At 62.2% G+C, this 115087-nt stretch carries 93 protein-coding genes (2 of these 93 only partly in view); 44 read left to right on the top strand and 49 right to left on the bottom strand.

Annotation, left to right across the window (positions count from 1 at the left end):
- The 4 genes in view from BLR69_RS07715 to BLR69_RS07700 are tightly spaced (at most 31 nt apart) and all read left to right on the top strand, a layout consistent with a single transcriptional unit that may run on beyond the window.
- A protein-coding gene (locus BLR69_RS07715; protein ID WP_071493128.1) for a 3-oxoacyl-ACP reductase crosses the window boundary here: on the top strand, positions 1–434 show its 3' end. The gene continues 910 nt to the left of window position 1, outside the view; the window shows 434 of its 1344 coding nt (coding positions 911–1344); its start codon lies off the left edge, out of view; the stop codon is at positions 432–434.
- 3 nt (positions 435–437) lie between these two features.
- Positions 438–1328: a MaoC/PaaZ C-terminal domain-containing protein gene (locus BLR69_RS07710; protein ID WP_071493129.1), complete on the top strand. Its 891-nt coding sequence runs from the start codon at positions 438–440 to the stop codon at positions 1326–1328.
- Positions 1325–2623: an acetyl-CoA C-acetyltransferase gene (locus BLR69_RS07705; protein ID WP_071493130.1), complete on the top strand. Its 1299-nt coding sequence runs from the start codon at positions 1325–1327 to the stop codon at positions 2621–2623. The genes BLR69_RS07710 and BLR69_RS07705 overlap by 4 nt, the downstream gene beginning before the upstream one ends.
- A 31-nt stretch (positions 2624–2654) precedes the next feature.
- Positions 2655–4358: an AMP-binding protein gene (locus tag BLR69_RS07700; protein WP_071493131.1), complete on the top strand. Its 1704-nt coding sequence runs from the start codon at positions 2655–2657 to the stop codon at positions 4356–4358.
- Between the two features lie 70 nt (positions 4359–4428).
- On the opposite strand, the gene BLR69_RS07695 is transcribed toward BLR69_RS07700, so the two are convergent.
- Positions 4429–5544, bottom strand: coding sequence for a Gfo/Idh/MocA family protein (locus tag BLR69_RS07695; RefSeq protein WP_071493132.1), 1116 nt, complete (start codon positions 5542–5544; stop codon positions 4429–4431).
- 307 nt (positions 5545–5851) lie between these two features.
- On the opposite strand from BLR69_RS07695, the gene BLR69_RS07690 reads away from it, so the two are divergent.
- The gene (locus tag BLR69_RS07690) at positions 5852–6892 is read left to right on the top strand and encodes a WD40/YVTN/BNR-like repeat-containing protein (protein WP_172832152.1); all 1041 of its coding nucleotides are present in this window, start codon (positions 5852–5854) and stop codon (positions 6890–6892) included.
- 16 nt (positions 6893–6908) lie between these two features.
- The gene (locus tag BLR69_RS07685; protein ID WP_071493134.1) at positions 6909–9284 is read left to right on the top strand and encodes an efflux RND transporter permease subunit; all 2376 of its coding nucleotides are present in this window, start codon (positions 6909–6911) and stop codon (positions 9282–9284) included.
- A gap of 46 nt (positions 9285–9330) precedes the next feature.
- Here BLR69_RS07685 and BLR69_RS07680 read toward each other — a convergent pair whose 3' ends face one another.
- Both BLR69_RS07680 and BLR69_RS07675 read right to left on the bottom strand, forming a co-directional pair.
- Complete coding sequence (locus tag BLR69_RS07680; protein ID WP_232000962.1) at positions 9331–14310, bottom strand: dermonecrotic toxin domain-containing protein; 4980 nt, start codon at positions 14308–14310, stop codon at positions 9331–9333.
- Between the two features lie 252 nt (positions 14311–14562).
- Positions 14563–19476, bottom strand: a complete 4914-nt coding sequence (locus BLR69_RS07675) for a dermonecrotic toxin domain-containing protein (RefSeq protein ID WP_071493135.1) — start codon at positions 19474–19476, stop codon at positions 14563–14565.
- 141 nt (positions 19477–19617) lie between these two features.
- Here BLR69_RS07675 and BLR69_RS07670 point away from each other — a divergent pair, with 141 nt between their 5' ends.
- The 3 genes from BLR69_RS07670 (at position 19618) to BLR69_RS07660 (ending at position 21403) form a co-directional block, all read left to right on the top strand.
- Positions 19618–19905, top strand: a complete 288-nt coding sequence (locus BLR69_RS07670; protein WP_071493136.1) for a DUF5629 family protein — start codon at positions 19618–19620, stop codon at positions 19903–19905.
- On the top strand, positions 19892–21067 hold the full coding sequence (locus tag BLR69_RS07665) for a lactonase family protein (RefSeq protein WP_071493137.1): 1176 nt from the start codon (positions 19892–19894) through the stop codon (positions 21065–21067). The genes BLR69_RS07670 and BLR69_RS07665 overlap by 14 nt, the downstream gene beginning before the upstream one ends.
- Before the next feature lie 156 nt (positions 21068–21223).
- Entirely contained in the window at positions 21224–21403 is a 180-nt protein-coding gene (locus tag BLR69_RS07660) for a hypothetical protein (protein WP_058424118.1), read from the top strand.
- Between the two features lie 127 nt (positions 21404–21530).
- On the opposite strand, the gene BLR69_RS07655 is transcribed toward BLR69_RS07660, so the two are convergent.
- Genes BLR69_RS07655 through BLR69_RS07645 form a run of 3 tightly spaced genes read right to left on the bottom strand, consistent with a single transcriptional unit; the run spans position 21531 to position 26997 of the window.
- The gene (locus tag BLR69_RS07655) at positions 21531–22124 is read right to left on the bottom strand and encodes a glutathione S-transferase (RefSeq protein WP_071493138.1); all 594 of its coding nucleotides are present in this window, start codon (positions 22122–22124) and stop codon (positions 21531–21533) included.
- Positions 22121–25759, bottom strand: coding sequence for an AAA family ATPase (locus tag BLR69_RS07650; protein ID WP_071493139.1), 3639 nt, complete (start codon positions 25757–25759; stop codon positions 22121–22123). The genes BLR69_RS07655 and BLR69_RS07650 overlap by 4 nt, the downstream gene beginning before the upstream one ends.
- On the bottom strand, positions 25756–26997 hold the full coding sequence (locus BLR69_RS07645; RefSeq protein ID WP_071487955.1) for an exonuclease SbcCD subunit D C-terminal domain-containing protein: 1242 nt from the start codon (positions 26995–26997) through the stop codon (positions 25756–25758). The genes BLR69_RS07650 and BLR69_RS07645 overlap by 4 nt, the downstream gene beginning before the upstream one ends.
- 427 nt (positions 26998–27424) lie before the next feature.
- Between BLR69_RS07645 and BLR69_RS30710 the strand changes: the two genes are divergently transcribed.
- A complete protein-coding gene (locus BLR69_RS30710) occupies positions 27425–27805 on the top strand; it encodes a hypothetical protein (RefSeq protein WP_134434904.1) in 381 nt (126 codons plus the stop codon).
- Between the two features lie 55 nt (positions 27806–27860).
- Here BLR69_RS30710 and BLR69_RS07640 read toward each other — a convergent pair whose 3' ends face one another.
- From BLR69_RS07640 to BLR69_RS07605, 8 genes are all read right to left on the bottom strand, one after another.
- The gene (locus BLR69_RS07640) at positions 27861–28388 is read right to left on the bottom strand and encodes a hypothetical protein (protein ID WP_071493140.1); all 528 of its coding nucleotides are present in this window, start codon (positions 28386–28388) and stop codon (positions 27861–27863) included.
- A 74-nt stretch (positions 28389–28462) separates the two neighbouring features.
- A complete protein-coding gene (locus BLR69_RS07635; protein ID WP_071493141.1) occupies positions 28463–30103 on the bottom strand; it encodes a BatD family protein in 1641 nt (546 codons plus the stop codon).
- A complete protein-coding gene (locus BLR69_RS07630; protein ID WP_071493142.1) occupies positions 30100–31839 on the bottom strand; it encodes a tetratricopeptide repeat protein in 1740 nt (579 codons plus the stop codon). The genes BLR69_RS07635 and BLR69_RS07630 overlap by 4 nt, the downstream gene beginning before the upstream one ends.
- Positions 31836–32924, bottom strand: coding sequence for a vWA domain-containing protein (locus tag BLR69_RS07625; RefSeq protein WP_071493143.1), 1089 nt, complete (start codon positions 32922–32924; stop codon positions 31836–31838). The genes BLR69_RS07630 and BLR69_RS07625 overlap by 4 nt, the downstream gene beginning before the upstream one ends.
- Positions 32917–33411: a DUF4381 domain-containing protein gene (locus tag BLR69_RS07620; RefSeq protein ID WP_058424110.1), complete on the bottom strand. Its 495-nt coding sequence runs from the start codon at positions 33409–33411 to the stop codon at positions 32917–32919. Before BLR69_RS07620 ends, BLR69_RS07625 begins: the two co-directional genes overlap by 8 nt.
- Positions 33408–34340, bottom strand: a complete 933-nt coding sequence (locus tag BLR69_RS07615; RefSeq protein WP_071493144.1) for a DUF58 domain-containing protein — start codon at positions 34338–34340, stop codon at positions 33408–33410. The genes BLR69_RS07620 and BLR69_RS07615 overlap by 4 nt, the downstream gene beginning before the upstream one ends.
- 5 nt (positions 34341–34345) lie before the next feature.
- Positions 34346–35305, bottom strand: coding sequence for an AAA family ATPase (locus BLR69_RS07610; RefSeq protein WP_003174327.1), 960 nt, complete (start codon positions 35303–35305; stop codon positions 34346–34348).
- A gap of 259 nt (positions 35306–35564) precedes the next feature.
- Positions 35565–35918 (bottom strand): hypothetical protein, encoded by a 354-nt coding sequence (locus BLR69_RS07605; protein WP_071493145.1) that lies wholly within the window; start codon positions 35916–35918, stop codon positions 35565–35567.
- A gap of 492 nt (positions 35919–36410) precedes the next feature.
- Between BLR69_RS07605 and BLR69_RS07600 the strand changes: the two genes are divergently transcribed.
- Positions 36411–41279 (top strand): NAD-glutamate dehydrogenase, encoded by a 4869-nt coding sequence (locus tag BLR69_RS07600; protein ID WP_071493146.1) that lies wholly within the window; start codon positions 36411–36413, stop codon positions 41277–41279.
- Positions 41280–41431: 152 nt separating this feature from the next.
- On the opposite strand, the gene BLR69_RS07595 is transcribed toward BLR69_RS07600, so the two are convergent.
- From BLR69_RS07595 to BLR69_RS07585, 3 genes are all read right to left on the bottom strand, one after another.
- A complete protein-coding gene (locus BLR69_RS07595; protein ID WP_071493147.1) occupies positions 41432–42118 on the bottom strand; it encodes a GntR family transcriptional regulator in 687 nt (228 codons plus the stop codon).
- Positions 42119–42135: 17 nt separating this feature from the next.
- Positions 42136–42837: a FadR/GntR family transcriptional regulator gene (locus BLR69_RS07590; protein ID WP_058424105.1), complete on the bottom strand. Its 702-nt coding sequence runs from the start codon at positions 42835–42837 to the stop codon at positions 42136–42138.
- Positions 42838–43009: 172 nt separating this feature from the next.
- Positions 43010–44335 carry a C4-dicarboxylate transporter DctA gene (locus BLR69_RS07585; RefSeq protein WP_172832151.1) on the bottom strand — a complete coding sequence of 442 codons (1326 nt, stop codon included), beginning with the start codon at positions 44333–44335 and terminating at the stop codon, positions 43010–43012.
- Between the two features lie 217 nt (positions 44336–44552).
- Here BLR69_RS07585 and BLR69_RS07580 point away from each other — a divergent pair, with 217 nt between their 5' ends.
- Positions 44553–45182 carry a DNA-3-methyladenine glycosylase I gene (locus BLR69_RS07580; RefSeq protein ID WP_071493148.1) on the top strand — a complete coding sequence of 210 codons (630 nt, stop codon included), beginning with the start codon at positions 44553–44555 and terminating at the stop codon, positions 45180–45182.
- A gap of 75 nt (positions 45183–45257) precedes the next feature.
- Here the strand turns inward: BLR69_RS07580 and BLR69_RS07575 are convergent, their stop codons facing one another.
- Together BLR69_RS07575 and pdxR are read right to left on the bottom strand one after the other, a co-directional pair.
- Entirely contained in the window at positions 45258–45659 is a 402-nt protein-coding gene (locus BLR69_RS07575; protein ID WP_071493149.1) for a cupin domain-containing protein, read from the bottom strand.
- A gap of 84 nt (positions 45660–45743) precedes the next feature.
- The gene (pdxR, locus tag BLR69_RS07570; RefSeq protein WP_071493150.1) at positions 45744–47177 is read right to left on the bottom strand and encodes a MocR-like pyridoxine biosynthesis transcription factor PdxR; all 1434 of its coding nucleotides are present in this window, start codon (positions 47175–47177) and stop codon (positions 45744–45746) included.
- 154 nt (positions 47178–47331) lie between these two features.
- Here pdxR and BLR69_RS07565 point away from each other — a divergent pair, with 154 nt between their 5' ends.
- The gene (locus tag BLR69_RS07565; protein ID WP_071493151.1) at positions 47332–47784 is read left to right on the top strand and encodes a carboxymuconolactone decarboxylase family protein; all 453 of its coding nucleotides are present in this window, start codon (positions 47332–47334) and stop codon (positions 47782–47784) included.
- 116 nt (positions 47785–47900) lie between these two features.
- Here BLR69_RS07565 and BLR69_RS07560 read toward each other — a convergent pair whose 3' ends face one another.
- From BLR69_RS07560 to BLR69_RS07540, 5 genes are all read right to left on the bottom strand, one after another.
- Entirely contained in the window at positions 47901–48668 is a 768-nt protein-coding gene (locus BLR69_RS07560; RefSeq protein ID WP_071493152.1) for an SDR family oxidoreductase, read from the bottom strand.
- A 9-nt stretch (positions 48669–48677) separates the two neighbouring features.
- On the bottom strand, positions 48678–49745 hold the full coding sequence (locus BLR69_RS07555) for a phosphotransferase family protein (protein ID WP_071493153.1): 1068 nt from the start codon (positions 49743–49745) through the stop codon (positions 48678–48680).
- A 129-nt stretch (positions 49746–49874) separates the two neighbouring features.
- Positions 49875–50828 (bottom strand): 2-hydroxyacid dehydrogenase, encoded by a 954-nt coding sequence (locus BLR69_RS07550; RefSeq protein WP_071493154.1) that lies wholly within the window; start codon positions 50826–50828, stop codon positions 49875–49877.
- A 53-nt stretch (positions 50829–50881) separates the two neighbouring features.
- Positions 50882–51406, bottom strand: coding sequence for a cysteine hydrolase family protein (locus tag BLR69_RS07545; RefSeq protein WP_071493155.1), 525 nt, complete (start codon positions 51404–51406; stop codon positions 50882–50884).
- A gap of 183 nt (positions 51407–51589) precedes the next feature.
- Entirely contained in the window at positions 51590–52183 is a 594-nt protein-coding gene (locus tag BLR69_RS07540) for a TetR/AcrR family transcriptional regulator (protein ID WP_071493156.1), read from the bottom strand.
- A gap of 284 nt (positions 52184–52467) precedes the next feature.
- Here BLR69_RS07540 and BLR69_RS07535 point away from each other — a divergent pair, with 284 nt between their 5' ends.
- Positions 52468–53745 (top strand): serine/threonine transporter, encoded by a 1278-nt coding sequence (locus tag BLR69_RS07535; RefSeq protein WP_071493157.1) that lies wholly within the window; start codon positions 52468–52470, stop codon positions 53743–53745.
- 741 nt (positions 53746–54486) lie between these two features.
- On the opposite strand, the gene acnB is transcribed toward BLR69_RS07535, so the two are convergent.
- On the bottom strand, positions 54487–57096 hold the full coding sequence (gene acnB / locus BLR69_RS07530; protein ID WP_071495363.1) for a bifunctional aconitate hydratase 2/2-methylisocitrate dehydratase: 2610 nt from the start codon (positions 57094–57096) through the stop codon (positions 54487–54489).
- A 396-nt stretch (positions 57097–57492) separates the two neighbouring features.
- On the opposite strand from acnB, the gene BLR69_RS07525 reads away from it, so the two are divergent.
- Positions 57493–57963, top strand: coding sequence for a DUF1289 domain-containing protein (locus tag BLR69_RS07525; protein WP_071495364.1), 471 nt, complete (start codon positions 57493–57495; stop codon positions 57961–57963).
- 73 nt (positions 57964–58036) lie between these two features.
- On the opposite strand, the gene BLR69_RS07520 is transcribed toward BLR69_RS07525, so the two are convergent.
- Positions 58037–58900: a universal stress protein gene (locus BLR69_RS07520; protein ID WP_071495365.1), complete on the bottom strand. Its 864-nt coding sequence runs from the start codon at positions 58898–58900 to the stop codon at positions 58037–58039.
- Positions 58901–59056: 156 nt separating this feature from the next.
- Between BLR69_RS07520 and miaE the strand changes: the two genes are divergently transcribed.
- Positions 59057–59659: a tRNA-(ms[2]io[6]A)-hydroxylase gene (gene miaE, locus BLR69_RS07515; protein ID WP_071487932.1), complete on the top strand. Its 603-nt coding sequence runs from the start codon at positions 59057–59059 to the stop codon at positions 59657–59659.
- Here miaE and BLR69_RS07510 read toward each other — a convergent pair.
- Complete coding sequence (locus BLR69_RS07510) at positions 59615–60814, bottom strand: MFS transporter (protein WP_071495366.1); 1200 nt, start codon at positions 60812–60814, stop codon at positions 59615–59617. The genes miaE and BLR69_RS07510 overlap by 45 nt on opposite strands.
- 157 nt (positions 60815–60971) lie before the next feature.
- Between BLR69_RS07510 and BLR69_RS07505 the strand changes: the two genes are divergently transcribed.
- Positions 60972–61679 (top strand): winged helix-turn-helix domain-containing protein, encoded by a 708-nt coding sequence (locus BLR69_RS07505; RefSeq protein ID WP_071495367.1) that lies wholly within the window; start codon positions 60972–60974, stop codon positions 61677–61679.
- Positions 61680–62957: an ATP-binding protein gene (locus BLR69_RS07500; protein ID WP_071495368.1), complete on the top strand. Its 1278-nt coding sequence runs from the start codon at positions 61680–61682 to the stop codon at positions 62955–62957.
- A 61-nt stretch (positions 62958–63018) separates the two neighbouring features.
- Here BLR69_RS07500 and BLR69_RS07495 read toward each other — a convergent pair whose 3' ends face one another.
- Positions 63019–63810 (bottom strand): MipA/OmpV family protein, encoded by a 792-nt coding sequence (locus BLR69_RS07495; protein ID WP_058424124.1) that lies wholly within the window; start codon positions 63808–63810, stop codon positions 63019–63021.
- Between the two features lie 17 nt (positions 63811–63827).
- Positions 63828–65642 carry a serine hydrolase domain-containing protein gene (locus BLR69_RS07490; RefSeq protein WP_071495369.1) on the bottom strand — a complete coding sequence of 605 codons (1815 nt, stop codon included), beginning with the start codon at positions 65640–65642 and terminating at the stop codon, positions 63828–63830.
- 243 nt (positions 65643–65885) lie between these two features.
- On the opposite strand from BLR69_RS07490, the gene BLR69_RS07485 reads away from it, so the two are divergent.
- From BLR69_RS07485 to BLR69_RS07470, 4 genes are read left to right on the top strand one after another with little or no spacing between them, the layout of a single operon-like run.
- A complete protein-coding gene (locus BLR69_RS07485) occupies positions 65886–67007 on the top strand; it encodes an AAA family ATPase (RefSeq protein WP_071495370.1) in 1122 nt (373 codons plus the stop codon).
- On the top strand, positions 67004–67450 hold the full coding sequence (locus BLR69_RS07480; protein ID WP_071495371.1) for a bpX5 domain-containing protein: 447 nt from the start codon (positions 67004–67006) through the stop codon (positions 67448–67450). Before BLR69_RS07485 ends, BLR69_RS07480 begins: the two co-directional genes overlap by 4 nt.
- A complete protein-coding gene (locus BLR69_RS07475) occupies positions 67437–69233 on the top strand; it encodes a hypothetical protein (protein WP_071495372.1) in 1797 nt (598 codons plus the stop codon). The genes BLR69_RS07480 and BLR69_RS07475 overlap by 14 nt, the downstream gene beginning before the upstream one ends.
- A complete protein-coding gene (locus BLR69_RS07470; RefSeq protein WP_071495373.1) occupies positions 69226–72102 on the top strand; it encodes a bpX6 domain-containing protein in 2877 nt (958 codons plus the stop codon). The genes BLR69_RS07475 and BLR69_RS07470 overlap by 8 nt, the downstream gene beginning before the upstream one ends.
- Here the strand turns inward: BLR69_RS07470 and BLR69_RS07465 are convergent.
- Positions 72089–72988, bottom strand: coding sequence for a LysR family transcriptional regulator (locus BLR69_RS07465; RefSeq protein WP_071495374.1), 900 nt, complete (start codon positions 72986–72988; stop codon positions 72089–72091). The genes BLR69_RS07470 and BLR69_RS07465 overlap by 14 nt on opposite strands.
- 131 nt (positions 72989–73119) lie before the next feature.
- On the opposite strand from BLR69_RS07465, the gene BLR69_RS07460 reads away from it, so the two are divergent.
- The 8 genes from BLR69_RS07460 to dctM all read left to right on the top strand — a co-directional run bounded on the left by BLR69_RS07460 (position 73120) and on the right by dctM (position 81833).
- On the top strand, positions 73120–73938 hold the full coding sequence (locus tag BLR69_RS07460; RefSeq protein WP_071495375.1) for an FAS1-like dehydratase domain-containing protein: 819 nt from the start codon (positions 73120–73122) through the stop codon (positions 73936–73938).
- Positions 73939–73966: 28 nt separating this feature from the next.
- A complete protein-coding gene (locus BLR69_RS07455) occupies positions 73967–75130 on the top strand; it encodes an acyl-CoA dehydrogenase family protein (RefSeq protein WP_058424085.1) in 1164 nt (387 codons plus the stop codon).
- Positions 75131–75140: 10 nt separating this feature from the next.
- Positions 75141–76490 carry an MmgE/PrpD family protein gene (locus BLR69_RS07450; protein WP_071495376.1) on the top strand — a complete coding sequence of 450 codons (1350 nt, stop codon included), beginning with the start codon at positions 75141–75143 and terminating at the stop codon, positions 76488–76490.
- A gap of 9 nt (positions 76491–76499) precedes the next feature.
- Entirely contained in the window at positions 76500–77693 is a 1194-nt protein-coding gene (locus tag BLR69_RS07445) for a CaiB/BaiF CoA transferase family protein (protein ID WP_071495377.1), read from the top strand.
- A 15-nt stretch (positions 77694–77708) separates the two neighbouring features.
- Entirely contained in the window at positions 77709–78524 is an 816-nt protein-coding gene (locus BLR69_RS07440; protein WP_071495378.1) for an HpcH/HpaI aldolase/citrate lyase family protein, read from the top strand.
- 239 nt (positions 78525–78763) lie between these two features.
- On the top strand, positions 78764–79747 hold the full coding sequence (gene dctP, locus BLR69_RS07435; RefSeq protein WP_071495379.1) for a C4-dicarboxylate TRAP substrate-binding protein DctP: 984 nt from the start codon (positions 78764–78766) through the stop codon (positions 79745–79747).
- Between the two features lie 173 nt (positions 79748–79920).
- The gene (locus BLR69_RS07430; protein WP_071495380.1) at positions 79921–80553 is read left to right on the top strand and encodes a TRAP transporter small permease; all 633 of its coding nucleotides are present in this window, start codon (positions 79921–79923) and stop codon (positions 80551–80553) included.
- Complete coding sequence (gene dctM / locus BLR69_RS07425; RefSeq protein WP_058424079.1) at positions 80553–81833, top strand: C4-dicarboxylate TRAP transporter large permease protein DctM; 1281 nt, start codon at positions 80553–80555, stop codon at positions 81831–81833. Before BLR69_RS07430 ends, dctM begins: the two co-directional genes overlap by 1 nt.
- A 46-nt stretch (positions 81834–81879) precedes the next feature.
- Here dctM and ampC read toward each other — a convergent pair whose 3' ends face one another.
- Positions 81880–83022 (bottom strand): class C beta-lactamase, encoded by a 1143-nt coding sequence (gene ampC, locus BLR69_RS07420; RefSeq protein WP_071495381.1) that lies wholly within the window; start codon positions 83020–83022, stop codon positions 81880–81882.
- Positions 83023–83153: 131 nt separating this feature from the next.
- On the opposite strand from ampC, the gene BLR69_RS07415 reads away from it, so the two are divergent.
- Both BLR69_RS07415 and BLR69_RS07410 read left to right on the top strand, forming a co-directional pair.
- The gene (locus BLR69_RS07415) at positions 83154–84032 is read left to right on the top strand and encodes a LysR family transcriptional regulator (protein WP_071495382.1); all 879 of its coding nucleotides are present in this window, start codon (positions 83154–83156) and stop codon (positions 84030–84032) included.
- A gap of 76 nt (positions 84033–84108) precedes the next feature.
- Positions 84109–85293, top strand: coding sequence for a DUF2252 family protein (locus BLR69_RS07410; protein WP_071495383.1), 1185 nt, complete (start codon positions 84109–84111; stop codon positions 85291–85293).
- Positions 85294–85414: 121 nt separating this feature from the next.
- Here BLR69_RS07410 and yghX read toward each other — a convergent pair whose 3' ends face one another.
- A complete protein-coding gene (yghX, locus tag BLR69_RS07405) occupies positions 85415–86302 on the bottom strand; it encodes a YghX family hydrolase (RefSeq protein ID WP_071495384.1) in 888 nt (295 codons plus the stop codon).
- 44 nt (positions 86303–86346) lie between these two features.
- Entirely contained in the window at positions 86347–86841 is a 495-nt protein-coding gene (locus tag BLR69_RS07400; RefSeq protein WP_071495385.1) for a PaaI family thioesterase, read from the bottom strand.
- Between the two features lie 121 nt (positions 86842–86962).
- Here BLR69_RS07400 and BLR69_RS07395 point away from each other — a divergent pair, with 121 nt between their 5' ends.
- Complete coding sequence (locus tag BLR69_RS07395) at positions 86963–87529, top strand: YceI family protein (protein ID WP_232000961.1); 567 nt, start codon at positions 86963–86965, stop codon at positions 87527–87529.
- Here the strand turns inward: BLR69_RS07395 and BLR69_RS07390 are convergent.
- Complete coding sequence (locus BLR69_RS07390; RefSeq protein WP_071495387.1) at positions 87526–88416, bottom strand: DMT family transporter; 891 nt, start codon at positions 88414–88416, stop codon at positions 87526–87528. The genes BLR69_RS07395 and BLR69_RS07390 overlap by 4 nt on opposite strands.
- A gap of 90 nt (positions 88417–88506) precedes the next feature.
- On the opposite strand from BLR69_RS07390, the gene BLR69_RS07385 reads away from it, so the two are divergent.
- Positions 88507–89832 (top strand): aminotransferase-like domain-containing protein, encoded by a 1326-nt coding sequence (locus BLR69_RS07385; protein WP_071495388.1) that lies wholly within the window; start codon positions 88507–88509, stop codon positions 89830–89832.
- 28 nt (positions 89833–89860) lie between these two features.
- Here BLR69_RS07385 and BLR69_RS07380 read toward each other — a convergent pair whose 3' ends face one another.
- Positions 89861–90292 carry a nuclear transport factor 2 family protein gene (locus tag BLR69_RS07380; protein ID WP_058424070.1) on the bottom strand — a complete coding sequence of 144 codons (432 nt, stop codon included), beginning with the start codon at positions 90290–90292 and terminating at the stop codon, positions 89861–89863.
- A 247-nt stretch (positions 90293–90539) separates the two neighbouring features.
- Here BLR69_RS07380 and BLR69_RS07375 point away from each other — a divergent pair, with 247 nt between their 5' ends.
- The 3 genes from BLR69_RS07375 to BLR69_RS07365 are packed head-to-tail and all read left to right on the top strand — an operon-like array spanning position 90540 to position 91970.
- Positions 90540–90758: a DUF6434 domain-containing protein gene (locus tag BLR69_RS07375; RefSeq protein ID WP_071495389.1), complete on the top strand. Its 219-nt coding sequence runs from the start codon at positions 90540–90542 to the stop codon at positions 90756–90758.
- Positions 90755–91225 (top strand): RidA family protein, encoded by a 471-nt coding sequence (locus tag BLR69_RS07370; protein ID WP_071495390.1) that lies wholly within the window; start codon positions 90755–90757, stop codon positions 91223–91225. The genes BLR69_RS07375 and BLR69_RS07370 overlap by 4 nt, the downstream gene beginning before the upstream one ends.
- Before the next feature lie 7 nt (positions 91226–91232).
- Positions 91233–91970, top strand: a complete 738-nt coding sequence (locus BLR69_RS07365; protein ID WP_071495391.1) for a CPBP family intramembrane glutamic endopeptidase — start codon at positions 91233–91235, stop codon at positions 91968–91970.
- Between the two features lie 121 nt (positions 91971–92091).
- On the opposite strand, the gene BLR69_RS07360 is transcribed toward BLR69_RS07365, so the two are convergent.
- Together BLR69_RS07360 and BLR69_RS07355 are read right to left on the bottom strand one after the other, a co-directional pair.
- Entirely contained in the window at positions 92092–93801 is a 1710-nt protein-coding gene (locus BLR69_RS07360; protein ID WP_071495392.1) for an amidase, read from the bottom strand.
- 54 nt (positions 93802–93855) lie between these two features.
- A complete protein-coding gene (locus BLR69_RS07355; RefSeq protein WP_071495393.1) occupies positions 93856–94644 on the bottom strand; it encodes a helix-turn-helix domain-containing protein in 789 nt (262 codons plus the stop codon).
- An 83-nt stretch (positions 94645–94727) separates the two neighbouring features.
- On the opposite strand from BLR69_RS07355, the gene BLR69_RS07350 reads away from it, so the two are divergent.
- Complete coding sequence (locus BLR69_RS07350; RefSeq protein ID WP_071495394.1) at positions 94728–95048, top strand: DUF2834 domain-containing protein; 321 nt, start codon at positions 94728–94730, stop codon at positions 95046–95048.
- An 84-nt stretch (positions 95049–95132) separates the two neighbouring features.
- Here the strand turns inward: BLR69_RS07350 and BLR69_RS07345 are convergent, their stop codons facing one another.
- From BLR69_RS07345 to BLR69_RS07335, 3 genes are read right to left on the bottom strand one after another with little or no spacing between them, the layout of a single operon-like run.
- Positions 95133–96056 carry a sugar ABC transporter substrate-binding protein gene (locus BLR69_RS07345; RefSeq protein WP_071495395.1) on the bottom strand — a complete coding sequence of 308 codons (924 nt, stop codon included), beginning with the start codon at positions 96054–96056 and terminating at the stop codon, positions 95133–95135.
- 41 nt (positions 96057–96097) lie between these two features.
- Positions 96098–97231 (bottom strand): phytanoyl-CoA dioxygenase family protein, encoded by a 1134-nt coding sequence (locus BLR69_RS07340; protein WP_071495396.1) that lies wholly within the window; start codon positions 97229–97231, stop codon positions 96098–96100.
- Positions 97231–98067 (bottom strand): SDR family oxidoreductase, encoded by an 837-nt coding sequence (locus tag BLR69_RS07335; protein ID WP_071495397.1) that lies wholly within the window; start codon positions 98065–98067, stop codon positions 97231–97233. Before BLR69_RS07335 ends, BLR69_RS07340 begins: the two co-directional genes overlap by 1 nt.
- 125 nt (positions 98068–98192) lie before the next feature.
- Here BLR69_RS07335 and BLR69_RS07330 point away from each other — a divergent pair, with 125 nt between their 5' ends.
- Positions 98193–99218: a LacI family DNA-binding transcriptional regulator gene (locus BLR69_RS07330; protein ID WP_071495398.1), complete on the top strand. Its 1026-nt coding sequence runs from the start codon at positions 98193–98195 to the stop codon at positions 99216–99218.
- 34 nt (positions 99219–99252) lie between these two features.
- Positions 99253–100257, top strand: coding sequence for an inositol 2-dehydrogenase (iolG, locus tag BLR69_RS07325; RefSeq protein ID WP_071495399.1), 1005 nt, complete (start codon positions 99253–99255; stop codon positions 100255–100257).
- Between the two features lie 83 nt (positions 100258–100340).
- On the opposite strand, the gene BLR69_RS07320 is transcribed toward iolG, so the two are convergent.
- The 3 genes from BLR69_RS07320 to BLR69_RS07310 form a co-directional block, all read right to left on the bottom strand.
- Positions 100341–101114 (bottom strand): M12 family metallopeptidase, encoded by a 774-nt coding sequence (locus BLR69_RS07320; RefSeq protein ID WP_071495400.1) that lies wholly within the window; start codon positions 101112–101114, stop codon positions 100341–100343.
- 163 nt (positions 101115–101277) lie between these two features.
- Complete coding sequence (locus BLR69_RS07315; RefSeq protein WP_071495401.1) at positions 101278–102444, bottom strand: GGDEF domain-containing protein; 1167 nt, start codon at positions 102442–102444, stop codon at positions 101278–101280.
- Between the two features lie 109 nt (positions 102445–102553).
- Positions 102554–103765 (bottom strand): MFS transporter, encoded by a 1212-nt coding sequence (locus BLR69_RS07310; protein WP_071495402.1) that lies wholly within the window; start codon positions 103763–103765, stop codon positions 102554–102556.
- Between the two features lie 98 nt (positions 103766–103863).
- Between BLR69_RS07310 and BLR69_RS07305 the strand changes: the two genes are divergently transcribed.
- Positions 103864–104685, top strand: a complete 822-nt coding sequence (locus tag BLR69_RS07305; protein WP_071495403.1) for an AraC family transcriptional regulator — start codon at positions 103864–103866, stop codon at positions 104683–104685.
- On the opposite strand, the gene BLR69_RS07300 is transcribed toward BLR69_RS07305, so the two are convergent.
- The 3 genes from BLR69_RS07300 to proP all read right to left on the bottom strand — a co-directional run bounded on the left by BLR69_RS07300 (position 104642) and on the right by proP (position 109371).
- Positions 104642–107236 carry a bifunctional diguanylate cyclase/phosphodiesterase gene (locus tag BLR69_RS07300; RefSeq protein WP_071495404.1) on the bottom strand — a complete coding sequence of 865 codons (2595 nt, stop codon included), beginning with the start codon at positions 107234–107236 and terminating at the stop codon, positions 104642–104644. The genes BLR69_RS07305 and BLR69_RS07300 overlap by 44 nt on opposite strands.
- Positions 107237–107309: 73 nt before the next feature.
- Positions 107310–107816: a GAF domain-containing protein gene (locus BLR69_RS07295; RefSeq protein ID WP_071495405.1), complete on the bottom strand. Its 507-nt coding sequence runs from the start codon at positions 107814–107816 to the stop codon at positions 107310–107312.
- A 52-nt stretch (positions 107817–107868) separates the two neighbouring features.
- Positions 107869–109371: a glycine betaine/L-proline transporter ProP gene (gene proP, locus BLR69_RS07290; protein ID WP_071495406.1), complete on the bottom strand. Its 1503-nt coding sequence runs from the start codon at positions 109369–109371 to the stop codon at positions 107869–107871.
- 153 nt (positions 109372–109524) lie between these two features.
- On the opposite strand from proP, the gene BLR69_RS07285 reads away from it, so the two are divergent.
- Together BLR69_RS07285 and BLR69_RS07280 are read left to right on the top strand one after the other, a co-directional pair.
- Positions 109525–110055, top strand: a complete 531-nt coding sequence (locus BLR69_RS07285; RefSeq protein ID WP_071495407.1) for a GNAT family N-acetyltransferase — start codon at positions 109525–109527, stop codon at positions 110053–110055.
- Positions 110056–110198: 143 nt separating this feature from the next.
- The gene (locus BLR69_RS07280) at positions 110199–111602 is read left to right on the top strand and encodes an MFS transporter (RefSeq protein ID WP_071495408.1); all 1404 of its coding nucleotides are present in this window, start codon (positions 110199–110201) and stop codon (positions 111600–111602) included.
- A 37-nt stretch (positions 111603–111639) separates the two neighbouring features.
- On the opposite strand, the gene BLR69_RS07275 is transcribed toward BLR69_RS07280, so the two are convergent.
- Both BLR69_RS07275 and BLR69_RS07270 read right to left on the bottom strand, forming a co-directional pair.
- The gene (locus BLR69_RS07275) at positions 111640–112560 is read right to left on the bottom strand and encodes a bifunctional helix-turn-helix transcriptional regulator/GNAT family N-acetyltransferase (protein ID WP_071495409.1); all 921 of its coding nucleotides are present in this window, start codon (positions 112558–112560) and stop codon (positions 111640–111642) included.
- A gap of 109 nt (positions 112561–112669) precedes the next feature.
- Positions 112670–113644, bottom strand: coding sequence for a DMT family transporter (locus BLR69_RS07270; protein ID WP_232000960.1), 975 nt, complete (start codon positions 113642–113644; stop codon positions 112670–112672).
- Positions 113645–113737: 93 nt separating this feature from the next.
- On the opposite strand from BLR69_RS07270, the gene BLR69_RS07265 reads away from it, so the two are divergent.
- Positions 113738–114649, top strand: coding sequence for a LysR substrate-binding domain-containing protein (locus BLR69_RS07265; RefSeq protein WP_071495411.1), 912 nt, complete (start codon positions 113738–113740; stop codon positions 114647–114649).
- An 88-nt stretch (positions 114650–114737) separates the two neighbouring features.
- Here BLR69_RS07265 and BLR69_RS07260 read toward each other — a convergent pair whose 3' ends face one another.
- A protein-coding gene (locus BLR69_RS07260) for a PQQ-dependent sugar dehydrogenase (RefSeq protein ID WP_071495412.1) crosses the window boundary here: on the bottom strand, positions 114738–115087 show its 3' end. It continues 943 nt past the right edge of the window; only the last 350 of its 1293 coding nucleotides appear in the window; its start codon lies beyond the right edge, outside the window — the gene reads right to left on this strand; its stop codon occupies positions 114738–114740.

The raw sequence follows: 115087 nt of genomic DNA, 5'->3' as shown, positions 1-115087 counted from the left end.
CGTGGCGCAGCGTGCTGGCGGTCAACCTCGAAGCACCGTTGCAACTCAGCCAGGCGTTGCTGGACAACCAGGGGCTCAATCCCGGTGGGCGCATCGTGTGCGTGTCGTCGATCTCCGGCATTGCCGGTAACCTCGGCCAGAGCAATTATGCCACCTCCAAGGCCGGTGTGATTGGCCTGGTGCAAGGCCTGGCATCCCATGCAGCGGCGCAGCAGGTCACGGTGAACGCAGTGGCGCCCGGGTTTATCGAGACCCAGATGACCGCAAAAATCCCGTTGATGATCCGCGAAGCGGGGCGGCGCATGAACTCGATGTCCCAGGGCGGGCAGCCAATTGACGTGGCCGAGACCATCGCCTGGTTGGCACACCCGGCTTCCGGCGGGGTCAACGGCCAGGTTGTACGCGTGTGCGGGCAAAGCCTGCTGGGGGCCTGAGCCATGGACTATGTGACGCAGATTATCGACCCGCCGCCATCGCGCACCCGCTTGCTGCTGGACGGCATGCGCGCCTTGCGCAAACCCAAGCTCGACGGCGCGCCGGTGTTGCCCAAAGAGCGGCTGGTGCGCGCGGCGGCGGAGCTGTCCGGCGCCGACATTGAGGCCTATGGCCGCGCCTGTGGTTTTCGCCGTGAGCAGGGCGTGCCGTTGTCCTATCCCCATGTGCTGGCCTTTGCGCTGCACCTGATGCTGCTGACGCGCCCAAGCTTCCCGTACCCGGCCAGCGGTATGGTGCACCTGGCCAATCGCATTCGTCAGCACCAGCGCCTGCACCCGGGCCAGGCCTTGCGCCTGGAGGTGTATGCCGAGCGCTGGGTCGCCCATCCCAAGGGCCAGGCGCTGAGCATCGCCACGCGTGCCTATGGCGCCGACGCCCTGGCGTGGGAGAGCGAAAGCCTGTACCTGCGCCGCGACGTCAAAGACCCGGTCGGCCAGCCATGGGACGACGTGTTGCCGTTGCAGGAAGAGGGTTTGTTGCGCACCCAACGCTGGGTGTTGCCCGCCGACCTGGGCCGGCGTTTTGCCAAGGTGTCGGGGGATTTCAACCCGATTCACACCTCGCTGATCGGCGCGAAACTCTTCGGTTTTCGCCGCGCCATCGCCCATGGCATGTGGACCCTGGGCCGAGCGCTCGCCGCGCAGCAACCACCCGGCGGGCTGGACCAGGCCGAGGCCCATTGCGACTTCAAGCTGCCGATCTTCCTGCCTGGCCAGGTGGCGCTGTGGAATCACCCTGTGACCGGCCCGCGCCGTGAATTCGAAGTGCGCAACTGCGCCGGCGACAAACCCCATATGCGCGGCCTATTCATTTGGAATGAGAGCGTTCGATGAGTGACTACAGCTTCAACCCGCCGCCGACCCGCCGCGTGGCGATTATCGGCGGCAACCGCATCCCGTTTGCCCGCTCCAACACGGTGTACGCCCACGACAGCAACCAGGACCTGCTGGTGGCCGCGCTGCAGGGCCTGGTCGACCGTTACAACCTGCACGGCCAGCGCCTGGGTGAGTTTGCCGCCGGGGCGGTGATCAAGCACTCGCGGGATTTCAACCTGGCGCGCGAGTCGCTGCTCTCCACCACCTTGTCCCCGGACACGCCGGCCTACGACGTGCAGCAAGCCTGCGGCACCGGCCTGGAAGCGGCCTTGCTGGTGGCGAACAAGATCGCCTTGGGCCAGATCGAGGTGGGCATTGCCGGCGGTGCCGACACCACCTCCGACGCACCCATCGGCATCAACGAATCGCTGCGCCACACCTTGCTCGCGGCCAACCGCGCCAAGGGCATGGGCGCCAAGTTGAAGACGTTGCTCAAGGTTCGGCCATCGATGTTCTTCAAACCGTTGCTGCCGCGCAATGGCGAGCCACGCACCGGCTTGTCCATGGGCGAGCACTGCGAAGCAATGGCCAAGCGCTGGCAGATCAAGCGCCTGGCCCAGGATGAGTTGACCCTCACCAGCCACCAACGCCTGGAAGCGGCCTACAAGCGCGGCTTTTTCGACGACCTGATCAGCCCCCATCGCGGGCTGGCGAAGGACAACAACCTGCGCGCCGACGCCAGCCTGGAGAAACTCGCCGGCCTGGCCCCGGCTTACGACCGCCAGGACGGCACGCTCACGGCGGGCAACTCCACGCCGCTGACCGATGGCGCCTCGGTGGTGTTGTTGGCCAGCGAGGCATGGGCCGCCGAACACGGCTGGCCGGTGCTGGCCTACCTGCGTACCGGCGAGACCGCCGCGGTGAACTTCGTCGACGGCACCGAAGGCCTGCTGATGGCCCCGGCCTACGCAGTGCCGCGCATGCTCCAGCGCGAAGGCCTGAGTTTCAATGACTTTGATTTCTTCGAGATCCACGAGGCCTTCGCCGCCCAGGTGTTGTGCACGCTCAAGGCCTGGGAAGACGCCGACTACTGCCGCGAGCGTCTAGGCTTGGAGGCTCCGCTGGGGACCATCGACCGCGCCAAGATGAACGTCAACGGTGGCTCGCTCGGTTGCGGACATCCCTTCGCCGCCACCGGTGGCCGGCAATTGGCGGCGCTGGCCAAGATCATCCATGAGAACGGTGGCGGGCGCGGGCTGATTTCGATTTGCGCGGCAGGCGGGCTGGGCATTACCGCCATCGTCGAAAAGTAGCTCTATCAAAAACAACAACAAGGAGACTGCCATGAATGCTGTAAGCCTGGAACACACCGAACGGATCTGGTTGAACGCTTACCTGCCTGGCGTCCCGGCGGATATCGATGCGGGTATCGAGGACTACCCGTCGTTGCGCGAGGTATTCCTGGAGCACCTGGAGAAGTTTCGCGAGCGGGTGGCCTACGTCAGTATCGGCACCGAAATGACCTATGCCGACTGGCAGGTGCAAGGGTACGCCTTTGCGGCCTGGCTGCAGGCACAGGGCGTCAAGCAGGGCGATCGCGTGGCGCTGATGATGCCCAACTGCTTGCAGTACCCGATCTGCCTGCTGGGCACGATCCTGGCCGGTGCGGTAGTGGTCAATGTCAACCCGTTGTACACCGCCCATGAGCTCAAGCATCTGCTCAAGGACAGCGGCGCGGAAACCGTGGTGATCTTCGAGAACTTCGCGCACACCCTGGAAAAAGTCATCACCGGCAGCAGCGTCAAGCGCGTGGTGATCGCCGCCATCGGTGACCTGCTCGGCACCTTCAAGGGCGCGGCGATGAACTTCATCCTGCGCCGTGTGCAAAAGCAGGTGCCGGCGTTCAACCTGCGCGGTTCGGTGCGCTTCAACCAGGTGCTGAAACAGGGGCGGGCACTCAACCATTTCCCAGTGGGGATGCATCTGGACGACCTGGCCTTTTTGCAATACACCGGCGGCACTACCGGCGACGCAAAAGGCGTGATGCTCAGCCACCGCAATATCATCGCCAACCTGCTGCAGGCCAAGGCGTGGGTGGGTGACCAACTGGACCAGGACAAGCAGGAAACCAACGTCACCTTGTTGCCGCTGTACCACATCTTTTCCCTGACGGTGAATTGCCTGATGTTCATGTGCCTGGGCGGGCGCAACATCCTGATCGCCAACCCGCGGGACGTGAAACGGGTGCAGATGATCCTGCGCAAGGAGCGTTTCAACGGCATTGCTGGGGTCAACACCTTGTTCAACGGCTTGCTGGAGAGCAAGGAGTTCTGTGCGCGGGACTTTTCCGACCTGCGCATGGTGATCGCCGGCGGCATGGCCACCCACACGGCGGTGGCCAAGCGTTGGAAGGAAGTCACCGGGCTGCCGATCATCGAGGGCTACGGCCTCACCGAGTGTTCACCGGTGGTGAGCATCAGCCCGATCAACATTGCGCGCATGCGTGAGATGGAGTTCACCGGCAGCATCGGCGTGCCCTTGCCGTCGACCTGGGTGCGCTTCATGCGCGAAGACGGCGAACTGGCCGATATCGGCGAGCAGGGCGAATTGCAAGTGCGCGGGCCGCAGGTGATGCAGGGCTACTGGAAACGCCCTGAGGCGACCGCCGAAGTGCTGGATGCCGAGGGATGGTTGTCGACCGGCGATATCGGTGTGATGGACGAGCGCGGCTATATCCGCCTGGTGGACCGCAAGAAAGACATGATCCTGGTGTCGGGTTTCAACGTATACCCCAATGAAATCGAGGATGTGGTGGCGTTGCATCCGGGTGTGGGCGAAGTGGCGGCGATTGGGGTGGAAGATGGCGTGACCGGGGAGAAGGTGAAAATCATCGTGGTGCGCAAGGACCCGAACCTTACGCAGGAGCAGATTCTGGCGCATTGCCGTGAATACCTGACGGGGTACAAGGTGCCCAAGTTCGTGGAGTTCCGTACTACTGAGCTGCCCAAGACAACCGTCGGTAAAGTCCTGCGCCGGGCACTGCGCTAGACTTTGCTTTTTGTGGTGAGCGGGCGTGCCCCGCGCGAGGCAAGCTCGCTCACCACAAGGTTCGGGGCTGTTAAACTTCTTCGATGTGTACCCAGCGTTCTTCTCTGGCCGCCACACGAATCGCCGTCGCCAACCGCTCCACTTCCCACGCTGCCTCAAAGTCGGTGCCATCTGTACCTTGACCGGCCAGCGCCAGCATCAACTCCTGCACCTCCAGCGTCTTCAGCTCGTTGTACCCCAACTGATGCCCCGCCGCCGGGCTGAACGCCGCATAACCCGGCAGGGCAGGGCCGGCGAGCAAACGCTGGAAGCCGTCCTGGCCTGCGCGGCACACACGCAATTCATTCAAGCGTTCCTGATCGAAGGCCAGGGTGCCTTTCGTGCCGCTGATCTCGAAACTCAGGTGGTTCTTGTAGCCGTGCTTGAGCCAACTGCTGCTGACCGTGCCACGTGCGCCGTTGGCGAAACGCAGCAGGGCGTGCACCTGGTCATCCACGGCGATGGATTTCAGCTCGGTGCTGCCGTTGATGGCAGGGCGCTGGCCGTGGACGGTCTGGGTGTCGGCACATACGCTCGTCACATCCCCCACCAGATAACGGGCCATCGACAACAAATGGCTGCCCAGGTCCGCCAGGGCGCCACCGGCATGTTCGACTTCGCAGCGCCATGACCACGGGGAGGCAGGGTTGGCCATGAAGTCCTCGCTGAACTCGCCCTGGAAGCTGATGATTTCGCCGAGGTCGCCGCTGGTAATCATCTGCCGCGCCAGCGTGATCATAGGGTTGTGCTGATAGTTGTAGCCCACCCGCGTCACCACCCCGGCGGCACTGGCGGCGCGGCGCATGGCGTCGGCCTGTTCCAGGCTCACGGCCAGGGGTTTTTCGCAGTACACCGCCTTGCCCGCGGCAATCGCGGCCATGGCCATGGGGTAGTGCAAATGGTTGGGCGTGGTGATAGCCACCACGTCGACGTTCGGATCATTGATCAGCGCCTGCCAATCGCCGTGGGCCTTGGCAAAACCCCAGGCGGTGGCGCAGCGCTGGGCGCGTTCGCTGTCGGCATCGGCCAGGGCGGCCAGCTTGAGGAGTACCGGCAGTTCGAATACCGCACGGGCGTTATTGAATGCCAATGCATGGGCGCGGCCCATGAAGCCTGTGCCGATCAAGCCGATTCCGAGTTCACGCATCGCCGTGGTCCTTTGGATTATTGTTTTCAGAGTGGCTATTAATGGAATAAAAATTCCTATAATTCAATAGATAGAATAAAAATTCATTTTGGTGCGGGCAATCACCCCGGCGAATGCAGCTACATTCACCATGGGGCCAAATGCCTTCAGTTAACAAAAGATAACGTAGCGCCGATTGTCAGACGATTCGAAAGCCCGATAGGATGGCCCCTGCTTCCTCCAGGCGCTCTAGATTGCAGGTTTCAAGGCCCCGGAAGGCGAGCGATAACAATAATAAATGGGAGAAAGGTCTATGAGTGAGCCTGTCATGGGTTGGGTTGTCTGCCGCCCACACGCCGCACGCAGGGTTGCGTTGCTGGCCACAGCGCTCTCGTTGCTGGTCGGTGGTGCGTTGTCCACGCCGGTGCTGGCCGCCAGCGATACCGCCGCCACGCCGGTGTTTGCGATTGAATCCCCCAAGGCCGCCAAAGGCCTGATGATCGACGTGGTCCACGCGGGCAAACGCCTGGTGGCGGTCGGTGATCGCGGGCACATCCTCTATTCCGACGACCAGGGCGGCACCTGGACCCAAGCCAAAGTCCCCACCCGGCAACTGCTCACGGCGGTGTTTTTTGTCGATGACAAACAAGGCTGGGCGGTCGGCCACGATGCGCAGATCCTGGCCAGCAGCGACGGCGGCGCCACCTGGACCCAGCAATACCAGGACCTCAAGCGCGAAGCACCTTTACTCGATGTGTGGTTCAACGACGCGAACCACGGCCTGGCCGTGGGTGCGTACGGTGCGCTGATCGAAACCACCGACGGCGGCAAAACCTGGAACGACGTCAGCGACCGCCTCGACAACGAAGACCAGTATCACCTCAACGCCATCGCCCACATCAAGGATGCCGGCCTGTTCATCGTCGGCGAGCAGGGCAGCATGTTCCGCTCCAGCGATGACGGCCAGACCTGGGAAAAACTCGAAGGCCCCTACGAGGGCTCGTTGTTCGGTGTAATCGGCACTGCCCAAGCGCAGACGCTGCTGGCCTATGGCTTGCGCGGCAACCTGTACCGCTCCACGGATTTCGGCAGTACCTGGGAGCCGGTCGAATTGAACGCGGCGCGGGGAGCGCTGGAGTTTGGTTTGTCGGGCGCGACCCTGCTGGATGACGGCTCCATCGTCGTGGTGGGCAACGGTGGCAGCGTGGTGGTCAGCCATGACGATGGCCTGACCTTCAGCGTGTTCAACCGTCCGGACCGCATTTCGCTGTCGTCCGTCACGGCGGCAGGCAACGGCAACTTGATTCTGGCGGGGCAGGGTGGCGTTCGCGTCGCCGCGCCCAACGGCGCCGAACTCGTAAAACAATAATAAGGGCGGGGAAAGAATGAGCAGTCATCACAACGATAAAGCAACCTTTCTTGAGCGCCTGATCTTCAACAACCGGCCAGCGGTGATCGTCATCTGCCTGCTGGTGAGTATTTTCCTGTTCTGGCAGGCGACGTTGATTCGCCCGTCCACCAGCTTCGAGAAGATGATCCCCCTCAAGCACCCCTTCATCGAAAAGATGATGGAACACCGCAACGACCTGGCCAACCTGGGCAATACGGTGCGCATATCGGTGGAGGCCAAGGACGGTGACATTTTTACCAAGGAGTACATGGAGACCCTGCGGCAGATCAACGACGAGGTGTTCTACATCTCTGGCGTCGACCGTTCGGGGCTCAAGTCGCTATGGAGCCCCAGCGTACGCTGGACCGAAGTGACCGAAGAGGGTTTTGCTGGCGGTGAAGTGATCCCGCAGAGCTACAACGGCTCGCCGGAAAGTCTCGATCAACTGCGCAACAACGTGCTCAAATCCGGCCAGGTCGGGCGCCTGGTGGCCAACGACTTCAAGTCGAGCATCGTCGACATTCCGCTGCTGGAGTCCTACCCGGACCCGCAGGACCAGGGCAAGTTGCTGGCCCTGGACTACCGCAAGTTCTCCCACGAACTGGAAGACAAGATCCGCGACAAGTTCGAAGCCCAGAACCCCAACGTCAAGATCCACATCGTCGGTTTCGCCAAGAAGGTCGGTGACCTGATCGACGGCCTGGTCATGGTGGTGATGTTCTTCGGCATCGCGTTCGTTATCACCCTGATCCTGCTGCTGTGGTTCACCAACTGCCTGCGCAGCACCGTTGCGGTGTTGAGCACCACGCTGGTGGCGGTGATCTGGCAATTGGGGTTGATGCACTTCTTCGGTTTCGGCCTTGATCCGTACTCGATGCTGGTGCCGTTCCTGATCTTCGCCATCGGGATCTCCCACGGCGTGCAGAAGATCAACGGCATCGCGCTGCAGTCCAGCGAGGCGGACAACGCCCTGACCGCCGCCCGGCGCACCTTCCGGCAACTGTTCCTGCCGGGGATGATCGCAATCCTGGCCGACGCGGTTGGCTTCATCACGCTGTTGATCATCGACATCGGTGTGATCCGCGAACTGGCGATTGGCGCGTCCATCGGCGTGGCGGTGATCGTGTTCACCAACCTGATCCTGCTGCCGGTGGCGATCTCCTATGTCGGCATCAGCAAGCGTGCCATCGCCAAGAGCAAGAAAGACGCGAATCGCGAACATTCGTTCTGGCGCCTGCTGTCGAATTTTGCCAACCCGAAAGTTGCGCCGATCTCCATCGCCCTGGCGCTTGTCGCCTTTGGTGGCGGCCTCTGGTACAGCCAGAGCCTGAAGATCGGCGACCTTGACCAGGGTGCGCCGGAGCTGCGCCCGGACTCGCGCTACAACAAGGACAACAACTTCATCATCAGCAACTACTCCACCAGTTCCGACGTGTTGGTGGTGATGGTCAAGACCAAGGCTGAAGGTTGCTCGCGTTATGAGGCCATGGCGCCTATCGACCAGTTGATGTGGAAGATGCAGAACACCGAGGGCGTGCAGTCGGCGATTTCGCTGGTGACCGTGTCCAAGCAGATGATCAAGGGCATGAACGAGGGCAACCTGAAATGGGAAACCCTGTCGCGCAACCCGGACGTGCTGAACAACTCCATCGCCCGTGCCGATGGCCTGTACAACAACAACTGCTCGCTGGCGCCGGTGCTGGTGTTCCTCAACGACCACAAGGCCGAGACACTCGACCGTGCGGTGCATGCGGTTCAGGACTTTGCCAAGGAGAACAACAAGGACGGCCTGGAATTCATCCTCGCCGCCGGTAATGCCGGGATCGAAGCGGCCACCAACGAAGTGATCAAGGAGTCGGAACTGACCATCCTGATCCTGGTGTACCTGTGCGTGGCGACCATGTGCATGATCACTTTCCGCTCCTGGGCCGCGACCCTGTGCATCGTGCTGCCGCTGGTGCTGACCTCGGTGCTGGGCAATGCGCTGATGGCGTTCATGGGCATCGGCGTCAAGGTCGCGACCTTGCCGGTGGTGGCCCTTGGCGTGGGGATTGGCGTGGACTACGGCATCTACATCTACAGCCGCCTGGAAAGCTTCCTGCGTGCCGGTTTGCCGTTGCAAGAAGCCTATTACCAGACCCTCAAATCCACCGGTAAAGCTGTACTGTTCACCGGCCTGTGCCTGGCAATCGGCGTGTGCACCTGGATCTTCTCGGCCATCAAGTTCCAGGCCGACATGGGCCTGATGCTGACCTTCATGCTGTTGTGGAACATGTTCGGTGCGTTGTGGCTGTTGCCGGCGCTGGCGCGGTTCCTGATCAAGCCGGAGAAGTTGGCGGGGCAGAAGGGCAACTCGTTGTTTGCGCACTGAGTCGTCGCGTTTGAAAAAGCCGCACAGGGTGCGGCTTTTTTGCGGGTTACAGTTTCAGGAACAGTTTCTTATCCAGTGGGTCGCCAATTTTCGCACGGATAAAATCCCCCGCCCCGGCAGGGCCTAGCTGGTCGACCAGGTCGCTTTGGGTCAGGTAGCGCTGGGACGGTATCTTCAGGTGGGCCGCCGTGTAAGCATCACGTGGCGATTCGGGTTGCGGGTAGTGGAAGTGCGCGTACCACAGCACCTCAAGAGTGCCTTTTTTCCTGACCGCGTACTCGGTAAAAACGTCACCGCTTGCGGTGGGTATGTCGCGACGCACCAGGTTGATATCGACGAAGCCGTTGCGCCAGAGGAAGTCAACATTCTCCGGCGTGGGCTTCACTACGAAATAGCCATCCGCCGCATACTGCCGCGCTTTACGTTGTAACTCATCCGCCTCGCTTCTCCAGCGGGCCACGACTGCAGCGGTTTCCGGGCGCATTCCCTGGTGGGTCTCAGCTTGTTGGGCCAGTTCTCGCAACGTGTCGGCCTGAGGTTGGAGCATGTCGTGCCAGTCCAATGGATCAACGGTGTCTCGAGTTTTGGCATCTTTGAGTTTGTTTTTCTGAAACTCGATCGAAGCTTCGTTCTTCGCAGCTTCCGCCATCACTGCGGCGGCTTCCTTTTTGTAGGTCGCCAGTGATTTTTGCGGACGAGGACGCGGGGGCTCGGACGGCTGGCCTTCCTTCATCTCAACCCATGCCCGTTCGCCGACATGTTCGCTGTAACTGGTGAGGGTTTCGCCTGTTTGTGGGTCTTTCACATCAACGATGTTGAACGGCGCGCTGCCGGGCTCACGTAGCGTGCCTATCAATGTCTGTTTGTCACGGGTTTTGAATACCCGCTGGTTCTTTGCTTTGGGCGTGCGATTCTTGTACGTGGGTTGGGTGGGCGTCAGTTGCAGTTCTTCCCGGATGACATCGGTCAGATCACTTTCGGCAGCGGCGATGAATTCGTTCAGTCGTTGGTGGAACACATTCTGGTACTCGGGGCGGCACCGATCAGGGCTCGTCTCGGATAGGGCCGTGCTGTCGCGCAAGGTCTGTGTGTAGGTGTCGATGATGGTTTGCAATAACGCTTTGCGTTCATCGAGCGTATAACCGCTATATTCACGCAGGTCCATAAACGCCCGATTCACTGCGTCCAGCGACGTTTTGTGGAAGCGATTTGCGTAAAACTGAGCGCCTTCCTCTTTTATTGGGGCAAACCGATTGACGCTGAGTAACTTGAGGCTCTTCAAGGCTGTTAGCTTTTCCTCGAACACCTCCAGGCTTGGGCGCTGGCGATGGGTACTATCAAGGTACTGTTCGACTTGTTTGGCTGCGAAGGACGAGTCGCTGCGCCACTCTTCCTCTAGCGTCGCGAGGGCTTGCTTGGCCTGCCACAGGTTTTCACGGTTCTGATAAACCGCTTTCGTCCCTTCGATGATTTTTTGGTACGCCGCTTCGGAACCCGACCGAAGCTCTCGAACCAGCTCACTCATGGGTTCGCCACTGGGTGTGAATGCCTTGCTCTCAGCGAGCAGTCGTTGGTAGACGATAATCGAGTTGTTCAAAGCTCTGAACATGCCCTTGTAAAGGTTCGAACGTCGCTCCTTGTAGTCCTTGAGGTCATCGATGCCAGCGATTTTTCGGGGCCGGAGAATGTTGATGGCATTTTTGCCATGCATCAGGAGTTCAGCAAGGGTGGGTTCGAGCTGGGTGAGATGTTGGTCGACCTTGCTTTTGAGTGCCTCAGTGGTACGCAGTTGTTCCGCATACTGAGCGTCAAAACGTCCGTTTGATCCTTCTGTTTGGGTGAGCTTCCATATCTGTTTGAGTCTCTTTCTGGCGTCTTCGTACCCAATCAGGTCCTCGCTGAGCTTGTTCACTACGGTGACATAGGTTGTCGTGGCTTCTCCCAACTTGGTAGCGTGTTGTTTGAATTCGGCAGCTTTCAGCTCCGTAGCCCTGCGGTTCTCATCCATCGCACGTGCGATCGCACCTTTGGGCATGCCGCCCCTGAGTTTGGGGCCGAGGTCGAAATCCCAGCGGCCAGCATTATCCTGCTTCAAGGGCGGCCCTGTACGCGCCTTGTCCTGCTGATCAATCACGAACACGCCGTCCAGGTCCCGCGCCACGCGAAACCATTGGTTGCCGATGTGCGCATGCAGTTTGTCATCAATGCGGTACAGGCCTTTGAGGCCCCCTTCAGCGATCGGTGTGCCTGGCTCGGCAGGGGCGGGCACGCTGAATGTCTGCAAGTGCGCCCATTGGGCAGGGCTCAGGTCTCGCGGGCTGGAAAAGGCAAAGTCAAATGCCCGCCGGCTGTCGATGAATCCGCGGGCGGACACCGGGTCATTCTCTTCGACCAATATTTGCGAGGGAGGGCTGACGGCGTCGGTGCGACGTAGCGCAATCTCGACGTCCTTGCGTTGCGCAAAGAGCACGTCGCCTACGGGGCGTGCAGGCTTGGTCCTGGCGGCGGTGTGGCTCAACACAGTGCCGACGTTGACCAGCAGGTCGACCATGATGGCTGCCGGGTCGCGGGGGGTCGGCTCACTGGCTTCCTTGATGTCGTTCTCGATGCTGGCCAGTTGCAGCAGCCAACCCACCATCGCGCCAGGACCGCGCAAAACCGGCAGTAGCGTATTGAACAGCAGCCAACCCAACTCTTTGTAGGACGCCCAACGACTCTGGGCGTCGGAGGTGGATTGGCTATCGGCCAGCGTGACCAGGCTGTGAGCGTTGGCATTGAACAGATGGTTCATCAGGTCGCCGTCCTGTAAATCGCGGTGCAGTTGCTGTGCCGCCGGATAACCGTCGATCGCCAAGGTGGTGGGCGCGGGTTGGCTCGGGGCGTCGAATTCATTGAACACGCCGTAACGCGCGATGTTGGGCGTCTTGAACCCGCCGTTACCGTAGACTGCGCGGGTCTTTTCGTCCGGTAACCAGGCCAGGATGCTCTGTTGCAGTGGGCCGGGCTTCTGGATCGCGGCCAGCAGCGCATCCCTGCTGGGAAACTCTTGCAAGCTCGGGGAAAGTTGCGGGCCGTACAGGATGTGCGGGCCCTTCGCGGGGTCCACGGGTTCGATCAGGAACAGGTTGGCGGCCACATCCGGCGTGGCTCCCGGCTTGCGCAGGAACGCCAGGGGACGCACGGTGATTTCCTGGCCGTCGACCCGGCGCGCACCGGCGCCGGGCTGAACGATGGCTTCGACAAACTGGTAGCCTTTCGCGCTGATCCCCGCTTGCCCCTTGAGCTTGAGTTCCAGTGCCTGCATGACCAGCTGGATCGGTACTTGTTCGCAGAACAGCGCGGCACGTTCCCGGGCCTGGTCAGTGTCACTGAGCAGTTGCTGGTTGAGCAGGGCAGGATAGTGCTGGCCGATGTCGACCTTGCTGATCAGGTCCTTGAGCGCTTGCGCCATCTGGGGATCGCTCACCGGCTGCCCGCGCAAGCGAATGTCCATGGCCCCCTTGGGCAGGCCTGATAGATTCTCCAGCGCCATGTCCACCAGGCTCATCCTGATCGGTTCGATATAGCCGCTGCCCAGGTTGCCCACGGGGACTTTGAAAGTGATTTCCAGGTCGTTGGCGGTGTAGCCCTTGGGTGCCAATTCTGCGTCGAGTTGTTGTTCGGCGTAGGTGCGCAGGTCCGGAATGTCGGTGAGGAAGTTGCGGCCCTGGTTGCGTCGCACGCTGCTGGCCAGATCCAGGATATGGCGTTGGTAGGCAAAGCGGTCGGATTCGCTGGCCTTTGTCAGCCACTGGGGCAGGTTGCGCTTGAACTGCTCCAACCGCTCGGGCGGCAGCGGCGAGGTTGTGCTGAACCACGCGGCAGTATCGGTGGCTTGGGAAAACAATTGTTCAAGATCGGTCGCACTGCCCTGGGCCGGCAGCTTGATTGCGTTGAGGTTCTGCAGCTGACGGTCCAGGAGAATGGCAGCCTGGGTATCGAAAATATTGCCGTCGGGCTCCATGCGCGTCCAGCTCAAGTGATCGAATTGGAACTGCGTGCTGAGCTGACGTTCCCAGGCCAGGGCAAACTGCTCCAGGGAATCATAGGGTGTGACAACGCCCGCGCTCGTCACCAGTAGCACGACGGTATGGCCGTCGACCTCGTGGGTGATCAACAGGTCCGGGCTCAGCACGCTGGCGCTGGTCTGGGCGTGTTTCATGGTGGAGTCGAGGGTGAACACCTTGGCGGCGTTCGCGCCGTGGACACGGGTTCGTTCACTGGCTTCGGGGTAGCGTGTGACCTGATCCAGGGTTGCACGCTGGCGCTCATCCAGGCCCGGCTGCTTGAGGCCCTCGATGCGCAGGGTGTCGCAGAGGGTGTCGCTGAGCCAACGCCAGCGGCTGGCGGACGTATCTGCTCCCTGGCCCCAATATTGGCTCAGTGCCTGCGCGTAGGCGTCCTTCAGGCTGGATTTCAGGCTGCCGATGGCCAATTCGACGGTCTGCGTATCCAGGGGCGTTGCACGATTACCCGTGCTGTCGACGAAACTCAGCGTGCTGCCGGTGGTGGCGTTCACCCACTTGCACGGCTCCCCGAAACGGTCGCTGAAGTCCAGTTCGGTGCCGGATGCCAGATGTTCAAGCGCCAGGTCCACCAGTGGCCTGAGTTGGTACTTCAGCGGGTTGGATTGTGTCGCAATGGCCACCGAGGTCGTGGCACTGTCGAAATCCAGCGTGGGGTGTCGATGCCTGATCGCTTCATTGAGCAGGGCGGCCACCACCGAACGTACCGTTGGCCGTGTAGCGAATTGGTCAGCCACCACCTGGGCGGGTGAGACAAGTGTTGCCGGCGTGCCTGAGGTGAGCTGGGCGATGGCCCTCGACCCCAGGCTTGGGATGGGCGGGCGGGCACGTCTGGGTTTCGCTGCTGCGGTCGACGGCACCAGGGGCGCCGGTGGCGCGACGGAGGCACGGCTGTCGATGGCCGGCAGCGTGGGCGTCAATAGGGAGAGGGAGGGTTGATAGGCAGGTTGTACGGATGGCATAGAGGCACTTCCTTGGCGTCGGGTTGATGAACGCCAGGGAAAGTACAAGCTGGATGCAGCGAGGGTTTTGGAAAAGCGTTTTGAACTGTGTCGAAGCATCGCCGACACGCTAGCCAAACCTTGCCGTACCGCGCTTGCACGTGTGTTTCTGTGTATGAACAGACAGCGCCAACGGGCAGGCGACCGTCCGTTCGGCAGCCGTACCCGCGAGCGACCACGCTATTGCCCCATCATCTGCTCAATCGGCCTCGCTCACGCCTGACTCCCTTTGGGGGTGGGCGCTATCTTCAGGAACAGGTTGTCCAGCGGCGGGGAGATCAGCACGTAGACGATTTTCGTCACCGGTGCACTGTCGGGGTCCTTCACGCGGCTCAGGTAATCCTGCACATGGGCCTTGAGCAAGTCCTTCTGGGTGAGTTTGCGTTGCTCCGGCAACTTCAGATGAGCCCGGGTGTAATTCGCGGGTGGAGCGTCAGCGGCAGCATAGTGGAAGTGCGCGTACCACAGCACCACCGGTGGTTTTTGCGCCTTGTCGTACACCGCGTATTCAGTGAAGAAGTCTCCACTGAGGGTCGGGCGTTGCGGATCGGCCTGGCTCGTGAGGTTGATATCGATCTGCTGGTGGCCCCAGAGGTAGGCGACGCTTTCCATTGTCGGCCACTGGCGTTTGTAGGCGTCGCTGCAGATACGTTGTGCCCAGCGACTGATGTCCTTGGCCTGTGGCAGGCATTCATCGATCAGATTCTGAGCGGTGGGTGCGTGGAGATGGTCGCGCTTTATTTCGTTGGCGAGTTCCGTCAGTTTGTTGGCTTGTGTATTGAGCAACTTATCCCATTCGCCGGGGTTGGCGTCCTGGCGGGTGAGGGGGGAGTCCAGCTTCGTCTGGTCCGCCGCGACCAGTTGTTCCAAGTCCTGGCGTTGTTCTATCAAGGCCAGGGCTTCACTTTTGAGGGCCGCGAGTGAGCGAGCCTGTGGAGCCGGCGCGGGGCTGGCTTCCTCGTCGACGGGGGCCCAACCGTCCGTGTGTTTGTTATACGAAGCCAGGGTCTTACCCAGCAACGTGTCGGTGATGGTGATGTGTTCCTGGGCGTTTTGCGCGTCGGCGGGCTTGAGTTCGCCGATCAGGTATTCCTTTTTACGGGTCTTGAACACGCGCTTTGCCGCAGGCTTGGCGCGCAGGGTTTTGGATAACGGCAGTTCGACCTTGAGGTCTTCCTGCTCTCTAACCACCGATTCCAGTTCGTTTTGCGCCAACACCTTGGCGTATTCAAGGCCTTTGAGCACACGCTCGGCTTCCGGGCCTAAAGCGTCGGGCTTGAGCGTCTTGAGGGCCTGGAGGGCGAACTCGGCATGCTGGTATTTGTCGAGGACGGTCTCGTAGACATTGCGTTGCTCGTCCAGTGGGTACTCGGTGCTGCTACGTACCTCGAGGTGGGATTTCAGGCTTATGTCCAGCCCGGACACTTGATAACGGGCCTTGTAATACCACTGCAACGCAGAGAGTTGTGAATGCATCTTGAAGCGTAACTGGCTCAGGCCGGTCAGCAGTTCCAAAGCACTTAGCTTCAGGTTGTCGGAGAAAAACAATTCAACCACTGGAATGCTTGCCAGCAGTTCTTGACGTACTGCACGCGCGGCCCCCGACTCTTGCCCAAGGTGCTGGAGGGTGGCTTCCATTGTGGCGGCATGCACGGCCATGTGTTCGAGGTAATCGATGTAACCCGTGACCATCCGGATGTTTTCGTCGACGAGGGTCAAGTCTCCCGCCACGATTCGCGGCTGCATCCGGTTGTTCCATGCCTCCAGTGGTTCGCCTGCTTCGGTAGCGGTATGGAATCCCAACGCTTCCAATTGCATCTTGTGGAGGAACATCTGTTGATTCCAGAGCTCTTTCAGGAGGGTCGATGCATTGATCAGGGGGAGGTTGGCAATTGCGGCTGCCTCCAGTTGACGGGTCAAGGCGGCTAGCTCCAAGCGCACGGGCAAGGCTTGGGACAGTTGAGTTTCGAGGTGCTCAAGCAGTATTTGAAACTGATTGCGCAGGCGCTTGTATTCCAGGACTTCAGTCTGTTGGCGTATTTCCAGGCCCGGGCGTTGCGTATCGGAAGCTTTCAGCAGCAGATCCTGAACGATTTGCAGGGTCTTGAGTTGTTTCTCCAGGCTCTTGAGGGCAGGTGGCAACTGGGCGCCTGCTTGATCGATCGGCGCCGTGAGGAACTGCGCTTCCTGAACGAGCTGGAGCGTGCGCGCCTGCAACCTTTCGTTCTCAAGCTGCTTTTCATTGCGCAGCTCTTGCACTCGCTTGCGTCCACCCCCCAGCAGCTTGAGCCCCCGGTCCAGCGTCCAATGGCCGAGGCCGTCAGTTTTCAGCTGGATGCCCGGGTGTTCCGGCTTCAGGGGATGAATGATGAATACCTCGCCAAACCCCGGCACGATGCTGACCCTGAATAACAGGCCGCCCACCGAGGCATGCCATTGGCCGTTGATCGAGTACAAACCGCGATACATCCCAATAGCGACCGGGTCGGGCATGGAAGTGGGCCAGGGCACGTTGACGGCCAGCAGCTTCTGCAAAAGCCTGGCCGATGCGCCGTCGCCCGCCAATGAGCGGTCAAAGTCCAGCAAGGTGCGACCACCACCGGGCGGCTCGGCAGGCAGCCCGACAGTGCCCCGTTCAACCACAGCCGATCGGCCAATTGATTGGCCAGGCAAGCGTTGTTTGAACGGCGCGGGAGTTGTGGCTCGTTCATCGCGCAGAGGCGTTTCACGGGGCGCGCTGAGCGACCCATGATGCAACAGCAGCATGCCGACATTGAGCAGCAGATCAACCCACGCCAGTTCCCTGGCGGTCGGGTCGTCACTCTCCAGTGCGGGCAGGTCTTTCACAAGGCTTTGTGTGGCCTGTATCAGCCAGCCTATCGCTGCCAACGGGCCCCGCACAACCAGTAACAGTGTGTTGAACCCCAGTTGCAGGCCTTCCAGAATCAGCGCCCATCGGCTTTCGCTGTTGGATGTCGATGCCTGTTCAGCCTGATCGAGCAGTTGTCGGGTTTCACTGCCGAACAGGTATTCCATGAGGCTGCCAGTGTTGAGTGCCTGAAGCACTTCGTCGTTGCATTCGTCGTCGGCGCGGGTGAGCTCTGCGGGCTTGGGCACGCTGGGCAGGCTGTCGAACTCCGAACCGATACCTACGCGTACATAGTGAGGCTGGGTGAAACCACCGTGGCTGTAGATGGCTCTGGCATTGTCCGTCATCCAGGTCAGCACGCTGTCCTGCAGGGCACCGGGTTGCACGATGGCCGCCAGCAACTGGGCGCGGTTGGCGTATTCCAACAATGCGTCGGGATAGGCCGGACGATACAGCAGGTGAGGTCCCGATTGGGTGTCGCGGGGTTCAATGATGAACATGTTGCGCACGACATCGGCTGTGGCGCCGGGCTTGCGCACAAAGCCCAATGGGCGGATGACAATTTCGTCGCCATCCACCCGACGTTCCAGCGGGTCAGGGTTGACCAGTGCATTGACGCAGCGAAAGCCACGCTGCGTCAGTCCTGCCTGGCCATTGATCAAGCTCTCCAGCGCCTGGGTCTTCAGGTGAATGGGCCGTAATTGCTCGAACAGTTGCTGGCGTTTACGCGCGGCTTGGGTATTACCCATCAACTCTCGGCGCAGGTAAGCGGGGTAGTTTTTGCCGATATCAACACGCTGGACCAGTTGAAGGAGGTAGTCGGGCGTTAACCACGCTTCGATCTTACGGCCAGTGCGGTCGCGCAAGGTCATACGGCCTTTGGGGCGGCCGGACAGGTTTTTCAGCGCCAGGTCGACCAGGCTCAGGACGACCGGTTCAATGTAGCCTCCTTCGATGATGCCCACCGGCACATGAAAGGTCAGTTCCAGATCGTCGGCCTGGTAGCCGGCGGACAACGCCTCAAGGGTGCAGGCACGCTGTCCGCCCTGGGCAACGGCGCGGTCCATGCACAGCTGTTGGTTCAAATGCGCGGTGGCATAGCTGTGCAGCGTTTCCAGGCTATCGAAGTCTGAGTCGCCGAGGACCTGGCGCTTGATGTTGGCGTGTTCCAGCAGGTTTTGGCGGTAGGCCATCCGGTTGGCCGCGCTGGCGTCTTGCAGAGGGGCTGGCAGGGCAGTCTGGATGGAGGCCAGAGTTGCCAACGGTGTGGCGCTGGATTGGGCCAGCCACTGCGCGGGATCGGTGGTTAGCGCAAACAGCTCTTCCAGCGCTTGCACGGTCGTGCGGGCCGGGAGTTGGAGGGCGGCGAGATCGTCCAGTTGCTGGTTCAGGATAAGCGCGGCCTGTACCTCAAAGATATTCCCGTCCGGCTCATACTGCTGCCAGGTGATGTGGTCGGCAGTGAAACGCTGTTGCACGTGCTTGCCCCACGCCTGGCCGAAGGTGTCCAGGTCGGGATAGGGCTCAACCTCGCCGGATAACCGATACAACAACACCTGCTCTGCGCAAACCACCAGGATTTCGGTGGCCTGGAAGGTGAACCGCTTGCCCGAGCGCTGCAAGTGGGTTTCCAGGGTGTAGGCGTGGACCGCGTTCGCGGGGGCGGGGCCGAGCGTACGGGTTGCCCGGTCGGGATAGCGGTTCAGGGCGCTGAGGATTTCCAGGTGTTGCGCAGTGACGTTCGTCTGGCGCGTGGCGACGTCGAGCAACACGCCCTGCAGCACATCGGCCAGCCACTTCCAGCGGCTGCCCCCTGCGTCGCTGTCCTGTCCCCAATACGCGGCCAGCGCTTCTTGAAAACCGATGAACAGCACGTGTGGCAGCTCTCGGATTAGGGCTTCGATAACCCGCAGGTCGAAGTCGCGACGATCTCCGTTGACCTGATAGCTGAGCCGAGTGCCGGTTGCATCGCTCAGGTAGCAATCCAGGTTCTGGCGTGCCGTCAATTCGGGAAAACTGCCGTCGGCGATATGGTTCAGCGCGATGTCCAGCAAAGGTAGCAGGGCTCGGCCACCCCCTTCGCGGGGTACGGCCAGCCGAAGGTCGGTGACGGGCAGCGTCAGGGGCGGGTACTTTTCCACCAAGTGGGTGCCCAGCATTTGCGCGGTGACGGAGCGCAACGTCGGGCGCCCGTGGAACTGCGCTTCAACCGCTTGTCGTGTGGGGTTTGCCGTTGGGGTATTGGGCTGTGCAGGCATGGGAATTCCTTTACGTCGGATAAGAATGCGTCCTTGCAAGGTAATGTCCGGCGTTGCCGGCATGCGGTAGCCCGCTATGGTTTTAGGCCCACGCGGCAAACTGGCCTATGATTAGCGCTTTGAACCTGATGAAAGACTGTGATGACTGAGAATTTGCCTGCCGTCCTTGAAACCAGCGACATGCTTGAAATCGATGGGCTGCATGCCTTCGATTTCCAACTCGATAAAGAAAAATTGCTGATCACCGCCATGGACGGCCGTGCAGAGAAACGCTGGCGTTTCAGCCTGGAACAGGTAAGCGCCGCGACGTTCGATGACACCTTGCAAAGCTGGACCCTTACCGGTGATTCGGGCGAGCACCGCCTGATCTGCATGAGCGCCTTCACCGGCAACAATAATGACGAGGATGAAGCGGATGATGATGCGTAAATTCTGGCCGCTGCTGATGGCCGGCAGCGTGGGTGCGATGTCGGTGCAAGCCGCGCCGGCCGAGACCTATGAACTGTTGGTGGGCAGCTACACCGCCGGCAGCAGCGAAGGCATCTATCGCCTGCAATTTGACAGCCGCACTGGCCAATTCAGCGGCAAGCCGGTGCTCGCGGCCAAAGCGGCCAACCCGTCCTGGCTGACGATCTCCAAGGACCAGCAGCACCTGTTCGTGGTCAACGAGAACGGTCCCGGGCAGAAAGACCCGGTCGGGCGCGTAAGCAGCTACAGCATCGATCCGCGGACTCACCAGCTAACCCTGGTCAACCAGGTGCAGAGCCTGGGCAACGAGCCGACCCATTCCAGCGTGGCCGCCGATGGGCGCTACCTGTTCGTCGCCAACTATTCGGTGGTGGAAGACCCGGGTGGCAGCCTGGCGGTGTTGCCAGTCGACGCCACGGGCAAGCTGTCGGCCCCGGTGCAACTGAGCGGGCACCCGGCCAGTCGCGTAAACCCTGAGCGCCAGGCGTCCAACCACGTGCATTCGGTGGTGTCGTCGCCGGATGGCAAGTATGTGTTTGTGCAGGACCTGGGGGCGGACAAGGTATTTGCCTATCGCTACGACCCCAAGGCCAACCATGAATTGCCATTGACCCCTGCCAACCCGGCCTCGGTGCAACTGCCGCCCGGCAGCGGCCCGCGCCACCTGTTGTTCAGCGCCGATGGCAAGCACGCCTGGTTGACCACCGAGATGAGCGCACAGATCGCGGTGTTCGACTACAAGGACGGCCAGTTGACCCAGACCCAACTGGTGGACTTCGCCGCTGGCCAACCGGTGTCCGACAAGGCCGGTGCCGCGTTGCACGCCTCCAGTGACGGCAAATTCCTCTACGTGAGCAACCGTGGCACGGCCAACCAGTTGCTGGTGTTCAGCATCGACCCGGCCACCGCGCACCTAAAGGAGTTGCAACGTCGCTCGGTGGACGGTGACCACCCGCGCGAATTCAGCCTGGACCCCAGCGGTCGGTTCCTGCTGATCGCCAATCAGAAAAGCAACGAAATCGTCGTGGTCGAACGCGACCCAAAAACCGGCCTGCTGGGTAAAACCGTGCAGAAATTGTCGATCGATGCCCCTAGCGACCTCAAGTTCCTGGTGCGTCAATAAGCCACAGGCCCCGCCGCGCGGGGCCTGACCCTTTCTATTAATTCTGTTAATAGCGGCTACTGTTTCAAAGCATTTCTAAGGTTCAGCCCTCGGGCGTAAGTTTGGTTCCAAGGCCTTCCCCGGCCACTCAACCAAACGAACACAAGGGTTACCGACATGAATCTGAACCTCTTCTCCATCATCGCCGCTTCCGCTGTTTCCGCCACTGTTGCCCTGCCTGCCGCGGCCAGCGTGGAAGTCACCGGCAAAAAATCCAGCACCAGCGCCTACACCCAGAAATACCTGCAACAGAGCGCCAATTTCTATGCTGCACTGGATCACAAGACCCAGCACTAAGCGGTAGATCACTGAGATCAAATGTGGGAGGGGGCTTGCCCCCGATAGCAGTGGGTCAGCTACAGATTAGCTGACTGATCCACCGTCATCGGGGGCAAGCCCCCTCCCACATTTGATTGTGCCGGCTTCAGGGTTTTGCCATCACGGCGATAAATAGCGGTGAAGTAAGGACGCGCTGAAGCCAGGCTTGTAACCGTTGATACGGCGTCCCGGCGAACCACTCCCGATCCACATGGGCAAACTGCCGCACAAACGGCGCCAGGGCCATGTCCGCCAGGCTCGGATGCTCTGCCAGCAAGTAGGCGCGTTCCGCCAGCAAGCCTTCCAGCTTCTGCAAGAACACCTCGCCCTCCGCCCGATAATGTTCCATCGGGTGTTCCGGATAGCGGTCGGCGTACTTGTATCGATCCAGGTGATACTTGAAGCCCTGGTCGTTCTCGGCAATCAGCGCCAAAACCGCTGGGTCACCCTGCAGCCGCCAATCATCCGGATCGTGCTGGGCCAGGGCCCATTGCATGATCTCCAGGCTCTCTTCAATCACCTGTCCGTCAACGCTCAGTACCGGCACCGTGCCCTTGGGCGACAGCGCCAGCATCTCGGCCGGCTTGGCCTTCAGGCTCACCTCGATGATCCGCACGGGCACGCCTGAATAACGCAAGGCCAGGCGTGCCCGCATCGCATACGGGCAACGCCGGAACGAATACAGCAGCGCCTCGCTCACTTGACCTCCAAGGTGCTCAAGCCATTGCCCTGGCGCTTGACCTGGATCTGTACGGGGATGCGCTCGTGCATTTCCTGCACGTGGGAAATCACCGCCACCTTGCGCCCCTGGGCCTGCAAACCGTCCAGCGCGTCCATCGCCAGTTGCAGCGATTCCGGGTCCAGGCTGCCGAAGCCTTCATCGATAAACAGCGACTCGATCTTCAATGTGCTGGAGGCCATCGACGCCAGGCCCAAGGCCAACGCCAACGACACCAGGAAGGTTTCGCCGCCGGACAACGAGTGCACCGAGCGCAGTTCGTCGCCCATTTCCGTGTCCATCACCAGCAGCCCCAACATGCTGCCGCCGCGCTTGAGGCGGTAACGGCGTACCAGTTGGCGCAGTTGCACGTTGGCGTGGTGCACCAGCAGGTCGAGATTGTAGGCCTGGGCGATCTTGCGGAAGGTGTCGCCGGTGGCCGAGCCGATCAGTGCGTTCAGGCGCGCCCAGCGTTGCCATTCGTCATACGCCTTGGCGATCTGTTCGGCAAAGGCCTGGTTGGCGTCCTGGCGACGCTGGTCTTCGGACTGGCGCGCGCGCAGTTCGGCGCAGTGTTTCTCGGCTTCGGCCAGCTGTTGGTTGAGCGTGGCCAGGGCGGTGTCCAACTCATCGGCTGCGAGGTTGCCATTGTGTTGGGCCTGGTGCTCGGCAAGGCGTTGCTCGCGTTCCCGCAGCAGGACCCGCGCTTGTTCGACGGCTTTTTCACTGTGCTGTAACTGCTGGCGCAAGTGGCTGACCTGGGCGTCGTCGTAGGCCAGCAAACGGTCGAGGCCGGCGTCGTCGAGTTCCGGGTGCAGGACGCGCCAGTCGTGCAGGCGCGTGTCGAGGCTGTGCTGTTCGGCCTGCAATGCCTGCTCGCGTTCCTGCTGGGCCTTGAGGTCGGCGGCCAGTTGGATCAGGGCGTTGTGGATCTCTTGCAGTTGTTGGTTGCCGTCGGTTTCGCTCTGGCGCGACTGGGTAACGGCGTGATCCAGCTGTTGCTGCCACTGCTCGGCGCTGGTGTGCTCACCGAGCAACGCGCTGAGTTTTTCCTGGGTCGCTCGCTGTTGGGCCTCCAGCTCGGTGACCTGCTGGAGCAGGGCGTCGAGTTGTTGCTGGCGATGCTGCTGGTGGGTCTGTTCCTTCTCGATCGCCTGTTGACGTTCCTGTTGCTCGGCCAATTCGTCGCGCTGGTGGCCCAGCTGTTCCAGGCGCTGGCTGACCTGCTGGTCCAGCTGCATGAAGGTGGCGGCCGGCTCGGCGCGCAGACCTGCCAGGGTGTCTGCGGGCAGCAGGTTGGCGAAGGCACTCAGTTCCTGCTCAAGGCGTTCGCGGTCACTGGCCAACTCGCGTTGCTGGTCGACCAGTAATTGGCGGGCCTGCTGGCTTGCCTCCTGGGCGGCTTGCAGTTGTTGCTGCAGGCGCCCGGCGTTTTGTTGCAGGTTGAGCAGGGCGCCTTGGCGCTGTTCGTCCTGGCTGATGCTTTGGGTCAGTTGGCTCAGTTGCTGCTCAAGCCAGGCGCTGCGTTTGGCGGCTTCTTGGTTGAGCAACGATGCGGTCAGCGGGTGTGCATCCAGGCTCGGTTTCAGCGCTTGTTGTTGCGTCGCCAGGTGTTCCTGCTGTTGCAGGTATTCCTTTTGCTGGGCGATCAAACCGCCCACTTCGCCACGCAACTCGGTGAGTTTCTCCTTGAGGGTGTCCACCGCTTTCTGCGCGCTGGCTTCCTCGTTTTCATCATGACGACCGAGGCTTTGCAGCAGGGCTTCGGGCTGGTGGTACGGGTGTTCGTGACTGCCGCACACCGGGCAGGGCTGGTCGTCCTGCAACTGCTCGCGCAATTCCTCGACGCTGGCACTGCGGGCCAGGCGCTGGCGTTCCAGCAGTTGTTTGGTCACGTTCAGCGTCTGTTCCGCGACGGTCAGCTCGGCTTTGGTTTGCAGGCCGGTCTGGTTCAACTGTTCGCGTTGCTGTTGGGCGGCGGTGAGCTTTTGCGTCAGCGTGGCGGCTTGCTGGTCCAGCTGTTGCTGGTTGTCCCACAGGCGCGTCAGGTCTTCGAAGGCACGTTGCTGTTTGCGATTGTCTTGCAGCAGGCTGGCCAGCAATTGGATCTGTTCGGCCACGGCGTGAGGCTCGGCACCAGCCTCCTGATACAGCAGGTCCAGGGCTTCGCGTTGCTGGGTGAACTGTTCGGCGGCACGGGTTGCACGTTGCTCCAATTGCGGCAGTTCGGCCTGGCCTTTATTCAGGCGGTTACCGATCAGCATCAGTTGTTGCAGACGGTCGCGGTAGGCGGTCCACGCATCACTCAAGGGCGCGAGGGCGGCACTGCGCTCAAGCTCGGTGGCCAGGCGTTGCAGGCGCTCTGCGACTTCGCTCTGTTTTTCCAGCAGGCCGGTGAGCCGGGCCTGGCCTTCGGTGCAGGCGCTTGCGTGCTGCTGTTTGTCCTCGGTGCGCTTGGCCAGCTCTTTGGTCAAGTGCGCGAGGGTGCTTTGTTCGTCGAACGCCTGGCGCAGCAAAGGCGCGGCATCCGCCTGGTTGTTCAGCGCTTCAGCCAAGGCGGTTTGCGCGTTGGTTTGTTGCTGCCGGGCCTGTTCCTGGCGGGTGTGTAGTTCGTCTTGTTGCCGGGTATGCGACTGAATCTGCGCCGCCAACGGGGCCAGCTGTGTGCCGAGTTCCGCCTGGCGCACGAACAGATGACGCTGCGGCGCCAACTGTTCCAGGCGGCTCAGGTCCTGGCGCTGCGCGTCCTGGTTATTCCATTCGGCCTGCGCCAGCTGAAGCTGCTCGGTGGCGGCGAGTTGGCGTTCCTGCCATTCGCGCAATTCCTTGAGCCAGGTGTGCTGAAGCTCCAGCTGCTTGAGTTGGGCTTGATGGACCTTGAGTTGCTGCTGCGCGGCATCGAATTGTTGATCCAGTTCGGCACGGGCTTCAGCGGCCAGGGGCACCACGCCGGTGGCCTGGTCCTGCAACTGCTTGTGCGCGTCCCGGGCCTCTTTGGCCTTGTCGAAGGCGCGCCGGCCCAGTTGGGTGTACAGCGCGGTGTCGGTGAGCTTTTCCAGCAGTTCGCTGCGCTCGTTGTCGTTGGCCTTGAGGAACGCGCTGAACTCGCTTTGCGCCAGCAACACGGCGCGGGTGAACTGTTCGAAGTTAAGGCCCAGCGCCAACTCCAACTGGGTCTTGTATTCGGTTTTCTGGCTGGCCAGCAGTTGGTCGCTGTCCAGGTCGATCAGGGTCTGGCGGCTGTTCTGCAACTTGCCGCTGGCCTTGTCGCGGGCGCGATTGGCTTCCCAGCGCGCGCGGTAACGGCGGCCACTGACGCCGACAAAATCCACCTCGGCATAACCGCCACCGGTGCCGCGTCGCAACAACGTGCGCGGGTCACCGATGGAGATATCGCTGTCGGCATCCGGCATCTTCGCCTGGCCGGTATCACCCAGGCGCGGCACGGCGCCAAACAGTGCCAGGCACAAGGCATCGAGCAAGGTGCTTTTACCGGCGCCGGTCGGCCCGGTGATCGCGAACAACCCGGCGCTGGCCAGGGGCTCGGCGGTGAAGTCGATCTCGAACGGGCCGGCCAGGGAAGCGAGGTTTTTCAGGCGGATGGCAAGGATCTTCATGGCTGTTCCTCCTCTTGCTGCACTTCCTGGAGCAACACGGCGAAGTCCTTCAAGGTCTGTTCATCTACCTCGCTGCCGTAGCTGTCCTGCCAGGCGCGGCTGAACAATTCCTGAGGCGTGAGCTGGTCGAGTTCGATCAGGCGGTCGTCGCCTTCGTCCTCACGGGGGCCCTTGCCAGCGTACTCGGCAGCGATGCGCACCAGGCGCACAGCCTTGCCTTGCAGCGCGGCTTCGATTTGCTGACGCAGGTCGGGCTGCGGTTCGTCGAGCAGGACGCGCACTTCGAGCCAGGGGTGGCGTTGGGTTTCAGCCAGCAGGTCGATGTCCGGCAACTCGGCCAGGGCCTTGAGGATATCCGCCAGGGGCGCGGCTTCCAGACGTTGCAGGTCGACCGAACGCGGGATCAGGATGGGTTCGACGCTCACCAGGCATTGGCCCTGGAACACCACATCGAGGATCTGGTGCTTGTAGCCGATTTCGGAAAACGACAGTGGGATCGGGGAGCCACTGTAGCGAATACGTTCTTCGCCATTGACCTTTTGCGGCTTGTGCAAATGGCCGAGGGCAACATAGCCGACACTTTTATCGAACAGGCTGGCCGGCAGCGCCTCGGCATTGCCGATGATCAGGCTGCGCTCGGAGTCTTCCGACACCGAACCACCGGCCATGTGCGCATGGCTGATGGCAATCAGCGCCTGGCCTTTTTTGCGCTTGGCATTGGCCGCGGCGATCAGCCATTCATGCACCTGGCCGATACCGCGCAGGTAGTCGTCACCCAGGTGCGCGCCGGTGACTTCCGCCGGGCGCAAAAAGGGCAGCGCCAGGCACCACGCGGCAACCTTGCCTTTGGCGTCGGGCAGCGGGATTAGCAGGCGTTCGGCGTCGAGCTGGCCATCGTCCAGCCACAGCACGCGGCCGAGGGCGTGGGTGTGCAGGCGGCGCATCAGTGGCGCGGGCAGTTCAATGCGCGAGCCGGAATCGTGGTTGCCGGCGATCATCACGATGGTCAGCTTGGGGTTTTGTTCGTGGGCGCTGATGATGAAGTCATACAGCCGCTCCTGGGCCTTGAGCGGCGGGTTGACGGTGTCGAAGATATCGCCGGCGATAAGCAGAGCATCCGGCTGATGGGTCTTGAGTTGGCCCAGCAGCCACTCGAGGAAACAGGCGTGTTCGAAGTCGCGTTCCTGGCCGTGGAGGTTTTGGCCCAGGTGCCAGTCGGAGGTGTGAAACAGACGCAAGGCGAACTCCGTGGAATAGATGAAAAGGAGGGGAGTTTACCTGTAATGCGACCCTGCTGCCCCCAGGCGATGCAGATTCAATGTGGGAGGGGGCTTGCTCCGGGTGGCGGTGGGTCAGGCAGTGCATTTCTATCTGACACACCGCATTCGCGAGTAAACCGCCCCGTGCCAAGGGTTAGAATATTTATCTGAAAAAAACGCAAAGTAAAATGCTATTAAATGCCGATCTTATAAGTGGGAGGCAGGATTAGGACGCGCCTTACTTGTTCCTACACTAAAAAATGACAGGCCTTTCCTTCCAGAATTTAGGAAGCGGCTGGCTTACTTTGATAAATAATTCATGCAGTCTGGCAAGCGTGGAGTGGTCAATTGACGCGCTCCTTGCGTGATGCGCTTTTGTGTTTTCTTAATACTGATGGAGACTATTATGAAAAGCCTTATTGCATTGCCGCTTGCTGGATTGATGCTTGTTTCATTCCAGGCATCTGCGTTGTGTTTGAATATTGCTGATAGTTATACCGGGATAATGCAGCCCAATGATGAGATTACGGTATATGGTCCATTTAAAATAACCGGAGCCAATGGCTGTTCTGCCGCGAATATCGATGCAACGGTTTCAGCGGGAGGAGCGGGAAGTGCTCCGGCGATTTTTATTGAGCGTGAAGTAGGCTCATCCTGGAGCAGAGTGTCATTCAGTATCGGCACTAACGCGTCTTACGTGGGGCCATTCGGTACCTATCGTGTAAGGCTGAAAAACGAAACCAGCGCGTCTAAATCCTATTCAGGTACGGTGAGATACGGACGCTAGATGAGCAGGCGGCGCGTCAGGTTGAACCTGGCGCGCCTTGACTCATAAATCAAATTCAAGCGTACTCATTTATCGATAAATCATTATTAGCGGACTTGACAAAATACGCCAATGCACCAACAGCTTGATTTGCGCTGACCATCCCTTGCAAGTGATCCATGGCACCGTCTTGCATTGCAACCATTGGTTCACTTTTGAAAAAAGCCCGCGTATCTTCCAGTTTCTCGTTGAATAGGGCAATGGCATTAAATTTTACGTGGGTGTTTGTTTGGCGACCATTGGCATCTGATGCACCATCACCCGAAATGAACATCCCAAAAGCGCGTTGGCTGATCATTCCGTCATCGTAGAGCCTTCTACCGACTTTCTTAAGCTCATCCGTACTGATTGACGTCATATCATAATCTTTCAAAAACTCCTTAAGCTGACTGATCTTCTCCTGATCGCCAAGCTTCAATGTATCCGCCGCCTCGGAGGCTTCAGTAATGGTGAAGGCATTCGTGACTTGCTGCGGGTTTTTGATGGTGTAAGCGTCTGTCTGCTTACTTAATGGCGGATAGGAAACATTCAACGTAATGGCCATTTTAAAAACTCCATTAATCGAAAGCTACATCGCTTTATCGGCCACGCCTGTCCTATCTTAAGTAGTCACCTTGGCTACTTGGGATACAGCGGCGGCAAGCTGGTGGTATCCGCCGTCGGATCCACCTCACGCTCAGCCATGGGAATCGCCTTCACTGCACGCCACAGGTCTTCACCCAACCAGAAATGCCCGCTCTCGCTGTACAGCGCACCATTCAAGCCGTCCAACGCGTCCGACAGTGGCACAAACCGCGCCGCCATATCGGCCAGGGTTTCCGGCTGTTGCCGCGCCCAGGCGTCGAGGGCCTGGCGGGTGGCTTGTGGGTCGTTGGCCTGGGTGGCGCGTTTAAGGTCGTCGAGCAGGGTGCGCGGGCTCGGGCCGGTTTGTGCGGCGCGCTGCACGGCCGGTTGCCGACGTGCGCGCCACCACAGGCCAAACCCCAGCAGGGTGGTGCAGGCCAGGATCAATGTGCTCAGTTGCCACAGCCACAGGCGTTCATCGTCCGGCGCGGTGATCACCGTCGGTGTGGCGGGAGTATCCACGGCCAGGCTCGGGTTGATCGCAACCTGTACGGTGCGGGCGGGCAGGCTGGTGCGCTCCAGGTGGTCTTCGTGGGTGTTCCACCACACCACGTCCACGGCGGGCAGTTCCAGGTTGCCTGCGCGGGTGGGCACTAGCGCCTCGCGGTCTTCGCGGCTGCCGATCAGGCCACGGTCGCTGGTCTGGTTGCCGAGCACCGGCTGGTCCGGGTAGCGGCGCAGGCCGTTGACCTCGGTGCTGGGCAGCGCCGGCAGTTGCGCGCTGGACAGACCCTCGGCCTTGACCGTGAGGCTGCGGGTCAGGGAGTCGCCGACTTGCACGTGCTCGGGTTCGGGGTTCCAGTTTTCGCTCAGGGTCAGGCTGCGTGCCGGCAACCACGGCGTATCGGCTGGGTACAGCGCCGGTTTGGGTTTGACCACCAGCGGCAGCTCTGCGGAACTCACGTGGATCAACTTGCCCGGCTTGGTGCCTTGCAGGGTGTTTTCCTGGGGTGGGCGCGATTCCACCAGCGTCGCGCTGAAGGTCTGCGCAGGGATTGCCAACGTGCCGCTGTGCTGCGGGTAGATTGCGTAGCGGGTCTCGATCACGCCGTGGCGGATGCTGTTGATGACCTTTTCGTAGGTACGTGACTCGCCCAGCTGTTCCACACGCGCATCGGCAATCTGCAACGGCGTGAGGCTGCTGTCGTCATACAGCGACACCGAGTGGTAGACCCGCACGGTCAACAGCGCCTGGGCCTGGACGTAGACGCTGGTCTGGTCGAGGTTGGCCTCGACAAACACCGGCGCCAACTCGGCAGCGGTGTTCTGGCTGGCGGTTTCTACCACTTGCAGGCTGATCGGCTGGGTCTTGTGTTCGCCCACTTGCAGGGGCGGGATGACCACCGTGCCGTTTTCCCGGGGCAGCAGGGTGATGATCCAGCGCGTGGTGGCGTGGTTGTCGCCGCCCAGCGTGGTGAGTTGGTTGATCTGCCGCGTGCCGCTGACTTCGAACTGCGCATCCAGCGGCGACAGGTCGGGCTTGCCGAACTGGGTCACGTCGCTGGATTCCACCGTGAGTTCCACCGTTTCCCCGGAGTTGACGCGGCTGCGGTCGACGCTGGCGACCAGGCTCGCCGCCTGGGCGTGGCCTGCCGACAGGGCGAGCAGAAGCAGTAGGGCGGTGCGGCGGCTCATCGAGTCTTGTCCTGATGTTGTTGCTGTTCGTACCAGAATTTGCGGCGCAGCAGTTCGCCGGGGTTGTCCGGGATCTCCTGCAGCCATTGCTCCAGGGCCTGGCGATGTTCACCGTCAAGGCTGGCATCGTTGGGCCGCAGCGGCGGGGTAGTGGTCTGTTCGTCGCCCAGTTCGCTGCCCGGCACTTCATTGCCCGCGGTTTGCGGCGTGTTGCCGGGCTGGGTGTCGCCAGTGCCGGCTTCGCCCTGGCCTTGGGATGACTGTTCGCCGCCCGTGGCATTTTGCCCGGTGGCGCCCGGTTGCGCAGTTTGGCCGGGTTGGGTGGTTTCGTCATCCTCGTTTTTTGCCGTAGGTGCGGGCTCCGGTTGGGCCTGTTCCTGCATAAGGGTTTCCACCAGCGCTTTGTTTTTCAGTGCCGGTTGCAGATCGGGCTGGGCTTCGAGGGCTTGCTCGTAGGCGTCGATAGCGGCTTCCAGTTCACCGGATTTTGCCAGGGCATTGCCCCGATTGTAGTGGGAGTAGGCGTCATTGCCTTCGGCGAACAGCTTGATGGCCTCGGCATAGTTGCCGGCTTCGTAAAGCGCCACGCCCTTCCACTGCGGGTCCTGGAAGTGTTCGGCGGCTTCGGCGGGGCGCTTTTTCTTCAGCAGATACTGGCCTTGTTGGTCGGGGCGCAACCACAAGTCCTGCAAGCCGAACGCATAGCTGGGCTGCGGCGCGCTCAACAACAGCAGCGGCAGGCAGAACAGCCAGCCACGCCGGCCAGCGCAGGCGGCCAGCAGCAACAGCGGCAGGAGCAGCCAGTAACCCTGGTCGGCCCAGGTGTCGAGGTGCAGCAACTGGCCATCGTTGCGCAGGGCTTGCGGTGGGTCGAGCACGCCGAGCTGGCGCAGGTCCTTGTCGTCCAGCCGCGCAGCGCGGTAGCGGCCGCCCATTTCACTGGCGAAGGCCTTGAGGGTCGGGCTGTCCAGGCGCGGCACCAGGATCGCGCCTTGTTCGTCCTTGAGGAACTCGCCGCTTTCCTGGGTCACCGGCGTGCCCTCGCGGCTGCCGATGCCGAGGATCGACAAGCTCGGCGCCTGGCCGCTTTGCAGCAGCAGGCGGATGCCCTGGCGCTCCTGTTTGGACAACGAAGAACCGATCAACAACAGGCGCCCCTGGCCGAGGCCGCCTTGCTTGAGCAGGCCCAGCGCCTTCTCGACGGCCAGGTCGGCGCGGTGGCCCGGTTCGGGCATGATCGAGGGGCGCAAGGCTTCCAGCAGATTGCGGCTGGTGGCCAGGTCGTCCGACAGCGGCACCAGCGTGTGGGCGCTGCCCGCGTAGACGATGATGGCGGTTTGCGCGTCGGTGCGCGCCTGCAACAGGTCGTACAGTTTGCGCCGTGCCTGCTCCAGGCGGTTGGGCGGGCTGTCGGTGGCGAGCATTTCCGGGGTCAGTTCCAGCAGTACCACCAACGGGTCGGACGGCTTCTGGCTGGACTGTTCAACCCTTTGCCAACTGGGGCCGAGCAACGCCAGCACCGCCAACAGCCACGCGATGCCGAGCACCACCCACGGCGATTTACTCTCGCGGCCGTTGCCACCACTGAGCAATACCGCGTGGAAGGCCGGCGGCAAGATCATCTGCCAGCGCCCGGCACGCTTTTGCCGGTGCCACAGGTGCCACAGCAGCCAGCCGAGCAACGGCAGCAGCAACAGCCACCAGGGACGGAACCAGTGCGGCCATAGGTCGATCATCGACGCCTCCGCAAACGCAGGCGTTTAAGGCGCTGGCGCCATTCGGGGTGTTGCTGCAGGAACATGCCCTTGCTCGACAGTTTATTGAACCAGCGTTGCAGCACGTTGTTCGGCCAACGTTCCTGAATCACCAGCAACATGCTCAGCACCAGCGCGAGGGCCAGCGGCGCGCTGTACAAGGCCAGGGCGGGGCGTGCCTGGGTGGGTTGTTGTTCGACGGGTTCGAGCTTGTCGAGGGTTTGCTTGATCGCTTGCAACTCCTCGCCATCGCGCGCGCGGAAGTACTGGCCGTGGGTGGCTTCGGCGATGGCCTTGAGCGCCGGTTCGTCGAGGTCCAGGCTCGGGTTGACGCCGAGGATGCCCAGGGAACCGGTCTGTTCCGGATCGGCGCCGATGCCGATCGGGTAGATCTTCACGCCTTCTTCGGCCGCCAGGCGCGCAGCGGTCAGCGGGTCGATCTGCCCGGCATTGTTGGCGCCGTCGGTGACCAGGATCAGCACGCGGCTCTGCGCCGGACGCTGGCGCAGGCGTTTCAGGGCCAGGCCGATGGCATCGCCAATCGCGGTGTTCTTGCCGGCAATGCCGATGCGTGCTTCATCCAGCCAGTTGCGCACGGTGCGGCGGTCGAACGTCAGGGGCGCTTGCAGATAAGCCTGGCTGCCGAACAGGATCAGGCCGACGCGATCACCCTCGCGGCCCTCAAGGAAATCGCCGAGCAGGTGCTTGACCAGGCTCAAGCGACTCACGTCTTCGTCCTGCCAGTTCATATCGGGAAAATCCATCGAGCCGGACACGTCCACCGCCACCAGCAGGTCGCGGCCACTTGCGGCGATGGGCAGCGGTTCACCGAGCCATTCCGGGCGTGCGGCGGCGGTCAACAGCAATAACCACAGCACCACGAACGGCGCTTGCTGGCGCCAGCCTGGCAGGTTGACGCGGGCGCGGCGGCGGGCCAGGCCTTCGAGGTCGCTGAGGTAGCTGACTTTCAGGGCGGGCTCGCCGCTGTCGGCGGCGGGCAGCACCAGGCGCATCAGCCAGGGCAATGGCAACAGGGCAAAGATCCACGGCCAGGCGAACTCAAACATGTTTGCGAATCCAGGTATCGACCGCTTGAGTCAGGCCGGCGATGGCCTTGTCGTCGAGTTTGCATTCGGGTTTGTAGGCGCCCTCCACCAGCACCATCCAGCGCGTGAGGCCGGCGGCGGGGCAGCGGTTGTCGAGGAACGCCAGCCATTTGCGGCCGTTGAGGGTGTGGCTCTGGCTGTAGGGGTAGTCGTTGCGGCACAGGCGCTTGAGCAGACCATTGAGCTGTTGCAACCAGGCACCGGCGGGCGCGCCATCGTAAGGCTTGGGCATTAACGCAAGCTCTGCCAGGGCGGCGATGCGCAGAGGGTCCAGCGGTTGTTCGGCGCGCGCCACGGGGCGGCGGGCCGGCAGGAAACGGCGCAGGGACCACAGGCCCCAACCGAGCAGCGGGATCACCAGCAGCAACAGCCACCAACCCGGCGCAGGCGGCCAGAAGCCGATAGCGGGCGGGGCGATCAGCGGTTGCAGTTGGTCCAGGCTGCTCATGGTTTTTTAACCGGGCGTTGCGGGTTGAGGTATTCGCGCAATTGCTCGACCATTTCGCTTTGGGTGCTCAAGGGCATTAACAGCACGCGCAGTTTCTGCGCGAGCAGTTCCCAGCGCGCAATGCGCGCCTCGGCCTGGGCCTTGTAGGCCTGGCGCAGGTCGAAGTTGAGCGTATCCAGTTCCAACTGCGCGCCACGTTCGGCGAAGCGCAGCAGCCCGGCGGCGGGCAGGGCGTGGTCCAGCGGGTCGGAGATCGGCAGCAGCAACAGGTCGCAGTGGCGTGACAGCAGGCTCAGTTGTTGCTCGGCGCCCTCGGTCAGCGCACGTTCGTCGCAGATCACAATCACCAGGCTGCCGGGGCGCAACACTTCGCGGCCACGGCGCAGGGCCATGCCGAGGGCGTCGGCTTCGGGGCGGCTCTCGGTATTCAGGCTCTGGTTGACCCGCACCAGGCGGTTGAGCAATTGCAGCAGGCTTTGCTTGCTGCGCCGGGGTTTGATTTCGTAGTGCTCGCTGTCGCCGAACACCAGCCCGCCCACGCGGTCGTTGTGGCCCAGTGCGGCCCAGCCGATCAGGCTGGCTGCCTGCGCTGCGAGCACCGACTTGAACATCTGCCCGGAGCCGAAAAACAGCCGGCAGCTTTGTTCCACCATGATGAAGATCGGCCGCTCGCGCTCTTCATGGAACAGCTTGGTGTGCGGCTCCTGGGTGCGCGCCGTCACGCGCCAGTCGATGGTGCGCACATCGTCCCCGGCCTGGTACACGCGCACCTGGTCGAAGTCCACACCGCGTCCGCGCAGTTTGGAGTGGTGCAGGCCGATCAGCGGGCTGCGCTGGCTTGGGGTGGAAAACAGCTGCACTTCGCGCACGCGATGGCGCATCTCGATCAACTCGCTGAGCGTGACGCGGATGCCATCGCCTGCGTTCATGGGTTTCAAGCGACGGCAACGACGTCGAGAATGCGTTGCACCACGCGGTCCTGGTCGATGCCGGCGGCTTCGGCTTCGAACGACAGGATGATGCGATGGCGCAGCACGTCGAACAGCACCGCCTGGATGTCTTCCGGGCTGACAAAGTCGCGACCGGCCAGCCAGGCATGGGCACGGGCGCAGCGGTCGAGGGCGATGGAGCCGCGTGGGCTGGCGCCGTAGGCGATCCACTCGGCCATCTCCGGGTCGAACTTGGCTGGGGTGCGCGTGGCCATCACCAACTGCACCAGGTATTCCTCCACCGCATCGGCCATGTACAGGCCTAGGATTTCCTTGCGGGCGGCGAAGATCGCCTGCTGGCTGACGCGGCGTTCCGGCTTGGTTTCGCCGTTGAGTGCTTCGCCACGGGCCTGTTGCAGGATGCGTCGCTCGACGGCGGCGTCGGGGAAGCCGATCTTGACGTGCATCAGGAAGCGGTCGAGCTGGGCTTCAGGCAGCGGGTAGGTGCCTTCCTGCTCGATGGGGTTTTGCGTGGCCATCACCAGGAACAGCGGCGACAGGTCATAGGTGCTACGCCCGACGCTGACCTGGCGCTCGGCCATGGCCTCCAGCAGTGCCGATTGCACCTTGGCCGGGGCGCGGTTGATTTCGTCCGCCAGCACCAGGTTGTGGAAGATCGGGCCTTGCTGGAACACAAAGCTGCCGGTTTCCGGGCGATAGATCTCGGTGCCGGTGATGTCGGCGGGTAATAGGTCGGGAGTGAACTGGATACGATGGAACTGCGCTTCAATGCCTTCGGCCAACTCTTTGATGGCCTTGGTCTTGGCCAGGCCCGGCGCGCCTTCCACCAGCATGTGGCCGTCGGCGAGCAGTGCGATCAACAGGCGATCGATGAGTTTTTCCTGGCCGAGAATCTGCGTAGAAAGAAAGGTTCGCAGCGCAAGCAGCGCTTCACGATGTTCCATCGATGACGGTTCCTGGAGAGATGAGCCTTGGGGTTGTGAAAAATGCCAAGGCCTGGGGCGTCTACTTTAATGCATGGAGGGGGGTGGCGACTAACGGCGTGACGGGTATTTTTGGCAAATCTTGTAGGAAATTTGTGTGGGAACACGGTCGATGTGGGAGGGGGCTTGCCGCCGATAGCAGTGGGTCAGTGGCTGCATCCGGGGCTGACACGCCGCTATCGGGGGCAAGCCCCCTCCCACATTTGATTGTGGGTGCCGCTTAAATTCGGGTGAAAGTGCCGGTGCCTTTCAGGATGTTTTGCAGGGTTTGCTCGACTTCGGCCAGGTCCGACGCAGCGGTGGCGTGGGTAATCTCCAGCTGGTCCTTGCCACCCAGGGCATCGGCATCCCCGGCAGCCAATTCGACCAGCAGTGTCGTATCACCGAGCGTGACCTTCAGCCCATCCAGCGTCGATGGCTCATAGTCCCAGGTCAGCTCCACTTCGTCTTCGTCCGGGTAACGGGTGAGCATGAACATCTCACCGTTCTTGCCGTGGCAGCAGAGCATGGCCATGTTGTCTTCTTCGTCGTCGCACGGCGTGGCCATCAGGGCGTCGGTTTTCAGTTGCAGCATGGGCAATCCTGTCTGGGGTAGGGCGTAATGCGGGCAATTGTGCCATTGCGGCGAATTTTGTGCTGCTTCCTGTGTCAGACCCAGTGCATGACCTGACGGGCAATATCGGTCATTTCTGATACTCGCTGGCGTGGAAGTAGCCGGATTTTCTGCCGGGAATGAAGGGTTGCCCAAGTCGCAACCCTACGCCTGCTTACCGATGACCGAATATGTCGCAGCGTCGCAAGCAGCTGGCTTCCTACACTCGTTAAGCTGCGCAACGGATGTGCACGAGCCTGGCGCCTGACCTGCCCGTCGTACCGTCACCCGGCGAGGTGCATATCTTATGGACGTTGTATGTGACCTCATTGTCTTGTCCAGCTTCACCCACCTGTCACCCTGATTCGTTTATGGTGCTTTACTCGTCACCCAGCGAACAGCGCTGACGGTCTCCCCGCAAGGGGATAACACGCGACGCTTCCATCAATAACAAGCCCAAGCGGAGTACCACAGATGGCGTTTTTCACCGCAGCCAGCAAGGCCGACTTCCAGCATCAACTGCAAGCGGCACTGGCGCAGCACATCAGTGAACAGGCACTGCCACAAGTGGCGCTGTTCGCTGAACAATTCTTCGGCATCATTTCCCTGGACGAACTGACCCAGCGTCGCCTTTCCGACCTGGCCGGTTGTACCCTCTCTGCGTGGCGCCTGCTTGAGCGCTTTGACCACACCCAACCGCAAGTGCGGGTCTACAACCCCGATTACGAACGTCATGGCTGGCAGTCGACCCACACCGCGGTCGAAGTGCTGCACCATGACCTGCCCTTCCTGGTGGACTCGGTCCGCACCGAGCTGAACCGCCGTGGCTACAGCATCCACACCCTGCAGACCACCGTGCTCAGCGTACGCCGTGGCGCCAAGGGCGAGTTGCTGGAAATCCTGCCAAAAGGCACCCAGGGCGAAGGCATCCAGCAAGAATCGCTGATGTACCTGGAAATCGACCGTTGCGCCAACGCCGCCGAACTGAACGTGCTGAGCAAAGAGCTTGAGCAGGTGTTGGGTGAAGTGCGTGTGGCCGTGGCCGATTTCGAGCCGATGAAAGCCAAGGTCCAGGACCTGCTGGCCGGTATCGACGCCAGCCAGTTCGCTATAGACGGCGAAGAAAAAGCCGAGATCAAGAACTTCCTGGAATGGCTGGTGGGCAACCACTTCACCTTCCTCGGCTATGAAGAGTTCGTGGTACGTGACGAGGCGGACGGCGGTCATATCGAATATGACGCGGGTTCGTTCCTCGGTCTGACCAAGCTGCTGCGTGCCGGCCTTACCGCTGATGACCTGCGTATCGAAGACTATGCCGTCGCCTACCTGCGTGAACCGACCATGCTGTCGTTCGCCAAGGCCGCGCACCCAAGCCGCGTGCACCGTCCAGCCTACCCGGACTACGTGTCGATCCGTGAAATCGACGCCGACGGCAAGGTCATCAAGGAGCACCGTTTCATGGGCCTGTACACCTCGTCGGTGTACGGCGAAAGCGTACGGGTGATTCCGTATATCCGCCGCAAGGTCGCGGAAATCGAGCGCCGCTCAGGCTTCCAGCCCAAGGCGCACCTGGGCAAGGAGCTGGCGCAAGTCGTTGAAGTGCTGCCCCGTGACGACCTGTTCCAGACCCCGGTCGACGAGCTGTTCAGCACCGTGATGTCGATCGTGCAGATCCAGGAGCGCAACAAGATCCGCGTGTTCCTGCGCAAAGACCCGTACGGTCGTTTCTGCTACTGCCTGGCCTACGTGCCACGCGACATCTATTCCACCGAAGTGCGCCAGAAGATCCAGCAAGTATTGATGGATCGCCTGAAGGCCTCGGACTGCGAGTTCTGGACCTTCTTCTCCGAGTCCGTGCTGGCTCGTGTACAGCTGATCCTGCGGGTTGACCCGAAGAACCGCCTGGACATCGACCCGCTGCAACTGGAAAAAGAAGTGGTGCAGGCCTGCCGCAGCTGGCAGGACGACTACTCCAGCCTCGTCGTCGAAAGCTTCGGCGAAGCCCATGGCACCAACGTGCTGGCGGACTTCCCGAAAGGCTTCCCGGCCGGTTACCGCGAGCGCTTTGCCGCGCATTCGGCGGTGGTCGACATGCAGCACTTGCTCAGCCTCACCGAAGCCAACCCGCTGGTGATGAGCTTCTACCAGCCGCTGGGCCAGGTTTCCGGCCAGCGCGAGCTGCATTGTAAGCTTTACCACGCCGACACCCCGTTGGCGCTGTCCGACGTGCTGCCGATCCTGGAAAACCTCGGCCTGCGTGTGCTGGGCGAGTTCCCGTACCGCCTGCGTCACGCCAATGGCCGTGAGTTCTGGATCCATGACTTCGCGTTCATCGCTGCCGAAGGCGTGAACCTGGACATCCAGCAGCTCAACGACACCCTGCAGGACGCGTTCGTGCACATCGTGCATGGCGACGCCGAGAACGATGCGTTCAACCGCCTGGTACTCACCGCCGGCCTGCCATGGCGCGACGTCGCGCTGCTGCGTGCCTACGCCCGTTACCTCAAGCAGATTCGCCTGGGCTTCGACCTGGGTTACATCGCCAGCACCCTGAATAACCACACCGACATCGCCCGCGAGTTGACCCGGTTGTTCAAGACCCGTTTCTACCTGGCGCGCAAGCTCACCAGCGAGGACCTGGAAGACAAGCAGCAACGTCTGGAACAAGCGATCCTCACCGCCCTTGACGACGTCCAGGTGCTCAACGAAGACCGCATCCTGCGTCGCTACCTGGACCTGATCAAGGCGACCCTGCGTACCAACTTCTACCAGACCGACGCGAACGGCCAGAACAAGTCGTACTTCAGCTTCAAGTTCAACCCGCACGCGATCCCTGAGCTGCCCAAGCCAGTGCCGAAGTTCGAAATCTTCGTCTACTCGCCACGGGTCGAAGGCGTGCACCTGCGCTTCGGCAACGTCGCGCGCGGCGGCCTGCGCTGGTCCGATCGTGAAGAAGACTTCCGTACCGAAGTGCTTGGCCTGGTGAAAGCCCAGCAAGTGAAGAACTCGGTCATCGTGCCAGTGGGTGCGAAGGGCGGCTTCCTGCCGCGTCGCCTGCCACTGGGCGGCAGCCGTGACGAGATCGCGGCCGAGGGCATCGCCTGCTACCGCATCTTCATTTCCGGCCTGTTGGACATTACCGACAACCTCAAGGATGGCGCCCTGGTGCCACCGGCCAACGTCGTGCGCCATGACGACGATGACCCGTACCTGGTGGTGGCGGCGGACAAGGGCACCGCGACCTTCTCCGACATCGCCAACGGCATCGCCATCGACTACGGCTTCTGGCTGGGTGACGCGTTCGCCTCCGGTGGTTCTGCCGGTTATGACCATAAGAAAATGGGCATCACCGCCAAGGGCGCGTGGGTCGGCGTGCAGCGTCACTTCCGTGAGCGCGGCATCAATGTGCAGGAAGACAGCATCACCGTGGTGGGTGTCGGCGACATGGCCGGCGACGTGTTCGGCAACGGCCTGTTGATGTCCGACAAGCTGCAACTGGTCGCGGCCTTCAACCACCTGCATATCTTCATCGATCCAAACCCGAACCCGGCGACCAGCTTCGTCGAGCGCCAGCGCATGTTCGAGCTGCCACGTTCGGCCTGGACCGACTACGACACCAGCATCATGTCCGAAGGCGGCGGTATCTTCTCGCGCAGCGCGAAGAGCATTGCCATCTCGCCACAGATGAAAGAACGCTTCGATATCTCGGCCGACAAGCTGACCCCGACCGAACTGCTGAACGCCTTGCTCAAGGCGCCGGTGGACTTGTTGTGGAACGGCGGTATCGGCACCTACGTCAAGGCCAGCAGCGAAAGCCATGCCGATGTGGGCGACAAGGCCAACGACGCGCTGCGCGTCAACGGCAACGAGCTGCGCTGCAAGGTGGTGGGCGAGGGCGGTAACCTCGGCATGACCCAGCTGGGTCGTGTGGAATTCGGCCTCAATGGCGGCGGTTCCAACACCGACTTCATCGACAACGCCGGTGGCGTGGACTGCTCCGACCACGAAGTGAACATCAAGATCCTGCTCAACGAAGTGGTGCAGGCCGGTGACATGACCGACAAGCAACGCAACCAGTTGCTGGCGAGCATGACCGACGAAGTCGGCAGCCTGGTGTTGGGCAACAACTACAAGCAGACCCAGGCCCTGTCCCTGGCGGCGCGCCGTGCCTACGAGCGTGCCGCCGAGTACAAGCGCCTGATGAGCGACCTGGAAGGCCGTGGCAAGCTGGACCGCGCTATCGAGTACCTGCCGACCGAGGAGCAGCTCACCGAGCGCGCCGCCAACGGCAAGGGCCTGACCCGGCCGGAACTGTCGGTGCTGATCTCGTACAGCAAGATCGACCTCAAGGAAGCGCTGCTCAAGTCGCTGGTGCCGGATGACGATTACCTGACCCGTGACATGGAGACCGCATTCCCGCCGAGCCTGGTCGCCAAGTTCGGTGAGGCCATGCGTCGTCACCGTCTGAAGCGCGAGATCGTCAGCACCCAGATCGCCAACGACCTGGTCAACCACATGGGCATCACCTTCGTGCAGCGACTCAAAGAGTCGACCGGCATGAGCCCTGCGAACGTGGCCGGCGCCTATGTGATCGTGCGTGACATCTTCCACCTCCCGCACTGGTTCCGTCAGATTGAAGCCCTGGACCACCAGGTCTCCGCCGACGTGCAACTGGAGCTGATGGACGAGCTGATGCGCCTGGGCCGTCGCGCTACGCGCTGGTTCCTGCGCAGCCGTCGCAACGAGCAGGACGCAGGCCGTGACACCGCGCACTTCGGTCCGCACCTGGCGGCGTTGGGCCTCAAGCTCGACGAACTGCTGGAAGGCCCGACCCGTGAAGGCTGGCAGAAGCGCTACCAGGCCTACACCGAAGCTGGCGTACCGGAACTGTTGGCGCGCATGGTTGCCGGCACGACCCACCTGTACACCTTGCTGCCGATCATTGAAGCCGCTGACGTGACCGGGCATGACGCCGCCGAAGTGGCCAAGGCCTACTTTGCCGTTGGCAGCGCCTTGGACTTGCCGTGGTACCTGCAGCAGATCAGTGATCTGCCAGTGGGCAACAACTGGCAGGCCCAGGCCCGCGAAGCGTTCCGCGACGATGTGGACTGGCAGCAACGTGCGATCACCATTTCCGTGTTGCAAATGGCCGACGCGCCACAAGACATGGAAGCCCGCGTGGCCCTGTGGCTTGAGCAGCACAAGGACATGGCCGATCGTTGGGTGGCGATGATGGTGGAGATTCGTGCGGCGGTCGGTACGGACTACGCCATGTACGCGGTAGCCAACCGTGAGTTGCTGGACCTGGCGTTAAGTGGGCAGTCGGTGTTGCCGGCAGCTTGATTCAGCTGTAACGCAAAAACCAATGTGGGAGGGGGCTTGCCCCCGATGGCGGTGTATCAGTCAACATCTTCACTGACTGACACACTGCCATCGGGGGCAAGTCGAATCGTCGCACCGCCCCTCCCACATTTTGATCTCCATTCATCAGGAGGTCAGTGGTGTTTCAGTAATTTGCTTTCCAGGTGAGCCAGGTGCTGGTTCATCAGGGCCACGGCAGCGTTTGAATCGCGTTGCTCCACGGCATCCACAATCGCCACATGCTCCTGCCACGCGCAATACGTGCAGACCTTTGCCTCGTACTGGGCAATGATCAACGACGTCAACGGCACCAGGCTATTGAGGAACTGCGCCAACGGCGCATTACCGGCCATCGTCGCCAAATGCAGGTGAAACTCCCCCGACAACCGAATCGCCGGCCCACGCTGATCGCGTTCGATGCAATCACGTTCCCGTGCAATCAGTTCGCGCAACTGACGTATCTGCGTGGCTGTCGCCTGGGCGCAAGCCAGTTGCACCACCGTGATTTCGGTCATGCGCCGCGCTTCGAGGATCTGTCGCGTCTGCTGAGCATCCGGCGCGGCCACCTGGGCACGCTGGTTGGGGCGCAGGATGATCACTTGCTGATGGGACAGCTTGGCCAGCACCCGGCGTATCACGCTGCGGCTCACGCCAAACGTTTCGCCCAGGCCTTCTTCGGTAAAACGGCTCGCCGGGGCGATGCGTTGTTCGAGGATGGCGTCGAACAAGCGCGGGTAGATGTCATCCACCGAAGGCTTTTTACCGGCGACCAGGCGCAGGGTCGGCAGGATGGGGTCGTAGTGCAAGGCGTGGGCGGTCATGGCCTGTCTCCAAAAAATCAGCTGCCGAGATGGTCGTCCGGGATGTTCAGGGCAATGCCCATGCGCAGGCCTTCCTGCAGGATGTGCCGACGCATCTCGGCACTCGCCAGGGCGCTGTTCTTATTGCGGATGGCGCGCACCACGGCTTCGTTTTCCTGCAGGCGTTCGGCCAGGTGTTCGGGCGAGTTGCGCAGCACCTGGGCGCTTTGCTTGAGGGCATTGCTGGTCTGCTGCACCACGTTCTGGAAGATCGGGTTGGAGGTGAGGGCGAACAGTTCCTCGTGAAAGCCGATGTAGGCGTTCATGCCGGCTTCGGCGTCACCGGCGTCGAGGGCTTCGCGCATGTCCATCAAGGTCAGGCGCAGTTGCCCGACTTCCTTGCTGCTGATGGACTGGGCCACCAGGCCGACAATGAACGGCTCCAGGGTGTAGCGCAGTTGCAGGATGTCTTCCAGGCTGGCGTCGGCCACGGCATCGCTGGACTGCGGCTCGCTGACGCTGGTTTCCAGCACCACCACGCCTTTGCCGGGCATGGAGCGCACCAGGCCGAGGGTTTCCAGCACGATGACCGCTTCACGCAGGCTGGGGCGGCTGATGCCCATTTGTTCAGCCAGTTCGCGCTGGCCGGGGAGCATTTCACCCCGGCGCCACTGACCACGCGCCAAGGCGGCGCGGAGTTTTTCTACGACTGAATTGACGACGGTTGAGGTGCTGATCACTTCACTGTCTCCTGATTGTTGCGAACACGATGGTCAAATTGACGACGATCAAAGTGTGGGAGCGGGCTTGCTCGCGAAAGCGTTCGTTCAGCCTGCAAATGTAGTGGCTGACACACTGCATTCGCGAGCAAGCCCGCTCCCACATTGGATCGGTGTCGTCCTTGAAGATGTCTTAGAATTCCTGATGCGCCGGCAACACCGGCTTCTTGGCCTGGAAGGCGTAGCCTTGCTGACCGTCGAGCACCTTATTGGCGCGCTGGATATCGATGTCTTTCTCCCAGCGGGCAATGGCCACGGTGGCCACGCAGTTGCCGATCAGGTTAGTCAATGCACGGCCGATACCCATGAACCAATCCACCGCCAGCACCAGCACCAGGCCCACCACCGGAATCGCCGGGATCGCCGTGAGGGTCGCCGCCAGGATCACCAGCGCCGACCCCGGAATGCCGTGGGCGCCTTTGGAGGTGATCAGCGACACCAGCAGGATCGTCAGCAGGTCGGTCATCGACAGGGGGGTACCGGTGGCGTTGGCGATGAACACGATGGCCAGGGTCAGGTAGATCGAGAAGCCATCGAGGTTGAACGAATACCCCGTTGGAATCACCAGGCCGACGGTGGAGCTGCCAATGCCCAGGTGTTCCAGTTTGCGCATGATCTGTGGCAGCACGGCGTCGGAGGAAGCGGTGCCCATCACGATCAGCAGTTCTTCACGCAGGTACTTGAGCAGCGGCAACATGCGCAGGCCCGACAGGCGCATCACCAGGCCGAGGATCAGTGCGACGAAGGCAAAGCAGGTCAGGTAGAACAGGCCCACCAGGCTGCCCAGGTGTTGCAGGGAGTCCAGGCCATAGGTGCTGGTGGTGAAGGCGATTGCACCGAACACACCGATCGGCGCCAGGCGCACGATCATGCCCATGATGCGGAAGATGATGTGGCTCAGTTCGTTGATCAGCCGCGAGATGCCCGACGCCGCTTCGCCCACCAGGTTCAGCGCGCTGCCGAACAGCACCGAGAACAGCAGCACTTGCAGCACGTTATTGTCGGCAAAGGCACCGATCACCGAGTTGGGAATCAGGTCCATCAGGAACTGGCTGGTGCCACGGATGTGCTGGCCCTTGTCGGCCAGTTCATTCAAACCAGCGGACGACAACTGTTCCAGGTGGATATTGGCGCCTTGGCCGATGCCGGTGCTGAAGGCCATGACCAAACCGATCACCAGGGCGACGGTGGTGAGGATCTCAAAGTAGATCACCGACTTCAGGCCGATGCGCCCGACTTTTTTCAAGTCGCCGGCGCCGGAAATGCCACTGACCACCACGCAGAACACGATCAGGCCGATCAGCATTTTGATCAGCTTGATAAAGCCGTCACCCAGGGGTTTGAGTTGCGAGGAGAATTCGGGAAGGGCCAGGCCGCAGGCGATGCCGAGCATCAGGCCAATCACGACTTGCAGGAAAATCGAACGCGAGCACCATCTGAGCATGGGAGGGATCTCTATTCGGTGCCCTGGTGGTTCCAGGGCTTAATTGTTGTGGTCTTACCGGTAAGTCCAGTGCGGGGCCAGTCTACGCCCGGTATTTTTGAAATCACAAGCAATTATTTGGCGGTTGACAGGTCCCGGTCTGACCAGTTGGTCGGTAAGGGCGATGCTTGAGCGGTTGGCGGGGTGGAAATTTTTTCGCTTATCATCCGCTGCTCGGCACATGAGGTGATGGATGGACACACCAGGACTGACCACTGACGAAACCGGGCATACCTACTGCAGCTGGCGCACGGCGGCGCCGGAATACCCGCGTTACCACGATGCCGAATGGGGCGTGCCGGTGGCGGACGATATCCAGTTGTACGAGAAGATCTGCCTGGAAGGCTTTCAGGCGGGCATGGCGTGGATCACCATTCTGCGCAAGCGCGAGCAGTTTCGAGTGGCGTTCGAGGGCTTTGATTTCAGAAGGGTGGCGCAGTACGGCGAGGCGGATATCGCGCGCTTGATGCAGGACCCGGGCATCGTGCGCAATCGGGCCAAGATCGTGTCCACGATCAACAATGCGCGCCGGGCGTGTGAACTGGTGGATGAGACCGGGTCGCTGGCGCGCTGGTTGTGGGCGTTCGAACCCGGTGAGGAGGAACGGCCGGCGGTGGTGGACATGGCTTACTGGACGGGCAATCCCACGTCGCCGGCCTCAGTGCGCTTGTCCAAGGCCTTGAAGAAGCGCGGCTGGACGTTCGTGGGGCCGACCACGATGTATGCGTTGATGCAGGCGATGGGCATGGTCAATGATCACCTCGAAGGTTGCGCCTGCCGCGAGCGGATCCAAAACCTGCGCCGCCAGTTCCAGCGCCCCTGAGTCACTGACCGATACAAACCAAAATGTGGGAGGGGGCAAGCCTCCTCCCACCTTCCTGATGTGTGGCGTGGCGGGTTACTTGGGCAGGGGGGTAAGCACCTCGGCCTTGTCATCCAGCACCATCATCACCAGCAGCTTGGCCGGTTGGGTCTGGCTGGCATTGCTCGATTCAAAGTGCCGGGAACCGGCCGGCTCGTAGAACGATTCGCCGACCTTATAGGTTTTTGCGGGCTCGTCGTTCACCCGTGAAGTGATCGCGCCTTCCAGCACGTAGGCCACGGCGGTGCCCGTGTGGCTGTGGGGCACGGTGGCCTGGCCGGGGGCATAGTCGACGGTGAGCATGAGGGTTTTCTTGCCCGGGACATTGGTCAGCGCGTGCTCCTGCAGGACCTTGATCGACTCCTGGTTGTACACCGGTTCATGAGCAAAGGCGCTGAGCGAAGCGAGTATCAGGGAGGCGGCGAGCAATCGTTTCATGCTGAAGTTTCCGAGTAGTTCGAGACCTGTTCACCCTACGCCGCAGTGCCTGGGTGACCAATGACCAATCCGGCGGAAAATCCGCTAGCCAATCTGTTGGAGAATATCGCGCACCTTGTCCAGCGCCGGGTCGATGTCCAGGGTCTCGATCGCGCCGAAGCCGATGATCAGGCCCGAGCGTACCGGCGCGTCATGGAAGAACACATCCAGGGGGTACAAGCCCACTTCCACCCGGCGCGCCAGCTCCATCAGCAGCGGGATATTCACCGGCACCTTGCACAGCGCCGCCATGTGGAACCCGGCCACGGTCGGCACCGCTTCGAACCACGGCGACAGGTCCCCCGCCAGGCGCTGCAGGATGCGCTCGCGACGCCCGGCGTAGACCGTATGGCAGCGACGGATGTGCTTGAGCAGGTAGCCCTCGCTGATGAACTTGGCCAGCGCCCACTGGGGCAGGGTGGAGCTGTGCTGGTCGGTCAATTGCTTGGCCTTGAGCACCGCGCCGTAGATCGCCGGCGGCAGCACCGCGTAGCCCAGGCGCAGCTCCGGCAGCAAGGTTTTCGAGAAGGTGCCGACGTAAGTCACCACGCCACGGGTGTCCATGCTTTGCAAGGAGTCGGTGGGCCGTCCTTCGTAACGGAACTCGCTGTCGTAGTCGTCCTCGATAATGATCGCGCCCAGCTCGAACGCTCGCGCGAGCAAGGCTTCACGGCGTGCCAGGCTCATGGGCATGCCGAGGGGGAACTGGTGGGAGGGCGTCACGTAGATCAGCCGTGTGCCGTTGGGGATCAGGTCGACCCGGATGCCCTGTTCGTCCACCGGCACGCTAGCGACCTGGGCGCCTACCGCGATGAACATCTGGCGGGCAGGGCTGTAGCCGGGGTCTTCCATGGCTACGATGCTGCCCGGTTCCAGCACCACGCGGGCAATCAGGTCCAGCGCTTGTTGCGCGCCGTTGGTGACCACGATGTCGCTGTCGCGGCAGTTGACCCCACGGGAGAACGCGATGTGCCCGGCGATCGCGCTGCGCAGCGCCGGTAAGCCTTCGGGCTGGCTGTAGAACCCGCTGTTCTGGGCAATGCGCCTTAGCGCGTCCTGGGTGCAGCGGCGCCATTCGTCCTGGGGGAACTGGTTGCGGCTGGTGGCGCCGCCGATAAATTCATAGCGCAAGGTGCTGTCCCGGGTGGGATGACGCATGGGCGAGGGCAGCGCCTGCCATTTTGCCAGGTTGGCGGCGCAGGCCAGGTCGGTGGCGGTTTGCACACGCTCGGACTGCGGCGCGCGGGCGTTGACGAAGGTGCCGCGACCGGTCTTGCCGACCAGCAGGCCTTCGTAGGTCAGGGTGGCGTAGGTGTCGGACACGGTCTTGCGCGACACGCCCAGTTGTTCGGCAAGCAAACGGCTCGGCGGCAGTTGCGCGCCGGCGGCCAGGCGCCCGGACCCGATGGCTTCGCGCAGCTGTTGATAGAGCTGTTCGGCCAGGTCCTTGCGGCCATTGATCACAACGTGCAGTTCCATGACTTGTCCCGGGGCATTCAATCTGCGCCAAGAGTACGCGCGTGCAGGGCTGACGCAAAATGGACTCTGCATAAACCGGCCGATTGGCTATAGGGCTTATTCCATAGGGGTTCTAGGCTGGACTGTCCTTGCCTCCACCCTCAGAGAACCGCCCATGGAACCTCGCCTGGATTACTACACCGCCTCGCCGCAAGCACTCAAGGGCATGCTGATGCTGGAGGCAACGACCTTCGAGCTGTCCATCGAAAAACCGTTGCTGGAGCTGATCAAGATTCGCGTCTCGCAGCTCAACCACTGCGGTTTCTGCACGGACATGCACTCGATGGCGGCCCTTCAACGCGGCGAAGCCGAGCGGCGTTTGTTTGCGTTATGCGTATGGCGGGATTCGCCGTTCTTCACTGTACGGGAAAAGGCTGCGCTGGCTTGGAGCGAGTCGGTGGCGACGCTGCCCACCTCGACGGTGTCGGATGAGCTGTACGCGGCAGTGCGCTTGGAGTTCAGCGAACAGGAACTGGTGGACCTGACCATGGCGGTGTCCAGCATCAGTGGCTGGAACCGCCTGGCGGTGAGCTTTCGGCAACAGCCGCCGAATGCCTCACCCTTGTAGGAGCGAGCTTGCTCGTGAAGGTTGTCAACGATAACGCGTACATCCGGAATGAGCGCGTTGCCTGGGCGTTTTTCGCGAGCAAGCTCGCTCCTACAGGTTGGGTGTTGTTTGTGAGGTCAGGACAGGAAACCGCCGTCCACATTCAGCGATACACCGGTGGTGTAGCTGGACGCATCACTGGCCAGGAACAGCACCGCACCGGCCATCTCGCTCGGCTCGGCCACGCGCTTGAGCGGGATCTGGGCCAGGGCCATTTTCAGGATCGAGTCGTTCTTGACCAGGGCCGAGGCGAACTTGGTATCGGTCAGGCCTGGCAGCAGGGCGTTGCAGCGAATGCCGAACGCTGCGCACTCCTTGGCGAACACCTTGGTCATGTTGATCACGGCGGCCTTGGTCACCGAGTAGATGCCTTGGAACACGCCCGGTGAAATCCCGTTGATCGAGGCGACGTTGATGATGCTGCCGCCGCCGTTCTCGCGCATCAGCTTGCCGGCTTCCACGGACATGAAGAAGTAACCACGGATGTTCACGTCCACGGTCTTCTGGAACGCACCGAGGTCGGTGTCCAGCACGTTGCAGAATTGCGGGTTGGTCGCGGCGTTGTTGACCAGGATATCCAGGCGGCCGAATTGCTCGCGGATGCCGGCGAATACTTGGGTGATCTGTTCCATTTCACCGATATGGCACGCCACGGCCGTGGCCTTGCCGCCGTCGGCGATGATCGCGTCGGCGACGTGCTGGCAGCCTTCCAGCTTGCGGCTGGAGACGATCACATGGGCGCCTTGCTGGGCCAGCAACTTGGCGATAGCCTCGCCGATGCCACGGCTGGCGCCGGAAACGAATGCGATCTTGCCGTCGAGGTCGAACAGGTGGGTCTTGGACATAGCGGTTCCTTAAAGGGACGATTTGCTGATGACATTCAGGCTCATCTGCTCGAGCAGCTTGTTCATGTGAATGAACTGCGCAAAGCGTTTGTCCTGGGTCTGGCCATGGAAGAAGCGGTAGTAGATCTGCTGCACGATACCGGCCAGGCGGAACAGGCCGTAGGTGTAGTAGAAGTCGAAATTGTCGATCTGGATGCCGGAGCGCTCGGCGTAATAGTCGACGAACTCGCGGCGGGTGAGCATGCCGGGGGCGTTGCTCGGCTGGCGTCGCATCAACTGCACGGGCGCCGGGTCCGCCGCTTCGATCCAGTAGGCGAGGGTGTTGCCCAGGTCCATCAGCGGGTCGCCGAGGGTGGTGAGTTCCCAGTCCAGTACGCCGATGATCTGCATCGGGTTGTGCGGATCGAGGATCACGTTATCGAAGCGGTAGTCGTTGTGCACGATGCTGGACGTGGGGTGATCGGCCGGCATCTTGTCGTTGAGCCAGGCGCGTACCGCTTCCCAGCGCGGTGCGTCGGGGGTCAGGGCTTTCTCGTAGCGGTCGCTCCAGCCGCGGATCTGGCGCTCTACATAGCCCTCCGGCTTGCCCAGGTCGGCCAGGCCGCAGGCGTGGTAGTCCACCTGGTGCAGTTCGACGAACTTATCGATGAAGCTTTTGCACAACGCCTCGGTCCTGCTGGCGTCCAGGCCCAGTTCGGCTGGCAGGTCGGAGCGCAGGATGATGCCGTTGACGCGCTCCATCACATAGAACTCGGCACCGATTACCGACTCATCCGTGCAATGCACATAGGCTTTAGGGCAGTACGGGAAGCCGTCCTTGAGCTGGTTGAGAATGCGGTATTCGCGGCCCATGTCATGGGCGGACTTGGCCTTGTGACCAAAGGGCGGGCGACGCAGCACGAATTCCTGCCCGGGGTATTCCAGCAGGTAGGTCAGGTTCGACGCGCCACCGGGAAACTGGCTGATCCTGGGCGTGCCGTTCAGGCCCGAGATATGGGCCTTGAGGTAGGGATCGATCAGGCTGGCATCAAGCTCTTCGCCTGGGCGAATCTGGGTCGATTGGTCGTTCAGCGCCATGCTTATCCCTTCTGCTTATTCTAAAGGCCTCGGACTATTTCCTAATCTAATGCGCGCAGCCGCCCAGCGACAAGGTCGGGGCGGCTTAATAGGTTAGCGTGTTGGACGATGATCAGCGTGCCTGATCGGTCATTTAGTGGGCGGCGGCAGGGCGACCGGGGTGAGCACCGGGCGGCCGGCAAAGTACTCCACCAGGTTGTCGGCCACACGCTGCACGGTGTCGTGGGCAGCTTCCGGCGACAGTCCGGCCACGTGGGAGGTGAGCACGGTATTGCTGAGCTTCTTGAGCGCGTCGGGCACCTTGGGCTCGTCGTCGAATACGTCCAGCGCGGCGCCACCGATGCGACGCTGCTCCAGGGCGGCGACCAGGTCGGCGGTAACCACCACGCTGCCACGACCGATATTGACCAGGTAGCCATTCGGCCCCAGGGCATCGAGGGCGTGGCGGTCGATCAGGTGGCGGGTGCTGGCGCCGCCCGGCGTGGCCAGGATCAGGAAGTCCGAGGTGCGCGCAAGCTCGACGGCGGTGGCGCAGTAGGTGTAGTCCACATCGTCACGCGGCTGGCGGTTGTGATAGCTCACTTCCATGCCGAACCCCAGGGCGGCGCGCTTGGCGATCTCCATGCCCACGGCGCCCAACCCTAGAATGCCCAGTTGCTTGCCGCCCAGGGACGGGCGCATCACTTTGGGCCATTCGTTGCGACGCACCGCGGCGTCGGTCTGCGGGATGCCGCGCACCAGCGACAGCAGCAGCGCCATGGCGTGATCGGCCACCGACGGCGCATTCACCCCGGCGCCGTTGGTAACCACGATCCCGCGATTGCTGGCGGCCTGCAGGTCGACGTGTTCGTAGCCGGCGCCGATCACGCAGATGATTTCCAGCAGGGGCAGGGCGGCGATTTCCTCGGCGTACAAGCCCAGCGGGCCACGGGTCAGCACCGCCTTGATCTGGCTGCCGTGGGCCTTGATCGCTTCGGCGCGTTCGGCAGGGGTCGGCGCCAGGATCACATGAAAGTCATTGCCCTCGATGATGGGCAGGTATTCGTTGATGGTTTCAACCAGGACCAGAACAGTAGCGGTCATCGGAAGGCTCTTCCTGAAGGGTTTGAGGGGAGGAGTATGCCGTATTTGTGCGGTCAGAAGCGGATCTCGGCGGCGCTGGCCCGCTTCACAAACGCACCGGCCAGGGTCGTATTGTGATGCTCGATGATCGCCTCGGCTTTTAGCGCCGGCGTGTCCATGCAGGTATGACCATCTTCGGGCAGCACCACCGAAAACCCCAACTCCACGGCGACCCGGCAGGTAGTGTCGATGCAGAACTGGGTTTTCATCCCGACGATCACCAGCTCCTTGACCTGCGCCGCGCTCAGTTGCTGCTCAAGATCGGTGCCCAGGAAGCAACTGGGACGGGTCTTGTTGAACAGGTAGTCGCGGGATTCGTCGACCTCTAGCTCATGCCACAGCTGCCAGAACGGGCTGCCGGCTGCAATCGGTGAGCCCCCAGGGCCGGTGTGGCGCGCCACGAAGATCGGTACGCTTGCATTGCGCGCACGATGAATCAGCTGGTTGATGGAGGCGAGCACGCGTTCGCGTTCAAATGGTTTGTCCGGGCCATCGTATAAACCGGTTTGCATATCGATGATCAGCAGGGCGTCAGCCATGGTGTTGCTCCTGGTGGTTGCCGAACGGACGGAGCAAAAAAAGGCCCCGTCCATTGCTGGCGGGGCCTTGGGTTGGATCTGTGAAGTGTCTAGCTCAAGCACCCACAGCCACCGCACGACCCGCCGTAAGCGGTCGTGATGGTGGTACGGGTGAGGACGAGCTGGATAATGTTCATGGCCCGATCATGCTGGGATGGGGGAAGGGCTGTCAACGGGCAACAGGGTATTTCTTGCGGCCGTCAGGAACTCGTCCGACAGGCTATTGCCCCGTGTCGCACGCGCCAGGGTCACTGCGCCCACCATCATCGCGTAATGGGCCAGCATCGCTTGACGGTCTCCGTCGTCCAGTTGAGAGAAAATCTCTAGGGACTTTTCCACGCCTTCTATAAAGGCGTGCTGCAAGGCGGTATCAGCGGGTTCGTGGCACATGTCCGGGGCGAAGGCCGAGACCGGGCAGCCGTCGCCGGGGTTGTCGCGGTGGGTGGCGGTCAGGTAAGGCCCCAGCACCGCCTGGCGGGCGGCCTGTTGATCGTCGCTGTGCTCGATTTTAGCCTGCCAGCCCAGGTTGGCGTGCTCGAATGCCTGTTGGCAGGCTTCGGTGGCCAGGGCTTCCTTGGAGGCGAAGTGGCCGTAGAACCCGCCGTGGGTCAGGCCGGCAGCGGCCATCACGTCTGACAGGCTGATGCCGTGCAGCCCGCGTTCGCGAAACAGGTGCGTGGCGGCCTCGACGATGATTTCGCGGTTGAGATCGGCTTGTTTGCGGGAGACGCGAGGCATGGCGGGGCTCTCTGGATACACGGTGGGCGTTGTGTGAAAACTACAGTAACGTGTGAAATTCTAAAATAGATTTGTGCGGGAATGTATATCAGGCATCTCGCCAAGCGCCGCGAAAATCGCCGCCTACAGCCGCCCATGCGGGCTTGAACCGCACCACCGTTCCTCAGCTAAGTCTTTGCTTATTCACGAGAATCCCGGACAATCCGGCCCCTTCTATGGTCGGGGCGCTGCCTGTCAGGTTTTTCTGACTCGTCCCGGCCGTGTAAATGCGGAGATCCGACCGGATGAATGATCAGGCCAATAGCGTCGACGAACGCTATGCAACGACACCTGCAACCCTCACAAGCTGGAGCCGCCAGGACACCACCTGGATGCTTGGCCTGTTCGGCACCGCCATTGGCGCCGGTACGCTGTTCTTGCCGATCAACGCGGGCCTGGGCGGCTTCTGGCCCCTGGTGATCCTCGCGCTGCTGGCGTTCCCGATGACCTTCTTCGCCCACCGTGGCCTGACCCGTTTCGTGCTGTCTGGCCGTGCAGGCTCCGACATCACCGACGTCGTGGAAGAACACTTCGGCATCAAGGCCGGCGCGCTGATTACCTTGCTGTACTTCTTTGCGATCTTCCCGATCCTGCTGATCTACAGCGTGGCGTTGACCAACACAGTCGGCAGCTTCATGGAACACCAACTGCACATCGCGCCACCGCCACGGGCGATCCTGTCGTTCGTGCTGATCCTCGGCCTGCTGGGCGTGGTGCGTTGCGGTGAGCAAGTGATCGTCAAGGCCATGAGCCTGATGGTATATCCGTTTATCGTCGCGTTGCTGTTCCTGGCGGTGTACCTGATCCCGCACTGGAATGGCGGCATCCTCAGCACCGCCAGCCAAGTCCCGGCACCGTCCGCATTGCTCAACACCTTGTGGCTGGCGATTCCGGTGATGGTGTTCTCGTTCAACCATTCGCCGATCATCTCGGCCTTTGCGGTGGACCAGAAGCGCCAGTACGGCGCCCACGCCGATGAGCGCAGCTCGCAGATCCTGTCCCGCGCGCACCTGTTGATGGTGGTAATGGTGCTGTTCTTCGTGTTCAGCTGCGTGCTGACCCTTTCGCCGGCGCAACTGGCCGAAGCGAAGGCGCAGAACCTGTCGATCCTGTCGTACCTGGCCAACCACTTCAATAACCCGACCATTGAGTTCGCAGCGCCGTTGATTGCGTTCGTGGCGATTGCCAAGTCGTTCCTGGGCCACTACATCGGCGCCAGTGAAGGCCTCAAGGGGCTGGTGCTGAAGACGGGTCGTCGTCCGCAGGCCAAGCGCCTGGACCGCATGACGGCGGCGTTCATGCTGGTGGTGTGCTGGATCGTGGCGACGTTGAACCCGAGCATCCTCGGCATGATCGAGGCGCTGGGCGGTCCGATCATTGCTTCGATTCTGTTCCTGATGCCGATGTATGCCATTCGCAAGGTGCCGGCCATGGCCAAGTACCGGGGGCAGGCGTCCAATGTGTTTGTCACGGCGGTTGGCCTGGTGGCGATTACTGCGGTGGTCTATTCGTTTTTTGTTTGAGGTTGGTGTACATATCCGTTATTTAGGTAACGGCTGATATTGGTTCCGCCCTTACGGCGGGTCACTTTCGAAAAGCCGGAATGCCGGCCCAGTCGAAAGTAACCAAAGCGCTCTTGCCCCAACACTCGGCACCTCGCCTAGGCTCGGTGTGCCCTCACTCCGGCTTGAATCCGTGGGCCGCCGCCACGCGCCATCCATGGCGCGGGGCGGCTAACCCGGCGTCCTGCCGGGTTACCCACGGATTCAAGCCTGCGTTCGGCCAGCGTGTTTGACGGGGCGCCCCAGATCAAGATCAAGAGCGCGGCGGCCTTAGAGCCGACCGGATTGAATGGCCGGTACTCGGTCAAAGTGTGGGAGGGGGCTTGCCCCCGATGGCAGTGGGTCAGTCACTGATGAGCTGGCTGACACACCGCCATCGGGGGCAAGCCCCCTCCCACAGTTTGATCTCCATACATCAGTTAGATATCCGCCTGCTTTTGATCTGCTTTTGATTTTGATCTTAGGCGCCCCCCCAAATCACTGTCGAATTACGGGCACACCGAGCCTAGGCGAGGTGCCGAGTGTTGGGGCAAGAGCGTTTTGGTTACTTTGCCGCTTTTTTTGCAAAGTGACCCGCCGTAAGGGCGGAACCAATACCAGCCGTTACCTAGATAACGGATATGTACCCGGCCCCACCCATATCCCAGACATAAAAAAACGCCGCGTACCTCACGATACGCGGCGTCTCTTCACATCAACACCTTAGGCTTGAATCACCGGGATGTTGGCGCTTGCTGCGATCTTGCGGAACTCAGCAATCTGGTCGAAGTTCAAGTAGCGGTAGACGTCACTGGCCATGGTATCCAGTTTCGCTGCGTAGCCCATGTACTCTTCGACGGTCGGCAGGCGACCCAGGGTAGAAGCTACCGCTGCCAGCTCGGCCGAAGCCAGGTAGACGTTGGCGCCATCACCCAGACGGTTCGGGAAGTTACGGGTCGACGTCGACACCACGGTCGAGTTCGGCTCAACACGTGCCTGGTTACCCATGCACAGCGAGCAGCCCGGCATTTCCATGCGCGCGCCAGCCTTGCCGTAGATGCCGTAGTAGCCTTCTTCGGTCAGTTGGTGAGCGTCCATCTTGGTCGGCGGCGACAGCCACAGACGGGTTGGCAGCTGACCCTTGACCTGCTCCAGCAGCTTGCCGGCCGCACGGAAGTGACCGATGTTGGTCATGCACGAACCGATGAACACTTCGTCGATCTTCTCGCCGGCAACGCTCGACAGCAGACGTGCATCGTCCGGGTCGTTCGGTGCGCAGAGGATCGGCTCGTTGATCTCGGCCAGGTCGATCTCGATGATTTCGGCGTATTCCGCGTCGGCATCGGCTTCCATCAGCTCCGGGTTGGCAACCCAGGCTTCCATCGCTTGGGCGCGACGTTCCAGGGTGCGTGGATCGCCGTAGCCTTCACCGATCATCCAGCGCAGCAGGGTGATGTTGGAGTTCAGGTATTCGGTGATCGACTCTTTCGACAGCTTGATGGTGCAACCGGCAGCCGAACGTTCAGCCGAGGCGTCGGACAGCTCGAAAGCCTGTTCCAGCGTCAGGTCGTTCAGGCCTTCGATTTCCAGGATGCGGCCGGAGAAGGCGTTCTTCTTGCCTTTCTTCTCTACGGTCAGCAGACCCGACTGGATCGCGTAGTAAGGAATGGCATGAACCAGGTCACGCAAGGTGATGCCAGGTTTCATCTTGCCTTTGAAGCGCACCAGGATCGATTCCGGCATGTCCAGCGGCATTACGCCAGTGGCTGCGGCGAACGCGACCAGGCCGGAACCGGCCGGGAACGAGATGCCCATCGGGAAACGGGTGTGGGAGTCACCACCGGTGCCGACGGTGTCCGGCAGCAGCATGCGGTTCAGCCAGCTGTGGATGATGCCGTCGCCTGGACGCAGCGATACACCGCCACGGGTCATGATGAAGTCAGGCAGGGTGTGGTGGGTGGTCACGTCGATCGGCTTTGGATAGGCCGCGGTGTGGCAGAACGACTGCATCACCAGGTCGGTCGAGAAGCCCAGGCACGCCAGGTCTTTCAGTTCGTCACGGGTCATCGGACCGGTGGTGTCCTGGGAACCCACGGTGGTCATCTTCGGCTCGCAGTAGGTGCCAGGACGAACGCCTTTGCCTTCTGGCAGGCCGCACGCTTTGCCGACCATTTTCTGCGCCAGGGTGAAGCCTTTGCCGGTGTCGACAGGCGCTTCAGGCAGCTTGAACAGGTCGGTAGGGCCCAGGCCCAGTTCGGCACGGGCCTTGTCGGTCAGGCCGCGACCGATGATCAGCGGGATACGACCGCCAGCACGCACTTCGTCCAACAGCACCGGGGTCTTCATTTCGAAGGTGGTGATGACTTCGTCGGAGTCGTGTTTGCAGACTTTGCCAGCATGCGGGTACAGGTCGATCACGTCGCCCATGTTCATGTTGGTTACGTCGAACTCGATGGGCAGTGCGCCCGCATCTTCCATGGTGTTGTAGAAGATCGGAGCGATCTTGCTGCCGAAGCAGAAGCCGCCGGCACGCTTGTTCGGCACGTACGGAACGTCGTCGCCGAAGAACCACAGCACGGAGTTGGTCGCGGATTTACGCGAGGAACCGGTACCGACCACGTCACCGACGTAGGCGATCGGGAAGCCTTGGCCGCGCATTTCTTCGATCTGCTTCATCGGGCCGGTCTTGCCTTGCTCGTCCGGCACGATGCCTTCACGGGCCATTTTCAGCATGGCCAGGGCGTGCAGCGGGATGTCTGGACGGGACCAGGCATCGGGAGCAGGGGACAGGTCGTCGGTGTTGGTTTCGCCGGTCACCTTGAATACGCGCAGGCTGATCTTGTCGGCCAGGGTAGGGCGGTTGCGGAACCACTCGCCGTCAGCCCAGGACTGGATCACGGCTTTGGCGTGTTCGTTGCCGTTACGGGCTTTTTCGGCCACGTCGTGGAACGCATCGAACATCAGCAGGGTGTGCTTGAGTTGGGCGGCGGCGACGGGAGCCAGTGTGGCGTCGTCCAGCAGCTCGACCAGGGTCACGATGTTGTAGCCGCCTTGCATGGTGCCAAGCAGTTCAACGGCGCGTTTCTTGTCGATCAGGGGGGAAGTGGCTTCGCCCTTGGCCAGGGCAGACAGGAAACCGGCCTTGACGTAGGCAGCTTCGTCAACGCCTGGTGGAATGCGGTTGGTGATCAGGTCAACGAGGAATTCTTCTTCGCCAGCCGGAGGATTTTTCAGCAGCTCGACCAGGCCTGCGGTTTGTTCGGCGTTAAGCGGCTGGGGAACAATACCCAGGGCTGCGCGCTCTTCGATATGTTTGCGGTAGGCTTCAAGCACAGTTATTACCCTCATCAGTGGTCCCACGGGACGCTCATCCAGAAATGAACGGCACGCATGCGCTCGGGGGCTTTTTGGGCCGCAAAGCCAGCGCTGCCGGCATTCCTCACAGAAGCTGCTTTCAAAGTTTTACGCCTGCAGAACGGAGCTGATGAGGGTTGGCGAGGGCTCTGACCTACCGAGTCAGGGCCCGCGCCAACACCGTTCTGAAGGAACGACTGTGCTCGTGACGCTTTGAAAACAGCTTCCAGCGGATTATTGGCGCCTTACAAGGCCGGATGATTCTACGGCAAAAAATTTCTAAAGGTAAGTTGCCTGACCAAGTTTGCTGGGTGATCGAGCTTAGACAAAGGGCTAACATGGCGCATTGTTTTGCTGATCTGCGTGCCGTTACCCATGTCCAACCAAACCATCAAGACCCCCTGCGTCGGCCTGTGCTCCACGGTTTACGGCGATCTGGTGTGCCGGGGCTGCAAGCGCTTCCACCACGAAGTGATCCAGTGGAATGGCTATAACGAAGAAGAAAAACGTGCGGTCTGGCTACGCTTGGAGCAGCTGTTGGTGCAGGTAATGGCCGGCAAACTGGAGGTTTTCGACCCCAAGACCCTGCGCGGCCAGCTGGAGCAGCGCAAGATCCGCTTCGTGCCGCACCAGTCCGAGTACTGCTGGGCCTACCAGTTGATCGCCCGGGGGGCGCGGGTGATCTCCAACCTGGAGGCCTATGGCATGGTGCTATTGCCCGAGTTTCGCGACTGGCCGTTGCCGGACCTGCGCGATGCGATCGATCGGGAGTTCTTTATCCTGTCCGAGGCGCATTACCAGCGCTATATCGCGCCGGGTTTCCTGCGCGATGTGTTTTCCACCTGACAACGGATAACCCCTGTGGGAGGGGGCAAGCCCCCTCCCACATTTTTTATCTTCATTGTTTGAAAGGTCGGCATCAGGCCTTGGTGGCCTGCTCCACCAGACGGTCCATCACTTCGTCAGGTTTCAGCACCAGCACGTCACTTTCCAGGGCGTCCAGCACCACCTCTGCGGTGTTACCGATCAGCGCCCCGGAAATCCCGGTACGCCCCACGGTACCGATGATCGTGACCGCCGCCGGCAGTTTGTGAGCAAGGAAGGGGATCAGTACGTCGGCAGGGCCTTCTTCAATATGCAGGTGTTTGTCATCCACATCGAACTCCGCCTGGAACGCCCTGCATTGCTCGCGATAGCGCGCCTCGATGGTCTCCCTGAGCTGGAACGTCGGGTCCGCCGCCGACAGCATCGGCGACGGATGCGCGCTGATCACATGCAACTGCGCCTTGGCCAGGTTGGCGATATCAAAGCCATGGTCAATGATCGAATTGTGCAGCGAACGGTGTTCCCCATCGGTATTGCCGACGTCGATCGCCGCCAGGATCTTTCCGCCCGTCCAAGGGGTGGACGTCTTGACCAGCAATACCGCACTCGGGCAATAGCGCAGCAGCTTCCAGTCCGCCGGCGTCAGCAGGGCTTTTTTCAGCGGGCTGTCCGGGAAGTGCTGCTTGATCACCAACCCGCAACCTTCGGCCTGCTGCACGTCGATAATGGTTTCATGCAGGCTGGCATTCCACGCCTGCTCGGTGCTGACGCTGTAGCCGTCCTCCTGCAAGCCCGCCTTGAGCAGGGCCAGCAGCGCCGAGTGCTCATGCTTCTTGTCGCACACCAGCAAGTGCAGGTGCGCATCGGTGACCCCGGCGATCAGCTTGGCACGCTTGAGGGCCAGGCTTTCCGAGTGCTCGGGCTCGATGACCACCAGGATGCTGCGGATGGCTTGCATGATCGGGATCTCCATAAAAAAGGGCGGGGGCCTGGAACAACTATAGTTGCTGGCGCGCGCACGTCATGTTGATGCACATCAAGGCCGGTGGCTGGTGGTCTGCGGCGGGGTCGGTATAATCGCCGGCCTTTTGTGATCCTTTTGCCCGTGAGCCCGATGAACCTGCCAGAAATCCACGAATTCCTCGGTTGCCGCACCCCTGATGCCTGGGTCCAGGCCGCGCTGGCCGATCAGGAAACCCTGCTGATCGACCACAAGAACTGCGAATTCAAAGCCGCCAGCACCGCCCTGAGCCTGATTGCCAAGTACTACAGCCATGTCGACCTGATCAACATGATGTCGCGCCTGGCCCGCGAAGAGCTGGTGCACCACGAGCAGGTCATGCGCCTGATGAAGAAGCGCAAGATCGAGCTGCGCCAACTGCATGCAGGGCGTTATGCCTCTGGTTTGCGCAAAGTGGTGCGCAGCCACGAGCCGGTAAAGCTGGTGGATACCTTGGTGGTTGGCGCCTTTATCGAAGCGCGCAGTTGCGAGCGTTTCGAAGCCCTGGTGCCGCATTTGGACGAAGAACTCGGCAAGTTCTACTTCGGCCTGCTGAAGAGCGAGGCGCGGCACTTCCAGGGTTACCTGAAGCTGGCGTACCAGTACGGCGACGCCAAGGACATCGCCCAAGTGATCGAGCGGGTGAGGGCGACCGAGCAGGACCTGATCGAGTCACCCGACATCGAGTTCCGCTTTCACAGTGGCGTGCCAGCCTGAGGCCACGGCCACGCCAAGCAACAGGGCGATCCCGGCCAGCAGCAGGATCACCGCCTGCGTCCCCAGCGGCGCCGCCAGCACCGCCACCGCCAGGCCGGCCAAGGGTTGCGGCAGGTTGTTGAGCAGGGTGATCACGCCCACGGTCTTGCCGAAGTCTTGCACGGGGATCACCCGCTGGCGGGTGCTGCGCAGATAAACGTTGAACATCTTGTCGAAGCCGGTCACCAGCAGGAAACCCACGGCGTACAGCCACACGCCGGGGCTTGCGGCCATGATCAACGCCCCCAAGCCGATCATCGAATACGACAAGCCGCCCAGTACCTTCAACGGCAGGCCTGCCCGCGCCAGGTAAAACAGGATCGCGATGGTCACCAGCGCGCCTGCTGCCTGTAGCAGGGCATAGGCGTCCTTGCCCGCCATAAACTGGCCGGTGACCATCGCCGCCGATGTGGCCAGGGTGACGCCAATGATCAGGTTCACCCCCACGGCCAGGGTGATGATCCGTTTCAAGTCCGGTAGGTTGCGGATGTGCCCGAATGCAATTTTCAGCGGCCGCAGCCATATGTCCTGATGCTGTTCGAAGGTTTCCAGGTGCGCCGTGCTGGAGCGTTGCCACACGCGCATCGCCAGGTCGGCCAGCACAAACAGCCCGGCCACGCCCAGTACCACCCAATGCCAGGCCCAGACTTCCAGCATCAGCGCCGCCACCAGCGGCCCCAGCACCAGCCCGCTCTGGTCGGCGATCTGCGAGTAGGAGAGGGTCTTGGCGTAGCTGTAGTGCGCGAAGATATGCGGCATCAGCACTTCCCGCGCCATGATGCCCTGGGTAGTCAGCACCCCGCACAACGCCGAGAGCAGGACAATCCAGTAGAGGCCGTCGAACACCCCATGCAACACCACCGCGAGCACGCACGCCAGCGCCCGGTAAACCTGGCTGATCTGCAGCAGGCGCACTGGCGCGAACTTGTCGCACAAGGCACCGCACACCGGGAACGCCAGGTAACGCGGCAGCGACTCGACGAAGAACGCCAGCCCGGCCCAGGCTACACTCTGGGTGGTCTGGAATACGATCAAGGGTACGATGAACAGCAGGATCTGGTCCGCCAGCCGCGACAGGAACAGCGAAACAAAAAACGCCAGGTAATCCTTGCGCATACAACTCCCTGTGGATGGCGTTAAAGAGTGCGGGGTATTTGTTAAAAACTCTTAAAAGCATGAAGCTTCGTCGGCAGCTGCTGGCCAGTTGCTTTAGTTGCGCAGCTTGCCACCTATAATGCCAGCTCTTCAATCCGCGTCTGCACACTGAGAACTTATGGAAAACCTGGGGCTGGGCAAGGTCTTGCTCGTTGAAGACGACGAAAAACTCGCGGGGCTGATTGCGCACTTCCTGGCGCAGCATGGCTTCGAGGTGCGTGTGGAGCACCGGGGCGACGAGGCCCTGGCTGCGTTCCTGGAGTTCAAGCCGAAGATCGTCGTGCTCGACCTGATGCTGCCTGGCCAGAGCGGCCTGCATGTGTGCCGCGGGATCCGCACGGTGTCTGACACGCCGATTGTGATCCTCACGGCCAAGGAAGATGACCTGGACCATATCCTGGGCCTGGAGTCCGGCGCCGACGACTATGTGATCAAGCCGATCAAACCGCCCGTGCTGTTGGCGCGCCTGCGTGCGCTGCAACGACGCCAGGCCCCGGAGCCGACCGTGCGCGGTGCCCTGGCATTCGGGCGGTTGGCGATTGATCGCAGTTGCCGGGGCGTCAGCCTGGGTGAAGAAAAGATCGACCTGACCACCATGGAGTTCGAGCTGCTATGGCTGCTGGCCAGCAATTCGGGCACGATCCTGTCCCGCGATGACATCCTCAACCGCATGCGCGGTATCGCGTTCGACGGCCTCAACCGCAGCGTCGACGTGTACATCAGCAAACTGCGCAGCAAGCTCAACGACAACCCCCGTGAACCGGTGTGCATCAAGACCATCTGGGGCAAGGGCTACCTGTTCAACCCGTTCGCGTGGGAGGCTTAGATGCTGCGGTTGTTTCTGCGCCTGTATGTGATCCTGGCGCTCGGTCTGGCGGGGGCGATCTGGCTGGTCAACTACACCTTCGACGAGCTGCTGCCCGAAGCCAACGAAACCTATAATCGCGAAGCCTTGCGCGGCCCGGCGTATGCCCTGGTGGAGCAACTGCGTCCGCTCAGGGCCGACGAACGCCCGGCCCGGCTGGCTGAGCTGCAACCCCATTACGGGCTGCACTTGAAGTTGGTCCAGAAGGACACCCAGGCACTCACCGAGCGCGAGACGCAACTGCTGGCTGCGGGTTTGCTGGTGGTGCGCGGTGATTTCATGGAGTTTCTCACCAGTATTGACGGCGGCCCGCAACTGCTGGAAATCAAGCTGCCGGAAGAACCCAAGTGGCTCTACCTGTGGGCCTATGGTTTTCTCGGGGTGTGCCTGGCGATCGTGCTGTATTTCTGGGTACGCCCGCACTGGCGCGACCTGGAGCATATTCGCCTGGCCGCACAACGCTTTGGTGACAACGACCTCAGTTCTCGCATCCTGCTGCCGCGCCGCTCCACCGTGCGCGAACTGGCGGGGCACTTCAACCAGATGGCCGAGCGCATCGAAAGCCTGATCGCCAACCAGCGCGAACTGACCAATGCGGTGTCCCACGAGCTGCGCACGCCGATTGCACGCCTGTCGTTCGAGCTCGACCAGCTCAAGCAACAAGCCGACCCGCGTCTGCGTGGCGAACTGATCGCCGACATGTATGCCGACCTGGGCGAGCTGGAAGAAATGGTCTCCGAACTGCTCACCTACGCCAGCCTGGAGCGCGGTGCCACCCAGGTTACCCGCGAGCGCATCGAGGCCCACAGCTGGCTCGACAGTGTGATCGGCAGCGTGGCGCTGGAGGCCGAAGCCGCGGGTATCCAGTTGTCGTTGCGCACCTGCGAAGTGGACTACATCCAGATCGAGCCGCGCTTTATGGCGCGTGCGGTGATCAACCTGCTGCGCAATGCCATTCGGTATGCCGAGCGCCGTGTGGAAGTGTCGCTGGTCAAGTTCGGCAGCGGCTATGAAGTGCGGGTGTGTGACGATGGCCCAGGTGTGCCGGAGGAAGGTCGCTCGAAGATCTTCCAACCCTTCATGCGCCTGGACGCCAGTCGCGACCGCCGCACCGGTGGCTTCGGCCTCGGCCTGGCGCTGGTGCAGCGGGTGTCGCAGTGGCACGGTGGCCAGGTGCAGGTGCAGGATTCGGAATGGGGCGGCGCGTCGTTCAGGATGACCTGGGCCTACGCCGAATAGCGCTTTTACATTCAATGGAGATCAAGTGTGGGAGGGGGCTTGCCCCCTCCCACCTATCCAATCAGAACGTGTATTCCAGCACGCCCATCACCGACGTCTGCAAGCGTCGCTCCACAATCGGGCTCTTGCCCGCTTCATCCGCCAGATACTGCACATCCAGCAAGGTCGAGAACTCGGTGTGCTCGCTGATCGGCAGGCTCCAGACCAGGTTCAGGCCATTGCTGATATTGCCGGCACCGGCCTTGTAGGCCTTGAAGCGGCTGCGCGCAGCTTGGCCGGTGGTGACGCCGTACCAGGTCTGCAGATAGTCACGGTCGCCAAAGTGGCTGTTGATGCTGGCATCGACGGAGCCATAACGGCCTTCGTACAGCGTGGTGCCCAGGCTCAGCTCCAAATGCGTAAAGGCCTTGCCGCTGTCCTTGTGGTCGTCTTCCTTGAGCGCGTGCTCCAGGGTCGCGCCGACAATGGCGCCGCCGAGATTGTAGTGGGCACTCACACCCAGTTGCGGGCGTGACTTGATCTCGCCCATGCCCTTGAGGCGCTTGGAGCCCAAGTGCATGGATTCGTTCTTGTCCTTGCGCGATGCACTGGCGCCGACATACGCACTGAAACTCAAGGCATTGCCTTCGTAGCCCCAGCCCAGGCCCTTATCGGTGTCGAGGAAAATCCCCCAGGGGCTGACAATGGCGCCGCCAAACACCGGGGCGGTCATGCGCTCGTCGCTGCCGCTGTAGCGGGGCAGGTTGGCGACGCCGGCTTTGAGCGTATAGGTCCAGTCTTCGGCCAGTGCAGCGTCGGCGCCTGCCAGCAAACACAGCGAGGTGAGGGACAGGCAGAGGTTTTTGGGGCTCATCAGGGTTTTCATGTCGGTCAGAAACTCAAGGGTGGATGGGTACGTTTGAAGGAGTAGCCCGAGGCACTCAGGCCGTTGACCTGGCGGCTGACGGTGTCACCCAGGCCATAACCGTTGCCGGCGAGTACGGCGTGGGCGTTGTCCACCGGCAGCAGGATGTAATCGGTCAAAGGCTCATCGTGCAGTTGGCCGCGAATCACCAGGAAACCTTCTTCCAGGCGCACGCTGATGCCGCTCAACGGCGCATCGGGTTCGTGGGTGTTGAGCACTTGGTAGGTACCGACGGTGTCGGCCCAGGCCATGGGCAAGGGCGGCGGGTCGATGCGTTCGCCGATGGCGATGCGTTGGCCGTGGCTGCGCGCGGTGAGCATCTGTCGGCCCTGCACAGTGATCACATCCAACTGCACGCGGCCGAGTTCGCCGAGGTCCTTGAGCCAGAACCCGAGGACTTTCTTTTGCGCGCGCAGCCAGCCGTGATCGTCACGCAGCAGCTCGAAGTCGTAGCCGGCCAGCTCGCCGCGCAGCCGACCAGCGTTGTCCCGGATGCGGAACACGCCCCAGGCAGTGGCGTAAAACCCGGACAGGCGCTGGCGGTCGATGGCGGCCGGCACCTGGCGCAACTTGAGCCCGTGTCGGGGCGCCTGGCACTCGTCGCTGCACACCGCCTCGCCGGTCTGCGCCTGGAGCATCAGGCGCAGGGTGTCGGTGGCCAGGTTGGCGACCAGGTCTTCGGCATTGCTGTCATTGGCCATGATAATCACCGCCAGCTGCTGGTCCGGCAGCAGGGTCAACTGCGCGGCAAAATCATCGCCGCCACCACTGTGCTGGTAGGTGCGTATTCCCGGCCCAACCGGCTCGTCACCGCACGGCGCGAGAAACCAGGCCAGGCCGATCCGGCAATCAAAGTCCAGGGCGTTGCCGGTGTTTTGCTGGGTGAACATTTCATCGATGGAGCGTTGGTTCATCACCCGGTTGCCCTTGTACAGGCCCTCGGCGAACAACATCTGTACGTAATGGCTGAGGTCCTTGGGGCTGGCCCACAAACCGCCGGCCGCCAGGTCACGCACCTGCGCATCGGTGCTGGCCACGCCTTCCTGGTAGCCCTGGGCGCGATAACCCGCCTGTACTGCGGTGCCGATAAAACTCGCCTGGTTCATCTCCAGCGGCTTGAGCAGGCTGTGTTGCAATTGAGCCTCGAACTCCCGGCCGCTGCTGCGTTCGATCGCCGCGCCGACCAGCGCATAACCCAGGTTGGAATAGGCCACTTGGGTGCCGGGCGGTGTGCTCAGCCAAACACCGGACACGCGCATCGGCATCTGCCCCATGGCATAGCTGTTGCGCAGGTCGCGCAGGTGCTCGCTGGGCAGGCCGGATTGATGGCTGAGCAGGCGGCGCAAGGTGATGTCGCGGTCGGCGGCCTGCTGGTCGGTGTGGAAACGCGAGCGTACATAGAACTCGCGCAACGTCTGTTGGATCGGCGCGTCCAGCGCCAGCCGCTGCTGTTCAACCAGTTGCAGGGCAGCGCTGGCGGTGAGCAGCTTGGAGATCGCACCGGCGCGAAACGCCGTGTTCGGCGTCACGGGCACGCCCAGGGTTTTGTCGGCCATGCCGAACCCGCGCGCCCAGATCAACTCCTGCCCGTTGACCAGTGCAATCGACAAACCGGGCACATTGGCCTGGGTCATATCCCGGGGGATGCGGGTTTGCAGGTAGCGGATGATCGCGCTGTAGTCGCCCTTGGGGATCGGCGGCGGGGTAGAGGCTTGCCCCTGGCAGCCGATGCTGCCCAACAGGCAACCGAGCAATGGAATACCGCGCAACGTGCGAAGCATGATGAGCACCCGGCAGGTGGTTTGGATGCTCGAATGCTAGGGGCGTGGCGCCCGGGGGTCTTTGACAGCTTTGTCGAGAAACTGTCAAAGAGTGTTAACGGGCCAGCCCATGCCACTGCGCAATGGATTCTTCGTGGGGGCTCTCATGGGCACGGCTGACTCCTGATAAGAACATGTAACAACGCTTTGCTAATACCTTGGCCTCAGGCAAGATTCAGCGCTTTGGTTTCAGGGAAGACGCCCATGATCGCTCAGTTGCAAAGCGCTGCCGCGCAAATCCGCCATGCTGTACGTGCCGCCACCGAAGGCTTGGTGGGGCGCGAGCAATTGGCCGAACTGATCGTGCTGGCGGCGGTGGCCCAGGAACATATCCTGGTGATCGGGCCGCCCGGCACCGCCAAGAGCGCCGTGGTGCGGCGCGTCGCGCAGTCCATGGGCGGGCGCTATTTCGAGTACCTGCTCGGGCGCTTCACCGAACCGTCCGAGCTGTTTGGCGCAGTCGACCTGAAAAAGCTGCGCGAAGGCACGGTGGAAACCGATGTCAGCGGCATGCTGCCCGAAGCCGACATCGTGTTTCTCGACGAAGTCTTCCTGGGCTCCACCGCGATCCTCAATACCTTGCTCGGCGTACTCAACGAGCGGCGTTTCCGCCGTGGCCACACCCAGGTGCAATGCCCGCTGCGGGTGTGCGTCGGCGCGGCCAACGGCCTGCCGGACGATGAAGCGCTGGCGGCCTTTGGTGACCGTTTCCTGTTGCACCTGTTTGTCGAGTCGGTGCCGGACAACCAATTGGAGGCCATGCTGGCCGGTGGCTGGCAGTCGGAGCAACGCCCGGTGCAGCAGTTGCTGGGCCTCACGCAACTGGACACGCTTGGCCATGCGTTGAAAAACGTCGACCTGGCCGCCGTGCGTCCCGCCCTGGCCCAGGCGGTTCGTCATCTGCGTGAAGCCGGCATCCAGTTGTCTGACCGACGCATCGTCAAATCCCAACGCCTGATCGCCGCCGCCGCGTTGCTCAGCGGCCGCCTCGAAGCCAGCGACGCTGACCTGTGGCCGCTGCTGTACGTGTTGCCGACCCAGGCCACCCAACAACAGGGGCGTGAGGTGTTGCGCGACCTGTTTGCCGCGTCCAGCAACAGCCATCTGTTCAGCGCAGTGGAAGAGGCTACATTGCAGCCGATGTCACGTTTGAATCGCCTGCTGGAAACTGCCGAAGACTATCTCGCCCGTAGCGAACCGCCGACCAGTACGGCGCTCGAAGGGTTGTTGCGCGAGATTGATGCGAACTTCAACAGCCAGACGATGCCCGAGCCGTTGCAGCAGGCACGGGGGCAACTCACACGTTTGCTGATACCTGCCGAATGAGTGCGTTGACCCATCCTTGGCGCTGGCGCTCACGCCAGGCACCCGTCGAGGCGCAAGCCGCCGTGGCCTGGGGTGACGCGGCACGCCGGATGCTCAGGCGCCTGGCGCTGCTTGAGCCTGAACACGCCGCGCGTCTGCACGCCACGGCCAACGGTGAGGTGCTGGTGGTGACGGGCTCGACGGCCGATCTGCCGTGGGTCGACGGCGTGGCTTACGCGGCCCCCAGCGCCAGCGCGCCACACCTCTGGTTGCCGACCAGTTGGGAGCCGGATGTGCCCCAAGACCTGCTGGGCCAGGCCGTTTCCGCACGCTTCAAGCGTTCGCCGCTGCTGGTGTGGCATGAGCCAGCGGCCGTCGTCCCGTTGGACCGCTTGCTGGCCGTTTCGCCTGCCCTTGTGCAACGTATCGCTGATTATTGGGGAGTCAGCCATGCAACTGCCTGAGTCGCTGCAACCCTGGCGGCACTGGCTGGAGTGGTTTGCCCCGGAACAGTTACCCGTGTTCGCCGACCTGCTGGGCCGCCTCAACCCGCTGTTGGGACCGCTGCGAGGCCTGCACCAGGGCGGTGTGCCGGAGCCCGACGGCCTGGGCGACCTGCACCGGCGCGGCCCCTATGAGCGTCTGCTGTCCAGCGAATGGCTGCTGGCCGATGAGGTGCCCGATGAGTTCCTGCGCCGGGCGGTCGGCGGCGAGCATATGTTCCTTGCGCCGCAGTACCGCGCCCAGGCGGCGAACCGCCTGATCGTGGTGTTGTTCGACGCCGGCCCCCTGCAATTGGGCGCCGCGCGCCTGGTACACCTGGCGCTGCTGATATTGCTGGCGCGGCGAGCCGAGGAGGCGGGGGCGCAATTGCGCTGGGGCATTCTGCAAGGCACGCCGGTGTTGCATGAGCTGGACTCGTCGGCGCAACTCAAGCGCTTGCTCGAAGCCCGCACCTATGAGGTCGCGAGCGACACTCATTGGCTGGCTTGGCGTGACGCCCTGGCCGAACATCGGGTGGGAGAGTGCTGGGTGGTCGGCCAGCGCTTGCCGCCTACCGATTCCAAGACCTGCACCCACCGCGTGCAGATTGCGCGCAATCTGGACGGACGCAGTCTGTCTTTTGCCTTGCAGTCACGACGCGTTTCGCTGCCCATGCCCGACGAGCAACAGGCGGTGCGCCTGCTCAAGGGCCAGTTCGATAACGCCGCGCATACCCCGCCGCCCACCGCCAGCGGGCGGGTGGCGCGGGTGGCTTTGACATTGCCACCGATCATCTCCGGCTCCGGCAACTATGTTGCCCTGCGCCTGCTCGACGAACATGGCATGGCGGTGATCAAGCTGCCGCACAAAAACCAGAAAAAAGCCCTGGAGGTACGCCGTCGCCTGTGGGGCAAACACCAGCATGTGTTTGCCGCCGCGTTTAACTATCGCAGCCTGGGTGCGGTGCTCGGTGATGGCCACATCCTGACCTTCTGGAATATCCCCGGCCTTGTTTCCTCCAACAAACCTGCACGCGAAGAGCTGCACTTGCCACCGGGCACCGCGACCTTGCTGCCCGCGGTGTGGCTGCGCGGCCAACAAGCGGAACGTCTGTATGTGCTCGATACAAATGGTCAACTCGCCCACTGGCAGCGTCCCGGTCATGGACCGAGGGGCGCGTTTTTCTCGGTGACCAACAATGTCATAGGCTTGGCGCAGCTGGATGCCCTGTTGTTGGTCTACGCCCGCAGCGAGGCCGGGCAACTGGTGGCGTACCCCGCAACGGCCTCCGGTGTCCGCAGTTCCGGCTATGCGGTCGGTGCAGCGGCCGGGGTCAGCCAGGTACTGTTCGCCAGCACCGCCCACTGGAAGTACACCTTTGGCGGGTGCGCATTACTCACTCACCATGACGGCCGCCAGAGTTGGCGCCTGGTGACCCACGACAGCTTCCCCGCGAAAAAGGCGCAGATCGACTTGGCGCCGGGCTGGAGTGCTATCGGCCTGCATCACCACGTGGCCGCGCAGGAGTGCTATGCACTGGTACTGCTGGGCCCGAACCAGCACACGGTCGGCCTGTACTCGGAAGGCCAACAACAGACGCTGTTCACCACCTCTGCACCGATTGCCCGTGCGAGCTTCTGCCCCATGAGCGGGCTGGTGGCGGTGCTGACCACCGCCCGGGAACTCCTGGTGTTCAACGTCACCGAGCGCGCCATGCGTTTGCAAGTCATGTGCGACCTGAAACAAGAGCCTGCCCATGCATGAGCACGAACCCCTGCTGATCCGCCGACCGCTGCTGACCGGCCACCAGTCCATCGACGGTGTGTGGTTGCCTGCCGACCGCTTCACCACGCAGGAGCGGGCTCGCCTGATCCTCGGACACTGGCGCACGGGCGCCGCCGCCTACCGTTTTGCCGACGGAGATGTGTTGCAGTTCAGCGCGCCCGTCGCGCTGGATTGCCAGACCCTTGCCGGCTGGCCGCTGGTCCGCCAGGGGCGTGGTTTGTGTTCGGCACGGCTGACCGCTGAAGAGCTGCGTGCTTTACCCGCCGCCGACCTGTGGCTGGTGCGTGGCAGCCAGGTGCACGCCTTGCAGTTGCGCGACGCCGAGGTCCTTGAACCTGGGTTGTGGCTGGAGATCAGCGCCTACACCTTACTCGATACCTTCGATTGTCATGCGCCGGTTGCGCTGCTGCTGCCGGTGCCGGACATCACCGATGTGCGTGAGATCCTTGGCGGCTTGGCGCCGGTCAGTCCCGAGCAGGAAGCCGTGATCCGCGCGTTGCTGGAGCGTCAACCGCCAGCGCCGAAAGCAGCGCCTCCCAAGGCGGCCCAGCCATGGGCCAGTGAGGCGCCCGCGCAGTACCCGGCGTTGAAACTGGGCGCTACCCTGGCGTTGGTCGCCGGGTTGATCTGGATGGCCACTCATAGCCAATCCCAACCCTTGACGCCGATTCCTGCTGCGACCACTGAAGACATCAGCCGCGTGATCCTGGGCATGTTGCTAGGCGCAACGGTGTTCACTGCCTTATTGATGGGCATCAACAAATACCTGCGCCGAGGCGTGCGGCCCGTCGGCGCCGCGCCTTCGGCACCGGCTGGTCCGGGCATCGCCGAGCGGGCCAGACCGGCTCGGCAGAAACCCTCCGCCTGGCGCCGTTGGCTGACCCGTCTGACCGAACATTCAAAACTCTCCAGGCTCTACGGCAAACGCCAGGCCGCCTACATGCAGCGCATGCTGGAGATGTTCGAGGACGGTGATTTTGCCGAAGCCTTGCGCCATGCCATTCCTTTGGGCGGCCAGGAGCCGGAGGCTGAACAGAACTTCGGCACGCCGCAGCGGCGCCAGGACCTGACCCTCAGCCAGCAGAGCGGGCCAGGCCGCGCCTATCACTTCGAACAAAGCCTGACCGAGCACCTGCGCGAGGTCTATCGCCGCTCCTACGAACGCCTGGCCCGGGAAAACCGGATCGAAGAAGCGGTATTTGTCCTCGCCGAACTGCTCAAGGAGCGCCAGGAAGCCCTCGACTACCTGGAAAAACACGCACGTTACCAACAGGCTGCCGACCTGGCCCTGGCCTGGGACATGCCGTCGGCGGTCATCGTGCGTTTGCTGTGCCTGGCCGAGAACTGGCAGCGCGCCTTACTGGTGGCGCGGCGTGACGATGCATTTGCCGATGCCGTGGTGTTGCTCCAGGCCAGGCAGCCGCAGATTGCCGAGCGTTTGCGCCTGGAGTGGGCCGAATCGCTGATCGCCAAGGGCCTGTGGCTGCAAGCCGTCGAGGTGGTGTGGAGCCTGCCGGATGAGCGCCCGCGTGCTGCGCAATGGTTGCTCAATGCCGAAGCGGCCGGAGGGCGGCTGGCGATGGGAGCCTTGGTCAAACGCGCGATTCTGCTGCCGCAGACCCTGGAAGCCTACGGGCCGTGGATCGAACAGTTGCGCGACGCTCCCGACCGACACGCCGAGCGTGATGCCCTGGCGCACGCCCTGTTGGCGCACAAATCCGATGCCGCTGCCCTGAGTTGGCTGGCCGGTGCAACCGTGCACGCGGTGATCGCCGACCAACTCAGTGGTCGCGGCGGGCTGAATTTCAATCAGCTGCAAGCGCTGGTCAAGATGAGCCGCGATAAATTATTGCAGGCGGACTTGCCTGGCCAGGCCCTGAAGCGGCCTGCCATGCGCTCGTTGGTACGGGTGGGCGATGCGCTGGAGTGGACCGCCCCGACCCAGGGCAGCCGACCGATATACGACGCGGTGGCGCTGGATGACGAGCGTTACCTGGTGGCGCTGGGCGAGGCCGGTGCGATGGTGACGGATGCCAGCGGCCAGCCACTGTTCCACTTCGCCGTGCCGGCCCAGCGGATTGTCCTGGCTCACAGTCGGCAGATGGCGCTGGTGCTGGCCCGGCGTGACCGGGTATGGCGTATCAGCAAGCTCGACCTGGTCAACCGTACCGCCACCGACCTGGGCGTGCAGGTGCTGGAGGTGTTCGCCGAGCAGTTTGACGGCAGCACCTGGACCCTCGGTCAGGACCGGCAACTGCGCGTGGTGGACGTGGATCGCAACTTTCAGACCCTGTGGCATGTCAGCGACTTGCCGGGGGCGCTGCGCGCGCTCAAGAGCAACGAACATAATGAGTTTCTCTGGCTCTACAACCCGCGCGAGGGTGTCGAACGCTGGCACTATCGCTTGCCTGAGCGTCGCTTGGCCGGGCGCGATCCGGCATCCGCGCAGTCGGAGGAGAGCCACGCGCTGTACTGTGCACTCGACCAAACCATCGAGTACGGGATCAGGTGTCGCGATGACGAAGAGCCGACGCTGATCCTGGATGTCAATGGCAACCGCAAGGGGTATCGCATGCCGGGCTGTGACGAAGGTTTCTTCGACGGCGACCCGGTGCGCATTGCCCTCGACGCGCAGTGGTTGGTGTTCGGCTATATCGCCGGCGAACGCGACACGCGCTGGCACTTTATCCATCGCGCCAGTGATCACCTGTGTGCGGTGCTGCACTGGCCTCGTTACGAAGTGAACATCCGTCGCACCGAGGACGGCTGGCTGTTATTCGACGACCAGGGGCGCTTGAGCCATGTCACCGTGGACGGTGCGCGTCTGCGTAACCTCAGTTTGCACTGACCGAGTCCGGCATCAACGTGGCGATCAACGCGCGAATGGTGCCGGGTAACGCCTCCAGCTCCCGCACCAGGATGCTGCGCTCGCGGATTGCCCAAGTCTCATCGAGCTTTACCGCCACCAATTGCATGGTGCGACTGTGGCGCACGGCGGCGGACTCCGGAATGATGCCGATGCCCACACCGGCTTCGACCATCCGGCAGATCGCCTCGAAACTCGACATCTGGATGCGCAGCGACAGCTGTTTGCCCAGTCGCTCGACGTGTTCACGCAAGAAGCTCAGCAAAGTACTGCCTTCATGCAGGCCGATATGCTGGTAGGCGAGGGTCTGTTCCAGGGTGACGGAGGGTTGTTCCGCCAGCGCATGCCCCACCGGCACCATCAGCACCAGTTTATCCGTGCTGAAGTGCAGTACCTGCAACCCCGAGGCTTCCACGGGGCCGGCGATGATGCCCATGTCGCTGGTGCCATCCAGTACGCCGCGCACGATGTCGCGGGACAGGCGCTCCTGCAGGTCCACGGTCACGCCGGGGCGCTGGGACAGGAAGCCCGCCAGCACCTCCGGCAAGAATTCGGTGACCGCCGTGGTGTTGGCGAAGATGCGGATATGCCCGGCCGAATCCACGCCGTATTGGGTGAATTCGCTCTTCAGGTAATCCACCTGGCGCATGATCAACCGTGCATGGTGCAGCAGGCGCTCGCCGGCCGGGGTGATCTCCACGCCACGGCTGTCGCGGTACAGCAGGCGCGTGTCGAGTTGGCCTTCAAGCGCCTTGATCCGCGCACTGGCGGCGGCCGGCGAGAGGAACGCGCGTTTGGCGCCCTGGGTCAGGCTGGGGGATTCGGCGATGTGGATAAACAGGCGCAGGTCGGCCAGATCGAAGTGCATGCAAGACTCCCGGGACAGGATGGCGGCGTTCAGCATAACCGAACGCTGGTTTATTGAAATGCAAATTCCCGGAACGGGTGCGTCCTTGCATGATCCGGGGCAGACACTCACTGCCCGAGGACCTGCACCCGATGAGCGCCACCGATTGGATCGGCCGAAGCGAAACCGCCCACGACCACCTCAGCCATAACCTGCTCAAGCGTATAGCCGCCACCTTTGGCGAAGCCGTGCCCGAAGACGGCGCGGATATCCCGCCGCTGTGGCAGTGGTGTTTCTTCCAGGACCCACTGCCGGAAACCGCCCTGGGCGGTGATGGTCATCCGGCCCGTGGCGGCTTCCTGCCGCCGGCCGACAACCGCAATCGCATGTGGGCCGGTGGGCGCATCGAGTTCCTGCATGCACTGCGTGCCGGTGAGGCGGCGACCCGGGTGTCGACCATCACCCAGGTCGAAGAAAAGACTGGGCGCACCGGCGCGCTGCTGTTCGTCACCGTGCGCCACGACTACTCCCAGCAAGGCCGCCTGGCGATCCGCGAGGAACAGGACATTGTCTACCGCGAACCCACGCCGCCCAAATCGGGCAGCGGCGAGGCGCTGGGGCAGGGCGAGTGGTGCGAAACCGTCGACCCCACGCCGACCCTGCTGTTTCGCTATAGCGCGGTGACCTTCAACGGCCACCGCATTCACTACGACTACCCCTACGTCACTGGCACCGAAGGCTACTCCGGGCTGGTGGTGCACGGGCCGCTGATCGCCACCCTGAGCCTGCGTGCGTTTTGCCGCGCCCATCCTGAAGCCACCTTGCGCCGGTTTGCCTATCGCGGTGTGCGCCCATTGATTGCGCCGCAACCCTTCGAAGTGGGCGGGCGCGTCACCGAAACCGGCGTTGCCCAACTGTGGGCTGGCAATAGCGATGGCCTGGCGCAGCAAGCCCAGGTGAATTTCGAATAATCCAAGAACAACAGGCGGAGAGCCGCAGATGAACCCGAATGACAACGAAGAACTCAACGCCATCCGCGAAGGCGTGCGCGCCTTGTGCGCTGAATTCGATGCCGCTTACTGGCGCAGGATCGATGAAGAGAAGGGCTTTCCCGAGGCTTTCGTCAAGGCGCTGACCGACGCCGGCTGGCTGTCGGCGATGATCCCCGAGGAATACGGCGGTTCCGGCCTGGGCCTGGCCGAGGCCTCGGTCATCCTCGAAGAAGTGAACCGCTGCGGCGGCAACTCTGGCACCGTGCATGGCCAGATGTACAACATGTTCACCCTGTTGCGGCATGGCAGCGAAGCGCAGAAACGCTTCTATCTGCCCAAACTGGCCAGCGGCGAATTGCGCCTGCAATCGATGGGCGTGACCGAGCCGACCACCGGCACCGATACCACCAAGATCAAGACCACCGCGATCAAGCGCGGCGACAAGTACGTGATCAACGGCCAGAAGGTGTGGATCTCGCGGGTCCAGCATTCCGACCTGATGATCCTGCTGGCGCGCACTACGCCGTTGGCCGAGGTGAAGAAGAAATCCGAAGGCATGTCGATCTTCCTCGTCGACCTGCGCGAAGCCATCGGCAACGGGCTCACCGTGCAGCCCATCGCCAACATGGTCAACCACGAGACCAATGAGCTGTTCTTTGACAACCTGGAGTTGCCGCTGGACAGCCTGATCGGCGAAGAGGGCAAGGGTTTCAAATACATCCTCGACGGCCTCAACGCCGAACGCACGCTGATCGCCGCCGAATGCATCGGCGATGGCCGCTGGTTTATCGAAAAGGCCAGCGCGTATGCCCGTGACCGCGTGGTGTTTGGCCGGCCCATCGGGCAGAACCAGGGCGTGCAGTTCCCGATTGCCGAAGCGCATATCGAGATCGAAGCAGCAGACCTGATGCGCTGGCGTGCCTGCGAGGAATACGACAGCGGCAAGCATGCCGGTGCCAGCGCCAACATGGCCAAGTACCTGGCGGCCAAGGCGTCCTGGGAGGCGGCCAATGCCTGCCTGCAAACCCACGGCGGTTTCGGCTTTGCCTGCGAGTACGACGTGGAGCGCAAATTCCGCGAGACGCGCCTGTACCAGGTGGCGCCGATCTCCACCAACCTGATCCTGTCCTATGTGGCCGAGCACCTGCTCGAACTGCCACGCAGCTTCTGAGGGCCCGACCATGAGCCATACCCAAGCCTTGTGTCGGTTCCTGGCGGATCTGCACTACGCACAGTTGCCTGAAAACGTCCTCGCGCGCACCGAAGACCTGTACCTGGATTGGCTGGCCTCGGCGCTGGCGAGTAAAGGGGCGCACCCGATTCCGTTGTTCGAGCGCTATGCCCAGAAGATGGGGCCGAGCAGCGGCCCGGCCCAGGTGATCGTCAATGGCACCAGCAGCAGCGCCTACTTCGCCGCGTTGGTCAATGGCGCTTCATCGCACCTGGTGGAGCAGGATGACCTGCACAACAGCTCCGTGTTGCACCCGGCGACCGTGGTATTTCCGGCTGCTTTGGCCGCCGCCCAGGACCTGGGCAAATCCGGGCGCGACTTGCTGCTGGCCTCGGTGGCCGGTTACGAAGCCGGTATCCGCATCGGCGAATTCATGGGTCGTTCCCACTACCGCATCTTTCACACCACGGCCACCGTCGGCACCCTGGCGGCGGCGGTCGCGGTGGGCAAGTTGCTGGATTTCAACCAAGAACAATTCATCAACCTGCTCGGCAGCGCAGGCACCCAGGCCGCCGGGTTGTGGGAGTTCCTGCGCGATGCCGCAGACTCCAAGCAACTGCACACGGCCAAGGCGGCAGCGGACGGGTTACTCGCCGCTTACCTGACGGCGGAGGGGCTGACCGGTGCACGCAATATTCTTGAGGGCGACCAAGGGCTGGCGGCGGGCATGTCCAGCGATGCCGAGCCAGGCAAGTTGTCCGCCGGCCTGGGCAGTCGCTGGGCATTGCTGGAGACCTCGTTCAAGTTTCATGCGTCGTGCCGCCATACCCATCCTGCGGCCGATGCGCTGTTGGAGCTGATGCAGCGCGAACAGCTCGCCGCCGCCGATATCGCCCGCGTGGAAACCCGCGTGCATCAGGGCGCCATCGATGTGCTGGGGCGCGTGAACGTACCGGCCAGCGTGCACCAGGCCAAGTTCTCCATGGGCACTGTGCTGGGCTTGATCGCGGTGCACGGCAAGGCGGGGCTGACTGAATTCCATGAGCTGGCACTGACCGACCCGGCCGTCTGCGCCTTTCGCGACAAGGTCAGCATGACCCTCGACCCCGAAGTCGACGGCGCCTACCCGCAACGCTGGCTCGGCCGCGTGACCGTCACCACGCAGGATGGCCGCACGCTGCACGGCGCTATCGACGAGCCCAAGGGCGATCCGGGCAACACCCTGAGCCGCACGGAGCTGGCGGACAAATTCCAGCGCCTCGCCCAATTCAGCAACGCCCGCACACCGGCCCAGGCCAACGCCCTGATCGACAAGGTCTGGGATTTGCGCAACACCACGTCCATGGCCCACTGGCTCTGAGGAACTGTCATGACTAACCCAAGACCGCTGGACGGCATCACCGTTGTCAGCCTGGAACATGCGATTGCCGCGCCATTCTGCACCCGTCAGTTGGCGGACCTGGGCGCCCGGGTGATCAAGATCGAACGCCCCGGCGCCGGTGACTTTGCCCGTGGCTACGACGAACGTGTGCGCGGCCTGGCCTCGCATTTCGTGTGGACCAACCGCTCCAAGGAAAGCCTGACCCTGGACCTCAAGCAGGACGAGGCGGGCGATATCCTCGACACCTTGCTCGCGGACGCCGATGTGCTGGTGCAAAACCTCGCGCCCGGTGCGGCGGCACGCATGGGCCTGTCGTTCGAGGCGCTGCATGTGCGTTTCCCGCGGCTGATCGTCTGCGATATTTCTGGCTATGGCGAGGGTGGGCCGTACGAGAAAAAGAAGGCCTACGACCTGTTGATCCAGAGCGAGGGCGGTTTTCTCTCGGTGACCGGCGGCCCTGGCGACGACCAGATGGCCAAGGCCGGTTGCTCCATCGCTGATATCTCGGCAGGCATGTACGCCTACAGCGGCATCCTTTCGGCGCTGCTGCTGCGCGGCAAGACCGGCAAGGGCAGTCGCATCGACGTGAGCATGCTGGAAAGCCTGGTGGAGTGGATGGGCTACCCGATGTATTACGCCTTCGACGGCGCCCCGCAGCCACCGCGTGCCGGGGCCGCGCATTCGACGATCTACCCCTACGGCCCGTTTCCCACCGGCGATGGCGGCACGGTGATGCTGGGTTTGCAGAATGAGCGTGAATGGGCGGCGTTCTGCGACAAGGTGCTGCTCACGCCTGAATTGGCGACGGACGAGCGTTTCAGCGCCAACTTCAAACGCTCGGCGAACCGTGAGGTGCTGCGCCAGATCATCGTCGACAGCTTTGCGCAGTTGGATGCCGAGGCGGTGATCCAACGCCTGGAGGACGCGCAGATCGCCAGCGCCCGGGTCAACGATATGCAGGGCGTATGGGACCACCCGCAACTCAAGGCCCGTGACAGCTGGCGCGAGGTCGATAGCCCGGCGGGTCCGCTGCCGTCGCTGTTGCCGCCGGCCCGCAATGCGGCGTTTACCCCGCGCATGGACGGCGTTCCGGCGCTGGGCCAGCACAGCCAGGGCATTCTCGACCGGCTCGGTTACTCCGGCGATGCCATCGACAGCCTGCGTGCACGCGGCGTTATCTAAATAAGGAATTCTGTGATGCCAAAGCCATTGGTGCGTTCGGCGTTGTTTGTACCCGGTAGCCGACCGGAACGATTCTCCAAAGCCCTGGCCAGTGGGGCCGATGCGGTGATCGTGGATTTCGAGGACGCGGTGGAAGAACCGCTCAAGCGCCAGGCGCGGGATAACCTCGGGGCGTTCCTGACGGCGAACCCTGCTGCCCAGGTATGGGTGCGCATCAATGCGCCGGAGCATGCCGAGCACTTCGAGGATGTGGCGTTCTGCAAAGCCCATGTGAATGTGGCGGGGGTGTTGCTGCCCAAGGTTGAAAGTGCCGCGCAAGTGGCGGTGGTTGCCGCCACCGGCAAAGTGATCTGGCCGATTATCGAAAGCGCCCGTGGCTTGCTGGCCGTGGCCGAGATCGCCCATGCGCCGCAGGTGCAGCGCCTGTCGTTTGGCGGGCTGGACCTGGCGCTGGACCTGAACCTGAGCAGCAACTCCGCGGCCGCGCAGTTCGCCCTGGACCAGGCGCGCCTGGCGCTGATTGTGCATTCGCGGGCGGCGGGTTTGGTCGCGCCGTTGGACGGCGTACACCCGGCCATCGATGACCCGGAAGGCCTGCGCCGTTCGATCCGGCATGCCTATGAAATGGGCTTTGCCGGGGCGCTGTGTATCCATCCCAAGCAGGTGGCGGTGATCCATGCAGCGCTCGCACCGAGCGCCGCAGACCTGGCTTGGGCGCAGCGGGTGGTGGACGCCGGCGCCCATGGCGCAGGGGCCTACCAGATCGATGGGCAGATGGTGGATGCGCCGGTGCTGCTGCGGGCGCAACGACTTCTGGCCGCCTCTATCTAGCTGGAGAAACCGAATCAAAATGTGGGAGCGGGCTTGCTCGCGAATGCGGTCTATCAGTTACCTATAAATTGACTGACGCTCCGGCGTTCGCGAGCAAGCCCGCTCCCACATTGGATCGCTGTTGTAGCTCAGATTGGCGTTCGGCCACGCCGAACGCAGGTATCTAAAATTCGAAATTCACTACACGCGTCACATCAGGCACCTTGCCTTACAACACAACAATAAGAAGGTGATTTTCCATGCTCAAGCTCTCCCGGGCGCTGCTGTGCGCCGCCACCTTGTTTGCCGCAGGCCTGGCCCAGGCGGCGGACCCGATCGTGATCAAGTTCGCCCACGTGGTGGCCGAAAACACCCCCAAAGGCCAGGGCGCGCTGCTGTTCAAGAAGCTCGCCGAAGAACGCCTGCCGGGCAAGGTGAAGGTCGAGGTGTACCCGAACTCGTCGCTGTTCGGCGATGGCAAGGAAATGGAAGCGCTGCTGCTGGGCGACGTGCAGATGCTGGCGCCGTCCCTGGCCAAGTTCGAGCAATACACCAAGCAGGTGCAGATCTATGACCTGCCGTTCCTGTTCAACGACCTGGCCGCCGTCGACCGCTTCCAGGCCGCCCAGGGCAAGGAACTGCTGACCTCGATGCAGGACAAGAACATCCTCGGCCTGGCCTATTGGCACAATGGCCTCAAGCAATTGTCCGCCAACAAGGCGCTGCATGAGCCCAAGGATGCCCGTGGCCTGAAGTTCCGCGTACAGGCCTCCAGCGTGCTGGAAGAGCAGTTCAAGGCGATCCGCGCCAACCCTCGCAAGATGAGCTTCGCCGAGGTGTACCAGGGCCTGCAGACCGGCACCGTCAACGGCACCGAGAACACCTGGTCGAACTATGAAAGCCAGAAGGTCAACGAGGTGCAGAAGTACTTCACCGAGTCCAACCATGGCCTGATCGACTACATGGTGATCACCAACGCCAAGTTCTGGAACGGCCTGCCACCGGACATCCTCAGCACCCTGGAGCAGATCATGGTCGAGGTCACCGTCGAGGTGAACAAGCAGGCCGAAGCGCTGAACCAGTCGGCCAAGCAGAAGATCGTCGACGCCAAGACCAGCGAAATCATCGAACTGACCCCGGAGCAACGCCAGCTTTGGCGCGAAGCCATGCGCCCGGTGTGGCAGAAGTTCGAGGGTGAGATCGGGGCTGATCTGATCAAGGCCGCGGACGCCTCCAACCAGTAATTGCGGTGTGTACCGACTCAAAATGTGGGAGCGGGCTTGCTCGCGAAAGCGGTGGGTCAGTCACCAGGGCTATCAACTGAAGGACTGTATTCGCGAGCAAGCCCGCTCCCACATTTGATCTCGGTACCACTCCGAGCCTTGCATTACCCATCTCTTTTTCGCGAGGTTTTGCCATGCAAACGCTAAGGCGCGTCTGGGAGCACCTGGAGGAAGGTTTCATTGCCTTCCTGCTGGCCGCCATGACCCTGGTGACATTTGTCTACGTCATGCTCAACAACATCTACACGCTGTTCTTTGCCCTGTCTGACAAGTGGGCCTTCAGCAGCGCCTTTTTCGGCGCCCTGGGCGACCACACCATGACCTGGGCCCAGGACATGACCTGGAGCGTGGCGCTGACCAAGGCCATGTTCGGCTGGCTGATTTTCTTCGGTATTTCCTACGGCGTACGCACCGCCGGCCACCTTGGCGTGGACGCACTGGTCAAGCTGACCAGGCGCCCGGTGCAACGCTTGCTTGGCATGCTCGCCTGCCTGTGCTGCCTGGCCTATGCCGGGCTGTTCATGATCGCCAGCTACAAATGGGTCAGCGCGGTGATGACCGCGCATATCGGCGCCGAAGACCTTGACCAGTACGGCATCGACGTCGGTGACATCGTGATCATCGTGCCCATTGGTTTTGCCATGGTGTTTATGCGCTACCTGGAAATTTTCTACCGCATCTTTACCCACCGTCAGGTCGGGTTGGGGCTGGCCGACGAGGCCGGTGAGGCCAGCAAATTGGCCGGCAGCCATGAGGAGCGTCACTGATGGCCGTTCTCTGTCTGTTTCTGCTGTTGTTCGTGTTTATGTTCCTCGGCGTGCCGATCGCGATTTCCCTGGGCTTGTCCGGTGCCGTGTCGATCCTGATGTTCAGCCAGGACTCGGTGAGCTCCCTGGCGATCAAGCTGTTCGAGACCTCCGACGCCTACACCTTCCTGGCGATTCCGTTCTTCCTGCTGTCCGGTGCGTTCATGACCACCGGCGGTGTGGCACAGCGCCTGATCGATTTTGCCAACGCCTGTGTCGGGCATATCCGTGGCGGCCTGGCCATTGCGGCGGTGTTGGCGTGCATGCTGTTTGCGGCGCTGTCCGGTTCGTCACCGGCGACCGTGGCGGCGGTAGGTTCGATTGCCGTGGCGGGCATGGTGCGTTCCGGCTACCCGAAGGAGTTCGGTGCGGGGATCATCTGCAACGCCGGCACGCTGGGCATCTTGATCCCGCCGTCGATCGTGATGGTGGTGTATTCGGCGGCGACTGAAACCTCGGTCGGCAAGCTGTTCATGGCCGGGGTGATTCCGGGCCTGTTGCTGGGCCTGATGCTGATGATCGCCATCTACATCGTCGCACGCATCAAGAAGCTGCCGGCCCAGCCCCGGGCGACCTTCCGCGAATGGCTGACCTGCGCACGCCGCGCCTTCTGGGGCCTGTTGCTGCTGGTGATCATCCTCGGCGGCATCTACAGCGGCATGTTCACCCCGACCGAAGCGGCAGCGGTGGCGGCGGTGTACTCGGCGTTCGTGGCGTTGTTCGTCTACAAGGACATGAAGCTGCGCGACTGTCCCAAGGTGCTGCTGGAATCCGGGCGCCTGGCGATCATGCTGATGTTCATCATCGCCAATGCGATGCTCTTCGCCCATGTACTGACCACCGAGCAGATTCCCCAGGAAATCACCGCATGGGTGATCTCCGAAGGGCTGACGCCGATTGGTTTCCTGATCATGGTCAACGTGGTGCTGCTGGTAGCGGGCAGCTTTATGGAGCCGTCGGCCATCGTGCTGATCCTGGCGCCGATCTTCTTCCCGATTGCCATGAAGCTGGGTATCGACCCGATTCACCTGGGGATCGTGATGGTGGTGAACATGGAAATCGGCCTGGTGCACCCGCCGGTAGGGCTGAACCTGTTCGTGACCTCGGCGGTGACCGGGTTGACCCTGGGGCAGACCATCCGTGCGGCGCTGCCGTGGCTGATGATCCTGCTGGTGTTCCTGATCATGGTCACGTACTTGCCGTTCATTTCGCTGGCGCTGCCGCACTGGCTCGGGATGTAACCCAACTTGCAGGAGCCGGCAAGCCGGCTCCTGCAGGGCGTGTGCATCAGTGGTCCAGCGCACTCAAGATCGCATGGGCGACCTTTACCCGTTCGGCATTCGGGTAGTTCTTGTTGGCCAGGATCACTACGCCGATGTCCTTGCTCGGCACGTACGCCACGTAGGCGCCAAACCCACGGGTCGAGCCGGTCTTGTTGTACAGCACGTTGGCCGGTTGCGCCTGGGCCGGGGTTAACCATTTCACTTTGTGCGGCTCCATCGCCATCGGTGTGGAGTTGCCCTCCATCAGCGCTTGCAGCGTGATCGGGTAGGGGTAGTACTCCCAGCCCAGGCCCTGGGTCATGCCGTTCACCGTGTAGTAACCGGTGTGGGTGGTGGCGATGGCCTGTTGCAGCGGTTTCTCCAGGGTTTGCGGGTGCATGTTCAGCATTACGTACCGCGCCAGGTCCTGGGCGCTGGTCTTGATGCCATAGGCTTCGCTGTCCAGCGCGCCGGGGCCGACGCGTACCGGTTTCTGGTCCTTGTCGTAGCCTTGGGCGTAGGTCTGGGTTTTGTCTGCCGGTACGCTGACATGGGTGTTCGTCAGGCCCAGCTTGGGCAGCAGGGTTTTCTCCATGGCGACGTTGAAAGGCTGGCCCAGGCTTTGCGCACTGAGGTAGCCGAACAGGCCAATGCTGGGGTTGGAGTAGAGACGCTGTGCACCGGGTGCGTAAGTGGGTTTCCAGCGCTGGAAGTAAGCGAGCATGGTGTCGGCGCTGTCGGCGGCGTCCGGAAATTGCAGTGGCAGGCCGCCGGGTGTGTAGGTGGCCAATTGCAGCAGGCTGATGCGGTCGAAGGCACTGCCCTTGAGTGCGGCGAGATGCTGGCTGGCCATGTCCGACAACTTCAGCTTGCCGCTGGCCGCAGCGTAGCCGCCGAGGGTGGCGGTGAAGGTCTTGCTCACCGAGCCGATTTCGAACAGCGTGTCTTCGGTAACGGGCTGTTGCTTGTCTTTGTTGGCGACGCCGTAGTTAAAGTATTGCACCTTGCCCTTGTTCACCACGGCTACCGAGAGGCCGGCGATGCCTTGCTGCTGCATCAGGGGTTCGACGCTGCTGTCCACGACCTGGCGCAGGTCGGTGGCGGCCATGCAGGTGCCGGAGCTGATAAATAAGGCTGAAATCAGCAAATGTCTAACGTTGGAGTTCATGGGTGTTCGCTTCCATGTAAATGATGCACTGACGATCGGGGCCTGCGCAGGCGTGGCAAATCTAGTCAGGTTCGGCCCCTGCGGCAAACGATGATATCTTGCAGCTGCCATTAGAAAATCTAGGGTAGACAATGCTGCGTTCCCATTTGCCCCTCAATGCCCTGCGCGCGTTCGAGGCGTCGGCCCGGCACCTGAGCTTCACCCGGGCAGCCATCGAGTTGTGCGTGACCCAGGCTGCGGTCAGCCATCAGGTGAAAAGCCTGGAGGCGCAACTCAATGTCACCTTGTTCAAGCGCCTGCCACGCGGCCTGATGCTGACGCGTGAAGGTGAAACCCTGCTGCCGGTGTTGCGCGAGTCCTTCGACCGCATCGCGCATACCCTCGGTCAGTTCGAGGGCGGCCACTACCGTGAGGTCCTCACTGTCGGGGCGGTCGGCACCTTCGCGGTCGGCTGGTTGTTGCCACGCCTGGCGGACTTTCAGCAGCGCTACCCGTTTATCGACTTGCGCCTATCGACCCACAACAACCGCGTCGATGTTGCCGCCGAAGGCCTGGATTACGCGATCCGTTTCGGCGCCGGCGCCTGGCACGGTACGGATGCCTGCGAACTGTTGGGAGCCCCGCTCAGCGTACTCTGCATACCGCAACTGGCCGAACAGTTACACGCACCGGCCGATCTGTTGAAACACACCTTGCTGCGTTCCTATCGCGCCGATGAGTGGAACCTGTGGTTTCAGGCCGCCGGTTTACCCGCCGACACCCTGCTGCCGCGCAGCATTGTGTTCGATTCTTCGCTGGCGATGATGGAGGCGGCCTTGCAAGGCCTCGGCGTGGCCTTGGCGCCGGCGATGATGTTTGCGCGGCAACTGGAGAGTGATGTGATTCGCCAGCCGTTCGACGTTGGCATCACCACCGGCAGTTACTGGTTGACGCGCTTGCAGTCGCGGGCTGAAACGGCGGCGATGCTGGCGTTCAAGGGCTGGTTGCAGGACAGGGCGAAGGAGGGCTGAATCGCTTTTTTTGAAACATAATGAAACATTCGTCGAGGGCGAGCGCTCTACCGCAACACCTGCACTGAGTTTTTCCATGAAAATACCGCGCCCCTCCGCCCGCATGCCGCACCTGACCCAACTGCGCAACCTGAAGATGGCACGCTCTGCCCACGCCTACGTGCGCGGCAGCACCGTACAATTTTACGAGTGGCTGCACAGCCAAAGCGGCCGCCGCTTGCCCCATGGCCCGGCGATCTGGATCTGCGGCGACTGCCACGCCGGCAACCTGGGGCCTACCGGCGATACCAAAGGCCGCATCGACATGCATATCCGCGACCTTGACCAGACGGTGATCGGCAACCCGGCCCACGATCTGGTGCGCCTGGCGCTGTCCCTGGCCACCGCCGCGCGCGGCTCGGACCTGCCCGGCGTCACCACCGCGCGCATGCTCGAAGAAATGATGGTGGGCTACGAACAGGCGTTCAAAGACAAGCCCGACGCCGCGCCGCCGCGTCCGTCCCAGGTCAAGGCGGGCATGCGCAGCGCCGTGGAGCGCACCTGGAAGAACCTGGCGCGTGAGCGCATCGAAAATGCTCGCCCGAGCATTCCGTTGGGCAAGCATTTCTGGTCGCTGTCACGGGCCGAAAAAACCGCACTGGAAACGCTCTGCGCCTCGGCCGACATCCATCAATTGGTGACGTCACTCAAAGGCCGCCCCAAGGACGCCGGGGTCGAACTGCTGGACTCGGCCTATTGGGTAAAGGGCTGCAGCTCCCTGGGCCTGCAGCGTTATGCCGCCTTGCTCGGCGTGGGCGACAAGGATGACCAGGAATATTGCCTGATCGATATCAAACAGGCCGTCGGCGCGGCGGCGCCCCGTGCGGCACGGGCGAAGATGCCCCGGGACAATGGCCGCCGGGTGGTGGAGGGCGCGCGTCAGCTGTCGCCTGGTTTGGGTGAACGCATGGTGGCGACGCGCATGCTGGACAATGGTTTTTTCATCCGTGAACTGTTGCCCCAGGACATGAAGCTGGAACTGGACGAATTGAGTGAGATCGACGCCATGCACGCCGCCGGTTACCTGGCGCGGGTGGTCGGTGTCGCCCATGCCCGGCAAATGGACCGTGATACGCGCAAGGACTGGATGGCCGTGCTGCAGGAGAACCGTTCCAAACAACTGGATGCGCCGTCGTGGCTATGGACCAGCGTGGTGCAACTGGTGGGGAGCCATGAGCAGGGCTACCTCAATCATTGCCGGCGCTATGCACTGGAACACTGACGTACCCACCTGTAGGAGCGAGCTTGCTCGCGAAGAACCTCAACGATCACGCAGTGCTCCTGGTTTTGCGCGGCGTTCTCGGGTTTTTCGCGAGCAAGCTCGCTCCTACATGTGTTGTTAGTCAGGCCAGGTATTTGCGGAACCAGCCCAACGTGCGTTCCCACGCCAGGTTCGCCGCCGCTTCGTCATACCGCGGCGTCGAATCATTGTGAAAACCGTGGTTGGCGCCCTTGTAGATGTACGCCTCATAGGTGGTGCCGGCTGCTTTCAGGGCCTTTTCATACGCCGGCCAACCTTCATTGATCCGCGTGTCCAGCTCACCGTAATGCAGCATGATCGGCACCTTGATGCGCGCTACGTCCTTGGCCTCCGGCTGGCGCCCGTAGAACGATACGGCCGCGCCCAATTCCGGGTAGGCCACGGCTGCCGCGTTGGTGACGCCACCGCCATAACAGAAACCGGTGATGCCCACCTTGCCGGTGCTGCTGTCGTGGTGCATCAGCCATTCGATGGCGGCGAAGAAGTCGTTCATCAGCTTGGTTGGGTCGACTTTCTGTTGCAGTTCCACGCCTTTTTCATCGTTGCCGGGGTAGCCGCCCACCGAGGTCAGGCCATCCGGCGCCAGCGCGATAAAGCCGGCCTTGGCCAGGCGCCGGGCGACGTCTTCGATGTAGGGGTTGAGGCCGCGGTTTTCGTGGACCACCACCACCGCCGGCAATTTGCCCGCCGCCTTGGCCGGGCGTACCAGGTAGCCGCGCACGCTGCCGTTGCCTTTAGGCGACGGGTAGGTGATGTAGTCGGCGACGATGTCCGGGTCGGTGAATTTCACCTGTTCGGCCAGGGCGTAGTTGGGACTCAGGGCCGCGAGCAGGGCCGAGGCGGTGAGCCCGCCGAAGGTGAACAGGGCGGCGCGGTCGAGAAATTCGCGACGGTTGAGCTTGCCGTGGGCGTAGCCGTCGTAGAGTTCCAGCAGTTCGGGCGCAAAGTCTTTCGCGGTGAGACGAGTCATCGGTGCAGTCCTCGATTAGCGGTGGCCATTAATGTAGACCAGGATCAGCTGTCACGGCCATGGGCGGCGGCGGCCAGTTGGCCGGTGTCGACGCGCACGAAGATCGAGTCGCCCACGGCGGTCAGTACGTCACCGGCGTACACCTCGCAGATCACGCGGGTCTTGCGCCCCACGTCGCCGTCGACACGGGCGCGCAGCGTGAGGGTGACGCCCATGGGTGTCGGCTTGATGAACTTGATGCCGAGGTTGCCGGTCACGCAATCGATGCGCGGCAGGCTGCCGGGTTCGCGGTGTTCGGCGCGGTAGTGGTAGGCCATGGCGGTCCAGTTGGAATGGCAGTCCACCAGCATCGCGATCAGGCCGCCGTAGACCAGGTCGGGCCAGCCGGTGTACTTTGCCTCGGGCAGGTGCTCGGCGACCAGGTGGATACCGTCCGCGTCCCAGCGGCTCTTGATGTGCAGGCCATGGGGGTTGCTGGCGCCGCAGCCGTAGCAGATGCCTTCCGGCGCGGTGGTGTCCTGCAGTGAAGGGGCGTGCATGCAGCGTCCTTATTGTTGTGGGGCGACTACTCTGTTTAGCAGGACAAACGCCCGATGGGAATAAATCCCTGGTATGAGGTGTTAGCTCGATACTGTGTTCTTACCTGTCGCGGAGCGTTGCATGAAACGTCGAATGTCCCCGGTCGCCGTCCTGGCCTTGATCCTTGCCTACTGCGCCAGCGCCCAGGCGGTGGAGTACAAGGACGTCAACCGCACCGCCAGTCAGATCAGCTTCACCTACAAGCAGTTGGGGCAGCTAGTGTATGGCACGTTCAGCGACTTCGAGGGCACCTTGACCTTTGATACGCAACAGCCGGAAGCCGGGCATGCCTTGCTCAAGATCCAGCTCGCCAGCATCGACGCCGGCAGCCCGGATGCCAACGACGAGCTGCAACGCGCCTCCTGGTTCGATACCGCGACCTACCCGGTGGGCGTGTATGAATCCACCGGGGTCAAGGCGCTGGGGGGTAACCGCTACATGGTCAGCGGTAACCTGACCATCAAGGGCACCACGCGGACGGTGGACGTCGACGTGGTGCTCAAGGAGCAGGGCGGCATTGGTGTGTTCGACGGCGAGTTCATCCTCAGGCGTGGCGACTTCAAGATCGGCGAGGGCGAGTGGGCCGGCAACAGCGTGGTGTCCAATGACATCAACATCAAGTTCAAGATGGTCGCGCCGCAGCGTTAACGGGCGAACTTCTTTGCGCCGGCTACGCAGCCGATCACTGCGACGGTGACCAGCACCATGCCCAGGCTGACCTGCTCGTGCAGCAGGCCCGCCGCCAGCGCCAGGCCGAAAAACGGTTGCAGCAATTGCAACTGGCCGACGGCGGCGATCCCGCCCTGGGCCAACCCGCGATACCAGAACACAAAACCGATCAGCATGCTGAACAACGCCACGTAGCCCAGGCTGAGCCAGGCGGGCAGGCTGATGCCGTGCAAACTTGCCGGCGCCAGCACCAGGCTCAACGGCACCACCACCGGCATCGACACCACCAGCGCCCAGCAGATCACCTGCCAACCGCCGAGGCTGCGCGACAGTTTGGCGCCTTCGGCATAGCCCAGGCCGCAGACCAGCACGGCCAGCAGCATCAGCAGGTCGCCGGCCGGTGCGGCGCTCAAGCCCTGGGCGAAGGCATAACCCATCACCAGCCCACTGCCCAGGATCGAAAACAGCCAGAACACCGGGCGCGGACGCTCGCCGCCGCGCAGCACACCAAACACCGCGGTGGCCAGCGGCAGCAGGCCGATGAACACGATGGAGTGGGCCGAGGTCACGTATTGCAGAGCCAGGGCCGTGAGCAGCGGGAAGCCGATCACCACGCCCAGGGCGACGATTGCCAGGGGCATCCACTGCTGACGTGCGGGGCGTTTTTCCTTGAACAGCCACAGCAGCAGTACGCCCAGCAGGCCGGCGATGGCCGCGCGGATCATGGTGAGGAAGACCGGGTCGAACTCCATCACGGCCAGGCGCGTGGCGGGCAAGGAGCCGCTGAAGATCACCACGCCGATAAAGCCGTTGATCCAGCCTTGGGCGCTGCCATTCAGGGTGTCGAGAGAGGAGGTGCGTTGCATGATCAGGCGTCCGGACAAGGAGGGGTTGCGTTGCGGTCATCCTAGAAGCGAGGATTAAGACAATCAAAAAATTGTCATGGATACAGCCCTATGCCCCGCGCGCGCTACAAGTCGTTGGTCGATACCTTTGCCCAAGCCATCCGCAGCGGAACGATGCCGCCCGGCACACGCCTGCCTACGCACCGGCAACTGGCCGCCGAGCATGGCCTGGCGCTGGTCACCGCCAGTCGGGTGTATGCGGAGCTTGAGGGGATGGGGCTGGTCAGCGGTGAAGCCGGGCGTGGCACCTTCGTGCGCGAAATCTCGCTGCCGCCGGGGCAGGGCAGTGGGCAGATGACGGTGGCGGCGGGCATGCTCGACCTGAACTTCAATTACCCTTCGTTGCCGGGCCAGGCGGATAGGTTGCGCACGGCGCTGCGTCAGTTGGCGCTCTGCGGCGATCTCGAAGCCCTGTTGCGTTACCAGCCCCATGCCGGCCGCTTGCATGAGCGCGCAGCGTTTGCGCGGCATTTGCTCAATCGCGGGCTCAGGGTGGACGCCGAGCAGGTGCTGCTGGTCAGTGGCGCCCAGCACGGCCTGGCGGTGACGATGATGGCCTTGCTCAAGCCCGGCGATGTGATCGCGGTGGATGCCTTGACCTATTCGGGGTTCAAGGTGCTGGCCGAAACCCTGCACCTGGAAATCGTCGCGATCCCGGTCACGCCAGTGGGGCCGGACCTGGACGCGCTACACAACCTGTGTCGCAAACGCCCGGTGCGCGCGGTGTACAGCATGCCAACCCTGCACAATCCATTGGGTTGGGTGATGGGCATGGCCCAGCGCGAACAGTTGGTGTCGATCGCCCGTTCGCACAATCTGATGATCATGGAGGACGCGGCCTACGCGTTCCTGGCCGAAGACGCACCGCCGCCGTTGGCGACATTGGCGCCGGAGCGCACGGTATATGTGGGCGGGCTGTCGAAAAGCGTCGCGACCGGGTTGCGGGTCGGGTTTGTCGCAGCGCCGATGGAATGGGTGAAACCACTGGAGCGCGCCCTCATGGCCACCACTTGGAACGTACCGGGTGTGATGAGCGCCATTGCGGTGGCCTGGCTCGAAGATGGCACCGTGGCCCAGTTGGAAGTGCAAAAGCGCCAGGATGCCCAGGCGCGGCAGGCCTTGGCGGCGCAGGTGCTGAAGGGGCTGGCGTACGTGAGCCATCCTTCTTCGTATTTCCTGTGGTTGCCCCTGGCGGAAGAGGCGCGGGCCGATCAGGTGGCCATGAGCCTGCAGCGCGAGGGTATTTCCGTGTCCACCGCCGAGCCGTTTGCCGTGTCGGCCCATGTGCCGCACGCACTGCGCCTGGCCTTGGGCTCGGTGGCGCTGCCGGCGCTGCGCGAGGCGTTGTTGAAGGTGCGCAAGGTGGTGGCCTGGTGAGCCGGGGTCAGCGGCTCACCGCTGGGCATCAGTATTTGTAGGCCTGACGTCCGATCAGCAGCCATTTGCCTTTTTGCTTCTGCCAGACCTGGAAGTTGTCGATATCGGTGGGCACTTCTACACCGCTGTTAACGGCCAGAGCGTGGAAGTGGTTGCGCACCAGTGCGGTGTCGCCTTGCAGGGTGATGGTCTGGTTCTGCATTTCCAGGGTCTTGAACGCGCTGGTGTGGGTTTCCAGGTCGGCGATGAATTGGTCTTTGTTCTGCACCTTGCCGCTGGAGTGACCGTAGGTGAGCTTGTCGGACGTCAGCGCGTGAAGCTGCTTGAGGTCCAGGTGCAACATGGCTTGGGTCAGTTGGTCGACCGCTTGGGCCACGTCCTTTTCGGCAGGGGCAGGCGCTGCTGCGACATAGCCGCTGAACAGGCACAGAAAACCGATCAGCACTTTGACGTTTTGCATGGGTGTTTCCTTATTGTTGTTGGAGGCTGGTACGACGGGTTAAGTCGTCGTACAACCATGCAATATTTCAGATGGGGAAGGAAAGTGAAATTTTGAAATATCCTGAAAAGATTCGGCTTTATCGCGCTGCAAAAAGGTCGTCGACTTATGTGATGTCCTAAGACATCAACCAGTGCACACCTTGCTTCCTGCGCGGGTAGCACATCGCTATGCTAGCGCCGAAACCCCACGGCGCCCGAGAGACAACATGGATTTTGACTGGCACAGCGACCCCATCACCCGCACCACTCCCGTTACCCCGCACTACAAAAACACTCAGAACGTTCGCCGCTTCATGCTTGAGCACTGCGGCCCAGGGTTCAAGTTCGACCGGCCCTTCATGGCCTGGATTCGCAACGATAGGCCCAAGACCCTGGGCGACGTGGTGGATGAGTGGCAACGTCGCAACGAGGATTCACGCCCATGACCCGCGACGAAAAATACCAGGCCGCGCAACTGCGCATCGGCTATCAGTTGAATGAATTCAAGATCGGTGGCAACTACACGCCGCTGGTCCGCGATGGCAACCACCTGTACATCAGCGGCCAGATCCCGCGTGTCGGCGATGCCATCGTGCTGCCGGGCAAGGTCGGTGACAGCCTGACCCTCGCCCAGGCGCAAGTCGCTGCCGGCATCAGCGCGTTGCGCTGCCTGGGGTTGCTCCAGCAGGCCCTGGGTTCGCTGGACCAGATCAAGGCCATCCCGCGCATCACCGTGTACGTGCGCAGTGCCGAGGATTTTGATCAGCAGAGTGAAGTGGCCAACGGCGCGTCGGACCTGTTGCACGAGATTCTCGGCAGCGCCGGGGTGCATACGCGTACCTCGATTGGCGTGATGCAGCTGCCGAAGTCGGCGGCGGTGGAGATCGACATGATCGCGCTGGCGCACGGCTGAGCGATCGATGATTACCCAAGGCATGGTGGTATTGATCCACTACAGCACGTACCTGGCACCGGGGCTGCTGTTGTTCGGCCTGTGGTTCGCCCTCACGCCCAAGTCGCTGACGGCGTTGCGCATCCTGATTCTGTTGATGGCGTTCGTGCTGATGCGCGATGTGATGACGCCGTTGGGCTTGTGGTCGCTGGGCAGCGAGGTGCAGCTTGCCTTCACGGCCAACACCTTGGTGCTGGCAGCGTTGGGCAGTTTTTCGGTGTTGTTGATTACGGCGCTTGTGCGGGTGGCACCTGACTTGGCGGCGCTGATCGTCTGGTCCAGGGGGCCGCGTGTCGCGGGACTGATGATCGGGCTCGCGGTGGGCGGTTTGATCGGTGTGCCGCTGCGGTTGTACCAGGGCATCGAAGCGTCAGCGCTTGTGGGTTATTGGGTATGGCTGCCGGGCATGGTCGTGTTGGCCTATGGTGCCAATGCGTTGGAGGAGGTGCTGTTTCGCGGTTTTCTACAGGGCTATCTGGAGCAGCATGTAGCACCGCTGCGTGCAGCTTTGATCAGCAGCGTAGCCTTTGCGGCCTGCCATACGTTCCTGGCCTTGAGCGTGACTCAACTGGGGTGGCCGGTGTTGTTGTTTACCCTGCTGGAGGGGCTGGCCTGTGCGTTGGTGCGCATGCGCCATGGAGTGCTGGCGGCGACGCTGACCCATGGCACGGCAATCCTGTTGATTGCCGTGCCCCACATCGCCTGATCTGAAACACAGGCGAAAATGTGGGAGCGGGCTTGCTCGCGAAAGCGGTGGATCAGTCAGCCTATTTGTGGCTGAAGGACCGTATTCGCGAGCAAGCCCGCTCCCACATGTTTGACCGCGTTTAGTCAGCTGCCAGCGGGGGCGTGCGCGGTGGAATCAGGCGTTTGCTGCCGGTGGCTTCATAGGCCGACGCAAAGCGCAGCAACGCCGAGTCATCATAGGCGCGCCCGGCAAAGGTGAGCCCCACCGGCATGCCGATATCCGCCATCACGCCCATGGGCACGGTGACGGTCGGCACGCCCAGGTGGCGGATGGCGAGGTTGCCGTTGGCCACCCACACGCCGTTGCTCCAGGCGATGTCGGCGGAGGCTTCGTTCACATCGGCATCCGCCGGGCCTACGTCAGCCACGGTGGGGAACAGCACGGCGTCGAGGCCAAGCTTGTCCATCCAGTCTTCCAGGTCGACCCGGCGGGTCTGTTCCAGGCCGCGCAGGCCATCGGGGACGGTGCTGATCTGGTCCCACGGGGTGATGCCACGCTCGGCCATGCGCACGTATTCGTCCATGCCGGCCGCAAGGTCGTCTTCGCGATTGGGCAGGGTGCCAGGATCGTGGGGGAAGATCTTCGGCCCGTCCACATCCGCCAGGCGGTTGAGCGCCGGATCGTTGTTGGCACGCAGGAAATCATCGAAGGCCCAGGCCGAGAGTTCCCACAGTTCATCGTGCAGGAATTCCTTGGACACCAGCCCACGGGTAAACACGGTGGGCGCGCCGGGGCGGTCGCCTTCGCAGTTGGACACCAGCGGGAAATCCACGTCGATCACTTCGGCTCCGGCGGCCACCAACGCTTGGCGGGCGTCGTTCCACAGGTCGATGACGCTGGCGCGGGTGTTGATCTTTTGCCCGGTGGGGCCGCCGATGCCGGGTTTTTCGCTGGTGCCGGCGTCGGGGTCGGCATTGATGTACATGCGTGGCACGCCAAAGCGTTTACCGGCGAGGGATTCGGCAGTCACGGCCAGGTCAGCGTAAGAAGCCGGGCGCACCGAGGTGACGCTCGGGATCGGCACCCAGGGTTGCAGGCGCCACAGGTCGCCACGGGTGTCCGGGTCTTCGGCCACCACCACGTCGAGCACTTCCAGCAGGTCGGCCATGGTGCGCGCGTACGGCACCACCACGTCCATGGTCGGCGTGAGCGGCCAGTTGCCGCGCACCGAAATCACCCCACGGGACGGGGTGTAGGCACACAGGCCATTGTTGGACGCCGGGCCGCGTCCGCTGGACCAGGTTTCTTCGGCCACGCCAAACGCCGCAAAGCTCGCCGCCGTCGCAGTGCCGGCCCCGTTGGATGAGCCTGAAGCAAACGGTGCCGTCAGGTAGTCGGCGTTATACGGGCTTTCCGCCCGGCCATACACGCCACGCTGCATGCCGCCATTGGCCATCGGCGGCATATTGGTCTTGCCCAGGCAGATGGCGCCGCCGGCGCGCAGGCGTTCGATGGTGAACGCATCGCGCTGGGCGACCAGGTCGGCAAACGCCGGGCTGCCGGACGCTGCGGTCAGGCCCTTGACCAGGTAGCTGTCCTTGGCGGTGTAGGGAATGCCATCCAAAGGCCCCAGGGTTTCGCCTTTGGCCCGGCGTGCATCGGACGCCTCGGCTTCGTCGAGCGCTGCGGGGTTGCGCACCACCACGGCGTTCAAGGCGGTGGCGGTGTGCGGACCGTCATAGGCATCGATCCGCGCCAGGTAGGCTTTTACCAGTTCAACGGCCGTGGTCTGGCCGGATTCAAGCGCCGCGCGCAATTGGGCAATGGAGACTTCGGTAACTTGCATCACGTTTTTTTCGCCGCCTTCAAGTGGGGGTATGGCGGCAGTCTACGTACAGATATTTCACAAAACCAGCGCGGCATAATCCGCGTAGGCCGCACGCATCACCTGCCAGGTGGCGTCGTCGGCGGGAATCAGATGTTCGATGCGCAGGGGGGAGAGGGTAATGTCCTGGGGCATGCCGAAGGTGGTGAAGGTGGACAGAAAACTCAATTCGCCCCGGCTTGAGCGGATGCGCGTCAGCACCAGCGGTGGCATGTCGGTGGGCAGCTCGGTGCTGGCCGGCGCCGGCAAACGCGCCAGCAGGGCGGCCAGTTCAGGATTGCCCAGCGCCTCACGGGTAGCGCGTTGCCAGGCCAGGGTGCGGATCTCGTCGGCGTTGATCAGGTGATCGCCCAGGCCGCCCGGCTGCAACAGCGTGGTGAGCAGGTTCAAGCCCTCGGCTGAGTCGGACGGGATGCCCACCAGCTCAAACAGCACGGCGGTGCTGGCATTCGCGGCCAGCACCTGCCACTGACTGTCCAGCAGGATGGCCGGCGCGGGGTTGTTGGCGTGCAGCACATGGCTGACCGCTTCGCGGATCGCGGCCATCCCTGGTGACGTGAGGGGCGTGGCGTTGTAGCGCGGGGCGTAGCCGGCGGCGAGGAACACGCGGTTGCGCTGGTCGAGGGGGGCTTCCAGTGCCGTCAGCAGGTTGTGCAAGGTGCCTGGGCTTGGCTTGGCGCGGCCGGTTTCCAGGCAACTGAGGTGGCGCTGGGACACACCGGTGATCAGGGCCAGGTCGAGCTGGCTGAGCCGGGCTTGCCGGCGCAAGTGGCGCAGCTGTTCGCCGGCGGTGGCAGGGGTGTCCATGGCGGAATCATGACCTCCGAGGTCATTGCGAGGGGCCGAACCTTATCACTAACGTGGGCCTTCATCACCCCAAGGAAGAACCCATGAAAAGATCCCGTGTTGCGCTGGCCGGTTTGCTGCTGTTTTCGTCGTACACCCTGTTCACGCTGCTGACGGCCGAGCAGTCGCTGCTGGCGTTCGGGCGCGAATTGATGTCGCGGCCGGACACTGCGCAAGTGGTGATCGACCTGTATTTGATGGCGGTGTTGGCGTGTGTGTGGATGTACCGGGATGCGCGGCGGCGCGGGCGGTCGATGGCTTCGCTGGTGCCGTATTTTGTGCTGACCGCGGTGTTTGTGTCGGTGGGGCCGTTGCTTTATCTGGTGCTGAATGGGCTTGAACCGTTCAGCGAGAATACCGGATGACGCAAACGCCCTGTGGTGAGAGGGCTTGTTGTGGCAAGCCCGCTCGCCACAACAGGCTAGCTCGTCACAGCAGGTTCGTTTGGCTCAAGGGTTGAGGAAGGCCTGGTAGTTGTCCTTGGTGATCTGCTGATAGGGAATGGTCAGTTCAGCCGTGTACGGCTCCTTCTTCACCATCTTCACCGCCAGGTCAATCGAGCCCACGGCCTGGCCCTTGTTGTCCTGATACACCGTCACCAGCAACTGGCCTTTCTTCACCGCATCCAGCCCGGCAGCCCCGCCGTCGCTGCCGGCTACCAGGATATCCTTGCCCGGCTGCATGCCCGCCTGGCTGATCGCCATGGCCGCGCCGATCGCCATCTCATCCGCGTTCGCCGCCACCGCGTCGATTTTGCGCCCGGATACGATCCAGTTGTTCATCAGGTCAATCGCTTTGCTGCGCTGCCATTCCGCGCTCTGTTCCTCGACGATCTTGATGTCGGGGTACTCCTTGAGCACGGTCTTCACCCCCAGCGTCCGATTGTGCGTGGCGTTGTTGGAGAGCAACCCGAGCATGATCGCCAGGTTGCCCTTGCCGCCCATCTTTTGCGCCAGGTAGCGCATCTGGATTTCACCGGCCTTGACCTCGTCCGAGCCCACATACCCCACGCCCGGTGGCAACTGCTGGGCATCCGGGCGGCGGTTGACGTACACCAGCGGCGTCTTGGCTTGCTGGGCATTGGCGGTCATCTTTTGCGTGGCGGCCGTGTCCACCGGGTTGACGATAATCGCGTCCATGCCCTGGGCGGTGAAGTTCTGCACCTGGTTGAGCTGGCGCACCACGTCGCCCTGGGCGTCTTCGAATTGCAGGGTCACGCCGGGCAGTTGCTTGGCGTGGGCGGCCATGTAGTCACGCATCTGCGCGAGGAAGACGTCGTCGACCTGGGCGATGCTCACGCCGATACGGATATCGGCCAGCGCCCAGGGGCTTATCGCCAGGGTCAGGAGTGCCGCAAGGAGTTGCTTCTTCATGATGGTGCTCCGTTGTTTTTGTTGTTGTTGAAACAGAGGGTTCACGCCTGGCGCTTGGTCCGCAGTTGCTCCACGGCAGCGGCAAACGCCGGGAATGGCCAGCGTTCGTCGAGGGCTTGCTGCATCAGTTGCTGCGCGGTTTGCGGGGCCAGGCCCTTCAAGGGCGGGTCGGTGTCGAGGTTGGTGGGGAAGGAATAGCCGTTGGCGGTGCAGGCGATCACCGCCGCCACGGCCTGGGCATCCAGTGCGGTGTTGTCCAGCAAGGCCGGGTACACCGCCAGCATCATGCGGTCGCGGTCGAGGGCTTCCATGGGCTTGCCGAACGCCGAGGAAATCTGCAACAGGTTGGCCATGCGTTGGCGGTCGGCTGTGCGGTTGGTGCCGGCGGCATGGAACAGCGCCGGGTTGAAGAACAGCAGGTCGCCCTTGTTCAGCGGCAGTTGCACGGCGTGCTGCTGGAAGTAGTCGATAAACTCCGGACGCCGCCACGCCAGGTAACCCAGGGCGTATTGCTGGGAAAACGGTAGCAACTGGGTCGGGCCGGTTTCCAGCGGCATGTCCGAGTGCGCCACCGCGCCTTGCAACGTCAGGTACTGGGACAGCAGGTGCAGGGGCAGGGGAAAGCGCTCCACTACATCATTGGTCTGAAAGCCCAGGTGGTAGTCACGGTGCGGTTGCTGGGCCTGGCCACCGGGATGCACCACGTTGACCTGCGCCGTGACCTGGTAGCTCGGCCCCAGCCACGCCTCGGCGATCAACCCCAGCAGCGGGTTGGCGTAGTACTCCACAAAGGATTCCGGCGACTGCAACGCGGCTTTCTGCAATGAATTCCAGATGCGCCCGTTGCTGCCAGCCTTGGCAAAGTGATCGGCCGCCACGCCCTGCGCCGCCTCATGGGCGAAGATCGCCTCGAACACCCGGCTGTGGCGGTCGACCACCTCCAGGTCTTCGTAGGCCTGGCGCACCACCATCACCCCAGGCCCCTCGCGGAACAGGCGGTGCAGTTCATTCATCACCGCCAGGCGGTCGTTGTTGCGCAGGGTGTGGGCCTGATAGATCGGCACATTGCTCTGTACTTCAGCGCAGAGGGGGTAATCTTCCCGGCTCACGCGCTGCGCACAGATCTCGCTGAAGTCCGCCAGGCGCACGGCCTGTTCCGTCACGAACGCCGCCATCACACACCTCCCAGCGCCTGATTCGGTTGCGGGCTGCCGCCGTCGGTACAGCCGACCACGCCTTGTTCCAGATCGATCACCGAGCCGGTCATCATTCCCGACTCGCTGGACAGCAGGAAGGCCACGCTGCGCGCCACTTCTTCAGGCTTGAGCAGGCGCCCGAACGGCTGTGCGCGCTCGGCCTTTTCCAGCCAGCCATCCTGGGCACCGTGGTACTGGCGCTGGATGTCATCTTCGTGGGGCGTGTCCATCCAGCCGATGTTCAGGCCATTGACCCGGATGCGATTGCGCAGGGCGCTGAATGCCACGTTCTTGGTGAGGATCGCCAGCGCGCCCTTGGACGCGGCATAGGCACTCAGGAACGATTGCCCGCCATGCCCGGTGACGCTCTGGATGTTCACCACCGCGCCTTCTACGCCTTTACTGATCATCAGCTTCAGCGCTTCCTGCATCAGGAAAAACGGCGCCCGCACATTCACCGCCATCAGCCGATCAAACAATTCCGGCGAGGTGTCCAGGATGGTGCCGCGATCCGACATCCCGGCGCAGTTGACCAGTCCATGCAAGGTGCCGAAATGGGTGCGCGCCGCATCGATGATCGCGCGGCAGTCCTCGACCTTCTCCAGGTCTGCCTCGACAAAAAACGCCTGGCAATCCAGCTGGGCCAACTGCCGCACCTGCTCTTCGCCCTGGGCGCGACGTCGCCCGCAGATGATCAGCCCGGCGGCGCCACGGCTTGCCAGGGTACGGGCCACCGCCGCGCCCAGGCCCTGGGTGCTGCCGGTGACGACAAAATATTGGCCGCTGAACGACGTGGCTAGATCGGTGTTAGGCATGCAGTTCTCCCGGAATTTTTGTTGTTGTGCATCGCCCGGCTCGACGCCGGACAAAACTGAGACTAGCATTGCAAAACCTCAGTAATACCCAAAAAACACCTCAAAAACACCTCAAGTGAGGCCCCATGCTCGAACGCGCCAAACACTTCTCCATCAAACAGCTGGCGACCCAGGCCGGTGTGAGCAAAGCCACGGTCGACCGCGTGCTGCATCAGCGCGGCAGCGTGCATGCGCAGACCCGGCGGCGTATCGAGCAGGCGTTGGAGGAATTGGAGTCCCAGGAGAAAAACGGCCTGGCGGTGGGGCGCACGTTCCACGTCGATGTGATCATGCACACGCCCAAGCGCTTCAGTACGGCGGTACAGACGGCGATCACCGCGCAACTGGGCAGCCTGGCGCCGTTCCGCATTGCCCCGCGCTTTCACCTTTTCGAAGAGATCGAACCCCAGGCCATGCGCGACCAACTGCTGCGCTGCCTGGACACCGGGAGCCAGGGCGTGGTGCTCAAGGCCGCCGATGAGCCGGCGGTGAACCTGGCGGTCAAGCAACTGATCGCGGCGGGGATTCCGGTGGTGACGCTGGTCACGGACCTGCCGCAAAGCGAGCGCATCGGCTACGTTGGCATGGACAACCGCACCGCCGGCCAGACGGCCGCCTACCTGATGTCGCGCTGGCTGCCGGCGCAGCCCCAGGATGTGGCGGTGGTGATCGGCAGCGAACTGTTCCGTGGCGAAGAAGAGCGCGAAATGGGCTTTCGTGCCTGGCTGCGTGGGCGTGCGGCGCACTTGCGGGTGCTGGACGTGAGTGGCGGCTACGGCGTGTACGACCGCACCTTCGAGCGGGTGACCCAGGCGCTGCAACAGCATCCCGAGCTCAAGGCGGTGTACAGCGTCGGCGGCGGCAACCGCGCGATTGTCGATGCGTTCGCCGCCCTCGATCGGCCCCTTGAGGTGTTCATCGGCCACGACCTCGACGAAGAAAACCGCCAGTTGCTGCGCGAAGAAAGGGTCGCCGCGATTATCGATCACAACCTGCAGATCGATGCGCGCCACGTGTTCCTGCACATCCTGCACTACCACCGGCTCTGGAAGGCCGGGCCGATTGCGCCTTCCCAGGTGCAGATCGTCACGCCGTTCAACCTGCCGGACTGACTACTCCCTCAATAACAACATCAGGAGTTCGACCATGCTGAGAATCGCCGTCCTGGGTGCCGGGCGCATCGCCAGGATCCACGCCGCCAACATCGCCGGCCATCCCAACGCCACACTGGTGCTGGTAGCCGACCCCTGGCGCGAAGGCGTCGATGCATTGAGTGCCCAACTGGGGTGCGAGGCGGCCTACGATTGCGCCGCCGTACTCACCCGTAATGACATCGACGCCGTGGTGATCGGCACGCCCACCGACACCCATATCGACCTGCTGCTGGCAGCGGTCGCCGCAGGCAAGGCGGTGCTTTGCGAAAAGCCCATCGACCTCGACATCGCCAAGGCCCGCAGCGCTGCCCAGGCGGTGGAGCGCCAGGGTGGCCGGGTGATGCTCGGCTTCAACCGGCGTTTCGACCCCGACATGCTGCGCCTGCGCGCGGCCCTCGATGCCGGGCAGATCGGCACGGTGCGCCAAGTCATTATCACCAGCCGCGACCCCGGCCTGGCGCCGCGTGACTACCTGGCCCACTCCGGTGGCATCCTGCGCGACATGACCATCCACGACTTCGACACCGCCCGCCACCTGCTCGGCGAAGAACCGGTAGAAGTCAGCGCCATCGCCAGCCGCCTGGTCGACCCGAGCCTGGCCGAAATCGACGACTACGACAGCGTGATGGTGCTGCTGCGCACCGCCTCCGGCAAGCAATGCCATATCAACTGCTGCCGCCAGGCGGTGTACGGCTACGACCAGCGCGTGGAAGTCTCCGGCGCCACCGGCGTGTTGCTCACCGACAACCACCGCCCCAGCACCCTACGCCACTGGAGTGCCGAGCACACCGAGGCGCTGGAACCATTGCAGCACTTCTTCCTGGAGCGCTATGCCGATGCGTATCGCAATGAGCTGACGCAGTTCATCGATGCGCTGAATAACGGTACGGCGCTGCCCACCAGCGTGCGGGATGGGTTGTATGCGTTGCATTTGGCGGATTGTGCGTTGGAGTCGGTGAGGACTGGGAGGTGTGTGCGAGTGAGTGACGACTTGTAAGATAACCGTGTTGTGCTGACTCCGGGGGCAGTTGTGGAGTCAGCTTTTTCTATTGTTTACTCAGCACAAAATGGGCGATGAGCTTAATGTAAGCCCTTTCGACCAAAATGACTGTTTTGATTGATCGAAGATGTTGTGGGCGCAGGTGGATATAGCGACTTCAAAAAGGCTATATCGCCTTCGCTCAGTGTCGAGTTCTTGTCAATTGATTCACCGGTTGTTGTTATTTTTCCAGGGACCGAGTAGTGCATGATGGAGCTGCGATCATAAGGCGTGGTAATTACATCGGCAGGATCGTACTTATCGAGCACATTTAAGTCGACCTTTTTCTCGTCCCAATCGTTTGTTTCGCGGTAATAATCGTAAGTCTTGGGTTTGTCGTAAGGCACGGTTCTGTCAGGATGTTGCTGCTCGTGGTCAACGCCCAGAGCATGTAGGAACTCATGCTGAATGGCGGTTCCCAGGTGAGGCTCGTTTGCGCGGGGGTCAATATGCATGGTTGGTTGGTCTTTAGGGAGGTCACGCGCATCAGTACCCACTTCTGACCAGTTGCCCTTTATATCTTTATGCGCCGATATGCGGATATCACCTTGACCGCTTTCGACAAACTTGAATTTCAAATTAACATGCTCTCCAATTTCGGCGACGTGCTTTTTAACTTGTTTTTTGATGTGTTCCGGTGTGTCTTGAAACGAGATAGTGACGGTGCTGTTCTGTGGCCACAAACTTTTGTTAGGGGCAACCCCGCGTTTACTTCGGGTGGGTGCAGTTATGCTGGGCGTTTGATCTTCGCCCATCTGAGTGTTTGGATTGATTGGATAGCCAATTTGAGGCTGCCCTAGGCTAGCAATTGTCATTCAGTATCCTCTTCAGTTGCCGTGCGATTTTACGACCTGTCGCAGCGGTCTGAAGTAAGTGGTTGAACGTTGGATTCAGTTCCATTGTAAGCAGCAGGCCTGCATGAGGTAGGAAACAAGCCAGAATCGCTTGAGTGCTACGCAGTGATTCACTTCTTGCCAGCTATCCATAAGGACTGGCGCCGGTGCGATCCACTAACCGAATACTGTCCCGCCCACCGCGCTTGGTTTCATACAGCGTGGTATCTCCTTGCTCGATCAGTGCCGTCAAACTCGGCGGCGGCTGGTCGAACAGGTTCGCACCAATGCTCAGCGTCACCGGTGCCGGCGTGGTGAAGGTCTGCGAGGCCAGTTGCTGGAACTGCTCACGCAGGCTGCTGCCCAGTTCGACGATCTGTTCGGTGGACGCCGGGTTCAGCAGGATCACGAATTCATCGCCGCCCAGGCGTGCGGCCAGCGCGCCCTGGGGTACTACGCTGCGGATCATTTCGCTGAGGGCGATCAGCAGGCGGTCGCCAGCAGTGTGGCCGTGGAGGTCGTTGACCGATTTGAAGTTGTCGATGTCGATCAGCAGCAGGGCGCCCGGTTGTGCGGGCGTTACCTGGGCGAGCAGGCGCGGGGCGCGCAGGTCGAGGGCGCGGCGGTTGTAGAGGGCGGTGAGCGGGTCGCGGGCGGCGAGGCGGGCGATCTGCTGTTCGCGACGATAGCGTTCCGAGCCGGTCATCGACAGTGCGATGAGCATGATCGCCATGGCGCCTTCCACCAAGGAAACCTGGATGATCTCGCCCTTGAAGGCGGCGAGGTCGATCAAGGTGCCGGGGATCAGCACCGACAGCGCCTTGGCTACATAAAACGCGCCATGGATCAGCAGCACATAGCGCAACTGCACCGCGCCGATGCTCAGCGACTTGCCGTGGGGGCGCAGCAAAAAGCTGGCGCGCAGGGTCGGCAGCGCCACCAACAGGGACTGCACCGCCAGCATGGCTTTGGACCAGGATGGATCGGCCGGCAACATCAGCATGCCCAGCCAGACCAGCAGCATCAGTAGCCACACGGGCGACAGCCGCGTTTGGGTGAACCGCGCCACACCCAGTAAAAACAGGAAGTGCGCGGTCACCAGCAGGCCGTTGGCGAACCAGATGCCGATCATCAGGTAGCCATTGAGGCGCAGCAGGGCGAGGGTGGAACCGACGGTAATGGTGGCGAAACCGGCGCTCCAGCACAACAGTGAAGGTTCGCGCACGCTGCGCCATTCAACGGCCAGGTACAGGGCGGCAGCGGCTGCCAGGGCAACGGTGAGTGCCAAAATCGTGGGAGGGTCGAGCGTCATGTCTTACCGGGTCTGCCTGGTGTGCGTTTAGAACCGGGATTGTAAGCGCACACGCAGGTTTTTCAGAGCATTCCGGGTGATGGCACACGGCCAGGCGATGATCGGCAGCTCAGGCGCCTTTGGTCGAGGGCAGCAAGATGGTCAGGATGCCCACCAGCGGCAGGAACGAGCACAGCTTGTAGACATACTCGATGCCGTGGGTGTCAGCCAGCAAACCGAGCAGCGCCGCGCCAATCCCGCTGAAGCCGAACATCAGGCCGAAGAAGATCCCGGCGATCATGCCCACATTGCCCGGCACCAGTTCCTGGGCATACACCACGATGGCCGAGAAGGCCGACGCAATGATGAACCCGATCACCACGCTGAGTACCGCCGTCCAGAACAGGTCGACGTAGGGCAGGGCCAGGGTGAACGGTGCCGCGCCGAGGATCGAGAACCAGATGACTTTCTTGCGGCCGATCTTGTCGCCGATCGGGCCACCCGCAAAGGTGCCGACGGCCACTGCGCCGAGGAACAGGAACAAGTACATCTGCGAGCTTGCGACCGACAGCTGGAACTTCTCGATCAGGTAGAAGGTGAAGTAGCTGGTCAGGCTGGTCATGTACCAGTACTTGGAGAACACCAGTACGGCCAGCACCACCAGGGCAAAGGTCACACGGCCTTTGGACAGACCGTGGGTGGCTTTGCCGCCTTGCTTGAGCTTGAACAGGTTGAGGTGGTGGCGATACCAGCGACTCAAGCCGTACAGCACGAGGATGGCGAACACCGCGAACAGCCCGAACCAGGCGATATGGCCCTGGCCGTAGGGGATGATGATCGCCGCTGCGAGCAGAGGGCCCAAGGCGCTGCCGGTGTTGCCGCCGACCTGGAAGGTCGATTGCGCCAGGCCGTAGCGACCGCCGGAGGCCAGGCGCGCAACGCGGGAGGTTTCCGGGTGGAAGGTCGAAGAACCCACGCCCACCAGGCCCGCCGCCAGCAGGATCGCCGGGAAGCTGCCGACAAACGCCAGCATCAGGATGCCGATCAGGGTGCACACCATGCCCGCCGGCAGCAGCCAGGGCTTGGGGTGGCGGTCGGTGTGATAGCCGATCCACGGTTGCAGCAAGGAGGCGGTCAGCTGGAAGGTCAGGGTAATCAGGCCCACCTGGGTAAATGTCAGCCCGTAGTTGGCCTTGAGCATCGGGTAGATCGACGGCAGCACGGCCTGGATCAGGTCATTGATCAAGTGGGCCAGGGCGCAGGCGCCGAGGATGCGCATGACCAACGGGCTGGCCTGGGGTGTAGTGGTTGCAGCGGCGGGTGACGCGGTAAGGGTCGACATGCAGGCATTCCATACAAGGCAGCTAATCAGAGGCGGCAACTTCTTAAGGTCGCCATCCATTACAAAATGATTCGGCGTTCATGCTAGATTTGTCAGCAATGCCTGTCTCACGCAATTGGGGCGGCAACTATCGCGAAAAGGGCGAAATGATCAAACCATTGGATGAATTTCTTCAGGAAATCAACGAAGGCGCCTGGGCTGTCATCAGTTCCGCTACCGATTACCCGGAAAACTGGGTGATCCCCGACCACAGCCACGAGAAGCACCAACTGCTCTACGCCATCGAAGGCGTGATGGTGGTGTACTCGGCGCTGAACCAGTGGACCGTGCCGCCCAACCGCGGCATCTGGATGCCCGCCGGGCAAGTGCATTCCCTGCGTTGCGTGGGCACCCTGAAAATGCGCAGTGTGTTTGTGCGCCCGGATCGCTTCCCGAACATGCCCGGCGAGCCGAAAACCGTGAGTATCTCGCTGTTGCTGAGCGAGCTGATCAAGGCGTCCGTGAGCCTGAAACCGCCGTACGCCGAAGACTCGCGGGATGCGCGGATCATGCACCTGATCCTTGACGAACTGGCGATCCTGCCGGCGTTGCCGCTGTCCTTGCCGCAGCCCGCCGACCCGCGCCTGCAACGCATCTGCCTGGCGCTGCAGGAAGAGCCGGGCGACGCCTCCACGGTGGCGGACTGGAGCGAGCGCCTGCACCTGGACCAGAAAACCATCCAGCGTCTGTTCCGCAAGGAGACCGGCATGACCTTCGGCCAATGGCGCCAGCAGGCACGTTTGCTGTTGGCGCTGGAACGCATCGCGGTGGGCGAGAAGGTGATCGATATCGCCCTGGAGCTGGGTTACGAGAGCCCGAGTGCGTTTACCAGCATGTTCAGGAAACAGTTTGGCAAGACGCCGAGTCAGTTTTTCCGCTAGTGCCGAGCAGCCCGTTGAACGTGTCGATATCCAGGGGCCGGCTGAGGTAATAGCCCTGGCCTTCATCGCAGGACACGGCCCGGAGCATTTCCAGGTGCCCGGCGGTCTCGATGCCCTCGGCGGTCACCGTCAATGCCAGGGCACGCCCCAGGCCGACGATGGCCTGGATGATCGCCTTGTCATCCTCACTGTCTTCGAGGCGGCTGAGGAAGCTGCGGTCGATCTTCAACCCGTCGAAGGGGAAGGCCCGCAGGTAGCTCAACGAGGAATAGCCGGTGCCGAAGTCATCCATGGCAATGCGTATGCCCAGGCGTTTGAGCGTGTGCATCACCGCCAGTGCGCCCGCTGCGTCTTCGAGCATCACGCTTTCGGTGATTTCCAGTTCGACCCGCGCCGGTTCGATCCCCGACGCCGTGAGGGCATTGCGAATGCGCTCCACCAGGTCGCCACGCTTGAACTCCGTGGACGACAGGTTCACCGACACAAACAATGCCTCGGGCCACTGGGCGGCGCTGGTGCAGGCGGTTTGCAGTACCCAATCACTCAGCGCCAGGATCAGCCCGGACTCTTCGGCAATCGGGATGAAGGTGTCGGGTGGAATCAGCCCGCGCTGTGGGTGTTGCCAGCGTACCAGGGCTTCGGCACCGACCATCTGTCCATCGGCAATGCGATAGCGCGGCTGGAGGTGCAGGCGCAGTTCATTGTGCTTGATCGCAAAACGCAGGTCGCTTTCCAGGCGGCGACGCTCGATGATCCGTGCATTCATCTCCCCCGAGTAAAACCGCCAGGTGTTGCGGCCGGCCGCCTTGGCTTCGTACAGCGCGATATCGGCATAACGCAGCAGTTCGGCGACTTCGCTGGCATCATCCGGGGCCAGCACGATGCCGATGCTCGCGCTGACAAATACTTCCTGCTCGCCGATCTTGACCGCCTGTTCGACGGACTCGATCAAGCGCAGGCACAAGGACTCGACATCGTCCTGGGTACCCGCATTCGTGAGGATCAACACAAACTCATCGCCGCCCACCCGGGCCACCAGGTCGCCGTGGCGCACGCAATCAGCCAGGCGGGTCGACACTTCGTTGAGCACGTGGTCGCCCGCTGCGTGCCCAAGCAGATCGTTGACCGGTTTGAAGCGGTCCAGGTCCAGGCTGAGCATGACCAAAGGTTGGCCTGACGCTGGCAGCGCCTTGAGCTTGTCGTCGAGGAACGCTTGCAGGCGCGTACGGTTGGCCAACCCGGTGAGAGCATCGTGTTCGGACAGGAATTCGATGCGCCGCCGGGCTTCGACTTCCTCGGTCACGTCGGTGGCGGTTCCACGAAAGCCGCCACAGGGCATTTGCCTCGCGGCAAGCCGGGTGGTGCGTTCCTGGCCCTGGGCGTCGACATAGCGGCACTGCACGCTGATGTCCGCGGTGCGGCTGGGGGTGTTCAGCCATTGCGAAAGCGCGCCGGCTTCCGTGTCCAGGAGGTCGTTGATGGCGGCGCCGATCCATGCACGGCGGGCCAGGCCGGTCACGTTCTCGAAGCGTTCCGACAAGTAGGTGAAGCGCCAGCCTGCATCGATTTCCCAGACCCAGTCGGAGCTGGCTTCCACCACATCGCGAAAGCGCGCTTCACTGGTGGTCAGCGCGTCCTGGCTGTCTTGCAGTGACGCATGGCTGGCATCCAGGGCGAGGGCGGCAGCGCTGGCGCGGCGCAGGATCACCCAAGTCATCAGGCACACCAGCAAGGCGGCCAGGCCCAGCAGCGGCAAGCCAACGCCCATCAATCGCACGCCTGGGCGCGCCGGCCGCCAATGCAGGCTGCCGGCAGCACCGTTGTCGCCCAGGGGAACCAGCAAGGTCTTGCCGATCTCATCGGCGCTGGCGATATGCAGTTGGTCCACGCCGAAATCATTGCCAATCAGAGTCAGTTGTGCGCTGTCGAGAATGTCGACGAAGACCAGTACCGATGCAGGGCGCCCATCTACCTTCACCGTGGGGTCGGTGCCTGGCGTGATGGCGGCTGCAGCCACGAGTGCCGGGCTGCCACGCACGTTGATGAAAGCGGTGACCGGCAGCTCCTGTTCGGCCCCGGCGCGTGCCTGTTCGAGCACCTGCGTGATGGGCTGGGCCAACCAGTCGCTGAGGTCAATGGGTTGCATTTGGCCTTCGACGACGGCGTACACCGTGCGGTTGGCGTCGTTGACCACGAACAGGCCCTGGAAGCCGAAATCCTGGAACAGCGTGGCGCCCACGTTGCCGCGACCGTAGGCCCAATCGGTGTCCACCTTGAGGTGCAAGTGCTTGTAGGCATCGCTCCAGAAGGCGTAGTCCTTGACGGTGACCCGCAGGGATTTTTCCAGGGACTGCACGGCCTTGCGCGTATAAAACGCGCTTTCTGTCTGCTCGGCGTGGTCCAGTTCATGGGCCAGGTAGATCAGCGAGTAGGCTGCCGCTGCAAAGACCAGGACCAACAGGGCAGTGAAATTGAACAGGGAGGTACGTGTCAGCGACAGACTGGTGCGGTTGGAGAGCGTACGGACGATCGGGACGAGAGTGTTCGGCATTGTTTCCCGCAGCGCAGCGCTGCAAGTCAGGGGTATCCCAGGCTATCGGCAGCGCGCTTGAAAAGCTGAACGATCAGGTGTCACGGGGCGTCAGGTTGGCGAAGAAAATGCACCCGATCAGCCGCGCAAACAGGCTCAGAGTTTCCGGCAGGTTGGGGTCTTCGAACAGCATTGCCCGCGAATCCAGCGCGCACAGTGCGCCGAACAGGCGGCCGTCGGGCAGGAAGATCGGTGCACCGGCGTAGCTCTCGATAGCGAATTGCTTGACCACCGGGCGCGCGGCGAAGCGGCCGCTCTGGCTGATCTGCGGGATGAACAGGGTCTGTGGGTTGATGCAGAACTCGCTGCACAGCGTGGTTTCCAGGTCGAGTACGTCGTCGACGTGAATGCCCATGTCGACGGTGTCGTGCACGGAGCAGACCACCCATTCCAGGTCGGTGAATTTGGCGATGCCGGCGAAGCGCATGCCGGTCAAGCGGGTGACCAGTTGCAGGATGCTGGTGGTGGCTTCTATTTCGGCGATGGCGGCGCGTTCATCTGCGCTGAGCAACGACTGTGGTGCGGTGACGCTTGGAACCATGGTTGAACTCTCCAAAAGCATGGCGGCTTGGGCCGCCACGCAGGGTCAGGCCTTAGTTGATGCGTGGATGCTGCTGCACCAGGTTCTGGCGCTTGGCTTCCAGCTCGGCAATCTCGGCGTCGATGTCTTCGATCTTCTGCTCGATATTGTCGTGATGTTCCTGCAACAACTCCTTGGCTTCTTCCATGTCCGACGCCGCCGGTGCCGCGCCACGCAATGGCTTGTTGGCGGTTTCCTTCATGGTCAGGCCGGTGACCAGGCCGACCACGGCAAACACCATCAGGTAGTAGGCGGGCATGTACAGGTCGTTGGTGCTTTCCACCAGCCAGGCCACGGCGGTCGGGGTGACGCCGGCGATCAATACCGAGACATTGAACGCGCTGGCCAATGCACTGTAGCGCAAGTGGGTCGGGAACATCGCGGGGAGGGTCGAGGCCATCACGCCGATAAAGAAGTTGAGGATCACCGCGAGGATCAGCAGACCGGCGAAGATCAAGCCGATCTTGCCGCTGGTGATCAGCATGAAGGCGGGAATGGACAGGAACAGCAGGCCGATACTGCCAGCGATGATGAACGGCTTGCGGCCGATCTTGTCGCTGACAAAACCGATGAACGGCTGCACGAACAGCATGCCGACCATGATCGCGATGATGATCAGCACGCCGCTGTTTTCTTTGTAGTGCAGGTTATGGGACAGGTAGCTCGGCATGTAGGTGAGCAGCATGTAATAGGTCACGTTGGTGGCCGCGACGATGCCAATGCAGGTCAGCAGGCTGCGCCAGTGCTTGGTCGCGACCTCCTTGAACGAGACTTTGGGGCCGTGGGTCAGGCCTTCGCGGTCGCCTTGTTCCATTTTGTCCATGTGCTGCTGGAACGCCGGGGTTTCCTCCAGGGCGTGACGCAGGTACAGGCCGATGATGCCCAGGGGCAGGGCAAGGAAGAACGGCAGGCGCCAGCCCCACGACTCGAAGTCGGCTTCGCCCAGGATGCTGGAAATCAGCACCACCACGCCGGCGCCCAGCACGAAGCCGGCGATGGAGCCGAAGTCCAGCCAACTGCCGAGGAAGCCGCGCTTGCGGTCCGGCGCGTATTCTGCGACGAAGATCGACGCACCGGTGTATTCGCCACCCACCGAGAAGCCCTGGGCCATTTTGCACAGCAGCAGCAGGATCGGCGCCCAGATGCCAATCGAGGCGTAGGAGGGGATCAGGCCGATGGCGAAGGTGCTCAGGGACATGATCACGATGGTCGCGGCCAGGACCTTTTGCCGCCCGTATTTATCGCCCAATGCACCAAAGAACAGGCCGCCCAGGGGACGGATCAGGAACGGCACGGAGAAGGTGCCCAGTGCGGCGATCATTTGTACGCTGGGCGAGGCATCGGGGAAGAACACCTTGCCGAGCACATAGGCGACAAACCCGTAGACGCCAAAGTCGAACCATTCCATGGCATTACCCAGGGCCGCGGCGGTAATTGCCTTGCGCACCTTGGTGTCGTCGACGATGGTGATGTCTTTCAATCCGATGGGCTTGACGCTTTTCTTACGTAATTTCATGCGGGGCACTCTAAAGCAGAACAGGGGAGGCGCCATCACTGCGATGGCACCGCTCTGTCACTTCAGATACAAGCGGACATGAAATAATTCACCACTATTTGCGTTTTTTTGCAGATGGATTGAACTTTGTCCGTCCACACACGAGTTATGCGAATGCCAGCCGCCCATTCCCGCCTTGTCTATCGCCAGCCACATCCGCGCGACCTGCAGCGATTGTTCGCGATCTTCGGCGACCCGCAGACCAACCTGTTCAATCCATCGGGCCCCATGGCCAGCTTGGAGGTGGCGCAACGCCTGCTGGATCACTGGCTCGCACAGTGGGCGACCCAAGGATACGGCTGGTGGGCGATTGCACGGCGCGAGGCGCCGGACCACATCATCGGCTTTGGCGGTATCGCGCCCCTCGACTACCTGACCGAGCGGCGCATCAATCTGGGTTACCGCTTTGCGGTGGAAGCCTGGGGGCAGGGCTATGCCACTGAGCTGGGGCTCGACGCGTTGACGCTGGCATTCGACAGACTGGGGTTGCCCGAGGTGTTCGGGCTGGTGCGACCGGATCACGGGGCCTCGATCCGGGTGCTGGAAAAGATCGGCATGCAGCCTTTTGGTGTGCTCGACGATGTACCGGGCAAGGCGCCCAGCCTGGTTATGCGGATTTGTCATCCTACAACTGCATTTGCCTGACCTTTCACATTCCCACGCAAAACCTCGATAAACCGCAATCTTTCAGATTGACAGCCGGTAGGCGGCTCGATATAAAAGTCACAGTTGTACGACGACATATGACATTGCATGTGTCCTACCTAACAAAAATAAAAAGTGATGCCATGAACTTGAACGAGCCCATCCACGCTCACCGCGTTGGCCAGGCGGTAGGCAACTATCGCTGGACCATCTGCGCGATGCTGTTCTTCGCAACGACCGTCAACTACCTCGACCGCCAGGTGCTCAGCCTGTTGGCACCGCAGTTGTCCACGCAATTTGGCTGGAGCAACACTGATTACGCGAACATCGCGGCGGTGTTCCAGTTTGTCTATGCGATCTCGATGCTGTTCGCTGGGCGCTTTGTCGACAAAATCGGCACCAAGGCGGCCTATGTGGTGGCGATCGGCATCTGGTCCACGGGCGCCATCATGCATGCGTTCTCGGTGCCGATGGGCGAGGGCATCGCTGCGATCAGCGGTGCGATCGGCCTGGCGGTGATCCCGGTGTCGATTGCCGGCTTCATGCTGTCCCGTGCGGTGCTGGCGATTGGCGAGGCGGGCAATTTCCCGATTGCGATCAAGGCCACCGCCGAGTATTTCCCCAAGAAAGAGCGCTCGCTGGCCACCGGTATCTTCAACTCCGGCGCCAACGTGGGCGCGATCCTGGCGCCGATCTGCGTGCCGTTGATTGCCGGTCTGTGGGGCTGGGAAGCGGCGTTTATCGTAATTGGCGGGCTCGGGTTCGTGTGGGTCGCGGTGTGGATCGCGCTCTACCGCAAGCCGGAGGAGCAAAAACGCCTGTCGGCCGCAGAACTGGCCTACATCCGCAGCGACCAGACCGTGCAGCCGTTCATACCGGTACCGGCCGGCGCCGTGGAGAAAAAAGTCTCATGGTTCAAATTGCTCACCTATCGCCAGACCTGGGCCTTTGCCTTCGGCAAGTTCATGACCGACGGCGTGTGGTGGTTTTTCCTGTTCTGGCTGCCCACCTACCTGTCAGCGCAGTACGGCATGAAAGGCGCGGATATCGTCATGCCGCTGGCGGTGCTGTACAGCATGACCATGGTCGGCAGCATCGGTGGCGGCTGGTTCCCCAGCTACTTCATGGCGCGCGGCGATGCACCCTATGACGGGCGTATGAAAGCCATGCTGGTGATCGCGTTGTTCCCGCTGGTGGTCTTGCTGGCGCAACCGTTGGGCTATATCAGCTTCTGGGTGCCGGTGCTGTTGATCGGCGTAGGCGCCTCGGCGCACCAGGCGTGGTCGTGCAACATCTTCACCACAGTGTCCGACATGTTCCCGCAGAAGACCGTGGCCTCGGTGGTCGGCATCGGCGGCATGGCCGGCGGCCTGGGCGGCGTGGTGATGACCAAGATCGGCGGCTGGGTGTTCGACTACTACAAGTCCATCAACGATATTCATACCGGTTACATGATCATGTTCGCGATCTGTGCGCTGGCCTACCTGGTGGCCTGGAGCGTGATGAAAACGCTGGTGCCGCGCCACAAGGAAATCACTGACCTGTAAGGCTTCATGTCCCGCTCCGCCCTGGCGCGGGACTGTTTCACAGTTGGCGCGCCCAGGTCTGGCTGACCAGGGATTTGCCGAAGCTGACCATCGGCTCTTCCTCTATCAACTCGAACCCGGCTTTCTGATACAGCTTGCGGGCGTCGGTCAGAATATCCACGGTCCACAACAGCATGCTTTTGTAACCCGCCTGGCTGGCAAAGCGCACACACTCATCCACCAGGCGCTGGCCGATACCCATGCCCCGTGCGCTGGCATCCACGTAGAGCATGCGCAGCTTGGCCGTGGTCTGGTCATGGCGGATCACGAACACCGAGCCCACCACCTCACCGTCTTTTTCCGCGATCCAGCAACGCTCGCAGGTCGGATCAAACTCGCGCAAGTACTTGGCGACAATCTCCGCCACCAGCGCTTCGAACTCCCAGTTCCAGCCGTATTCACGGGCATAGATCGCGGTCTGTTGTTGCACCACCCGGCCCATGTCGCCGGGTTGCGGGTCGCGTAGCAGGTAGCTGGGCGCCGTGCCTTGCAGCAGGGCCTGGATACGTTTCATGGCTGCGGTGAGTTGCCGCTGTTGTGGCTCGGGCAGGCTGTCGAGCAGGGCGATGACTTCGCGCTGGGTTTGCTGCTCCAGCGGCGCCAGCACGGCGCGGCCATGGTCGGTGAGGTGCAATTGCACGGCGCGCGCGTCGGTGGCGCAGCGCACTTTCTGGATCAGGCCGCGCTTTTCAAAGCCACTGGTCAGCCGGCTCAGGTAACCCGCGTCGAGGCCGAGCATCTGGCACAGGTCGGCGCTGGTGAGATCACCCCGGGAAGACAACTCGTACATCACGCGGATTTCGGTGAGGGAGTAATCGCTTTGCAGCAGGTGTTCCTGCAACACGCCGATCTGGTGGGTGTAGAAGCGATTGAAGCCGCGCACGATGCCGGCGCGTTCGACTAGCAAAGGGGTGGACATGTTGAAATGCTCGAATGGTTGCCTTAGGCAACAATATTGTTGCTTGGAGCAACCATGTCAATGGTTTTGATCCAGTTTGCGAAACATTAACCGTGATGGCCTGCCTGGGTCATTGCCGCATTTCCTTCAAGGTGTGAAGCGTCGTGGCGGGCGGTCTGGCCGCCAGAATATTACGAACCGCCAGGAGTACGCCGATCAATACTGCGGTCATGCCCGCCGTTTCCATGAGGGTGGGCCAGCGCGCGTTGAAACACAGGCCGAGCAGGCTGGCGAACAGTGACTCAAGGGCTATCAGCTGGCTGCTCAGCACCATCGGCAGACGCTGGGTTGCCGCGTTCCAGGCCCAGGCGCCGATCAGGGTCGACATCAACGCGATGAACGCACACCACGCATACATCGGTCCCGCCAGGGCAAAGCCGAAACCGAGGGTTGGCAGCTTGAACAGGCCCAGGCTCTGCGCCACCGGTACCAGGCACAGGGTGGCAACACCACTGCCCACCAGCATGAGCGCGGTCCATGCGCCGGTTGCGCAGGGCGCAAGGGCCTGCAAGTGCTTCTGGTTGATCACGCTGAATCCCACCCAGACCATCACCGCGACCACTGAAAAGAACAGACCTGCCAGCCAGTCGCCACTGTTGGTTGAACCGTGTTGGAGGCTGCTGAGGTTTGACACCAGCAACCCTGCCGTCAAAAAGCCCAGAGGGATGGCCAGCCGACGCCAGGGCACGGTCTTGTGCCTGGCGTTGCCGAGCAGTGCCAGCAACACCGGGACCATGCTGACAAACGTCGGCGTCAACACCGGCCCGCCGAAGACCACGCCAGCGGCAATACAGGCGCCATAGCCAAGACAGCCGGTAACGCCGAGTCCAGTAGCAACCCACAACTGGTGTGGGCCAAGACACCGTAATTGGGCTCGATACAAGATCAACCCCATGCTGCCGAGCGCGCCGGCCATCAGGTAGCGCACTGCAATGAAGTCAAAGAGGCTGTAGTCACCGGTGACATAAGGTGCGATGAAATTCAGCGCCCAGCCCAGAGTTGCTATAACGGCAAGGCTTACGCCGAGGAAAACGGAGGTCTGCATGAAGAGTGTCCCTGAAGTCATGCATTCAATGGTGCCCAGCCACGCGGGTGTGCTACAAACGAGTTCTCGGCCCCTGATACATAACTTCAGATTATGAATATGCTCGGCAAAACCCTCCCGCCGCTCGCCAGTTTGTTGCCCTTTGAAGCGGCCGCGCGCTTGGAGAGTTTCTCCAGGGCGGCGGATGAGTTGCACGTTACCCAGGCCGCTATCAGTCGGCAGATTCGCGGGCTGGAAGACAATCTGGGCGTGAAGCTGTTTTCCCGGCGCAATCGCGCGGTGTTCCTCACCCAGGAAGGGCGTGAGCTTGGACGGGTGGTAAGTGAAGCGCTGCAAAGCATCAGCGAGGGTGCCGCCAGCCTGCGTGCCTCGTCTCACGGCAACCGGGTGGTACTGTTGTGCCAGTTGTGCGAGGCGTTTTACTGGCTGATGCCGCGCCTCTCGACCTTCCATCAGCAATACCCGCACATCGAGATCCAAGTGGTGACTTCGACTCGGCCGCTCACCGAGTTCAATGACCCTTTCGATGTGGCCCTGCAAAGCACCCATCGCGCCAGTGGCGCGCATCCGCTGATGTTCACCGCCTCTGATGAAGTGTTTCCGGTGTGCAGCCCCGCCTACCTGAGCGTGGAACAACCGTTGCCGATCACCGGATTGCAATCCCATACGTTTTTGCACCACAGCTCCGACGCGCCCCATTTGATGGAGTGGGACGACTGGCTACGGCAGTTTGGGCAGGTGCTGGCCGGGAATACACGCAGCGCCAGCTACGACAGTTACCCGCTGATGTTGCAGGCGGCCGTGGAGGGGCATGGTATTGCCATGGGCTGGCGGCGTACGGCGAGCCGGTTGATTGACAGTGGCGCGCTGGTGAGAACTTGTGCGCAGAGTGTGCATTTGCCTGAGGCCATTTCGGTGTACAGGCAGCAAGGCGTAGCGGACCGCCCGGAGGTTGCGGCGCTGTTGGCTTGGCTGGAGGCGCAGTTGAAGGATGAGGACGTGTAGCCAACAGCGGTTAACCCGGCGTCCTGCCGGGTTAACCACCGATTCAAACCTGCGTTAGGGCACCGTGTTTGACGGGGTGCCCCAATGGCTACTGATTACGCGTCACGCGCCAAACGGTATTGGCCAGGTCATCGGCGATGATCAGCGCACCTTTCGGGTCCACCGTCACACCCACCGGGCGCCCACGGGTCTTGCCGTCGTCGCCGCGAAAGCCGGTGGCGAAGTCGATCGGCTCACCGGACGGCTTGCCATTGCTGAACGGCACGAAGATCACCTTGTAGCCCACCGGGTTGTCGCGGTTCCAGCTGCCGTGCTCGCCGACGAATACGCCGTCGGCAAACTGCTCGCCCATCTGCGGGATGGAAAAGTCCACGCCGAGGGCGGCCACGTGGGAGCCCAGGCTGTAATCCGGCTTGATCGCGGCGGCCACCTTGGCCG

The organism is Pseudomonas azotoformans, assembly GCF_900103345.1.
Taxonomy (GTDB): Bacteria; Pseudomonadota; Gammaproteobacteria; order Pseudomonadales; family Pseudomonadaceae; genus Aquipseudomonas; species Aquipseudomonas azotoformans.
This window is presented reverse-complemented; position numbering and strand designations above follow the sequence as displayed.

What these genes read in the sequence shown, in the direction of transcription:
- BLR69_RS07710 (WP_071493129.1), top strand. Translation starts at nt 438, where the DNA reads ATGGACTATGTGACGCAGATTATCGACCCGCCGCCATCGCGCACCCGC.
- BLR69_RS07705 (WP_071493130.1), top strand. Translation starts at nt 1,325, where the DNA reads ATGAGTGACTACAGCTTCAACCCGCCGCCGACCCGCCGCGTGGCGATT.
- BLR69_RS07700 (WP_071493131.1), top strand. Translation starts at nt 2,655, where the DNA reads ATGAATGCTGTAAGCCTGGAACACACCGAACGGATCTGGTTGAACGCT.
- BLR69_RS07695 (WP_071493132.1), bottom strand. Translation starts at nt 5,544, where the DNA reads ATGCGTGAACTCGGAATCGGCTTGATCGGCACAGGCTTCATGGGCCGC.
- BLR69_RS07690 (WP_172832152.1), top strand. Translation starts at nt 5,852, where the DNA reads ATGGGTTGGGTTGTCTGCCGCCCACACGCCGCACGCAGGGTTGCGTTG.
- BLR69_RS07685 (WP_071493134.1), top strand. Translation starts at nt 6,909, where the DNA reads ATGAGCAGTCATCACAACGATAAAGCAACCTTTCTTGAGCGCCTGATC.
- BLR69_RS07680 (WP_232000962.1), bottom strand. Translation starts at nt 14,310, where the DNA reads ATGCCATCCGTACAACCTGCCTATCAACCCTCCCTCTCCCTATTGACG.
- BLR69_RS07675 (WP_071493135.1), bottom strand. Translation starts at nt 19,476, where the DNA reads ATGCCTGCACAGCCCAATACCCCAACGGCAAACCCCACACGACAAGCG.
- BLR69_RS07670 (WP_071493136.1), top strand. Translation starts at nt 19,618, where the DNA reads ATGACTGAGAATTTGCCTGCCGTCCTTGAAACCAGCGACATGCTTGAA.
- BLR69_RS07665 (WP_071493137.1), top strand. Translation starts at nt 19,892, where the DNA reads ATGATGATGCGTAAATTCTGGCCGCTGCTGATGGCCGGCAGCGTGGGT.
- BLR69_RS07660 (WP_058424118.1), top strand. Translation starts at nt 21,224, where the DNA reads ATGAATCTGAACCTCTTCTCCATCATCGCCGCTTCCGCTGTTTCCGCC.
- BLR69_RS07650 (WP_071493139.1), bottom strand. Translation starts at nt 25,759, where the DNA reads ATGAAGATCCTTGCCATCCGCCTGAAAAACCTCGCTTCCCTGGCCGGC.
- BLR69_RS30710 (WP_134434904.1), top strand. Translation starts at nt 27,425, where the DNA reads ATGAAAAGCCTTATTGCATTGCCGCTTGCTGGATTGATGCTTGTTTCA.
- BLR69_RS07640 (WP_071493140.1), bottom strand. Translation starts at nt 28,388, where the DNA reads ATGGCCATTACGTTGAATGTTTCCTATCCGCCATTAAGTAAGCAGACA.
- BLR69_RS07635 (WP_071493141.1), bottom strand. Translation starts at nt 30,103, where the DNA reads ATGAGCCGCCGCACCGCCCTACTGCTTCTGCTCGCCCTGTCGGCAGGC.
- BLR69_RS07630 (WP_071493142.1), bottom strand. Translation starts at nt 31,839, where the DNA reads ATGATCGACCTATGGCCGCACTGGTTCCGTCCCTGGTGGCTGTTGCTG.
- BLR69_RS07625 (WP_071493143.1), bottom strand. Translation starts at nt 32,924, where the DNA reads ATGTTTGAGTTCGCCTGGCCGTGGATCTTTGCCCTGTTGCCATTGCCC.
- BLR69_RS07620 (WP_058424110.1), bottom strand. Translation starts at nt 33,411, where the DNA reads ATGAGCAGCCTGGACCAACTGCAACCGCTGATCGCCCCGCCCGCTATC.
- BLR69_RS07615 (WP_071493144.1), bottom strand. Translation starts at nt 34,340, where the DNA reads ATGAACGCAGGCGATGGCATCCGCGTCACGCTCAGCGAGTTGATCGAG.
- BLR69_RS07610 (WP_003174327.1), bottom strand. Translation starts at nt 35,305, where the DNA reads ATGGAACATCGTGAAGCGCTGCTTGCGCTGCGAACCTTTCTTTCTACG.
- BLR69_RS07605 (WP_071493145.1), bottom strand. Translation starts at nt 35,918, where the DNA reads ATGCTGCAACTGAAAACCGACGCCCTGATGGCCACGCCGTGCGACGAC.
- BLR69_RS07600 (WP_071493146.1), top strand. Translation starts at nt 36,411, where the DNA reads ATGGCGTTTTTCACCGCAGCCAGCAAGGCCGACTTCCAGCATCAACTG.
- BLR69_RS07595 (WP_071493147.1), bottom strand. Translation starts at nt 42,118, where the DNA reads ATGACCGCCCACGCCTTGCACTACGACCCCATCCTGCCGACCCTGCGC.
- BLR69_RS07580 (WP_071493148.1), top strand. Translation starts at nt 44,553, where the DNA reads ATGGACACACCAGGACTGACCACTGACGAAACCGGGCATACCTACTGC.
- BLR69_RS07575 (WP_071493149.1), bottom strand. Translation starts at nt 45,659, where the DNA reads ATGAAACGATTGCTCGCCGCCTCCCTGATACTCGCTTCGCTCAGCGCC.
- pdxR (WP_071493150.1), bottom strand. Translation starts at nt 47,177, where the DNA reads ATGGAACTGCACGTTGTGATCAATGGCCGCAAGGACCTGGCCGAACAG.
- BLR69_RS07565 (WP_071493151.1), top strand. Translation starts at nt 47,332, where the DNA reads ATGGAACCTCGCCTGGATTACTACACCGCCTCGCCGCAAGCACTCAAG.
- BLR69_RS07560 (WP_071493152.1), bottom strand. Translation starts at nt 48,668, where the DNA reads ATGTCCAAGACCCACCTGTTCGACCTCGACGGCAAGATCGCATTCGTT.
- BLR69_RS07555 (WP_071493153.1), bottom strand. Translation starts at nt 49,745, where the DNA reads ATGGCGCTGAACGACCAATCGACCCAGATTCGCCCAGGCGAAGAGCTT.
- BLR69_RS07550 (WP_071493154.1), bottom strand. Translation starts at nt 50,828, where the DNA reads ATGACCGCTACTGTTCTGGTCCTGGTTGAAACCATCAACGAATACCTG.
- BLR69_RS07545 (WP_071493155.1), bottom strand. Translation starts at nt 51,406, where the DNA reads ATGGCTGACGCCCTGCTGATCATCGATATGCAAACCGGTTTATACGAT.
- BLR69_RS07540 (WP_071493156.1), bottom strand. Translation starts at nt 52,183, where the DNA reads ATGCCTCGCGTCTCCCGCAAACAAGCCGATCTCAACCGCGAAATCATC.
- BLR69_RS07535 (WP_071493157.1), top strand. Translation starts at nt 52,468, where the DNA reads ATGAATGATCAGGCCAATAGCGTCGACGAACGCTATGCAACGACACCT.
- BLR69_RS07525 (WP_071495364.1), top strand. Translation starts at nt 57,493, where the DNA reads ATGTCCAACCAAACCATCAAGACCCCCTGCGTCGGCCTGTGCTCCACG.
- BLR69_RS07520 (WP_071495365.1), bottom strand. Translation starts at nt 58,900, where the DNA reads ATGCAAGCCATCCGCAGCATCCTGGTGGTCATCGAGCCCGAGCACTCG.
- miaE (WP_071487932.1), top strand. Translation starts at nt 59,057, where the DNA reads ATGAACCTGCCAGAAATCCACGAATTCCTCGGTTGCCGCACCCCTGAT.
- BLR69_RS07510 (WP_071495366.1), bottom strand. Translation starts at nt 60,814, where the DNA reads ATGCGCAAGGATTACCTGGCGTTTTTTGTTTCGCTGTTCCTGTCGCGG.
- BLR69_RS07505 (WP_071495367.1), top strand. Translation starts at nt 60,972, where the DNA reads ATGGAAAACCTGGGGCTGGGCAAGGTCTTGCTCGTTGAAGACGACGAA.
- BLR69_RS07500 (WP_071495368.1), top strand. Translation starts at nt 61,680, where the DNA reads ATGCTGCGGTTGTTTCTGCGCCTGTATGTGATCCTGGCGCTCGGTCTG.
- BLR69_RS07495 (WP_058424124.1), bottom strand. Translation starts at nt 63,810, where the DNA reads ATGAGCCCCAAAAACCTCTGCCTGTCCCTCACCTCGCTGTGTTTGCTG.
- BLR69_RS07490 (WP_071495369.1), bottom strand. Translation starts at nt 65,642, where the DNA reads ATGCTTCGCACGTTGCGCGGTATTCCATTGCTCGGTTGCCTGTTGGGC.
- BLR69_RS07485 (WP_071495370.1), top strand. Translation starts at nt 65,886, where the DNA reads ATGATCGCTCAGTTGCAAAGCGCTGCCGCGCAAATCCGCCATGCTGTA.
- BLR69_RS07480 (WP_071495371.1), top strand. Translation starts at nt 67,004, where the DNA reads ATGAGTGCGTTGACCCATCCTTGGCGCTGGCGCTCACGCCAGGCACCC.
- BLR69_RS07475 (WP_071495372.1), top strand. Translation starts at nt 67,437, where the DNA reads ATGCAACTGCCTGAGTCGCTGCAACCCTGGCGGCACTGGCTGGAGTGG.
- BLR69_RS07470 (WP_071495373.1), top strand. Translation starts at nt 69,226, where the DNA reads ATGCATGAGCACGAACCCCTGCTGATCCGCCGACCGCTGCTGACCGGC.
- BLR69_RS07465 (WP_071495374.1), bottom strand. Translation starts at nt 72,988, where the DNA reads ATGCACTTCGATCTGGCCGACCTGCGCCTGTTTATCCACATCGCCGAA.
- BLR69_RS07460 (WP_071495375.1), top strand. Translation starts at nt 73,120, where the DNA reads ATGAGCGCCACCGATTGGATCGGCCGAAGCGAAACCGCCCACGACCAC.
- BLR69_RS07455 (WP_058424085.1), top strand. Translation starts at nt 73,967, where the DNA reads ATGAACCCGAATGACAACGAAGAACTCAACGCCATCCGCGAAGGCGTG.
- BLR69_RS07450 (WP_071495376.1), top strand. Translation starts at nt 75,141, where the DNA reads ATGAGCCATACCCAAGCCTTGTGTCGGTTCCTGGCGGATCTGCACTAC.
- BLR69_RS07445 (WP_071495377.1), top strand. Translation starts at nt 76,500, where the DNA reads ATGACTAACCCAAGACCGCTGGACGGCATCACCGTTGTCAGCCTGGAA.
- BLR69_RS07440 (WP_071495378.1), top strand. Translation starts at nt 77,709, where the DNA reads ATGCCAAAGCCATTGGTGCGTTCGGCGTTGTTTGTACCCGGTAGCCGA.
- dctP (WP_071495379.1), top strand. Translation starts at nt 78,764, where the DNA reads ATGCTCAAGCTCTCCCGGGCGCTGCTGTGCGCCGCCACCTTGTTTGCC.
- BLR69_RS07430 (WP_071495380.1), top strand. Translation starts at nt 79,921, where the DNA reads ATGCAAACGCTAAGGCGCGTCTGGGAGCACCTGGAGGAAGGTTTCATT.
- dctM (WP_058424079.1), top strand. Translation starts at nt 80,553, where the DNA reads ATGGCCGTTCTCTGTCTGTTTCTGCTGTTGTTCGTGTTTATGTTCCTC.
- ampC (WP_071495381.1), bottom strand. Translation starts at nt 83,022, where the DNA reads ATGAACTCCAACGTTAGACATTTGCTGATTTCAGCCTTATTTATCAGC.
- BLR69_RS07415 (WP_071495382.1), top strand. Translation starts at nt 83,154, where the DNA reads ATGCTGCGTTCCCATTTGCCCCTCAATGCCCTGCGCGCGTTCGAGGCG.
- BLR69_RS07410 (WP_071495383.1), top strand. Translation starts at nt 84,109, where the DNA reads ATGAAAATACCGCGCCCCTCCGCCCGCATGCCGCACCTGACCCAACTG.
- yghX (WP_071495384.1), bottom strand. Translation starts at nt 86,302, where the DNA reads ATGACTCGTCTCACCGCGAAAGACTTTGCGCCCGAACTGCTGGAACTC.
- BLR69_RS07400 (WP_071495385.1), bottom strand. Translation starts at nt 86,841, where the DNA reads ATGCACGCCCCTTCACTGCAGGACACCACCGCGCCGGAAGGCATCTGC.
- BLR69_RS07395 (WP_232000961.1), top strand. Translation starts at nt 86,963, where the DNA reads ATGAAACGTCGAATGTCCCCGGTCGCCGTCCTGGCCTTGATCCTTGCC.
- BLR69_RS07390 (WP_071495387.1), bottom strand. Translation starts at nt 88,416, where the DNA reads ATGCAACGCACCTCCTCTCTCGACACCCTGAATGGCAGCGCCCAAGGC.
- BLR69_RS07385 (WP_071495388.1), top strand. Translation starts at nt 88,507, where the DNA reads ATGCCCCGCGCGCGCTACAAGTCGTTGGTCGATACCTTTGCCCAAGCC.
- BLR69_RS07380 (WP_058424070.1), bottom strand. Translation starts at nt 90,292, where the DNA reads ATGCAAAACGTCAAAGTGCTGATCGGTTTTCTGTGCCTGTTCAGCGGC.
- BLR69_RS07375 (WP_071495389.1), top strand. Translation starts at nt 90,540, where the DNA reads ATGGATTTTGACTGGCACAGCGACCCCATCACCCGCACCACTCCCGTT.
- BLR69_RS07370 (WP_071495390.1), top strand. Translation starts at nt 90,755, where the DNA reads ATGACCCGCGACGAAAAATACCAGGCCGCGCAACTGCGCATCGGCTAT.
- BLR69_RS07365 (WP_071495391.1), top strand. Translation starts at nt 91,233, where the DNA reads ATGATTACCCAAGGCATGGTGGTATTGATCCACTACAGCACGTACCTG.
- BLR69_RS07355 (WP_071495393.1), bottom strand. Translation starts at nt 94,644, where the DNA reads ATGGACACCCCTGCCACCGCCGGCGAACAGCTGCGCCACTTGCGCCGG.
- BLR69_RS07350 (WP_071495394.1), top strand. Translation starts at nt 94,728, where the DNA reads ATGAAAAGATCCCGTGTTGCGCTGGCCGGTTTGCTGCTGTTTTCGTCG.
- BLR69_RS07345 (WP_071495395.1), bottom strand. Translation starts at nt 96,056, where the DNA reads ATGAAGAAGCAACTCCTTGCGGCACTCCTGACCCTGGCGATAAGCCCC.
- BLR69_RS07340 (WP_071495396.1), bottom strand. Translation starts at nt 97,231, where the DNA reads ATGGCGGCGTTCGTGACGGAACAGGCCGTGCGCCTGGCGGACTTCAGC.
- BLR69_RS07335 (WP_071495397.1), bottom strand. Translation starts at nt 98,067, where the DNA reads ATGCCTAACACCGATCTAGCCACGTCGTTCAGCGGCCAATATTTTGTC.
- BLR69_RS07330 (WP_071495398.1), top strand. Translation starts at nt 98,193, where the DNA reads ATGCTCGAACGCGCCAAACACTTCTCCATCAAACAGCTGGCGACCCAG.
- iolG (WP_071495399.1), top strand. Translation starts at nt 99,253, where the DNA reads ATGCTGAGAATCGCCGTCCTGGGTGCCGGGCGCATCGCCAGGATCCAC.
- BLR69_RS07320 (WP_071495400.1), bottom strand. Translation starts at nt 101,114, where the DNA reads ATGACAATTGCTAGCCTAGGGCAGCCTCAAATTGGCTATCCAATCAAT.
- BLR69_RS07315 (WP_071495401.1), bottom strand. Translation starts at nt 102,444, where the DNA reads ATGACGCTCGACCCTCCCACGATTTTGGCACTCACCGTTGCCCTGGCA.
- BLR69_RS07310 (WP_071495402.1), bottom strand. Translation starts at nt 103,765, where the DNA reads ATGTCGACCCTTACCGCGTCACCCGCCGCTGCAACCACTACACCCCAG.
- BLR69_RS07305 (WP_071495403.1), top strand. Translation starts at nt 103,864, where the DNA reads ATGCCTGTCTCACGCAATTGGGGCGGCAACTATCGCGAAAAGGGCGAA.
- BLR69_RS07300 (WP_071495404.1), bottom strand. Translation starts at nt 107,236, where the DNA reads ATGCCGAACACTCTCGTCCCGATCGTCCGTACGCTCTCCAACCGCACC.
- BLR69_RS07295 (WP_071495405.1), bottom strand. Translation starts at nt 107,816, where the DNA reads ATGGTTCCAAGCGTCACCGCACCACAGTCGTTGCTCAGCGCAGATGAA.
- proP (WP_071495406.1), bottom strand. Translation starts at nt 109,371, where the DNA reads ATGAAATTACGTAAGAAAAGCGTCAAGCCCATCGGATTGAAAGACATC.
- BLR69_RS07285 (WP_071495407.1), top strand. Translation starts at nt 109,525, where the DNA reads ATGCCAGCCGCCCATTCCCGCCTTGTCTATCGCCAGCCACATCCGCGC.
- BLR69_RS07280 (WP_071495408.1), top strand. Translation starts at nt 110,199, where the DNA reads ATGAACTTGAACGAGCCCATCCACGCTCACCGCGTTGGCCAGGCGGTA.
- BLR69_RS07275 (WP_071495409.1), bottom strand. Translation starts at nt 112,560, where the DNA reads ATGTCCACCCCTTTGCTAGTCGAACGCGCCGGCATCGTGCGCGGCTTC.
- BLR69_RS07270 (WP_232000960.1), bottom strand. Translation starts at nt 113,644, where the DNA reads ATGCAGACCTCCGTTTTCCTCGGCGTAAGCCTTGCCGTTATAGCAACT.
- BLR69_RS07265 (WP_071495411.1), top strand. Translation starts at nt 113,738, where the DNA reads ATGAATATGCTCGGCAAAACCCTCCCGCCGCTCGCCAGTTTGTTGCCC.